This is a genomic window from Mycobacterium marinum, from assembly GCF_003391395.1.
GTDB classification, from domain to species: domain Bacteria; phylum Actinomycetota; class Actinomycetes; order Mycobacteriales; family Mycobacteriaceae; genus Mycobacterium; species Mycobacterium marinum.
Genome location: NZ_CP024190.1, coordinates 1,901,112 through 2,016,454 on the forward strand (window position 1 = coordinate 1,901,112; position 115,343 = coordinate 2,016,454).

Sequence of the window (115,343 nt, forward strand, 5' to 3'; positions counted from 1 at the left end):
CGACGGCGCCCACCAGATCGTCGAAGGCTCGTCGGGCGATGTCGGCATCCGGATACACCGCCGCGGCTTCGGAGATCAGAGCGCTATCTGGCGGATCTTGGAAGGTGGTCTTGTGGAACCCCGCGATGTCGGGTCCAAAGGTGGTGCTCTCGGAGAAGATGAACCGGCATTCCACCGGCGCGGTCTTTGCCAGGGCATCGATATCCACCGGATAGCTGCCGTCCATCGCCGGAATGATCGTCAGGTCCTCGCCGGCGCCGGTGATCGCGCGCATCCGGGATTGGTCCAACAGCAGGGCGCCGGCCTGCCGCGCCTCCGGGGCAGACGCGCCGAACGCGGGCAGCGCTTCGCCGTCCACCACTCGCGTACACGCCGCTGCCAGGAGCGTGGCGCAACACATCGACAGCGGTCGAATCAGTCTGGCCATCTGCCACCCCTTTGTGCTTGCAACCTACCCCGGCGGTCCGTCGGTAAACACCCCTGGCTGTGTGCCACCGATGTGATGTCGAATACGGTTGGCAAGTGAGTGTTTTCGCAACGGCGACCGGCGTCGGGTCCTGGCCGGGCATCCTTGCGCGGCCGGCCGCCGAGGTCGTCGTTGGCGAGTTGGCGGATGCGCTGGCTTATCTGGTGGAGTTGCCCGCCAGGGGAGTGGGTGCCGACATGCTCGGGCGGGCGGGCGCGCTGCTGGTCGACTTGGCCCTGGACACGGTGCCGCGCGGCTACCGCATTGTGTCGCGGCCCGGCGCGGTGACCCGCAGGGCCATCAGCATGCTCAACGAGGACATGGACGCCCTGGAAGAAGCCTGGGAGACCGCGGGCCTTCGGGGCGGCGGGCGGGTGGTCAAGGTGCAGGCTCCCGGGCCGATCACCCTGGCGGCCGGGGTGGAGTTGAGCAACGGGCATCGGGCCATCACCGACCCCGGGGCCGTGCGTGATCTGGCCGCCTCGCTCGGCGAGGGAGTGGCCGCCCACCGGGCGGAATTGGCGCGCCGTCTCGATACACCGGTGGTGGTGCAGTTCGACGAGCCGACGCTACCGGCGGCCCTGGAGGGGCGGCTGACGGGCGTGACTTCGCTGGCCCCGGTCGCCGCACTCGACGAGGCGGTGGCGCTGGGGCTGCTCGATACCTGCGTCGAGGCCGCCGGCGCCGACGTGGCGCTGCATAGCTGCGCGGCGGCGCTGCCGTGGGATCTTTTGCAGCGCAGTGGTATCAGCGCGGTGTCGGTGGATGTCGCAACACTGCGTGCCGCGGACTTGGACAGCATCGCGGCGTTCATCGACTCGGGCCGCACGGTGGTGCTCGGCGTCGTGCCCGCCAGCGTTCCCGACCGCCGGCCTTCGGCCGAAGAGGTCGCCGCCGACGTGGTCGCGGTGACCGACCGGCTTGGCTTCGGCCGCGCGGTGCTGCGCGACCGTGTTGGGGTCGCGCCGGGCTGCGGTCTGGCCGGCGCGACGCCGCAATGGGCCCGCACCGCGATCGGCCTCGCCCGCAAGGCCGCCGAAGGCCTGGCTCGAGACCCCGATGCCATCTGAGGGTGCGATGTTCGGGGCCTGTGGCCCTGGCGGAGACCTCACCCTGTTCCGCTGATTGGTGGACATGCGGGTCGACGGGTGTATGCATCCGATTGGCGGACAGACCGCACTCGTTCGCGTGAGTAGGGTTCGGAAATATCCCATACGGAACGGAATGGGTGAGTGATCGATTCGCGAGACAACGGCGATTCTGCGAGCCGAAAGCCATTCCTGATTGTTTTCGCGAGTGTGGGTTAAGCTCGCGCGAAGTCTGTTGGTTCGGGCCATGCAGACCGTGAGTGAAAATCAGGTTATCAACTGCTGATTTCGGTCGTGGGGTCCAGAAGTGACGATATTGCTTGTCAATCCTCCCGGTGCCCGCCGTAATGGGCGCTCCTATTTGAGCGAGCAGAAGCTTGGCGACCCGTGGGTGTATTCCACCATGCCGATGGAGCACCTCGGCATGATGTCGATCAAGGCTTACGCCAAGACCCAGGGGATCGAGATTGCCACCGTCAACGGGCTCGTTGCCGGGCACAGTTCGGTACAGGAAACGTGGTCGGCCATCGAGAACGCCGTGCGTTGCAGCGGTAAGCCCCGGCTGGTCGGCTTTTCGTGCATCGACACCCTTCCTGAGGTGCTGTGGCTAGCGCAGCGCGTCCGCGAGACCTGGGACGATGTGCAGATCGCTCTGGGAAATGCGATCGCGACATTGAATTACGAGCGGATTTTGCGCCAGCATGACTGCTTTGACTTCGTGATCGTTGGAGACGCCGAGGTCGGATTCACCAAGCTTGCCAATGCCGTGGCCAATGGCGCTGCGCTCGACGACGTTCCCGGGTTGGCCCGCCGGGACGATCGCGGGCAGATCATCTGCTCGCCGTCGCGCCTGATCGACCTCGACGAGCTGCCCCGTCCGGCCCGCGACGAGTTGCCGAGCGTTCTTGCCGATGGCTTTTCCGCCGCGGTCTTTTCGACCCGTGGCTGCCCCTACCGCTGCACGTTCTGCGGCACCGGAGCCATGTCGGCGATGCTCGGGCGCAACAGCTACCGGGCCAAGTCGGTTGACGCGGTGGTCGACGAGATCGCGTACCTGAAATCCGATTTCGACATTGGCTTTCTCTGCATCACCGACGACCTGTTCATCTCCAAGCATCCCAGCTCGCAACAACGCGCGGCCGAGTTTGCTGACGCCATGATCAACAGCGGCGTTGACGTCAAGTTCATGATGGATATCCGCCTGGACTCCGTGGTGGATCTAGAACTGTTCAAACACCTGCACAAAGCGGGTTTGCGCCGGGTTTTCGTCGGCTTGGAAACCGGTTCTTATGATCAACTCCGCGCGTACCGCAAACAGATCATCAATCGCGGACAAGATGCCGCCGACACGATCAACGCACTGCAGCAGGTGGGCGTTGACGTAATACCGGGCACCATCATGTTTCATCCCACGGTGCAGCCGGATGAATTGCGCGAGACCGCGCGGCTGCTACGGGCCACAAAATTCATCTCCACCTATAAGTTCATGGGCAAGATCACCCCGTATCCGGGAACACCCCTATACCAGGAGTATTCGGATCTGGGCTATCTACGCGAGGAATGGCCGCTGGGTGAATGGGATTTCGTGGACCCGGAGGCCGCGCGTGTTTATGCCGATGTCTGTTCGCTCATCGCGCCACGCCCGGACCTGCCCTACGACGAGGCCGAGAAGTTCTTCCTGGCGCGCCTTGACGAATGGGACGACGTCATTGCCGCCCGAATTGAGCAAACGGCAGCCGACGGCACCGGCACGCTCGAGGCTCCCGGCGACCCTCAGACGCCGGAACTGCTGTCGTTGACCTAGCCACCCCGGGCCGTCGCGGGCCATTCTGGGCCGATTGGCGTGCGAACCGGGCCGGGGCCACGTCCCCGAATCGACAGCTACGTATTGTGGCTGCGTTGCGCCTGATAATTGAGATGTCGGCGGTCCGGGTGGACGTCGCAAGGCCGTGTGCGGCGAGGCCGCACGCACGGATGGGAAGGGGGATGGGGCGCCGGGTCCGCCGCGCGGACGTCGTGCCCCTGATCGCCAATGACTCCTGAGGTGTTGCGGCAGTGGCAGGAACTGGCCGAGCAGGTGCGTGCACACCAGTTTCGCTACTACGTGCGCGACGCGCCGGTGATCACCGACGCGGAATTCGACGAATTGCTGCGCCGGCTGGAGGCGCTCGAAGAACAGTATCCCGAGCTACGCACACCCGATTCGCCCACTCAGCTGGTCGGTGGCGCCGGTTTCGCGACCGAGTTCGAACCCGTCGAGCATCTGGAAAGAATGCTCAGCCTCGACAACGCGTTCAACACCGAGGAACTCACCGCCTGGGCCGGCCGCATCCACGCCGATGTCGGCGACAGGGCGGCCTACTTGTGTGAGCTCAAGATCGACGGCGTGGCGCTGTCGCTGGTGTACGAAGGGGGGCGGCTGACCCGGGCCTCCACCCGGGGCGACGGCCGAACCGGCGAAGATGTCACGCTCAATGCCCGCACCATCGAGGACGTTCCGGAACGGCTTTCCCACAGCGAGGACCACCGCATGCCCGAGGTGCTCGAGGTCCGCGGTGAGGTGTTCTTTCGGGTGGCTGATTTCCAGGCGCTCAACGCGAGCTTGGTCGAGGAGGGCAAGGCACCGTTCGCCAACCCCCGCAACAGCGCGGCCGGGTCGTTGCGGCAAAAGGACCCGGCGGTCACGGCCCGGCGCAGATTGCGGATGATCTGCCATGGGCTGGGCCACACCGAAGGCTTTCGCCCGGCGACGCTGCACCAGGCCTACCTGGCGTTGCAGGCCTGGGGGCTGCCGGTTTCCCAGCACACCACGTTGGTCGCCGACCTGGCCGGGGTACAGGAGCGCATCGACTACTGGGGCGAGCATCGCCACGAGGTCGACCACGAAATCGACGGCGTGGTGGTCAAAGTCGACGATGTCGCCCTGCAGCGGCGGCTCGGTTCCACCTCACGGGCACCGCGCTGGGCGATCGCGTACAAGTACCCGCCCGAGGAAGCCCAGACCAAGCTGCTCGATATTCGCGTCAACGTCGGCCGAACCGGGCGAGTCACGCCGTTTGCGTTCATGACGCCGGTGAAGGTCGCGGGCTCGACGGTGGCACAAGCCACCTTGCACAACGCGTCGGAGGTCAAGCGCAAGGGCGTGCTGATCGGCGACACGGTGGTGATCCGCAAGGCCGGTGACGTGATCCCCGAAGTGTTGGGTCCGGTGGTCGACCTTCGTGATGGGTCCGAACGCGAATTCGTCATGCCCACAACGTGTCCGGAGTGCGGCACGCCGCTGGCTCCGGAGAAGGAGGGCGACGCCGACATCCGTTGTCCGAATACCCGCAGCTGTCCGGGGCAGTTGCGGGAGCGGGTTTTCCATGTCTCCAGCCGCAATGCCCTCGACATCGAGATGCTGGGCTATGAGGCTGGCGCCGCGCTGCTTTCGGCGCAGGTGATCGGCGATGAAGGCGACCTGTTCGGACTCACCGAGGAAGAGCTGCTGCGCACCGACCTGTTCCGCACCAAGGCCGGTGACTTGTCCGCCAACGGCCGGCGGCTACTGGCCAATCTGGACAAGGCGAAGGCGGCGCCGCTATGGCGCGTGCTGGTGGCGTTGTCCATCCGCCATGTCGGACCGACAGCGGCACGCGCACTAGCCACCGAGTTCGGCAGCATCGATGCGATCGTCGCCGCGACCACCGAACAGTTGGCCGCCGTTGAGGGAGTGGGACCGACGATCGCCTCCGCCGTTTCGGAGTGGTTCACCGTCGACTGGCACCGCGAGATCGTCGAGAAGTGGCGGGCCGCCGGTGTGCGGATGGCCGATGAGCGCGACGACAGTGTGCCGCGCACACTGGCCGGGGTAACCGTGGTGGTCACCGGCTCGTTGCCCGGATTCTCACGGGACGAGGCCAAGGAGGCGATCGTGACCCGTGGCGGCAAAGCCGCCGGTTCGGTATCGAAAAAGACCTCCTACGTCGTCGCCGGTGACGCACCCGGCTCGAAGTACGACAAGGCGGTCGAACTCGGCGTGCCCATCCTCGACGAAGATGGGTTTCGAAAGTTGTTGGAGCAGGGCCCCCCGGCCGAAGTGGGGGAGCCGACCTAGCGGTCGCAACCCCCGACGACCGGGCCGCGACGATTGTGGCTACCACCGGCGAGTTCTATCGTGGGCGCTATGACGCAGACTGCCGACCGGTCCGCGCAGGTATCACCGTGGTCGCCGCGTGAGGCGGAGTTGCTTGCGGTGACGTTGCAGTTGCTGCAAGAACATGGCTACGACCGGTTGACGATAGACGCCGTTGCCAACACCGCCCGGGCCAGCAAAGCCACCGTGTACCGGCGCTGGCCGTCGAAGGCCGAATTGGTGCTGGCGGCATTCATCGAGGGGGTGCGACAGGTCGCCGTCGCGCCGAATACCGGCTCGCTGCGCGACGATCTAGTGAAGATCGGCGAGGGCATTTGCGGCCAGGCCCACCAACAAGCCAGCACCATCCGCGCGGTGCTCGTCGAGGTGTCGCGGCACCCCGCGCTCAGTGACGCGCTGCAGCGTCAATTCGTGGATCAGCGCAAGGCGTTGATCCAGCAAGTGCTGCAACAGGCGGTCGACCGGGGTGAGATCACCCAGGCGGCCATCACCGACGAACTCTGGGACCTGTTGCCCGGCTATCTCATCTTCCGGTCCATCATCCCCAACCGGCCGCCGACCCCTCACACGGTGCAGCTTCTGGTTGACGACTTCATCATGCCCGGCCTGACCCAAGCCACCGGGTGACCGTTGAGCCCCGGCGAGATCCGCGCGCACCAGGAGGATACAGGCACGTTTCTTGTGCAGTACGGTCCAGTACCGTACTGTCATAGCAGTCAAACTCACTTGAAGTGCACCGCCACCCGGGCACGGGTGCTTCGGCCCCTCGTCGAAAGGCCAACGAGTGAAGGAGATTTCAATGGCAGCCCTCGTCAGGAGGGGGTGGATGATGATTGTCGCGGTGGCCGTCGTCGTGATCGCGGGATTTGCGATCTATCGTTTGCACGGGATTTTCGGGTCGCACAACAACGCTTCGGGCGCCAACGGCATCTCGAATGAAATCGTCCCCTTCAACCCCAAACAGGTAGTTCTGGATGTGTTCGGCGCCCCGGGGGCCGTGGCGACCATCAACTACCTCGACGTGAACGCTCAACCCCAGCAAGTCGTGGATGCGCCGCTGCCCTGGTCCTTCACCATCACCACGACGGAGCCGGCGGTTCTGGGCAACGTGGTGGCGCAGGGCAACGGCGGCACCATTGGCTGCCGGATCACGGTCAACGGTGAAGTCAAGGACGAGCGGATCGTCAACACCCCCGATGCCTACACCTTCTGTCTGGACAAGTCCGGATGAGTGACCAGCAGCCCACGCCGCCTCGCATCCCGCACGCCATCCGCCGGCTCGCGGTTCCCATCGTGCTGCTGTGGCTGGCCCTTGCCGCGATAACCAACGCTTCGGTGCCACAGCTGGAGGACGTCGGCAAGACCCACAACGTGGCGATGAATTCCCCCGATGCGCCGTCGTTGCAGGCGACCAAGCGAATCGGCAAGGTGTTCGGTGAGTTCGACTCCGACAGCTCGGCCATGGTGGTGCTCGAAGGCGACAATCCGCTCGGCGCCGACGCCCACAAGTTCTACGACACCCTGATTCACAAGCTCGAACAAGACACCAAGCACGTCGAGCATGTACAAGACTTCTGGGGCGACACGCTCACCGCGGCGGGCGCGCAGAGCACCGACGGCAAGGCGGCCTACGTGCAGGTCTACCTCACGGGAAACCTCGGTTCGGCGCAGGCCAACGAGTCGGTGGACGCGGTCCGTGACATCGTCGAGCACACCCAGGCGCCGCCGGGTATCAAGGCATATGTCACCGGCCCCGCGCCCCTGATTGCGGATCAGTTCGAGGTGGGCAGCAAGGGGACCGCCAAGGTCACCGCGATCACCGTCGGGGTGATCGCGGTGATGCTGTTCTTCGTATACCGCTCCGTCCTCACCACGCTGCTGGTGCTGCTCACCGTGCTCATCGAGATGGCCGCCGCCCGCGGCATCGTCGCCGTGCTGGGAAATGCCGGAATCATCGGGCTCTCAACCTACGCAACGAATCTGCTCACGCTGCTGGTCATCGCCGCCGGAACCGACTACGCGATCTTCGTGGTCGGCCGCTATCAGGAGGCCCGCTCTGCCGGCGAGGAACGAGATACCGCGTTCTACACGATGTTTCGCGGTACCGCCCACGTCGTTCTGGGCTCGGGCCTGACCGTTGCCGGTGCCGTGGCATGTCTGAGCTTCACCCGGTTGCCCTATTTCCACAGCCTGGGTATCCCAGCCGCACTGGGCATTCTGGTTGCGCTGCTGGCCGCGCTGACCCTGGGTCCTGCGGTGCTGACGCTGGGCTCGGCGGTGGGCGTCTTCGAGCCCAAACGCGCGATGCGAACCCGCGGCTGGCGGCGGATCGGCACCGCGATCGTCCGGTGGCCCGGCCCCGTTCTGGTGGTGGCATGCGCGTTGGCGCTGGTGGGTCTGCTGGCCCTGCCGGGATACAAGACCAGCTATGACACGCGCCCCTACATGCCCTCCAGCGCCGCGGCCAACGTCGGATACGCGGCCGCCGAGCGGCACTTTTCCCGCTCCCGGTTGGAGCCCGAGCTGCTGATGATCGAAACCGATCACGACCTGCGCAACCCGGCCGACATGCTCATCCTGGACCGGGTGGCCAAGGCGGTTTTTCATGTACCCGGCATCGCCCAGGTGCAGTCGATCACCCGGCCGTTGGGCACCCCGCTTGATCACAGTTCGCTGGCGTTTCAGATGAGCGCGCAAAGCGCCAATCAGATCGAAAACCTCACCTACCAAAGAGATCGCGCGAACGACTTGCTCAAGCAGGCCGGCGAACTATCGACCACGATCGACCTGCTGAACAAGCAATACGCCCTGCAGCAGGAACTCGCGGCACGACGCACGGCGAGGCCGAGAACTTCCACGACACCATCGCGACGATGAAAGAGCTGCGCGACAAGATCGCGAATTTTGACGACTTCTTCCGGCCGATACGCAGCTACTTCTATTGGGAGAAGCATTGTTATGACATCCCGGTCTGCTTTGCGCTGCGGTCGATCTATGACGCGCTCGACGGGATCGACCAGCTCACATCGAAATTCGAGGACCTCACGGCGACCCTGGACCGGCTCGACGCGCTGCAGCCCAAACTGGTGGGCTTGATCCCACCCCAGATCGCCAGCCAGGAGACCAATCGCGAACTGCTGATGGCGAACTACGCGACCCTGTCGGGCATCTATGCGCAGACGGCGGCAGCGATCGAAAACGCCACGGCACTGGGCCGGGCTTTCGATATGGCCAAAAACGACGACACCTTCTACCTGCCGCCCGAGGTCTTCAACAATCCCGACTTCAAACGCGGTCTGAAGCTTTTCCTTTCGCCTGACGGCAAGGCGGCCCGCATGATCATCACCCACGAAGGCGATCCCGCCACCCCCGAGGGCATCTCGCACATCGACCCGATCAAGAAGGCCGCCCACGAAGCCGTCAAGGGCACCCCGTTGGCCGGGGCGCAGTTTTTCCTCGGCGGCACCGCGGCCACCTACTACGACATCCAAGACGGCGCCAAGTACGACCTGATGATCGCCGGGATCGCGGCGCTGAGCCTGATCTTGCTGATCATGATGTTTCTCACCCGAAGCCTGGTTGCCGCGCTGGTCATCGTAGGCACGGTTGCGCTGTCGCTGGGGGCCTCATTCGGCCTGTCGGTGCTGGTGTGGGAGTACCTCTTTGGCATCAAGCTGTATTGGGTGGTGCTTGCCCTGGCCGTGATCCTGCTCTTGGCCGTGGGGTCCGACTACAACCTGCTACTCATCTCACGGTTTAAAGAGGAGATCGGTGCCGGACTCAAGACCGGGATCATCCGTGCCATGGCGGGCTCCGGCTCGGTGGTCACCTCGGCCGGCCTGGTGTTCGCCGTCACCATGTGCGCCTTCGTGTTCAGCGGTTTTCAGGTGCTCGGTCAGATAGGAACCACCATCGGTCTTGGCCTGTTGTTCGACACCCTGATCGTGCGCTCGTTCATGACACCGTCGGTCGCCACGCTGCTCGGGCGCTGGTTCTGGTGGCCGTTGCGGGTGCGCCCCCGTCCGGCCAGCCAGATGCTGCGCCCCTACGGTCCACGGACGGCCGTTCGTCAACTGCTGCTATGGGAAGACGACGACCCGGTGGTTGCCAAAGAATCGCACTAGCCGCGCCGCGCTAGCGCAGCATGGTGGCCACGATCCCGGCCAGATAGCCCAGCCGAGCCACCTCCGAGGGCCGAAATTCCGGGCCGGGCCGCCCCAGCACGACCGCAGTGTGCTGGTCGCCCAGCGGCGCGGCCACCATCCTGGTGTCCATATCGCGCCAGACCTTTGGCACCCACTCGGCGCTTCCGTCCAGCGGTGTGGCTTGCTCGATCGGAAGCCACGGTGCCGAAGCGGCACGCGTCTCCGGGGCGCCCGGGCTTCCGGCCAACCGCTGCAACTCGCCCTCGACGCTGCGCAGCACCGTGCACCAGCTGACCCGCAGCACTCGGGGCGCCTCGTTGGCCAGAACCTGCAGCCGGGACGTGTTGTCCCGCGCCGTGGCGACGTGGTCAAGAAGCTCCAGCTCACGGTGGGCTTCCAAGAGGCCGGTATGCGGACGCACGCTGTCCACTCGGACGCCGTTGAGGGATTCCGCGGCGGTGATCAATGCGTCCGGCATGGCCCCCGGAGCAAGCTCGACGACCAGATCATCGATTGCATATCCACAGCCGCGCTCGACGACGTCGAGCGACAAGATGTCAGCACCTACCGAACCGAGTGCGACCGCGAGCGACCCCAGGCTGCCTGGACGGTCCAGCAGTTCGATGCGCAACAGATACGAAGGCACGCGCATCACTGTTGCACAGCGATGCGCGTGGGGCATTTCGGCAGGACACGATCGGGCCGCATCACGGCCGCCTCGAACTGCTCGGGAGACGGGCATCGCGTCGCATTCGGTGACGGGCGTGAAACCGGCCCGACGGGCGCGGTTAGGCTTTTCGCTCGTGTCCCAGATCTCCCGCGACGAGGTGGCCCACTTGGCCCGGCTTGCCCGTCTGGCGTTGACCGAAGATGAGCTTGACAGCTTCGCTGGTCAACTCGACGCCATCCTGACGCACGTCAGCCAGATCCAGGCCGTCGACGTCACCGGCGTCGAAGCCACCGATAATCCGCTCAAAGACGTCAACGTGATGCGCGCAGACCAGACGGCGCCGTGTCTGACGCAGGAAGAGGCGCTGGCCGAGGCGCCCGCAGCGGTTGACGGCCGCTTCGCCGTTCCGCAGATTCTGGGGGATAGCGAATGACCGACCTCATCCGATCCGACGCCGCCACGCTGGCCGCCAAGATTGCCGCAAAAGAGGTGTCCGCGACCGAGCTGACTCAGGCCTGCCTGGACCAGATCGAGGCGACCGATGACAGGTACCACGCCTTCCTGCACATCGGGGCGCACGAGGCGCTGTCTGCGGCGGCGGCCGTCGATACCGCCCTGGCCGCGGGGGAGCGGCTGCCGTCGGCGCTGGCCGGGGTGCCGCTGGCGCTCAAAGACGTGTTCACCACCGTCGACATGCCCACCACCTGCGGGTCCAAGATCCTCGAAGGCTGGCGCTCCCCGTACGACGCCACGCTCACCCTGCGGCTCCGCGCGGCCGGAATCCCGATTCTGGGCAAGACCAACATGGACGAGTTCGCGATGGGCTCCTCGACGGAGAACTCCGCCTATGGCCCGACCCGCAACCCGTGGAACCTCGACCGGGTACCCGGCGGCTCCGGCGGTGGTAGCGCCGCGGCCTTGGCCGCCTACCAGGCTCCACTGGCCATCGGCTCGGACACCGGCGGGTCGATCCGCCAGCCGGCCGCGCTGACCGCGACAGTCGGTGTCAAACCCACCTACGGCACCGTTTCCCGATACGGGCTGGTGGCCTGTGCCTCCTCCCTGGATCAAGGGGGGCCGTGCGCGCGCACCGTGCTGGACACCGCCATGCTGCACCAGGTGATCGCCGGTCACGACGCCAAGGACTCCACCTCTTTGGAAACCGAGATACCCGATGTGGTCGGCGCGGCCAAGGCCGGCGCGTCCGGTGACCTGCGCGGCGTGCGCATCGGGGTGGTCAAGCAGCTGCGGGGCGACGGCTACCAGCCCGGAGTGCTGGCCTCGTTCGAGGCCGCGGTAGCGCAGCTGACCGCGCTTGGCGCCGAGGTGAGCGAGGTCGACTGCCCGCACTTCGACCATGCGCTGGCCGCCTACTACCTCATCCTGCCGTCGGAAGTGTCGAGCAACCTGGCGCGCTTCGACGCGATGCGCTACGGGCTTCGGATCGGCGATGACGGGACCCACAGCGCCGAAGAGGTGATGGCCATGACGCGGGCCGCCGGGTTCGGGCCCGAGGTCAAACGCCGCATCATGATCGGCGCGTACGCGTTGTCGGCGGGCTACTACGACGCCTACTACAACCAGGCGCAGAAGGTTCGCACCCTGATCGCCCGCGATCTGGACGAGGCCTATCGATCGGTCGACGTGTTGGTTTCGCCGGCGACCCCGACCACCGCGTTTCCGCTCGGGGAGAAGGTCGACGATCCGCTGGCGATGTACCTGTTCGACCTGTGCACGCTGCCGCTGAACCTGGCGGGGCACTGCGGCATGTCGGTGCCGTCGGGATTGTCTCCGGATGACGGGCTGCCGGTGGGGCTGCAGATCATGGCGCCGGCGTTGGCCGACGACCGGCTCTACCGGGTGGGCGCGGCCTACGAGGCCGCCCGAGGCCCGCTACCCAGCGCCATCTGATTCCGCGCGAGCAGACACAGAATCGCGCCAATCCAGCCTATTTCGGCCGATTTTGCGTCTGCTCGCGCCAATGGTCGCCGCCCCAGGCAAGATGAAGGCATGCGGATTGGAGTTCTCACGGGAGGCGGCGACTGTCCAGGGCTGAATGCGGTGATCCGGGCGGTGGTGCGTACTTGCGACGCCCGGTACGGCTCATCGGTGGTCGGATTTCAGGACGGATGGCGCGGGCTGCTGGAGAACCGGCGGCTGCAGTTGCGCAACGACGACCGCAACGACCGGCTGCTGGCCAAGGGCGGAACGATGCTCGGCACCGCCCGCGTACACCCCGACAAACTGCGGGCCGGTTTGCCCCAGATCAAACAGACGTTAGACGACAACGGCATTGACGTGCTCATCCCGATCGGCGGCGAAGGCACGCTGACCGCGGCGCACTGGCTGTCCGAAGAGAACGTTCCGGTGGTCGGCGTGCCCAAGACGATCGACAACGACATCGACTGCACCGATGTGACTTTCGGCCACGACACGGCCTTGATGGTGGCAACCGAGGCCATCGACAGGCTGCACAGCACCGCGGAGTCCCACCAGCGGGTGATGCTGGTCGAGGTGATGGGTAGGCATGCGGGCTGGATCGCGCTGAACTCCGGGCTGGCATCTGGCGCACACATGACGCTCATCCCTGAGCAGCCCTTCGACATCGAAGAGGTGTGTCGTCTGGTCAAACAGCGCTTCCAGCGAGGCGATTCGCACTTCATCTGTGTGGTCGCCGAGGGCGCCAAGCCCGTTTCGGGCTCGATGCAGTTGCGCGAGGGCGGACTCGACGAATTCGGTCACGAACGATTCACCGGTGTCGCCGCTCAGCTCGGCTGGGAAGTGGAAAAGCGCATCAACAAGGATGTCCGGGTGACCGTGCTGGGCCACGTGCAACGGGGCGGACAGCCGACGGCCTACGACCGGGTGCTGGCCACCCGGTTCGGCGTCAATGCCGCTGACGCCGCACATGCGGGCGAATACGGCCAGATGGTGTCGCTGCGCGGTCAGGACATCGGCCGCGTACCCCTGGCCGACGCCGTTCGACAGCTCAAGCTGGTACCGCAGAGCCGCTACGACGACGCCGCTGAGTTCTTCGGCTGAGGCCGGCCCGCTTCGCCCGGCTTCGCCGGTTTCGCGACCACCACGGGGCGGGTCGGTGGTGGCCCGCTTCGCCCGGCTTCGCCGGTTTCGCGACCACCACGGGGCGGGTCGGTGGTGGCCCGCTTCGCCCGGCTTCGCCGGTTTCGCGACCACCACTAGGATCGAACGACATGACGGTCACTAGCGCTGAGCTGCTCGATTACGACGAGGTCATTGCACGCTTCGATCCGGTGCTAGGCCTCGAGGTACACGTGGAGCTGTCCACCGCGACGAAGATGTTCTGCGGCTGCGCGACCACGTTCGGCGCCGAGCCCAACACGCAAGTTTGCCCGGTCTGCCTGGGTCTGCCCGGATCGTTGCCGGTGCTCAACCAGGTCGCTGTCGAGTCGGCGATTCGCATCGGGTTGGCGCTCAACTGCGAGATCGTTCCCTGGTGTCGCTTCGCGCGGAAGAACTACTTCTACCCGGACATGCCCAAGAACTACCAGATTTCGCAGTACGACGAGCCGATCGCCATCAACGGCTACCTTGAAGCGCCGCTCGAAGACGGCAGCACCTGGCGGGTAGAGATCGAACGTGCCCACATGGAAGAGGACACCGGCAAACTCACCCACCTCGGCAGCGAGACGGGCCGTATCCACGGAGCGACGACCTCGCTCATCGACTACAACCGCGCCGGTGTGCCGCTCATCGAAATCGTCACCAAGCCCATCGAAGGTGCCGGTGCGCGGGCACCACAGGTCGCGCGGGCCTATGTGACGGCGTTGCGAGACCTATTGCGGGCATTGGACGTATCCGACGTGAGAATGGATCAGGGTTCGATGCGCTGCGATGCGAATGTGTCGCTAAAGCCTTCAGGCGCAGCGGAATTCGGTACTCGGACCGAGACCAAGAATGTCAACTCGCTCAAGAGCGTTGAAGTTGCCGTCCGCTACGAAATGCAGCGCCAAGCTGCCGTCCTGGAGGCCGGTGGGCAAATCACCCAGGAGACGCGGCACTTTCACGAGGCCGGCTACACGAGCCCGGGACGGGTCAAGGAGACGGCGGAGGACTATCGGTACTTCCCCGAGCCCGACCTGGAGCCCGTCGCACCCAGCCGCGAATTGGTGGAGCAATTGCGCCACACCATTCCCGAATTGCCGTGGTTGAGCCGCAAGCGAATTCAGCAAGAGTGGGGCATCTCCGACGAGGTGATGCGCGATCTGGTCAATGCTGGCGCGGTGGACCTGGTGGCCGCGACCATTGCGCATGGCGCTTCGAGCAAGGAGGCGCGCTCGTGGTGGGGCAACTTCCTTGTGCAAAAGGCCAATGAGGCCGGCATCGGCCTGGACGAATTGGCCATCACCCCGGCTCAGGTCGCGGCCGTCGTGGCATTGGTGGAAGCGGGCAAGTTGTCCAACAAGCTGGCCCGCGAGGTCGTGGAGGGCGTGCTGGCCGGGGAAGGTGAGCCCGACCAGGTGATGTCCGCCCGTGGCCTGGAACTGGTCCGCGACGATTCGTTGACCCAGGCGGCGGTTGATGAGGCCCTGGCCGCCAATCCGGAAGTGGCGGAAAAGATTCGCGCCGGCAAGGTCGCGGCCGCCGGCGCGATCGTCGGGGCGGTGATGAAGGCCACCCGCGGCCAGGCCGATGCGGCTCGGGTGCGGGAGTTGGTGCTGGTGGCCTGCGGCCAGGCCTAGCCTCGCTGAGTGTTCGCTGACCAATCGTGAGAAAGAGTGTCACAACCGGCGTTGTGCATCCATGATGTTGATGTGGTCGGTGAACCGTTCGAAGACATGATGGCGATGCTGGACGCGCCGGTGTTTGTGGTGACAACCCAGGCCGACGCGGTCCCGTCGGGTTGTCTGGTCAGTTTTGCCACCCAGACCAGCGTGCAGCCACCAAGTTTCATGATCGGGATGCCCACCACCAGCCGCATGGTGGAGCCGGCGAGCCGCTCCGACTGTGTCGCGGTGCACGTGCTGGCCCGTCGGCACCAGGCCCTGGCCGAACTCTTCGGCAGCCAAGCGGGCGAGGAGGCTGACAAATTCGAACGTTGCTCGTGGCGCGCCGGTCCCTACGGCATGCCGATTCTCGACGATGCTGCCGCGTGGTTCGTCGGCAGGATCTTGAGCCGCAGCGACGTTGGCGACCACGTGGCCTACCTGCTGGAGCCGATTGCTGTCTGGGCTCCCGATGCCCCGGAAGAACTGCTCTACCTGTCCGACCTCGATGTTGAAGACTTCGAACCCGGCCAGGAGGAGCCGACCCGGTTCCACAAACCCGCTGAGGTGACGCGCCGATACGGCGTGCGATTCACCCTCGATTATCCTTAGTCGCGCCCTAGTAGGGGCCCGATCGTCAGGTCTTGTCGTCGTTGTTGCGGGGGAATCCGCCGCCCTGCGGGAACAGCGGAAACACCACGTCATCAAGCTTCTCGGCATCGCCGGCGGTCCTGTTGACCGTGGCGCCCCAGACGTTGCCGTCCGGTGACATGCGCAATGCCCAGGCATGTGCGTGCGTGTCTTTGCGCACCACATCCGGCTCACCGGTGACTGCCCCGGTCGACGCCGCGAGCCGGACCGCCACCGTCAGCTTGGTTTCAATCAGGTTGACCAGCACGGTCCCGTCCATCGCCGCGCACCCGGCCACGCCGGGTTTGTCCGGCCAGGTCCACACCGTGGAAACCTCTGAGTTCTTGGTAATGCGCTGCAACCGATCCGCGGTCGGCGTGCGATCGGCGATGTAGAGCGAGCCGTCGACGGGGTCGATGCACATGCCGCCCCCCGAGCCGATGCCGGCCAGCGCCGTGGTGGGCGGGGCTTGCCCGATCGTGGTGGGCTGCTCGATCCGCAGCACCTTGCCCGCCAGCGAATTGGGATCGGCGGCCATCTCTGGGCTACCCGCGTCTCCGGTCATGACGACCAGCGTGGTGGGGCTGGTGAAGATCAACGCGCCGGTATTGCCGGTGGGGCCCTTGGGGATACCGGTCAGGATGTCCTTGGGGACGTCGCCGTCGGCGATGCGGATCACCCGGTTGTCGGTGGGCGTGCTGATGTAGGCGTACATCAACCGGTCCTGCGAATAGGTCGGCGAGAGCACGATATCCATCAAGCCGCCATCACCGGCCGGGTCGACCGGGATGACCACCTTCACCTTGGGTTCTGCGCTGACCGACACCTCCTTGACGGCGCCGGTGGTGCGCTCGGCCACCAGTGCGGACTTGCTGTCCAAGCCCATGATCAAGCCGCTGGTGCTGTCCAGGCAGCCCTGCATCACTCCGGGGGCCGGGCATTCCTTGGGGAATGGTGTCGGAGGCAGCGGCGGCGGGGGAGGAGGCGTCGAACTGGGCTGAGGCCGCAGTTCGGGGTTGGTGGTGAACGGCTGGGATTGGGCGTCGTTGAACCGCGCGCAGCCGCTCGATACCAACGTCACCGCGCACAACGCAGCGAGCGCGTACCGAATCGACCGCCGTATCCGCATGACCGACAGGCTACGGACATTGTCTGCGGCGCCGCCACCGGCCGCCACCGTGCGCCGTCGAGGCGGTTGTGCTCAGAGGCCCGCCGCACTGGTTTGGATGACCGCGGTCCCTCGGCTGAGGGCCGATTTGAGGGTACCGGCGGACCCGTCGGGTACGAAGTGCGGATTTAACAGGCGAAAGCGCCGCTCAAATCCCCAATTCAGGTCTAGTTGCCCTTACCCTGGCACGAGTGACCAGTTCGAATGACTCACGTTGGCAACGACCGGACGATTCCCCTGGACCGATCCCGGGACGCCCCGTCACGGCGAGCCTGGTCGACCCCGAAGACGACTTAACCCCTGCGAAGTACTCGAGTGACTTTGGCAGCGCCGGAACCACCACCGTCATCCCGCCCTACGACCCGACTAACTCCGGAGCTGTGCCTTCGGGATACAACCTGATGGACGCGCAGGAACCGTTGCCCTACGTCCAGCCCCAGCCGGGCGCGCGCCACATCCCGGCGACGCCCGCAGCTCTGGACATGGACGAGGACGACGAGCGGATACGCGCCGCCAGCCGGCGCGGGACCCAAAACTTCGGCCTTCTGATCCTGCGGGTTGGGCTGGGGGCGGTGCTGATCGCGCATGGATTGCAGAAGTTGTTCGGCTGGTGGGGCGGCTCCGGGGTGACCGCGTTCAAGAACTCGCTCTCAGATGTGGGCTTTCAGCATGCCGACATCCTGGCCTACGTAGGCGCCGGCGGCGAGATCGTCGTGGGAGTGCTGCTGGTTCTGGGCCTGTTCACGCCGCTGGCCGGGGCGGGCGCACTGGCCTTCCTGATCAACGGCACGCTCGCCAACGTTTCGGCGCGGCCGTATTCACAGTTCTCCTACTTCCTGCCCGACGGCCATGAGTACCAGATCACCCTGGTTGTGATGGCCGTCGCCGTCATCCTGAGCGGTCCCGGCCGCTATGGCCTCGACGCGGGCCGCGGCTGGGCGCACCGGCCGTTCATCGGGTCCTTCGTCGCCCTGCTAACGGGCATCGCCGCCGGTATCGCGATATGGGTGTTGCTCAACGGCGTGAATCCAGTCGCCTGAGCCCGGCCTCACCGGTACGGATTGGGGACGCGCCCTGAGCTGGCTTCGGTCAGCTGCGGCAGAGTCGCGAAGGTAACCGCGGGCAACCGCAGTTCACCGCCATTTCTGAGTTGGGCCCGCGCCCAGGAACCGCGGTTAAACCGCAAACCTTCGATGTCATCCCAGGCCACGGTGGTACTGCCCAGCAATGTCCGCGCGGTCACCCCGTTCTCGTCGGCGACCGTCCGCAGCCGGATGATCAGCGCCGAAACCAGCACCGGGAGAAGGAGCAGCGGAGCGCTTGGCGGCCAGGCCAGCACCGGTATCAGCAGACCCAGCGTCGCAAAGCCAACCGCAAGGTGCGCAATGGGCGACACCCTGATCACCACCGCCGTTTGAGTAGTCACCCTCGTATCATTCCATCGCCGCGCAATCGGGTCCGTCTGGCCATGTCGGGGCGGTGGCGCCGGTGCGGACCGGCGCCGAAGCCGACGGTGAGCACCAGCTCGAGGCCTCGGATTTGACGGTTGAGCTGTGCGAAGGCTACCGTCAGACGCTATGGATACCGCCGGAACCCCCGGAAAGCTTGTAGTACTTGGTCGGCGCGTTGTTGCCTGACTAGGTCAATCGAGCACCAACGCGCAACCCTCGTGCAGCAGCTGAGCTGACGGGGGTTTTTTGTTGCCTAACCAACGAGACTTCGACAGCGAAGCGGGACAAAGGACTAGAAGGACAGTGAGCGCACCAACCAAGCGACACTCCCCGACATCAGAGCCGCAGCAGCGCGGCGTGGCAGCTGGCGTGAACTCCTCGCCGGTTCACTCGAAACATGTTGCACCGGAGCAGCTTACCGGCGCCCAGTCGGTCATCCGGTCGCTGGAAGAACTCGACGTCGAGATCATCTTCGGGATTCCCGGCGGTGCCGTCCTGCCGGTGTATGACCCGCTGTTCGACTCGCAGAAGCTACGTCACGTGCTGGTCCGTCACGAACAGGGCGCCGGTCACGCGGCCAGCGGCTACGCGCATGCCACCGGCAAGGTCGGGGTGTGCATGGCGACCTCGGGCCCGGGCGCGACGAACCTGGTGACTCCGCTGGCCGACGCCCAGATGGACTCGATCCCGGTGGTCGCCATCACCGGTCAGGTTGGCCGCGGGTTGATCGGCACCGACGCCTTCCAGGAAGCCGACATCTCTGGCATCACGATGCCGATCACCAAGCACAACTTCCTGGTTCGCACCGGTGACGACATCCCTCGGGTGCTGGCCGAGGCCTTCCACATCGCGGCCTCGGGGCGCCCCGGCGCCGTGCTGGTCGACATCCCCAAGGACGTGTTGCAGGCCCAGTGCACGTTCAGCTGGCCGCCGCAGATGGATCTGCCGGGTTACAAGCCGAACACCAAGCCGCACAACCGGCAGATCCGTGAGGCCGCCAAGCTGATCGGGGCCGCGCGCAAGCCCGTGCTGTACGTGGGCGGCGGCGTCATTCGTGGCGAGGCGACCGAGCAGCTGGCCGAGTTGGCCGAACTGACCGGCATTCCGGTGGTCACCACCCTGATGGCGCGTGGCGCGTTTCCTGACAGCCACCGCCAGAACATGGGCATGCCGGGTATGCACGGCACGGTGGCCGCGGTGGCGGCCCTGCAGCGCAGCGACCTGCTGATCGCCCTGGGCACCCGCTTCGACGACCGGGTCACCGGAAAGCTCGACTCCTTCGCCCCCGAGGCCAAGGTGATCCACGCCGACATCGACCCTGCCGAGATCGGCAAGAACCGCAACGCCGATGTTCCGATCGTGGGTGACGTTCAGGCCGTTATCACCGAGCTGATCGCGATGCTGCGCCACTACGACATTCCGGGCAACATCGAGATGTCCGAATGGCTGGCGTACCTGGAGGGTGTGCGGGCGACGTATCCGCTGAGCTACGGACCTCAAAGTGACGGCAGCCTGGGCCCGGAATACGTGATCGAGAAGCTGGGCGAGATCGCCGGCCCGGACGCCATCTATGTCGCCGGAGTCGGGCAGCACCAGATGTGGGCGGCGCAGTTCATCAAGTACGAGAAGCCGCGCACCTGGCTCAACTCCGGCGGGCTGGGCACGATGGGCTTCGCCATCCCGGCGGCCATGGGTGCCAAGATCGCGCTGCCCGACACCGAGGTCTGGGCGATCGACGGCGACGGATGCTTCCAGATGACCAATCAGGAACTGGCCACCTGCGCGATCGAGGGCATCCCGATCAAGGTCGCACTGATCAACAACGGCAACCTGGGCATGGTGCGGCAGTGGCAGAGTCTGTTCTACGAGGAGCGCTACTCACAAACCGACCTCGCCACCCACTCACACCGCATCCCAGACTTCGTCAAGCTGGCCGAGGCCCTGGGCTGTGTGGGATTGCGTTGCGAGCGAGAAGAAGATGTCGCCGACGTGATCAACCAGGCCAGGGAGATCAGTGACCGGCCAGTGGTCATCGACTTCATCGTCGGTGCCGATGCGCAGGTCTGGCCGATGGTTGCCGCCGGAACCAGCAACGACGAGATCCAGGCGGCCCGCGGCATCCGCCCGCTGTTCGACGACGAGAGCGAAGGGCACGCCTGATGAGCACGAAGACTCACACCTTGTCGGTGCTGGTCGAAGACAAGCCCGGTGTGTTGGCGCGCGTCGCGGCGCTGTTCTCGCGGCGTGGTTTCAACATCGAGTCGTTGGCTGTGGGTGCTACCGAGCAGAAGGACATGTCACGGATGACCATCGTGGTCTCCGCCGAGGCGACTCCGCTCGAGCAGATCACCAAGCAGCTCAACAAGTTGATCAACGTCATCAAGATCATCGAGCAGGATGACGACCACTCGGTGGCCCGGGAACTGGCGCTGATCAAGGTTCGGGCGGATGCGGGCACCCGCAGTCAGGTGATTGAAGCGGTAAATCTGTTCCGTGGCAAGATCATTGACGTATCGCCGGAATCGCTGACCATCGAGGCCACTGGTGACCGCGGCAAGCTGGAAGCGTTGCTTCGAGTACTGGAGCCGTTCGGCATCCGCGAAATCGCCCAGTCCGGAATGGTGGCGTTGTCCCGCGGTCCGCGCGGCATCGGCACCGCCGCCAAGTAAATTCGTACGTTTCGAAAAGACAAGTAAGAAGGAGATATTCACGTGGCAGACGTGTCATCCCAGGCATTGGAGATGTTCTACGACGATGACGCCGACCTTTCGATCATCCAGGGCCGCAAGGTCGGTGTGATCGGCTACGGCAGCCAGGGACATGCGCACTCGCTGAGTCTGCGCGACTCGGGTGTCCAGGTGCGGGTCGGGCTCAAAGAGGGCTCGAAGTCGCGGGCCAAGGTCGAGGAGCAGGGCATCGAGGTCGATACGCCGGCCAAGGTGGCCGAGTGGGCTGACGTCATCATGGTGCTGGCACCCGACACCGCCCAGGCCGAGATCTTTGCCAACGACATCGAGCCCAACCTCAAGCCTGGTGACGCCTTGTTCTTCGGTCACGGCCTCAACGTCCACTTCGGCCTGATCAAGCCGCCGGCCGACGTCACCGTGGCCATGGTGGCCCCGAAGGGGCCCGGCCACCTGGTGCGCCGTCAGTTCGTCGACGGCAAGGGCGTGCCGTGTCTGATCGCGGTCGACCAGGACCCGACCGGCAAGGGTGAGGCGCTGGCGTTGTCCTATGCCAAGGCGATCGGCGGCACTCGGGCCGGCGTCATCAAGACCACCTTCAAAGACGAGACCGAGACCGACCTGTTCGGCGAACAGGCCGTGTTATGCGGTGGCACAGAGGAACTGGTGAAGACCGGTTTCGATGTGATGGTCGAGGCGGGCTACCCGCCGGAGATGGCCTACTTCGAGGTGCTGCACGAGCTCAAGCTGATCGTCGACCTGATGTACGAGGGCGGCATCGCCCGGATGAACTACTCGGTGTCGGACACCGCGGAGTTCGGCGGCTACCTGTCCGGTCCGCGCGTGATCGACGCGGGCACCAAGGAGCGGATGCGCGCCATCCTGCGCGACATCCAGAACGGCGACTTCGTCAAGAAGCTGGTCGCCAACGTCGAGGGCGGCAACAAGCAACTCGAGGCGCTGCGCAAGGAGAACGCCGAGCACCCGATCGAGGTCACCGGTAAGAAGCTGCGCGACCTGATGAGCTGGGTGGACCGCCCGATCACCGAGACGGCCTAGCCCTTTGCGGCTCACGGCGCCGAGCGTCACACCAGCGTGGCGCTCGGCGTCGACCGTCACCCTGGCGTGACGCTCGGCGTCCGGGCTTAGCCGGAGGCGAGCCGATCGGCGGTGCGCACCACGCGGCGCGCCAGGTGGTCCAAAGCGTTGGCGGTCGGCTCGTCGATGTCGGTGATGTTGTCGTGGGTGGCCACCAGGCTCGCTCCGTAGGGATTGCCGTCGACGAACTTGAGCGCGTCGGTGTATCCCGGCGCCACGATGATGCCCCCGAAATGCATCAGCGTGACGTACAGCGTGAGCAGGGTGGTCTCTTGGCCGCCGTGGGCGGTGTTGGTTGAGGTGTAGGCCGCGTAGATCTTGTCGGCCAGCTTGCCTTCGGCCCACAGCCCGCCGAGTGAGTCGAGGAACTCGCGCAGCTGTGCCGCGACCGATCCGAAACGGGTGGGTGAACCGAAAATGACCGCGTCGGCCCACACGATGTCGTCTCCGGTGGCAGCCGGAAGGCCTTTGGTCGCTTCGTAGTTGGCCGACCACGCGGGATTGTGGGCGAACGAATCGGGGTCGCGGGTTTCGGCGACGTGTCGCACCCGTACCTCGGCGCCGGCGGACTCGGCCGCGGCGGCGACGTGCCGCGCCATCGTTGTCCCGTGGCCGGTGGCCGAGTAGTAAATGACCGCGAGTTTTGTCATAGCGATAGCTTAGGCATTTCGGCAATCCCAAACTCGCGACGCAAGAGCGTGCGCGCACAGTAGTAGCCGGCCATGCCATGGACCCCGGCGCCGGGTGGGGTTGCGGCCGAACACAGGTACACCTTCGGAATCGGCGTGCGCCAAGGATTTAGCCGTGGGGTGGGGCCAGCCATCGCTCGCCAGACGGAGTTTGCCCCCACCGCGATGTCGCCGCCCACGTAGTTGGCGTTGTGCGCGGCCATCGCGGCCGCGGGCACGCTGCGAGCCGCCACCACGACGTCACGGAAGCCGGGCGCGAACCGTTCGACGACACGACACACCGCCTCGGTGGCATCGACGGAAGACCCCGCCGGCACATGGGCGTAGGTCCAAAATGGTCGGTGGCCGCCGTCGTCGACGCGGCCGGGATCGGACGTGTGGGGCGAGGACGCCAGCACCATCGGCCAATCGGCGTGGCGCCCGGCGGCGATTTCTGCTTCGGCGTGCGCCATCTGCTCGCGGGTACCGCCGAGGTGAAATGTCGGGGCCGTCGCGATCCGGTAATCCGACCACGGGATGTCGCCGTTGAGCACGAAGTCGACCTTGGCTACCCCGGATCCAAATCGGTACCGGCGCAATGCGGTCGCGTACCGGTTGGGGATCGTGTCCCGATACACCTGCAGCAATGCCGTGGGTGCGGTGTCGAAGACGGCGACGCCCTGGGGCGGTTCGGTCACCTCGATCCCGGCGGTCAGCTCGCTGCCGTGCGCGCGCAGATCGGCGATCAGCGCGTCGGTAATCACCTGGCTGCCGCCGATCGGGATGGGCCAGCCGACCCTATGGGCCAGGGTGGCCAGCATCAGCCCCGCGCCGGCCGACACCAGCGAAGGCAGCGGCGAAATAGCGTGGGCAGCAACGCCGGTGAACAATGCGCGGGCATCTTCGCCAGCGAGTCCGCGCCATGCTGGGGTGCCCTGCGCCAGCACGCGTAGACCCAGATGCATGGCGGGGCGCAGCGCGGTGGGTACCGACCGCTTGTCGCCGAGTAGCAAATCGACCGCGGCGTCGCAGTTCTCTACGAGCGGGCCCAGCAAGCGCTCCCAGGATGGGCCATGCTCGAGTTCGGCGCAGGTTTGCCGCAGATCGCGGTAGGCGATCGCCGCTGGGCGGTCCGGCAGCGGGTTGGCATAGGAGATGTGCGGCACGGCCAGCCGCACGCCCCGGGCGGCCAGATCGAACTCGACAAAAAACGGCGACGCCAGCGCCAGTGGGTGCACCGCTGAGCACACGTCGTGCAGGACTCCGGGAAATTCGAAGTCAGCTGCCGTGCGGGCGCCGCCACCGAAGGTCTGTTGGGCCTCTATGACCTGCACTCTTAGACCTGCACGAGCACAGATCACCGCTGCGGTCAACCCGTTGGGCCCGCTGCCGACGACGGTGACGTCCACCCCATGATTACAGCCGACTACGCTGGCCGCGTGAACCTCCCTGTTGTGTTAATAGCCGACAAACTTGCTCAATCAACAGTCGCTGCCCTGGGAGACCAGGTCGAGGTGCGCTGGGTGGACGGTCCTGACCGGGAAAAGCTGCTGGCCGCGGTGCCCGAGGCCGACGCGTTGTTGGTGCGTTCGGCCACCACGGTCGACGCCGAGGTACTTGCCGCGGCGACCAAGCTCAAGATCGTCGCGCGCGCCGGCGTGGGGCTGGATAACGTCGACGTGGATGCGGCTACCACGCGCGGTGTGCTGGTGGTCAACGCTCCCACCTCCAACATTCACAGCGCCGCCGAGCACGCGATGGCGCTGCTGCTGGCCGCCGCTCGCCAGATCCCGGCCGCCGACGCCTCATTGCGCGAGCACACCTGGAAGCGGTCATCGTTTTCCGGTGCGGAGATCTTCGGCAAGACCGTCGGGGTGGTGGGTCTGGGCCGGATCGGGCAGTTGGTCGCACAGCGCGTCGAGGCGTTCGGTGCCCATGTGGTCGCCTACGACCCCTACGTGTCGCCCGCGCGCGCGGCTCAGCTGGGCATTGAGCTGCTGCCCCTGGACGACCTGCTGGCCCGTGCCGACTTCATCTCGGTGCACCTGCCCAAGACGCCCGAGACGGCCGGCCTGCTCGGCAAGGAGGCGCTGGCCAAGACCAAGCCCGGCGTCATCATCGTCAACGCCGCACGCGGTGGATTGATCGACGAGTCAGCGCTGGCGGAGGCCATCACCAGCGGCCACGTCCGTGGGGCCGGGCTCGACGTGTTCGCCACCGAACCGTGCACCGACAGCCCGCTGTTCGAGCTACCGCAGGTCGTGGTCACACCGCATTTGGGGGCCTCCACCGCCGAGGCCCAGGACCGGGCCGGAACCGACGTCGCCGCCAGCGTGAAGCTGGCGCTGGCCGGTGAGTTCGTTCCCGACGCGGTGAACATCGCCGGTGGTGCGGTCAACGAGGAGGTGGCCCCGTGGCTGGATCTGGCCTGCAAACTCGGGGTACTGGCCGCCGCGCTGTCCGATGAACCACCGGTGTCGCTGTCGGTTCAGGCCCGTGGCGAGCTGGCGTCTGAAGACGTCGAGGTGCTCAAGCTGTCGGCACTGCGCGGTCTGTTCTCGGCGGTCGTCGAAGGCCCGGTGACCTTCGTCAATGCGCCGGCGCTGGCCGCCGAACGCGGTGTTTCCGTCGAGATCAGCAAGGCCTCCGAGAGCCCCAACCACCGCAGCGTCGTCGACGTGCGTGTCGTCGGGGCGGACGGCTCGGTGGTGAGCGTCTCGGGCACGTTGTACGGCGCGCAGTTGACCCACAAGATCGTTCAGATCAACGGCCGGCACTTCGACCTGCGGGCCGAGGGGACCAACCTGATCGTCAACTACGTCGACCAGCCGGGGGCTTTGGGCAAGATCGGCACGCTGCTGGGTGCGGCCGGGGTGAACATCCATGCCGCGCAGCTCTCCGAGGACGTGGAGGGCCCGGGCGCCACCGTTCTGCTGCGCCTGGACCAGGATGTGCCTGAGGACGTGCGTTCGGCCATCGCCGCCGCGGTGGGCGCCAACAGGCTTGAAGTGGTCGATCTCTCGTGAGCCGCAGCGGTGACGGCGTGGCGCGAAACGACGTGGGGGCAGGAGAGCGATACCGATGAAATTAGCGATCGTTGCCGGTGACGGGATCGGTCCCGAGGTGGTGGCCCAAGCGGTCAAGGTCCTCGACGTGGTCCAGCCGGGTGTCGAGAAGACGAACTATGACCTGGGTGCACGGCGTTTTCATGCCACCGGCGAGATATTGCCGGATTCGGTGATCGCGGAGTTACGCGAGCACGATGCCATCTTGTTGGGCGCGATCGGTGACCCGTCGGTGCCCAGCGGCGTGCTCGAGCGGGGTCTGCTACTACGGCTTCGATTCGAGCTGGACCACCACATCAATCTTCGTCCGGGTCGGCTGTATCCGGGAGTGAAGAGCCCGTTGGCGTTGGAGCCGGGCAATCCCGAGATCGACTTCGTGGTGGTGCGTGAGGGAACGGAAGGCCCTTACACCGGAAACGGCGGCGCGATTCGGGTCGGCACGGCCAATGAGGTTGCCACCGAGGTCAGCGTGAACACCGCCTTCGGGGTGCGCAGAGTGGTGCGGGACGCCTTCGAACGAGCCATGCGGCGGCGCAAGCACCTGACCCTGGTGCACAAGAACAACGTGCTGACCTTTGCGGGCTCGCTGTGGTGGCGGACCGTGCAGGAGATCGGCGAAGAGTATCCCGATATCGAGTTGGCCTACCAGCACGTCGATGCGGCGACCATCCACATGGTTACCGATCCCGGCCGCTTTGACGTGATCGTCACCGACAACTTGTTCGGCGACATCATCACCGACCTGGCGGCGGCCGTGTGCGGTGGAATCGGCCTGGCCGCCAGCGGAAACATCGATGCGACCCGGACCAACCCGTCGATGTTCGAGCCGGTGCACGGAAGTGCGCCCGATATCGCCGGTCAGGGCATCGCCGATCCGACCGCGGCCATCATGTCGGTGTCGCTGCTGCTTGCCCACCTGGGCCTGGACGACGCGGCTAGCCGGGTGGATCGGGCGGTCGAGGGTTACTTGGCAACTCGCGGGAACGAACGGCTTGCCACCGCCGCAGTCGGCGAGCGGATTGCGGCCGCTCTCTAGGCTCCAACCCGGGCGGACGTAGCCGGGTGGGAACCAGCGGTATCGCTGCCAGCGGGAACAACCCGCACAGTCCCCAGGCCAGTGGGTAGGCAGCCGTGGTGATCAGCGCACCGAAGATGGGAGGCCCGGCGGCCGCCATCAGGCGCTGAGTGGTGTTTTGAACGCCCAATGCGCGTCCGCTCCAGTACGGCCCGGCGTATTCCGTGATCGCGGTTGCCTGCAGCCCATTGTCGAGCACTGCGATCACCGTGATCGTGATCATCAGTAGGACGTCATACCGGGAGCCCTCGTCGTCGACGAGCGCGAGCAGGAACAGGGCGGCGGCCGACGCGATCGCGATGACGCGCACCGGTCGCATCCGCGAACCCACGCGGTCGGACCAGCGGCCTACCGCGATGCGGCCCAGCGCGCCCAGCAGCTGCGAGACGGTCACCAGGATTCCGGCAGTGGCAACCGGCCAGCCGTGATGATTCATCAGCCAAACCAGCATGAACGTGACGGTCACGGTCTGGGGCATCATCAGCAGCGCCGAGGACGCATGAATTCGCCACAACACCACCGAACCCCGATACGGGCTGGCAAGTTCTTCCTTGCTGGCCACCTTGCGGGACTTGCGGGGCGGGTCGACCACGCCGACCAGGCTGGCTACCGCGGCGATCGTGCAAAAGGCAGCGGGAAACATCAACGCGTTGTGAATGCTGTGTTCGGCCAGCTCGGGGATCACCAGCGCACCTAGGGCGATTCCCAGTGGTTGCGCCGTCTGACGGATACCCATCGCCAACCCACGTTGATGGGGCGGAAACCAGCCCGACACCAACCGGCCGCCGGCGCTGTTACAGCTGGCGGCCGCCATGCCGCCGAGGAACAGATAGATGCCCATCAACAACAGCGAATCCACCGATGCCGCGGCATAGGCGGCGATCGCGGTGAGCGCCGAGCCCACGGTCATCACGATCTGCTCGCCGACGTGGTCCAACACATAGCCCCAGGCGACCAGCGTTACCACCATGCCCCAGCTGGGCATCGAGGCCAGCAGACCCGCCTCGGCCAGCGGGGTGTCGCGCGCGTTTTCCAACCGGGGGATCAGGAAGGCGACACCGTTGATGAATAGAAATGAGCTTGCTGTGACGATCAGCGAGACGATCACAATCCACCACCGCGCGGAAAGACTCAGTTCCTGTGTGGCGCTCGACTCATCAGGCACTAGCTAATGCTTGCACACCTCTGCGCTGTCGGGTGGCGCAGCGGGATCGGCGGACTCGGCGCAGGGCGCCATCGAATCGCTTTCCAGTAGGATCGCCGGGCCGCAGCGCGCCCAGGCCCGCTAGGTGGGATTGCGGGGCTTCTCATCGGGCCGTGCCAGCCCGAATCGTCGCCCCGCTAGGTGGGATTGCGGGGCTTCTCATCGGGCCGTGCCAGCCCGAATCGTCGCCCCGCTAGGCTCATCCGAATGCGCCTTGGACGTATTGCCAGCCCTGACGGGGTCGCCTTCGCCAGCATCGAAGGCGAGTTAGACAATCCGGGTGCGATGACCGCCCGGGAGATCGCGGAGCACCCTTTCGGGACGCCGAACTTCACCGGCCGCTCGTGGCCGTTGGCCGATGTGCGGCTGCTGGCCCCGATACTTGCCAGCAAGGTGGTCTGTGTCGGCAAGAATTACACCGATCACATCGCGGAGATGGGCGGCCAAACCGGTCCGACGCCGGCGGATCCGGTGATATTCCTCAAGCCCAACACGGCGATCGTCGGTCCGAACGTGCCGATTCGGTTGCCCGCCAACGCATCACCAGTCCACTTCGAAGGCGAACTGGCGATTGTGATCGGCCGGCCGTGTAAGGACGTGTCGGCCGCGCAGGCGGTCGACAACATCCTCGGCTACACCATCGGCAATGACGTGTCCGCCCGCGATCAGCAGAAATCCGACGGGCAATGGACCCGGGCCAAAGGCCATGACACATTCTGTCCGGTCGGGCCATGGATCGTTACCGATGTCGACCCTGCCGACCTCGAACTGCGCACCGAAGTCAATGGTGCGGTCAAGCAGCACGCGCGTACCTCGCTGATGATCCACGATGTGGGTGCCATCGTGGAGTGGATCTCGGCGGTAATGACATTGCTGCCCGGTGATCTCATCCTCACCGGAACACCCGCGGGGGTCGGTCCCATCGAAGACGGTGACACCGTCTCCATCACCATCGAGGGGATCGGCACCCTGACCAACCCCGTAGTCCGTAAAGGAAAGTCGTGACTTCATCCAGCGTCCGGGTCCGATTCTGCCCGTCGCCCACCGGTATCCCTCATGTTGGAATGGTTCGCACCGCGCTGTTCAACTGGGCCTATGCCCGGCACACCGGTGGCACCTTTGTTTTTCGCATCGAGGACACCGATGCCGCACGCGATAGTGAGGAAAGCTATCTCGCCCTGCTCGACGCGTTGCGCTGGCTGGGCTTGGACTGGGATGAGGGGCCCGAGGTGGACGGGCCCTACGGGCCCTATCGGCAGTCGCAGCGCACCGAGATCTATCACGACGTGGTGGCCAAGCTGTTGACGGCGGGTGAGGCCTATTACGCCTTCTCGACGCCCGAGGAGGTCGAAGCCCGCCACATCGCCGCCGGCCGCAACCCCAAGTTGGGTTACGACAACTTCGACCGTCAGCTGACCGATTCCCAGCGCGCGGCCTACCTGGCCGAAGGCCGTAAGCCAGTGGTGCGGCTGCGGATGCCCGATGCCGATCTGGCTTGGCATGACCTGGTGCGTGGGCCGACCACCTTCGCGGCGGGCTCGGTGCCCGACTTCGCGTTGACCCGGGCAACCGGAGATCCGTTGTACACCTTGGTCAACCCCTGCGACGACGCGCTAATGAAGATCACCCACGTGCTGCGCGGCGAGGACCTGCTGCCGTCCACGCCGCGCCAGATCGCCCTATACCAGGCGCTGATGCGCATCGGGATTGCCGAGCGCGTTCCGGAATTCGCGCACTTGCCAACGGTATTGGGGGAGGGGACCAAAAAGCTCTCCAAGCGGGACCCGCAGTCCAATCTGTTTGCCCACCGCGACCGGGGCTTCATTCCCGAAGGCTTGCTCAACTACCTTGCGCTGCTCGGCTGGGCCATCGCCGATGACCACGATCTGTTCAGCCTGGATGAGATGGTGGCCGCGTTCGATGTGGCCGACGTGAATTCCAACCCGGCGCGCTTCGATCAGAAGAAGGCTGACGCGATCAATGCCGAGCACATCCGGATGCTCGACGTCGCGGATTTCACCGCCAGATTGCGCGCGTACCTGGATACCCACGGCCATCAGCTCGCGCTGGACGACGCGGCGTTCGCCGTCGCCGCGGAGTTGGTGCAGACCCGCATCGTGGTACTCGAGGATGCGTGGGCATTGCTGAAGTTCCTCAATGACGACCGGTACGCGATCGACCCCAAAGCCGCGGCCAAGGAGCTGGGGCCCGACGCCGGCCCAGTGCTAGACGCCGCTATCGCGGCGCTTGACGGTGCGGCCGACTGGACCACTGCTGACATCGAGGCGGCCCTCAAGACCGCGTTGATCGAGGGTATGGCCCTCAAACCGCGCAAGGCGTTCGGCCCGATCCGGGTTGCCGCCACCGGCACCACGGTTAGCCCGCCGCTGTTTGAATCAATGGAACTGCTCGGCCGCGAACGCAGTTTGGGCAGGCTCCGATCGGCGCGCGATCAGGTCGGTTCGCCCTAGTGTGACGAGAATCGAAGGCGCCATGCGCAATACCGGCTGAGTCTTTGGTAGTGTGCACGTCGGCCGACAATGGTTGGCAGTAGTGGGGTCGCGATGCGGGTAAATCTCGCAGATCCGCTCTGACCAGCTGTTTTAGGCCAAAATGGGGTATGGTGTAATTGGCAACACAGCTGATTCTGGTTCAGCCATTCTAGGTTCGAGTCCTGGTACCCCAGCAAAAGCCCACCAGTGCAAGCGATTAGGTGGGCTTATCCGGGTGAGCTATGCTGACTGCTCGGATTGGTTCTGGCCCCGTCGTCTAGCGGCCTAGGACGCCGCCCTCTCACGGCGGTAGCGTGGGTTCGAATCCCATCGGGGCTACAACAGAACAAGTGCGTTACCGGTCGGTCCGACCGGTACCCAGCACAGCCGGCGCGGTGCTGCCTCCGACCGGCATGGGCGGCAGTCCGAGCTTGCGGTGGTCCCAGGATCGGGTTCGGTGGCTGAGGATCCGAACGCCGACGCGTTTGTTCATCATCTGGTCGACCATGGGCTTCACGTCGTCGGTGTAGGGCCCGGTGTAGCGTTCCCACACGCTGACCCCCACCCGGTGCAGCGCCTCGGGATCGTCGATTATCTCGGCGACACCCTCGAAGGAAACCCCGCGCAACGTGTCATAGGTATTGCCGTCTTCGAGCAGGAAGCTCACCCGCGGATCCCGTTTGAGATTGACGGCCTTTTGTGACTTGGCCTTGGTCTCCAGCCAGATCTCGCCGTCGACCACGGCGTACCACATCGCGGTCAGGTGGGGCTGGCCGTCCGGCCCGATCGTGGCCAGTGTGCCGGTGCGACTGGTGGTGACGAAGTTGGCGATTTCAGACTCGGACATGACGATGTCTGCGCGCTGCTTTGTTCCCATTCGGTCAGTGTGGCAGGCACGGGCTCGATCCCTACCGGCGGACGGCCTGCCAGCAGCGACCGCGGCGCCGCGAACTTCGGTGACCGCCCCGGCCACGGGCCATGGTAGAAAGCCGAAACAGCAGCTCAACAATTCTCTGAAGGGGGCTAGCGGTGTCGCTGAATACCCGTCTCACAGAATTCCTCGGAGTCCAACACCCGATCCTGCTGGCACCGATGGCAATGACGTCGGGGGGCCGGCTCGCTGCGGCGGTGACCGCCGCGGGTGGCCTGGGCCTGATCGGTGGAGGCTATGGCGAGGCCGAGTGGCTGCAGCGCCAGTTGGAGCAGGCGCAGGGGCAACGGGTCGGATGTGGGTTCATTACCTGGAGCCTCGCCCGCAATCCCGAGCTCCTCGACCTGATCCTGGCCGCGAACCCGGCGGCGATCATGTTGTCGTTCGGTGATCCACACAACTTCGCCGGCCCCATCCACGATGCCGGCATTCCGTTGATCTGCCAGATACATACCCGCGAGCAGGCGCTGCGTGTGCTGGAAGTCGGTCCGGACATCATCGTGGCCCAGGGCAGCGAGTCAGGTGGACACGGAATGAGTGTGCGCTCCACTTTCACGCTGGTTCCCGACGTGGTGGACCTGGTTGCCCAACGCTCGGCCGAAACGCTGGTCGTGGCGGCCGGGGGGATCGCCGATGGCCGCGGGCTGGCAGCAGCGCTGGCGCTGGGCGCAGACGGCGCCCTGGTGGGTACCAGATTCTGGGCTTGCCCAGAGGCGCTGGTATCGCCGCGAGCCCACCAGCGGGCGGTGGAGGCCAGCGGGGACGACACCATCCGTACCCGCGTCTACGACATTGTGCGGCAGCGGGATTGGCCGGCGGAATACGATCTGCGGTTGCTCAGCAACTCGTTGATCCAGGCATGGCATGGCAACGAATCCGAACTGATACGGCGACTGCCGGACCTGCTGGGCGCCTTCGAAAACGCAGTCGCGGCAGAGGACTTCGAGATCGCCACGGTGCTGGTTGGCGAGGCGGTAGGTCTGATCACGAGAGTTGGCCCCGCCGCTGACATCGTGTCCGAGATGGTCTGCGATGCCACCCGGATACTGAACCGGTCGGGTTAGCCGCCGGCGGCGGGCACGTTCGACGTCAAGCCAGCACAGACGTCGCGGCCGCACCGGGATTGGCCGTAACGGCCGGCGGCGAAGCGGCGTGCGTGGGTACCCGGCGCGGCCACCAGAACCAGCGGCCGAGCAGGGCCGCGATGGCGGGCATCATGAAAGAGCGGACAACCAGGGTGTCGAACAACAGTCCGATCATGATGGTGGTGCCGACCTGGCCGACCACGCGCAGGTCGCTGGTGAGCATGGAGCCCATAGTGAAGGCAAACACCAGTCCGGCGATGGTGACGACGCGGCCGGTGCTGGCCATGGCTCGGATCATGCCGGTCTTGAGGCCGGCGCCGATCTCTTCCTGGAATCGGGCGACCAGCAGCAGGTTGTAGTCCGATCCGACGGCCAGCATGACGATCACGGCCATGGGCAGCACCAGCCAGTGCAGCGGCATGTGCAAGATGTGCTGCCACAACAGGACCGAGAGTCCAAAGGCGGCGCCCAGCGAGAGTGCCACCGTGCCGACGATGACCGCGGAGGCCACAACGCTTCTGGTGATGGCCAGCATGACCACGAAGATCAGACATAGGGTGGCCACCACCGCGATCAGTAGGTCATAGGTGCTGCCCTCGCTGATGTCCTTGTAGGTGGCCGCGGTGCCGGCCAGGTAGATGTTGGCGGTTGCCAGTGGGGTTCCTTTCACCGCCTCGCTCGCGGCCAGCAGGATCGGGTCGATGTGGGCGATTCCCTCGGCGGTGGCGGGATCGCCCTTGTGGGTGATGATGAACCGGGCCGCGGTGCCGTCGGGGGATAGGAACAGGGTCAGACCCCGTTGAAAGTCGGGATTGTCGAAGGCTTCCGGCGGCAGATAGAAGGAGTCGTCGTTCTTAGAGGCGTCGAGGGCCTGCCCCATGGCGGTGGCGTTGCGGGTCATGTCGTCCATTTGGGTGATCAGTGCCGAGAAGGTGCTGGCCGTGGTTTGGGTGAGGCTCTTCACGGTTTGCATGGTGGCGATCATCGGGGGCAGCAGGGCGAGCAGTTTGGGTTGGAGTTCGTCGATGCGATCGAGGTCGTCGGTGAGCGTGCCGACGTCTTCGCTGAGCTTGTCGACGCCGTCGATCGCGTCGAACAGGGACCGCAGTGACCAACAGATCGGGATGTCCGAACAGTGGCGTTCCCAGTAGAAGTAGCTTCTGATGGGTCGCCACAGGTCGTCGAATTCGGCGATCTGATCACGCAGTTGGTCGGTGTTGGCCTGCATCTGCTTGTTGTGGGTGAGCATGTCGTGGCTGGCGTCGTTGAGCTGTTGGGTCAGTTCTTGTTGGCGCGCCGCGATATCGATCATGTGTTGCAGCTCATCGATCATGGTGTACATGTCGGCGACGCGGGCTTTGAGGTAACCCATGTTCTCGATGGTCATGGCGTTTTGCATGTTGAGCTGAAACGGGATCGAACTGTGGTCGAGCGGTGAGCCCAGTGGCCTGGTGATGCCTTGGACACGTGCGATGCCGGGAAGGTGGAACACGCCTTTGGCGATCCGGTCCAGCAGCATCATGTCGGTGGGATTGCGCAGATCGTGGTCGGCCTCGATCATCAGCACTTCGGGTTCCATGCGGGCCGGGGGGAAGTGGCGGTCCGATGCGCGGTAGCCGATGTTGGAGGGGGCGCCGGCCGGGATGTAATGGCGCTCGTTGTAGTTGGTTTGGTACTTGGGCAGGGCGAGCAGTCCGATCAGCGAGATCAGTGCCGCGGCGACCAGGACCGGGCCCGGCCAGCGCACCACGATGGTGCCGATGCGGCGCCAACGCCGGGTTGTGGTGGCGCGTTTGGGTTCGAATACGCCGAATTTGGTTGTTAGGGCGATGACTGCCGGCGCCAGGGTCAATGAGGCCAGGATCACCGCCAGCAGACCGATCGAGCATGGTGACCCGAGGGTTTGGAAGTAGGGGAGCCTGGTGAAGCTCAGGCAGTACATCGCTCCGGCGACGGTCAGCCCGGATCCCAAGACGACGTGACTTGTCCCGCGGAACATGGTGTAGTACGCGAGCTCTCGGTCCTGGCCGGCCATCCGGGCCTCTTGGTAGCGGCCGACCAGAAAGATGATGTAGTCCGTCGACGCCGCGATCGTCAGTGCCGTCAAGACATTGATGGCGAAGGTCGATAGGCCAATCAGGTCGTTGGCGGCCAGCGCAGCGATCACGCCGCGTGCCGCAAGCAGCTCGATCCCGACTGTGAGCAGCATCACCACAACGGCCGCAATCGATCGATAGGCGATCAACAGCACGATGGTGATCACCGCAATCGTGACCGCGGTCAACCGTTGCAGACTGCTGTTGCCGGACGTGTCTTGATCGGCGCCGAGTGCACCGGGGCCGGTCAGGTAGGCCTTGATTCCGGGTGGCGGCGGCACATCGTCGAGGATCCGCGCAACTGCGGCAACGGAATCGTTGGCTCTGGCACTGCCCAGGCCACCGGTGAGGTACAGCTGCACATAGGCGGCCTTGCCGTCGACGCTTTGCGAACTCGCGGCCGTGAGCCTGTCGCCCCAGAAATTGTCGATGTGTTGGATGTTCGTCTTGTCCTGCGACAGCTTGGCAATTAGTGCGTCGTAGTAGCGGTGGGCTTCGTCGCCGAGTTTGGCATTGCTCTCCAGCACGATCATCGTGGTGTTGTCGGAGTCGAACTGCTGAAAGTCTTTGCCGATGCGCCGCATCGCGATCAGTGACGGAGCATCACTGGGGCTCAACGACACCGAATGCTCTTTGGCGACCTCTTCTAGTTGTGGTGCCAGCAGGTTGGCGCCGACGGTGAGCGCGATCCAGAGCAAAATGACCGGTAGCGAAAATTTTTGGATAGTCCGGGCGATAAAGGGGCGCCCCGCGCTGTGTTCGGGCGTCACGCAGATTTCACTAGGCAGCTAGTCGCGGCATCGTGGGCATCGGCCGTGCGCTCGGCGCGGACCACGCCGTTGACGGTGATGCGACAGCTCAGGGTTGCGCTGTTGCCCTGCGCCACGAGGTGGGCAACCACCGAGGTCAGTGTGGTCACGATGGTCAACGACCATGGGATCGCGGCGTTGGCGACTTCGTGTGGTTCGGCCTGGGCATCGAGGTAATTGACCGTGACGACCGTTCCCGGAGGACCAAGAACCTCGTAGCGAACGTACTTCGGGTTGAACGCGACAATGGCGTCGGAGTTGCCCGCATCCGGCACATATCGATGTGAGCCGAAGACGCCATGCAAGCGCATTACCACCGATGCCCCGACAATTGCGACGAGGATCATCACGATCGGCACCCACATCCGCCGAAAAAGGCTGACCATTGAACCCCCGTTCGGTATCGCCCGGTCGTCGCGTTATGCGACGAACCCATCGTGACCATGAGGGCACCGTGATTGCGCCGCGAGGCGGGTAAATTCTTGCATTTCATCGGACCGGCTCGCGCCCGAATCCTGGGAACAAAGCGGGTGAAATTACGCGCCGGGGCGGGTCCGCCGCCGAGAGGGCGTCATCGGGTCGCGGTGCCCGGAGGCGACATCGCTCAGGTGGGCGCATCATCGAGCTGCGGGATGGTCTGGTTTCCGGTCAATTCCTTGTAGACGGCCGCGATGGCTTTTACCGTCGGCTCGACATCAGCGATGTCGTGGCCCGCGGTTGAGATCAAGCGCAGTTGAACGATCCCGGGCGGTACCACCGGATAGGTCACCGCCGAGCAGAATGTTCCGTGCTTATGGCGCAATTCGGTCAAGAATGCGAGAGCCGACAGCGGGTCCATCGGCAGGTACACCGGCGTGATGAGAGAGTTCGCTTTCCCGATGTTGAGACTTTCTTCGGTCAGCGAGGCCTGAAGTTTGCCGGCCACCGCGTGCGCTCGTCGGCGCAGGTCGTCGCTACGCCGCAGCAACCCCAAACGCACCCGGTTACCCGCGACGATCGGCCAGGGCAAGCCGCGGGAGAAGATCTGGGACCGCATCGTGTAGCGAAGCTTCCAAATGACATCGGCCTGTGATGCGACGAATGCTCCGGCGCCCGCGGCGGCCTTGGTGAAGGTGCCGAAATAGAGGTCGATATCGTCCTGGACGCCCTGTTGTTCCCCGGTGCCGCCGCCGTTGGGGCCGAGAACGCCGAATCCATGTGCGTCGTCAACGAGCAACCGGAAGTCGTACTGCTGCTTGAGTGCCGCGATTTCGCGCAATGCGCCCTGATCGCCGGACATTCCGAAGACGCCCTCTGTGACCACCAACACCCCGGAGTCGGGGCTCCGCACCCGGTTGATTTCGGCCAGGTGTGTCTCGAGTTGGTCAATGTCGTTGTGGGCGAACATTCGGGTCCGTTCACCGCGTTTACGGTGCAATCGAATCCCATCGATGATGCAGGCATGGTTTTCCGCATCCGACACGATCCAGTCCACCTCGGTGGTCAGGGAGTCAATCAGCGAGATCATGCCTTGATAGCCATAGTTGAGGACCAGTGCTGCCGGCTTTTGCGCATAGTCGGCCAGTTCGCTTTCGAGTAGCTCGAGATCGTCGGTTTCGCCGGACATCATTCTCGAGCCCATGGGAGTCGCCAGTCCGTAGCGGCCTGCGAACTCGGCATCGGCCGCCCGGACTTCGGGATGGTCGGCCAGCCCAAGGTAGTTGTTGAGGTTCCAGATGATGTATTCATCGTCGCGCCACGTCATTCGCGTGCCGGCGGCTCCGCCTAACTTGGGAAATGTCGCTATCCCGTGGATGGCACGTGAAAGTTGAAACAGCGGATCCTGATCTGCGACAAGTTTGGCGAATAGATCCATGGTTCCCCCATGATTGGTTGGCTCTGCGAGCTACGAGGATGTCGAGGAGACAGCGGCTTGGCGCCCGGCGGTAACGGATCAGGTTGCCGACGGTGGAGCCGGGTAATGCTTGGTGGTTGCGGCCCGACGGGGTCGGGGATTGCTCACCGCCCAGCGCCCGAACCGTGCCGCGTCAGGGGAGCGTGGCCGGTAAGCCGCTCGCGTTTCGCCAAAGCGCGGATTCGGCAAAATTGTGCGCACCCGAGCGTCGTTGCAGCGCCGGCACTCCGGCGCAGATGGCGCCGCATCCTGGATCGCCGCTACGAGGATCGAGCGCATCTGATTGGTCCTGACCTAATGTGCGAACGGTCGGCGAGCGCGGCCGTGTGGTTCCGGTTACAGACAGGATTACGGTAACGACAATAACCTAGCGCGCCCGGGGCTGCGGCGTTTCGGGAATGAATCGATTGCCGCAGGCAGGGGCGCGGCGATCGCCACCAGGCCTCGACGCGCGGGCGGCTGAACCGGGTGGTGTGTCACAAGATTGGGGCCGCCGGCCAAACGGGTAGCGCTACAGCCGGCGCGCGAGTTCGTCGGCCGCGGCCAACAGGTCGGCGGCCCAACGCGCCCCGGGCCGTCGACCGATCCGGTCGATCGGACCGGATACCGATATGGCGGCGACGACGACACCGCGGCTATCGCGCACCGGCGCCGAGACGCTTGCCACTCCGGGTTCGCGCTCGGCCACGCTCTGCGCCCAACCCCGGCGGCGTACTTCGGCCAGCACCCGGTCGGTGAATTTGGCGGTTGGTAGGACGGCTTGCTGGGTGGCCGGGTCGCTGTGGGCCAGTAGCACCTTGGCTCCGGAGCCCGCCGTCATCGGTAGCCGGGCGCCGACCGGAACCGTATCGCGAAGGCCCGCAGGTGGTTCCAGCGCCGCCACACACACCCGTGACGTGCCTTCGCGGCGGTACAGCTGCACGCTTTCGCCGGTGGTCTCGCGCAATCGGGGCAGCACGGTCGCGCCGGCGGTCAGCAGGGGATCGTCGACATGGGCCGCGAGCTCGGTGATCGCGGGGCCCAGGCCCCAGCGTCCGTCCTCGTCCCGCCCCAGCAGGCGATGGACCTCTAGGGCCGCCGCCAGCCGGTATGCGGTGGCTCTGGGCAGGCCGGTCCGTTCGCATAGTTCGGCCAAACCGCAGGGTGATTCCGCGGTGGCGCGCAACAGACCCACCGCTTTGTCGATGACGCCGATGCCGCTATCCTGTCTCACAAGGAGATACTAGCGTCTCGCATTATGAGATGGAACCCTCATTGATCGCGAGCCGCGGATACACGAATCGAGGCAATTCGAGATGGCACTGCAGACGCGCGAGGCGCGCACGCTGGCTGAGAAGGTCTGGGACGACCACGTCGTGGTGTCCGGTCGGAACGAGGCTCCCGACCTGATCTACATCGATCTGCATCTGGTGCATGAGGTCACCAGCCCGCAGGCATTCGATGGTCTGCGCCTGGCCGGCCGCCCGGTGCGACGGCCCGATCTGACCATCGCCACCGAGGATCACAATGTGCCGACCGTCGATATCGATAAGCCGATCGCCGATCCGGTGTCTCGGACCCAGGTGGAGACATTGCGGCGTAATTGCGCGGAATTCGGCATCCGGCTGCACCCAATGGGTGATGTCGAGCAGGGCATCGTGCACGTCGTGGGACCTCAGTTGGGCCTCACTCAGCCGGGAATGACCATCGTCTGTGGTGACAGCCACACTTCGACACATGGCGCGTTCGGTGCCTTGGCGATGGGCATCGGCACTTCCGAAGTCGAGCATGTGCTCGCAACACAGACGCTGCCGTTGCGGCCGTTTAAGACGATGGCGGTCAATGTGGATGGGCAACTACCCGCAGGAGTGTCGGCCAAGGACATCATCCTTGCGCTGATCGCCAAGATCGGCACCGGCGGTGGGCAGGGGCACGTCATCGAATACCGGGGCAGCGCCATTGAATCGCTGTCCATGGAAGGCCGGATGACGATCTGCAACATGAGCATTGAGGCCGGCGCCCGAGCCGGGATGGTGGCGCCGGACGAGACCACTTACGAGTACTTGCGAGACCGGCCACACGCCCCAACCGGTGCCCAGTGGGATGCCGCGCTTGGGTACTGGCAACAACTGCGGACCGATCCTGGCGCCGTCTTCGACACCGAGGTCCATCTCGACGCCGCCGAGCTGAGCCCCTTTGTTACGTGGGGAACCAATCCCGGCCAGGGCGTGCCGCTTTGCGCCACGGTGCCCGATCCCGAGCTCATCGGCGATGACGGCGAGCGCCAGGCCGCCGAGAAAGCATTGGCGTACATGGACCTTGAGCCAGGAAAAGCCATGCGCGATATCGCGGTCGATGCCGTGTTCGTCGGGTCGTGCACCAACGGCCGGATCGAGGATCTGCGGGTCGTGGCCGAAGTGCTGCGTGGCCGCAAGGTCGCCCCAGGGGTGCGAATGCTCATCGTTCCCGGCTCCATGCGGGTGCGTGCCCAGGCCGAGAAGGAGGGTCTGGGTGAGGTCTTCACGGTCGCGGGCGCCGAATGGCGGCAGGCGGGATGCTCTATGTGCCTAGGGATGAACCCCGATCAGCTCGCACCGGGGGAGCGCTGTGCGGCGACGTCCAACCGCAACTTCGAGGGGCGCCAGGGCAAGGGCGGGCGGACACATTTGGTCTCGCCGGCGGTGGCCGCTGCAACCGCGGTTCGCGGCACCCTATCCGCGCCTGCCGATTTGAATTGAACTCAAACAAACAGAGGAAGAGTCATGGAAGCCTTTGACACCCACACCGGAATCGGTGTACCGCTGCGCCGGTCCAATGTCGACACCGATCAGATCATTCCCGCGGTTTTCCTGAAGCGTGTCACGCGAACCGGTTTCGAGGACGGGTTGTTCGCCAGCTGGCGCTCGGATCCGTCATTCGTGCTAAACCTCAGCCCCTTTGACCGGGGCTCGGTGTTGGTGGCCGGGCCGGATTTCGGCACCGGATCCTCCCGCGAGCATGCCGTCTGGGCGCTCATGGACTACGGATTCCGGGTGGTCATCTCGTCGAGGTTCGGCGATATCTTTCGCGGGAACGCGGGCAAGGCGGGTCTGTTGGCCGCCGAAGTCGACCAAGATGGCGTTGAACTTCTTTGGAAGCTCATCGAGCAGAGTCCAGGTTTGGAAATCACTGTCAATCTTCAAGATCGAAATGTGATTGCGGGAACAGTGGTGCTGCCGTTCAGGATTGACGACCACACCGCGTGGCGACTCCTTGAAGGTCTTGACGATATAGCCCTTACGCTGCGGAAACTCGATGCAATCGAGGCATATGAGGCTGGTTATCCGGCGTGGAAACCGCGCACTTTGCCTACCTCCTGAAGGCCCTTGGGGCGGGGAATTTTCCCTTCCGTGAGCCGCTGTGGTGTGGGCAAGCAACACCCATTTTGGGGTCACTCCACCGGTCAAGGGCGGCAATCGGATTGCCGAAATTGCGTTCGACGGGTCCTGAAATTGCGCGTGGCTCTTGGAAATCAGGCAGGTGAGGGTTTACCGTGTCCACTAGTCGGTTCCATAAACGAGGACCGCTAGCTTCGGAGGGTTGGATGAACAAAGCAGAGCTCATTGACGTGCTCACACAGAAATTGGGCTCGGACCGTAGGCAGGCAACCGCGGCCGTCGAGAATGTTGTCGACACCATTGTGCGCGCCGTGCACAAGGGCGACAGCGTCACGATTACCGGATTTGGGGTGTTTGAACAGCGTCGCCGTGCGGCCCGGGTGGCCCGCAATCCGCGTACCGGTGAGACGGTGAAGGTCAAGCCGACGTCCGTCCCGGCATTTCGCCCAGGCGCGCAATTCAAAGCGGTTGTCTCTGGCGCACAGCGTCTCCCGGCGGAGGGCCCGGCGGTCAAGCGTGGCGTGATGGCGAGCGCCGCTGCCAAGAAGGCAGCAAAGAAGGCTCCCGCCAAGAAGGCCGCGACCAAGACCGCTGCCAAGAAGGCCGCGACCAAGGCTCCCGCCAAGAAGGCCGCGACCAAGGCTCCCGCCAAGAAGGCCGCGACCAAGGCTCCCGCCAAGAAGGCCGTGACCAAGGTCACCAAGGCTCCGGCCAAGAAGGTGACCAAGGCAACAGTGAAGAAGACTGCCGCCAAGGCTCCAGTCCGCAAGGCTGCGACCAAGGCACCCGCCAAGAAGGCTGCGGCAAAGAGGCCGGCCACCAAGGCTCCCGCCAAGAAGGCGACGAGCACCCGGCGCGGTCGCAAGTAAGTCAGCTCACACGCAGATACCCTTCGGGGGGCAGCGATGCCCCCCGAAGGGTATCTGCGTGTTAGGCCCGCACGTTGGCTGCCAGCGCGCCGCCGATGTGGTCGGCGGCGATGACGCGGCCGCCGGATAGCGACAGCACCCACGTACTGCCTTTGTGGTTGCGCGATCTGTCGGAGCGGACGCCGTCGCGTTCGCACCACCAAGCGATCAGGTCCGGAATCACCTTGCCCTGCGAGCAGATCACGGGTGTGCCGTCGCGCGTAGCGATCTGCAGTAGCCGTTGCCGACCGCGCTTGGCGTTCTTGGCGTAGGCCTCTTCGGTGAGGGTGCGCTCGTTGTGGATGACCACTCCCAATTCCTCGGCCAGTGGCTGCACCGTCTGATGGCAGCGCAGCCGGTCGGCCGCGAACACCGTGTCGGCGCCGAAAGCCAGCAGCTGTGGCACGAGTGCCTCGGCCTGGGCTCGTCCCTTCTTGTCGAGTGGCCGTTGGGTGTCATCTCCGGAGAAGCGTGACTTGCTGCCAGCGCTGCCGTGCCGGACCACCAGGACGGTCTTGGTATCCGCCGGCTTTTTGCCGAACCGCCGCAAGACCTTTCGATCCTGTGCGTAGTCAAGCTTGGTCATCGCGTCGGCGACCGGTAACCAGATCAGCTTGTCGACCTCGTTTCCGGCGGTGAACTCCCCGCCGAGGCTGCGCGCGGCCCAGTAGTAGACCTTCTTGAGGCCCTGCTCGACGGGATAGCTCACCATGATCAGTCGCCTGCCGAGATGGGCGTGCTGGCCCGTCTCCTCGCACACCTCACGCGCGGCCGCAACCGCTGCGGTCTCGCCGGGATCCACTTTGCCTTTGGGCAGCGACCAGTCGTCATAGCGAGGGCGGTGGATCAATGCAATCTCGATTGCCCCCTTGGCCTTTCCCGGGCGCCACAGCACCGCACCGGCGGCGTATACGATTCGGTCTCCCGAGCGTCGGCGGACAGACGAGCTGGGGATCGACAAGTTAACTCCTGCAGGTCAATTCGGCCTGGGCCGCACGCGGTCGGTTAGGTGGCACAAAACTCGCCGGAGTTTCACAGTGTTAGGGGCTGCGGTGCCGCTCCATCAGTGATACCTGATGGTCCCGAACGGTACGGCCTTCCTGAGGCGACGCGGTCCATTGACCGTCGGGCCCCAGTTCCCAGCAGCGGGTGGCAGGGTCGAGTGCGGACTCGAACAAGTCGTCCAACTGCGCGGTCAGCCGCGGGTCCTTGACCTGAGCCATCACCTCCACCCGCCGATCGAGATTGCGGTGCATCATGTCGGCGCTGCCGATCCAGAATTCGTCAATCGCGCGGAAATGCAGGATTCGCGAATGCTCTAGAAATCGGCCGAGAATCGAGCGGGCGGTGATGTTTTCCGAGAACCCCTTGGCCCCGGGGCGCAGCGCGCAGATGCCACGCACCACGACCTCGATCCGGACCCCCGCTTGCGAAGCGCGGTAGAGCGCGTCGATGACCTGTTCGTCGACGAGGGCGTTCATCTTGAGCCGGATGTGGCCCTTTCCAGCCTGGGGGCCGTGTTCAAGGTGTGCGGCCACCTCGCGTTCGACGCGTTCAATGATGCCGGCACGAATCCCGTGCGGGGCCACCAACAGATTGCGATAGGACAGCTTTCGCGAGTAGCCGGTCAACGAATTGAACAGGTCGGTGAGGTCTGCGCCAATGTCGGGCGCGGCGGTCAGCAGGCCGACATCCTCATACAGGCGCGCGGTCTTGCTGTTGTAGTTTCCCGTCCCGATGTGGCAGTACCGCCGGATCACCGGGCCCTCACGACGCACGACCAGTGCTGTCTTGCAGTGCGTTTTGAGCCCGACGATGCCGTAGGCCACGTGCACGCCCGCCTGCTCCAGCGCGCGGGCCCAGCGGATGTTGGCCTGCTCGTCGAAGCGGGCCTTGATCTCGACCAGCGCCACTACCTGTTTGCCCGCCTCGGCCGCGTCGATCAGGGCCCGAACAATCGGCGAATCCCCGGAGGTGCGATACAGCGTCTGTTTGATCGCCAGCACGTTGGGGTCTGCGGCGGCTTGCTCGATGAACCGCTGCACGCTGGTGGAAAACGAATAGTAGGGATGGTGCACCAAAACGTCACCCTCGCGCAGCGTCGCGAAGATGCTCTTGGGCGTTTCGCGCTCGGCGAAGGCGGGATGGGTGGCCGGAACGAAGGTCCGATCCTTGAGGGCTGGGCGGTCCAAACCGTAGATCTGCCACAGCGATGAGAGATCCAGCAGCCCCGGCACCTCGATGACATCCCCGGGATGCACGTCGAGCTCACGCAGCAGCAACTCCAGCATGCCTTCGGTCATGTCGTCGGCAACTTCTAGCCGCACCGGCGAACCGAACCGTCGGCGAGCCAATTCCCGCTCGAGCGCCTGCAGCAGGTCTTCGTCGCGATCCTCCTCGACTTCGAAGTCTGCGTTGCGCGTGATGCGAAACGCGTGATGCTCGACGATTTCCATCCCGGGGAAGAGCACCGGAAGAAAGGCCGCGATGAGTTCCTCCACGGGCAGGAACCGGTATACGGCCGCCCCTTCGGCTCCGTCGGTATCTGTTCCGCCCAGTTCGACGAAGCGATCGACGTTGTCGGGCACCTTCACCCGGGCGAAGTGCTGGCCACCGTCTTCGGGTTGGCGCACCGTGACCGCCAGGTTCAGGCTCAACCCGCTGACAAATGGGAACGGGTGCGCGGGGTCGACGGCCAGCGGAGTCAGTACCGGAAATACCTGCTCGTGGAAATAGGTCGACAGTTGCTCGCGCTCAGCCTGATCCAGGTCAGCCCACGTGACAACGTAGATGCCTTCCTCGCCGAGCGCGGGCAACACCGAATCGCGAAACACCCGCGCATGGCGGCTGGCGATACGCTGCGTCTGCTCGCCGATGCGGCCCAGCTGCTCCCGTGGGGTGAGGCCGTCGGCGGACAGAGCCGACAACCCCATCTGGTGGCGGCGTTTGAGACCGGCCACCCGAACCATGTAGAACTCGTCGAGATTGGACGCGAAGATGGCCAGGAACTTTGCCCGTTCGAGCAACGGCATCGAGTCGTCGGCGGCGAGCGCGAGCACCCGGGCGTTGAACTCCAGCCAGCTCAGTTCGCGGTTGAGGTAGCGGTCCTCGGGCAGCTGATCGGTGGTCGCGGCCGGCGTCGCGGCCGGCGGTGCCGCCGGGGTCCCGTCGCCTGGCTCCCGTGCGTTCGTGTCTGGCCGTGCCTCTGTGACTGGGCCGGTTTCGATTTCGGTCACCCAGCGATCATTGCCTATCACCGGGTGACGTTGCCAGCGCTGAACCGACATCCGTTTGCTGTTTTTGTTCCGTTCATCCCCGCACAGCCGCCATGCGGGCTAGCGATGGTGGGCGACGACTCGTGCAGTCGCCGGTCCGACCCCGAGGCGGCGGGCGGCCGCCAAGTCCGCCGGAGTGTCGACGTCGCAACGCAGGCCGGGCCACGCGCCGGTCAGCTCGACGGCCCCGGAACGGCGATGTCGGGCGCTGGAATCCGGCCCGAACTGGGGATCGAGTGCGCTTCCGAAGGCGCACAGGGCCGCGGTGCCGGTGCCGAGCCGATCGGCGACGAAGCTGCGCTGGTGAACGCGTGCGGCGCAGATCGCATCGGCGAGCTCCTGGGTCTGCATCGCAGGCAGATCGCCTTGCAGCACAACAATATTTGGCACGGAACCGGATACCACCTGTTCGGCGGTGAGGATGGCGTTGTTCAGCGGGTCGGGATCACCTTGGCGAGTCGGGTCGGCCAACACCTCGGCGCCGAGCTCGGTTGCCGCGGCCGCGGCGGATTCGTCCGGTGTGATGACGGTGATCGAGCGCAGGTCGGCTACCCGCGCCGCGGCGGTCAAAGTGTCCATCAGCATGGCCAGCACCACACTTTCCCGGGCCGCCGCGGAGAACACCGGGGCCAATCTCGTCTTGGCCGCACCCAATCGCTTGACGGCGATGATCAGGCCGACATCACCCGTACCGTCGGCCCGTATGCCGCTCATGAAGGCCATCCTGCCAGCGCTGGTTTCGGTGCTACCCAGCTGCCACCCCGCCGCCACCCGCTTTCACTGGGCTGGCGCCTGCCGCAGTGACCCCCGCCGCAACAGCGTGACGGCGGCCCCTGCCGGGGTCTACTGTGTAGCGGCTACCGGTGCCGTCGCAAACGACAAATGGGACAAATAGGGGTGTGGGGATGGCCAGCACGGGAACCGTCACGGTGATGGGAGCCGGTGCCTGGGGCACCGCCCTGGCCAAGGTGTTGGCCGATGCCGGGGGCGAGGTCAAGCTGTGGGCCCGGCGCGCCGACGTTGCCAACCAGATCAACGACAGCCGATACAACCCCGACTACCTGCCCGGTACGTTGCTGCCGCCGGGGATCCGGGCCACCGCCGACGCGGCAGAGGCGCTCGCCGGCGCGGATACGGTGCTGCTGGGTGTACCCGCGCAGACGATGCGGACCAATCTCGAGCACTGGACAACCCTGATTCCACGTGGCGCGACCCTGGTGAGTCTGGCCAAGGGCATCGAGCTGGGCACCCTGATGCGGATGAGTCAGGTGATCGTCTCGGTCACCGGAGCAGACCCGGCCCAGGTCGCGGTGATCTCGGGCCCCAACCTGGCTAGCGAGATCGCCGAGTGCCAGCCCGCTGCCACCGTCGTGGCCTGCAGCGACTCCGGCCGGGCCGTCGCGTTACAACGTGCGCTCAACAGCGGCTACTTCCGTCCCTATACCAACACCGATGTCGTCGGCACCGAGATCGGGGGAGCGTGCAAAAACGTCATCGCGCTGGCGTGCGGTATGGCCGCGGGCGTTGGCCTGGGGGAAAACACCGTGGCAACCATCATCACCCGCGGATTGGCGGAGATCATCCGGCTCGGTATCGCCCTGGGCGCCAAGGGGGCGACGCTGGCCGGGCTGGCCGGGGTAGGTGACTTGGTAGCGACCTGCACGTCGTCGCGCTCCCGCAACCGGTCGTTGGGCGAGTGCCTAGGCCGCGGCGAGATCCTGCAATCGGCACTGCACAGCAAGGAAGGCCACGTCGTGGAAGGGGTGACGTCGTGCGAATCGGTGCTCGCGCTGGCGTCCAGCTACGACGTCGAAATGCCGCTCACCGACGCCGTACACCGGGTCTGCTACAAGGGCCTGTCGGTAGACGACGCGATCGCGCTGTTGCTGGGGCGTAGTACCAAACCCGAATAGGTCAGACCCGTTCTGTCGGCGCCGCCCGATTGCCCTGGTAAGCGGGTAGTCCGGCCTGGTCGCTCAGCACCCGGTAGCCTCTCCAGGTTGTGAGTGGCAGCAGCCGGCGTGGCGAACGTCTCCGGGTTGCCGTCGTGTTCGGCGGACGCAGCAACGAGCATGCGATCTCATGCGTGTCTGCGGGCAGCATTCTGCGCAATCTTGACCCGCGACGCTTCGAGGTGATCGCGATCGGGATCACCCCGCAAGGCTCGTGGGTGCTCACCGACGGCAACCCGGATGCGCTGGCAATCACCGACCGGCGGCTACCCGAGGTGAGCTCGCAGTCCGGCACCGAGCTGGCTTTGCCGGCAGATCCGCGCTGGGGCGGCCAACTGGTCTCGTTGCCGCCCGGTGCCGGAGAGGTGCTGGCCTCGGTCGACGTGGTGTTTCCCGTGCTGCATGGACCGTACGGCGAGGACGGAACGATCCAGGGACTACTCGAACTCGCCGGCGTTCCCTATGTCGGCGCCGGGGTGCTGGCCAGCGCGGCCGGTATGGACAAAGAGTTCACCAAGAAACTGTGGAGTGCGGCGGGGCTACCGATCGGCCCGCATGCCGTGCTGCGCCCATCGCGACAATCGCTGGACCGCGAGGAACTGCAGCGGCTGGGGTTGCCGGCTTACGTCAAACCCGCGCGCGGCGGCTCCTCGATCGGTGTCAGCCGGGTCTCGAGCTTCGATGAGCTGCCCGCCGCGATCGCCGCCGCCCGGCGACACGATCCGAAGGTGATCGTCGAGGCCGCGATCAACGGTCGCGAGCTGGAGTGCGGCGTGCTCGAGTTCCCCGACGGCAGATTGGAAGCCAGCACCCTGGGAGAGATCCGGGTGGCCGGGGTGCGTGGACGCGAAGACGGTTTCTATGACTTTGAGACCAAATACCTCGACGACGCTGCCGAATTGGACGTGCCGGCCAAGGTCGAAGACGACGTCGCTGACGCGGTGCGCCAGCTGGCGATTCGCGCTTTCGAGGCCATCGACTGCCAAGGCCTGGCCCGAGTCGACTTCTTCCTCACCGACGACGGCCCGGTGATCAACGAGATCAACACGATGCCGGGGTTCACCACGATCTCGATGTACCCGCGGATGTGGGCGGCCAGCGGGGTCGACTATCCCACCTTGCTGGCCACCATGGTGGAGACCGCGTTGGCGCGGGGCATCGGCCTGCGCTAACCCGCCGGGGCCGGGTCGATCGGCACCGGCGCAATGGCGCGGTCGATGATCTCGGACAACTCCTGGATGGGGGTGGGCCCCGACCCCGCGGGCAAGGTCAGCGCCACGTAGACCGGACGGTCCACGGTGTACCAGGTGGATCTGCTCCCCGCCGTCGCGGTGCCGGCGGCCTCGGTTTGGTCGCTGACCCGAAACCACTGCACCCGGTCGACGACCTGAATCGGCGCCCCCACCACGAAGTCGGCCGGGCGGTCCAGCCCGCAGCGCAATATCACCGGCTCATCGGCGGCCGCGGAGCTCCAGGCGCCGGTGCCTTGCGGTGCGGGTTGCACCATGGGCGCGCGCTGATAGTCGCCGAGACGCTGCGGCAACGCGGTCAGCAGCGCGTGGCACGCGGGACTGGCCGCCTGCGGGGCGGGAACCGAGGGGACGGCGATCGGTTGTCGCGGTACCTCGCGGTTGGCCGCGATCACCAGAATTGCCCCGAGGGCGGCCACCCCCAGCAGTGCGGCGGCGATGATCAGGACTCGTGGCGGACCATCGGGATCGGGTTGGTGCTTGGCCGGGGTGTCGCCTGTCACCGCGTCGGATACCTCCGGTTCAACTCGACTCTCCTGTCCAACCCGGTCCGCCCCGGAACCGCAACCGGCCCGCGCGGGTGTTTCGGGTCGTCAGGGCTCATACACTAACGCGGTCCGCCCGGGCGGGCAGGAACCCCAAAATTACCGCAGACCGCTCTCGGTTCGCGGGTATGCAAGTCCGGGCCGGTACACCACGAAGGAGGTGGCGTGGGTCAGGACACGTCGGGACAGACACCGACCCTGCGCGAGCTCGGGGAGTTCGCCGTGATCGACCGGTTGGTGCAGGGGCGCAACCAGCCCGCTGTCGTTGAGCTGGGGCCAGGCGATGATGCTGCGGTGGTGGCCGCCCCCGACGGCCGTACGGTGATTTCCACCGACATGCTGGTCCAAGATCGCCACTTCCGGCTGGACTGGTCGAGTCCCCACGACGTCGGTCGAAAAGCGATCGCCCAGAACGCCGCCGACATCGCCGCGATGGGCGCCAGGCCTACCGCGTTCGTGGTGAGCTTGGGCGCACCCGCCCACACGCCGGTGGCCGAGGTGACTGCGTTGCTCGACGGCATGTGGGAGGAGGCCGGACGGATCGGCGCCGGAATCGTCGGCGGCGATATGGTCCAGTGTCCGCAATGGGTGGTGTCGGTCAGCGTTCTGGGTGACCTCGAAGGTCGTCCGCCGGTCACCCGTGGCGGCGCCGAGCCGGGCTCGTCGGTCGCGGTCGCTGGCGAACTGGGCCGTTCGGCGGCCGGATATGAGCTGTGGCACAACGATATTGCCGGGTTTGACGAACTTCGCCGCCGCCATCTGGTACCTGACCCGCCCTACGGCCAGGGTGTGGCGGCGGCGGTGGCCGGGGCTCAAGCGATGATTGACGTCTCCGACGGCTTGGTCGCCGACCTGCGCCATATCGCCGATGCCGCTGCGGTCGGCATCGACATCGCCACGGCGGCGTTGGCCCAAGACCATCGTGCGGTGATCGCAGCCGCGGATGCGGTGGGCGCCGATCCGTGGGGGTGGGTGCTCGGTGGGGGTGAGGACCACGCGCTGGTGGCGTGTTTTCCCGGTGCGGTGCCCGATGGCTGGCGGGGAATCGGGCGGGTGTTGGACGGGCCGGCCCGGGTGCTGGTCGACGGCCAGCAGTGGAGCGGTCACGCCGGCTGGCAGTCATTTGACTAGCGCGGCAATTGAGTAGGGTGACGCGGTGACCGTCTACGCGATCGCCCAATTGAGATTCACCGACCGGCCCGCCTATGACCGGTACCAGGCAGCGTTTATAGAGGTCTTCGATCGCTACGCGGGAACGCTGCTCGCTGCCGACGAGTCACCGACGGTGGTGGAGGGGCAGTGGGACCGCGAGAAGGTGGTGCTGATGTCGTTCCCTGACGAAGCGGCATTTCGCGACTGGGCGCAGTCGCCGGATTACCAGGACATCGCCAAGGATCGCCGGGAGGGCGCCGATACGGTCGTGTTGCTGGCTCGGGGGTTGCAGTGACCGCGCGGGCGCTCGATGAACTGGTCGAGCCGGGGTGGGCGAAAGCTCTCGAGCCGGTCGCCGACCAGGTAACTGCGATGGGGCAGTTCTTGCGGGCCGAACTAGCGGCGGGCCGTAAGTACCTGCCCGCGGGGCCGAACGTCTTGCGCGCGTTTACTTTTCCCTTCGACCAGGTGCGAATTCTGATCGTTGGCCAAGATCCCTACCCGACACCCGGACACGCGGTGGGACTGAGCTTTTCGGTAGCCCCCGATGTCCGCCCGCTCCCACGCAGCCTGTCCAACATTTTCCAGGAGTATGCGGACGATCTGGGCTATCCGATGCCCGCCTGCGGCGACTTGACGCCGTGGGCGCAGCGCGGTGTCATGCTGTTGAACAGGGTGCTCACGGTTCGGCCCAGCAACCCGGCGTCACATCGGGGCAAGGGCTGGGAAGCGGTGACCGAGTGCGCCATCCGGGCTTTGGCCGCGCGGTCGCAGCCGATGGTTGCCATTCTCTGGGGGCGCGACGCGTCGACCCTGAAGCCGATGTTGGCCGACGGCGATTGTGCTTCGATCGAATCTCCACACCCATCGCCGCTATCGGCGTCTCGTGGTTTCTTCGGTTCACGGCCGTTCAGCCGGGCCAACGAATTGCTTACCGGCAGGGGAGCCGACCCGATTGACTGGCGCTTGCCCTGAGCGCCATGAGGGCGTTGCGTGCGCACCGGCGCGGCGGCCCGGAAACGCTGGCCGTCGAGCGCGCACCGGTGCCGGTGCCGGCGGCCGGCGAGGTCGTGGTAGCCGTGCGCGCTGCTGGCATCACGTTCGACGAGTTGACCTGGGACCAGACCTGGACCCGCGATGGTGTCAGCCGGACACCGGTGATCCCGTCACACGAAGTCTCCGGAGTGATCCATGAAATCGGATCGGGTACCGAAGATTTCCATTGTGGTGATGAGGTCTACGGGCTGATCGGTTTCGATCGAGACGGTGCGGCAGCCGATTTCGTCGCGGTGCCCGCCGCGCACCTGGCCGTTAAGCCTGCGACGGTCAGCCATACCGTGGCGGCGGCGCTGCCACTGGCCGGGTTGACCGCGCTGCAGGCACTTGTCGATCACGCGTCGGTACGGCCCGGCGAAGCGGTATTGGTGCACGGAGGGGCCGGGGGAGTCGGGGCCCTGGTGGTCCAACTGGCGGCCATCCTCGGCGCCAACGTCACCGCTACCGTTCGCAGCGATGCCGGCGAGCTGGTCGGCCGCCTGGGTGCCCAGCGGGTAATCGACACCCGCACCGAAGCATTCGAGCGGACCGCCACCGATTTCGACGTCGTCATCGACACGGTGGGCGGGGACACATTGGACAGATCCTTCGCGGTGTTGCGCCCAGGCGGACGGCTGGTCACCCTCTCGGCGCCGCCGCCCGCCGGCAAGGCCGACGAACATGGCGTTACCGCAATGTTTTTCATCGTGACGCCCAACCGCGATCAGCTCAACAGGCTCGGCGAGCTGGTCGGCAGTGGGCGGCTGCATGTCGAGATTGCGCAGAGTTTTCCGCTGGCCAAGGGGCGCGAGGCGTTCGAAAGCGGACGGGGTGCCGCTCGGCGAGCGGGCAAGACCGTCATCACGGTGGGACAGTGACAGCGGCCGGCTCGCCGCGGATTGCGCTACGGCCTGAGACCATCGAGGCATGTACGACTTGGATGAGACCATCCGTCTGCGGCGTTCGACGCGCATGTTCCTGCCCCGCCCGGTGCCGCGGCGGTTGGTGCAGGAAGCGCTCGAACTTGCGATGTGTGCCCCCTCGAACTCCAATGTGCAGCCCTGGCATGTCGTGTTTACCAGCGGTGCGGCATGCGACCGATTGGTTGCGGCGATGCTGGAAAGGGCGCGCTCCGAGCCGCCCAATGTTGCGCGATTGCCGCCGGCATTCACCCACCTACGCAGCGCACTGGGAGCACAGGTCTACGGGGCGATGGGCATTGCTCGCGATGACACGCAGGCCCGACAGACCGCTGTGCTGCGCAACTGGGAGTTCTTCCGGGCCCCGCTGGGCGGCATCGTATCGATGCACCAGGAGCTGGGGCTGGTCGACAGCATGGGTGTCGGCATGTTCCTGCAGAACCTGATGCTGGCGCTGACCGCGCGCGGTCTGGGCACCTGCGTACAGGTCTCCATCGCCGGCTATCCCGAGATCGTCCGCAAGCAGGTGGGCATACCTTCGCACCTGACCATCCTGTGTGGCCTGGCGATCGGCTATCCCGACCCGGACTTTGCCGGCAATCAGCTGCGCGTTGGTCGCGACGATGTTGCTGAACACGTCGTTTTTCTCGACGATTGACTGGCCAGCGGGCGCGAGAAGAGCTTGCGGTGACCGGAGTTGGGCGGGCCCGTACACGCCAAATCGCCCGGCTCTATCGAGCCGGGCGAACAGGCGCGAGCAACCACGAACTCGGTGGCGCCGCCACTGGCTGGGCCGAACCCGCCGGTGGCTGTTCAGCCGCGGCTGACCTTACCGGCCTTGATGCACGAGGTGCAGACGTTGAGGCGCTTCTTGTTGCCGCCAGGGCGGGTCACGGCGCGCACGGTCTGGACGTTGGGGTCCCACCGGCGACTGGTGCGGCGGTGGGAGTGCGACACCGACTTGCCGAAGCCGGGGCCTTTCCCGCAGATATCGCACACAGCGGCCATTGTTGCACTCCTCAAGTCTGTTGGGTTCCGGCGACCCGGCCGGGACAGCCTAGATCTACCCAGGCCGTCCTAGGATACCGACGTCCCCGGCAAGCACCAAAACGAGCCACCGCTAAGGGTGGCGTCAGGGCCGGTCTCGTCGGACCGCCTGGCTAGGCTCGATGGGCCGGGTCCCCGGTGGCCCGGGGTGTTCCCTCGCGCATGAACCGACGCAAACTATCCGCAACGTCACCGGAGCTACGCTGGCGCCCACCGGGGCTAGGCAGAGGAGGTGGGGGCAGGTTGGGCACGACTGAACGCCCGCTGGATGCCTTGGCCCTGCGAGACTGGGCGCACACCGGCGTCAGCGACCTGATCACCCACCTTGACGAGATCAACCGGCTGAACGTGTTTCCGGTCGCCGATTCCGATACCGGCGCGAACATGCTGTTCACCATGCGATCCGCGCTTGCTCAGGTCGATTCGACGGGTGGTGCGGGGCCCGAACACCCCGAAGACCCCGAGCACAGGGATGTCGCCCAGGTCGCGGCCGCGTTGGCGGCCGGCGCCCTCAACGGCGCACGCGGCAATTCCGGGGTGATCCTGTCACAGATCCTGCGCGGTGTTTCCGATGTGACCGATAGCGCCGCCGCCGGTCAACCGTTGGCCGCAATCGACGCGGCACTGCTGGCCGCGGCCCTGTGGCGCGGCGTCGAGCTGGTCATCACGTCGATGGGCGGTGAGGAAGTGCCGGGCACCATCGTCTCGGTCCTGCGCGCCGCCGCGGTCGCGGTCCGGCAGTGTGCTGACGCCGGCGAAGGGTTGGCCGCCGCCGTCGCCGCGGCGGGGGACGCGGCGGTGGTTGCGCTGGAGAAGACCCCCGAGCAGCTCGACGTGCTGGCCGACGCGGGTGTTGTCGATGCCGGCGGACGAGGATTGTTGGTCCTGCTGGACGCGCTGCGCTCGACCATCACCGGTCAGACTCCCGCGCGATCGGTCTACGAGCCGGCCCCGCGCTCGCCGGCGCTCGGGGCGGGGGTGCCGGCACCCGTACCGCAGTTCGAGGTGATGTACCTGCTGGCCGGTTGCGATGCCGCGGCGGCCGACACGCTGCGCGATCGGCTCTCGGAGCTGGGGGATTCGGTGGCAATTGCCGCCGCACCATCGGAGAGCTATTCGGTGCATGTGCACACCGACGACGCGGGCGCGGCCGTCGAGGCCGGGCTGGCGGCGGGGCGGCTGAGCAAGATCGTGATCTCGGCGCTCAGTTCCGGGACCACTGCACTGGCGGCCGGCGGTTGGACCCGCCAGCGCGCCGTGCTGGCCATTGTCGACGGCGACGGTGCCGCCGAACTGTTTGCCGCCGAAGGTGCGTGTGTGTTGCGTCCCGGCGCGGGGGCCGCGGCGCCCGCGTCCGACCTGAGCGCACACCAGTTGGTGCGCGCGGTGGTCGACACCGGTGCCGCGCAGGTCATGGTGTTGCCCAACGGCTACGTCGCCGTCGAGGAACTGGTGGCCGGCTGTACGGCGGCCATCGGCTGGGGCGTTGACGTGGTCCCGGTGCCGACGGGGTCGATGGTGCAGGGCCTGGCCGCGCTGGCCGTGCACGACCCGGCCAGTCAGGCGGTCGACGACGGCTACACCATGGCCCGGGCCGCTGGGGCCGCCCGGCACGGATCGGTACGTATCGCCACCGAGACGGCACTGACCTGGGCTGGAACCTGCAAACCGGGCGATGGTCTGGGTATCGCCGGCGATGAGGTGCTGATCGTCGCCGATGACGTCGCCGCGGCGGCGATCGGGTTGGTCGATCTGTTGTTGGCGCCGGGAGGAGACTTGGTGACGGTGCTGATAGGCGCCGGTATCGATGATGATGAACGGATTGCCAGGCTGGTTGAGAGCCTGGAAAAACACATGCACGACCATCACCCGGGGACCGAGTTGGTGATCTACCGCACCGGTCATCGCGGTGACGCGCTGCTGATCGGGGTGGAGTAGCCATGGTGGCATTGAGCGATCGGCTCGACTTCGTTCTGGGTGCCAAGGCGGCCGAGGCTCTCGACGAGGAGTTCGGCATCCGGACTGTCGACGACCTCTTGCGGCACTACCCGCGCAGCTATGTCGAAGGCGGGGCACGCCGCGGCACCGACGATGAGCAGCCCGAAGTGGGGGAGCACATCACCATCGTCGATGTCATCACCGAAACCAAGTCGTTTCCCATGAAGAAGACCCCGAGGCGGTTGTGTCTGCGGATCACCCTCGGGTCGGGGCGCAACAAGGTGACCGCCACCTTCTTCAACGCCGACTACATCAAAAAGGGCCTCACCAAGAACACCCGGGTGATGCTGTCCGGCGAAGTCGGGTACTTCAAGGGCGTCATGCAGCTCACGCACCCGGCGTTTCTGATCCTGGATTCGCCGGACGGCCAGCATCACGGCACCAAATCATTGAAGAGCATCGCCGACGCCTCCCAGGCCATCAGCGGCGAACTGGCGATGGAGGAGTTCGAGCGGCGCTTTTTCCCGATCTATCCGGCCAGCACCAAGGTGCAGAGCTGGGACATCTTCAAGTGTGTGCGCCAGGTGCTCGAAGTGCTCGACCCGGTGGACGAGCCCCTGCCAGCGGCGTTACGCGCCGAGCACGGCCTGATTTCCGAGGACGACGCCTTGCGCGCGATCCACCTCGCCGAGGATGAGTCCGAACGCGAACAAGCGCGCCGGCGGCTGACCTTCGACGAAGCCGTCGGGTTGCAGTGGGCGTTGGTGGCCCGCCGGCACGGTGAGCTATCCGAGTCGGGGCCGCCGGCCCCGGCCCAATCCGACGGCCTGGCCGCCGAGCTGTTGGCACGGTTGCCTTTCGAGCTCACCGCGGGGCAGCGCGAAGTGCTCGACGAGTTGTCCGACGGGCTGGCGGCGACCCGTCCGATGAACCGCTTGCTGCAAGGCGAGGTGGGCTCGGGCAAGACGATCGTGGCGGTGCTGGCGATGCTGCAGATGGTCGATGCGGGCTACCAGTGTGCGCTGCTGGCTCCTACGGAAGTGCTTGCCGCACAGCATCTTTTGTCTATCAACGATGTTCTGGGTCCGCTGGCGATGGGGGGCCAGTTGGGCGGCGCCGACAACGCCACCCGGGTGGCGCTGCTGACCGGCTCGATGACAGCGGGGCAAAAAAAGCAGGTTCGGGCCGAAATCGCCAGCGGTCAGGTCGGCATCGTCATCGGTACCCATGCGCTGCTGCAGGACGCGGTGGAATTCCACAATCTCGGCATGGTGGTGGTCGATGAACAACACCGCTTCGGCGTCGAGCAGCGAGACCAACTGCGGGCCAAGGCTCCCGCCGGCATCACACCGCATCTGCTGGTGATGACGGCCACGCCGATACCGCGCACCGTAGCGCTCACCGTCTACGGCGACCTGGAGACCTCCACCCTGCGTGAGCTTCCGCGCGGGCGTCAGCCGATCACCACCAACGTCATCTTTGTGAAAGACAAACCCGCCTGGCTCGATCGGGCCTGGCAGCGCATCGTCGAAGAGGTTGCCGCGGGTCGCCAGGCCTACGTGGTGGCCCCGCGCATCGACGAGAGCGACGAGAGCGACAAAGCCGAAAACGGCGCCCGCCCGTCGGCGACCGCCGTGGGGCTCTATTCCCGGTTGCAGGCCGCCGAACTGGCGGGGCTGCGATTGGCGTTGATGCACGGACGCCTGTCGGCCGACGAGAAGGAAGCCGCGATGGCGGCCTTCCGCGCCGGCAACGTTGATGTGCTGGTGTGCACCACGGTCATCGAGGTGGGTGTCGATGTCCCCAACGCCACGGTGATGCTGGTGATGGACGCCGACCGCTTCGGCATCAGCCAGCTGCACCAGCTGCGCGGCCGCATCGGGCGTGGCGAACATCCCAGCCTTTGTCTGCTGGCCAGCTGGGTTTCGCCGGGCTCGCCGGCGGGGCGACGGCTGCGCGCGGTCGCTGAGACCATGGACGGCTTTGATCTTGCCGAGCTGGACCTCAAGGAGCGCCGGGAAGGAGACGTGCTGGGCCGAAACCAGTCCGGCAAGGCGATCACCCTACGCTTGCTGTCGCTGGCCGAGCATCGGGTATTCATCGAGGCCGCCCGGGACTTCTGCAACCAGGCGTATCAGCAGAGCACTGGCGGCGGTGGCCCACATCCCGGGTTGGCTCTGATGGCGGCGCGCTTCACCAACACCGATCGCATCGACTACCTGGACAAGTCATAACGTCGTGAACCGAAAGATGCTGCTGTGGCTGTCGGTGGCCGCGCTGCTTGCGGTGCTGGTCGCCTATCAGAGCGTGCGGGCGTCGACGGCCAGGCACGCAGAGGAGTTCGCCGCGCGGGCCGACGTTCCGACGGTCCAACCCGGGACCGACGTGCTCGCCGGGATCGGCGTGCTGCCGCGGCGAATGCACCGCTACGACTACCGCAGGGCCGCATTCGGCGCGGCCTGGGACGACAACAACGACGCCCCCGGCGGCCACAACGGGTGTGACACTCGTGACGACATCCTCGACCGCGATCTCGTCGACAAGACCTATGTGGTGACCAAGCGGTGTCCGAATGCGGTGGCCACCGGCACGCTGCACGACCCGTATACCAACACCATCGTCGTCTTCCAGCGTGGCGCCAGAGTGGGGCAATCGGTGCAGATCGATCACATCGTCCCGCTGTCGTATGCGTGGGACATGGGCGCATCGGACTGGCCGGCGGCGCGGCGGCTGCGGTTCGCCAACGATCCGGCCAACTTGCTGGCCGTGCAGGGGCACGCCAATCAGGACAAAGGGGACTCCCCGCCGGCCGGGTGGATGCCGCCCAACGCCGCGTTTGCGTGCCAATACGCCATGCAATTCATCGCCGTGCTGCGCGGATATGCGCTGCCGGTCGACCGGGCGTCGAGCGACGTCCTGCGCCAGGCCGCGGCGACCTGCCCGACCGGGTAGCCGGTTACACCCCGGCGAAGGTCATCGGGTCCTCACGCAGGCGGGTCCCGTCGTTGAGGCCGTTGATGGCGTCCATGTGCTGGGAGGCCAGCTCGAACTCGAACACGTCCAGGTTAGTGGCGATGTGCTCGGCATTGGAGGAACCGAAGATGACGGCATTGCCCAGTTGCAGGTTCCAGCGCAGCAGCACCTGGGTGGGCGTCTTGCCGTACTCGCCCGCGATCGAGGTCACGGTCGGGTTGTCGGCCAGCCGGCCGAGCGCCAGCGGGGTGTAGGACTGCGTCACCACGTTGTGCTGGGCATTTGCCTTGCGCAGCTCGTCCTGGTTGAGCAGCGGGTGCAACTCGACTTGGTTGACCGCGGGGGTGACGAAGGTCAGGTCGATGACGTTGGAGACGTGTTCCTCGGTGAAGTTGGACACCCCGATGGAGCGGGTGAAGCCTTCACCGCGGGCCTGGATGAGGCCGCCGAACGCGTCCACGTACTTGCCCACCGCCGGGGCCGGCCAGTGAATCAGGTACAGGTCGACGTAGTCCAAGCCCAGCCGGTCCAGGCTGGCCTTGCAGGCCTCGCGGGACGCGGTGAAGCCGTGGTCAGCGGTGGCGACTTTGGTGGTGACGAACAACTCCGCCCGGGGAATGCCGGATGCGGCGATGGCCCGCCCGACTGCCGCCTCGTTGCCGTATGCGGCGGCGGTGTCGATGAGCCGGCAGCCGATTTCCAATGCCGCGGACACCGCGCGCTCGGTCTCGTCATCCGACAACCCAGCGACGCCCATGCCGAGGACCGGCATGGTGTTCTCGTCATTGAGCGCTATCGATGGGGCAGAGGGGCTGGGGGCGCCCGGCATCATCTCACCTACCTGTGAAAATTGAACGTTCGCGGATTTTGACTAAGTCGGGTTCGAACCTCTGGCGACCAGGCCACCGTGATTTTATCGGCGCTCAGTTCAAAGTCGAACACGTTGGAAGTCGCTCGCAATCTGTCTGGGGGTTTACCGACTCAGGGGATCACGATATTACCGAGTTGTATATGTCACCTAATCAACGCCCGTGCTGCTGCTTCGTCGCAGGTGACGGCGACGGCGTTGCGCCCTGTGACGCTCGGTGTCGGGGGGCGCTTCGGGTGAACTTGTCCGGCGGTGGCCAGCGCCGATGCGTGGAAGATGGTCGGATGGCTGCCGCGCATCCGGCCCGCGGCTGCAACCGTGGTCCAGATTCGGCAACAGGGCTACCACGTACAGTTGGTCGCAGGGCACGTCGGACTCGCCGACCGCGCGCCGGGTTTCCCGTTCACTGCGGCTTACCTCGGGGGTTGTCGGGATCCAGCAGTTGCCGAGCCCGACGACGGCTACCGAATGATCGTCGTCCAGCAAGACGAGGCAAGACGAGGCTTGTCTAGCGATTCTAGGGAGTAGCCCATGACAAATAGCCTGCCAGGTGAGACGGACCTCCATCCTGAAACGGTGCACGCGACGATGAGCTGGCTGAGTCGCGTGCAGAACACCGTCACCGTCGTCGGCGCCAAGGTCATCCCATGGGTTCCCGATGTCGCCAAACGGCTGATCACACGGGGTCGCTCGGTCATCATCGACGGAAACACCCTCGATCCCGCATTGCAGCTGATGTTGTCGGGCATGCGGGTCGTGGGTCTGGACGGGCTGGTGATCGATGACGACCTGGCCGCTTCCCGCGCCCACATGCGCGAGGCGATGTTGGGATTTCCCGGTCCGCAGATCCATGTCGATGTCGAGGAATTAACCCTGCCCGGACCTGCCGGCGACATCAGCGCCAGGCATTACCGTCCGCCCGGCGATGCGGCCGCGCCGTTGCTGGTCTTCTACCACGGGGGCGGGTGGGCGCTCGGCGACCTCGACACCCACGACGCGGTCTGCCGACTGACTTGTCGCGATGCGGGCATCCATGTCCTGGCGATCGACTACCGGCTGTCGCCCGAGCATCGCGCCCCCGCCGCGATCGACGATGCGTTCGCGGCCTTTGAGTGGGCGCACGCGCACGCCGCCGAGCTTGGTGCTCTGCCGGGACGGGTTGCGGTCGGTGGCGACAGTGCGGGGGGCAACCTGGCGGCCGTGGTGAGCCAGCTGGCCCGAGACAGCGGAGGCCCGGCCCCGATTTTCCAGTGGCTCATCTACCCACGAACCGACTTTGCCGGGCGGACCCGTTCCGCGAGCCTGTTCGCCCGAGGGTTCTTGCTGACCAAACGCGACATCGACTGGTTTCACTCCCAGTACCTGAAGGGCTCCGGCATCGAGCCCGCGGACCCGCGGGTATCGCCGTTACGAGCCGAATCACTGGCCGGGCTGGCGCCGGCGCTGATCGCGGTGGCAGGCTTCGACCCGTTGCGTGACGAAGGCGAGAACTACGCGACCGCCCTCCGGGCCGCCGGCACCCCGGTTGACCTGCGCGCCATGGGGTCGCTGACGCACGGGTTCCTCAATCTGTTTCCGCTCGGTGGTGGTTGTGCCGCCGCAACCAGCGAGCTGATTTCTGCGCTGCGTGCACACCTGACCCGGGTTTGAGCGGTGCCGGTGGGGTGGCTTCGCGCCGTGGGTGCGGACCGTTGCGGGCACCATCGGTCAATATCGTCGTGGGTCTCAGCTGCGGCTGGCCGGCCGCCGGTACTCTAGAGGCGCCCGACCACCGGAGGCTGAACGAGCCCGCAAGCGAAGCGCAGCCGACCAATACATGTGAGGATCAGCAAACCTGTGGCCGACAAAAACAAGCGTCCCCCGCGGATCGACCTGAATTCGCCCGACGGCAAGTTCGGCCGGCTCATCCAGATCGGTGGCACCGCGTTCGTCGTGTTCTTCGCGGTCGCCCTGGTCTTCTACATCGTGACCTCGCATCAGAAAAAGGGCGGCAGTGCCGCCGGTCCCGACGACTCGGTCCGGGTGACGTCGAGCAAGCTGGTCACCCAGCCGGGGACCCAGGACCCCAAGGTCGTGATGACCTTCTACGAGGACTTCCTGTGTCCGGCGTGCGGCATGTTCGAGCGCGCGTTCGGCCCGACGGTGTCCAGGCTGGTCGACATCGGGGCGGTCGCCGCCGATTACACGATGGTCGACATTCTCTCCAGCCCGCGCAACCAGAACTATTCGGCGCGAGCCGCCGCCGCGGCGTACTGCGTCGCCGATGAGTCCATCGATGCGTTCCGGCGGTTCCACACCGCGATGTTCAGCAAGGACATTCAGCCGTCCGAGGTCGGCAAGACATTCCCCGACAACGCGAAGTTGATCGAAATCGCGCGTGAGGCGGGTGCGGCGGGAACGGTGCCGGACTGCATCAACAGCGGCAAGTACCTCGACAAGGTCAACGGGTTGGCGGTGGCAGCCAATGTGCATGCCACCCCGACGGTCAAGATCAATGGCGAGGAATACGAATGGTCGACGCCGGAAGCGCTGGTGGCCAAGATCAAAGAGATCGTGGGCCCCATTCCGGGCATTGACGCGGTCGCAGCCAACGCGACATCCTGACCACTGTGGTGTCAGCTGACTCCGCCGAGCGATCCAGCGACCTGACGTCAGGCGCCGTTCGCCAGGTGCACGTGCCCATGCCCAGCGCATGGTGGGTGCTGATCTGCGGTGTGACGGGCCTGCTTGCGTCCGGAGCGCTGACCGTGGAGAAGGTCAGGATCCTGCTCGACCCCAGCTATGTTCCCGCATGCAACATCAACCCCATCGTGTCGTGCGGCTCGGTGATGACGACCGCGCAGGCCTCGCTGCTGGGCTTTCCCAACCAGCTGTTCGGCATCGCGGCGTTCACCGTGGTGGTGGTCACCGGCGTGCTGGCGGTGACGAAAGTACCCCTGCCACGTTGGTATTGGGTGGGGCTGACGATCGGTGTCCTGGTCGGAACGGTGTTCGTGCACTGGCTGATTTTCGAGAGTCTCTACCGCATCGGGTCGCTGTGTCCGTACTGCATGGTGGTCTGGATCATCACCGCGACTTTGTTAGTCGTGGTTGGCTCGATAGCATTCCGTCCGGACCCGGACAGCACCAGCGGCGCTGCTGTGCGGGTGCTTTTCCAATGGCGGTGGTCGATTGCCACGCTGTGGCTCACCGCAGTGTTTCTGCTGATCATGGTTCGCTTCTGGAACTATTGGTCGACACTGCTCTAGGTGTCGAGTTTGCGTTGCGACGGGTGAAGTAAGGGGTCAATCATGATCTCAAAAGTGCTGGTGGCCAACCGCGGTGAGATCGCGATCCGCGCGTTTCGCGCCGCCTACGAATTGGGCGTCGGCACCGTTGCCGTCTACGCGTACGAGGACCGCAATTCGCTGCACCGGTCCAAGGCCGACGAGTCCTACCAGATCGGCGAGGTCGGGCACCCGGTGCGCGCCTACCTGTCGGTGGACGAGATCGTCGAAACCGCCCTCCGTGCGGGTGCGGATGCCATCTACCCGGGCTATGGGTTCCTGTCGGAGAACCCGGATCTGGCCGGGGCGTGTGCGGCGGCGGGCATCACCTTCGTCGGCCCCCGCGCCGAGCTGCTCCAGCTGACCGGAAACAAGTCCCGCGCGGTCACCGCGGCCAGGGAGGCCGGGCTGCCCGTGCTGAGGTCGTCGGCGCCGTCGGCCTCGGTGCAGGAGCTGGTGGCTGCGGCGCAGTCGGAGACCACCGGCCTGCGCTTTCCGCTCTTCGTCAAGGCGGTTGCCGGCGGTGGTGGCCGTGGCATGCGCCGGGTCAACGACATCTCCGCGCTGGCCGAAGCGATCGAGGCCGCCAGCCGCGAAGCCGAGTCCGCATTCGGTGACCCGACGGTGTATCTCGAACAGGCGGTGTTGAACCCCCGTCACATCGAGGTGCAGATCCTGGCGGACACGCAAGGCAACGTGATTCACCTCTACGAGCGCGACTGCAGTGTGCAGCGCCGTCACCAGAAGGTCATCGAGTTGGCGCCGGCGCCTAACCTGCCCGGTGAGCTGCGCGACAAGATCTGCGCGGATGCGGTCGCCTTCGCCCGTCACATTGGCTACACCTGCGCCGGTACCGTCGAGTTCCTGCTGGACCAAAGTGGTGAATACGTCTTCATCGAGATGAATCCGCGGATTCAGGTGGAGCACACCGTAACCGAGGAGATCACCGACGTCGACCTGGTTTCCAGCCAGATGCGGATTGCCGCGGGGGAGTCGCTCGAAGATCTGGGTTTACGACAGGAAACCGTCCGGCCGCACGGCGCCGCCCTGCAATGCCGGATCACCACCGAGGATCCGACCAACGGTTTCCGGCCCGACACCGGGCGGATCAGCGCCCTGCGCGCCCCCGGCGGCGCGGGCATCCGCCTGGACGGCAGCACCAACCTCGGTGCGGAGATCAGCGCGCACTTCGATTCCATGCTGGTCAAGCTGACCTGCCGGGGACGGGATTTCTCGACGGCGGTGAACCGGGCACGCCGGGCGATCGCCGAGTTCCGGATTCGCGGCGTATCGACCAACATTCCCTTCTTGCAGGCGGTTCTGGATGACCCGGACTTCCAAGCCGGGCGCATCACGACGGCGTTCATCGACGAACGCCCCCAGCTGCTGACCGCGCGCACCTCGGCCGACCGCGGCACCAAGATTCTGAACTACCTGGCTGATGTCACGGTCAACAAGCCGCACGGCAGCCGCCCGTCCAAGGTCTACCCGAACGACAAGCTGCCCCAGGTTGATCTGGATGCCCCGCCGCCGGCCGGCTCCAAGCAGCGCCTGGTCGAATTGGGGCCGGAGGGTTTCGCGCGCTGGCTCCGGGAATCGCCGGCGGTGGGGGTCACCGACACGACCTTCCGAGACGCCCACCAGTCGTTGCTGGCCACTCGGCTGCGCACCAGCGGATTGAGCCGGGTGGCGCCCTATCTGGCGCGGACCATGCCGCAGCTGCTCTCGGTGGAGTGTTGGGGTGGTGCGACCTACGACGTGGCGCTGCGCTTCCTCAAAGAGGACCCGTGGGAGCGGCTGGCCACGCTGCGCGCGGCGATGCCCAACATCTGCCTGCAGATGCTGCTGCGTGGCCGCAACACGGTGGGGTACACGCCCTACCCCGAGGTGGTTACCTCGTCCTTCATCGAGGAAGCGACCGCGACCGGCATCGACATCTTCCGGATCTTCGATGCGCTCAACAACCTGGAGTCCATGCGACCCGCGATCGATGCGGTGCGCGAAACCGGTTCTGCGATAGCCGAAGTCGCGATGTGCTACACCGGCGATCTGAGCGACCCGGCCGAGCAGCTCTACACGCTGGACTACTACCTGCGGCTGGCCGAGCAGATCGTGGAGGCGGGCGCGCATGTGCTGGCCATCAAGGACATGGCCGGACTGTTGCGGGCCCCGGCGGCTCACCAGCTGGTCACCGCACTGCGCAGTCGCTTCGACCTGCCGGTGCATGTGCACACCCACGACACCCCGGGCGGCCAGCTCGCCAGCTATGTCGCCGCCTGGCATGCGGGGGCCGACGCCGTCGACGGCGCCGCCGCCCCGCTCGCCGGTACCACCAGCCAGCCCGCGCTGAGTTCGATCGTTGGCGCCGCCGCGCACACCGAATACGACACCGGTCTGTCACTGGCGGCGGTTTGCGCGCTCGAGCCTTACTGGGAGGCGGTGCGAAAGGTCTACGCGCCCTTCGAGTCCGGGTTGCCGGGTCCGACGGGTCGGGTCTACCACCACGAGATTCCGGGCGGCCAGCTGTCGAACCTGCGCCAGCAGGCGATTGCGCTGGGGCTGGGGGACCGGTTCGAAGAGGTCGAAGAGGCCTACGCCGGAGCCGACCGGGTGCTGGGCCGCTTGATCAAGGTCACCCCATCCTCGAAGGTGGTCGGCGATCTGGCCCTGGCGCTGGTTGGTGCCGGGGTGAGTGCGGACGAATTCGCTGCCGAGCCCGCACGATTCGACATTCCGGACTCGGTCTTGGGCTTCTTGCGTGGCGATCTGGGCGACCCGGTCGGGGGGTGGCCGGAACCATTGCGGAGTGCGGCCCTGGCCGGGCGCGCACCGGCGAAGCCCGTTGGTCAGCTCACCGGCGAGGACCACAGCGCGCTGGCCGCGCCGGGACCCAAACGCCAGGCGACCTTGAACCGGTTGCTGTTCCCGGCGCCGACAAAGGAGTTCGAGGAGCACCGCGAAGCCTACGGCGACACGTCCCAAATGTCGGCCAACCAGTTCTTCTACGGCCTGCGACAGGGCGAGGAGCACCGGGTCAAGCTGGAGCGCGGGGTGGAACTGTTGATCGGCCTGGAGGCCATCTCCGAACCCGACGAGCGTGGAATGCGAACCGTCATGTGCATCATGAACGGTCAGCTGCGGCCGGTACTGGTGCGTGACCGCAGCATTGCCAGTGCGGTCCCGACCGCCGAGAAGGCCGACCGCGGCAATCCTGGACACATCGCCGCGCCGTTCGCCGGCGTGGTCAGCGTGGGCGTCGCGGTCGGGGATCGGGTGAGCGCCGGGCAAACCATCGCCACCATCGAGGCGATGAAAATGGAGGCCCCGATCACCGCGCCCAACGATGGCACCGTCGAACGGGTTGCCGTGTCGTCGACCGCCCAGGTGGAGGGCGGCGACCTGCTGGTGGTGGTGAGCTGACCCGGATCATCGGTGGCGTCGCCGGCGGCCGTCGCCTCGTTGTCCCGCAGCGTGGTACCAGACCCACCACCGATCGGGTGCGCGAGTCGCTATTCAACATTCTTGCGGCGCGACGCGCGATGACCGGCCTGGCCGTGCTGGACCTGTATGCCGGTTCGGGAGCACTGGGACTGGAGGCACTCTCGCGCGGCGCGGCCGCCGCGCTGTTCGTGGAGTCCGATCAGCGCACCGCGGCCGTTCTGGCCCGCAACATCGAGGCGCTGGGGCTCGCCGGCGCGACACTGCGCCGGGGTGCGGTCGCTGCGGTCCTGGCGGGTGGCACCGCGTCGCCGTTCGACCTGATCCTGGCCGACCCGCCCTACGATGTCTCGTGCGCCGAGATCGAAGCCGTCTTGGCGGCTTTGGACTCCCACGGGTGGGTGCACCAGGCAACGGTGGCCGTCGTGGAGCGGCCGGCCACCGGTGCGGCGTTGACCTGGCCGGCCGGCTGGTCGGTGTGGCCCGAGCGGGTTTACGGCGACACCCGTTTGGAGCTGGCCGACCGGTCGTAGGCCAGCGTGTACCGTCATCGGTCATGACCGCCGGCGACCAGGCAGGCCGAAGCGACGAGGAGAAGCGGCGCAGATGACGGGCGCGGTATGTCCGGGTTCGTTCGACCCGGTGACGTTGGGGCACGTCGACGTCTTCGAACGCGCCGCCGCTCAGTTCGACGAGGTGGTGGTGGCGATTCTGGTCAATCCCGCCAAGAAGGGCATGTTCGACCTCGATGAGCGGATCGCGATGATCAAGGAGTCGACGGCTCACCTGCCCAACCTGCGGGTCGAGGCCGGGCAAGGCTTGGTGGTCGACTTCGTCAAGGCCCAGGGGATGAACGCCATCGTCAAGGGGTTGCGCACCGGCACCGACTTCGAGTACGAGCTGCAGATGGCGCAGATGAACAAACACATCGCCGGCGTCGACACATTCTTCGTCGCGACGGCGCCGCGGTATTCGTTTGTGTCGTCGTCGCTGGCCAAAGAGGTGGCGATGCTCGGCGGCGACGTCTCCGAACTGCTGCCGGAACCGGTGAACCGCCGACTGCGGGAGCGGACAAAATAGCAGCGGACCTAGCCGCGGTTGGCGACTAGGTCCGCTCACCTGTCCACAGTGTCGAGCGACGATGCGGCCCCGACTAGCGTGGGTCGAAGCAGCCGTAGAAGGTTTGCGTCGCCGTGTCGTAGCAGGTGTAGGTGCCGTAGTCGGGCTGGTGGCTGGGGGCCGCGCTGGCGGCTCCGGCCGCTGCGAAGGCGGCCAGGCCGATGGCCGAGGCCAACAGCGACATCCCGGCGAGGGCACGGATTTGGGCAGCGATCATAGATGCCTTTCTGTTCGGTCATCGGATGCGGGTGAGGCGAATGTCGCCGTCCAAGCAAGGTTGATGGCGCGCGCTTGGCGAAACCTTGGCACATTCTTGGTGCCCCGGGGTGCATCGGTGTCGCGGGTATGCCGGCGTTGACGGCCGGCCGCGGCGTCAGAAGATGATGGTCTGGTTGTGGTGCACGATGACGCGGTCCTGGCAGTGCCACAGCACGGCACGCGACAGCACGGCGCGCTCCACGTCGGCGCCGACTCGCACCAGGTCGTGCACGGTGTCATTGTGGTCGACCCGAACGACGTCTTGTTCGATGATCGGCCCCTCGTCGAGAGCTTCGGTCACGTAGTGTGCGGTGGCGCCGATCAGCTTGACGCCACGTTCCCGGGCGCGTTTGTAAGGAGACGCGCCGGTGAAGGCGGGAAGAAACGAGTGATGAATGTTGATCAACGGGCAACCGATGGCGTCGAGAAACGTGGGGCTGAGGATCTGCATGTAGCGAGCCAGGATCACCAGATCCACGTTGCCGCTTAACAACTGAAGTTGACGCTGTTCGGCGTCGGCGCGAGTGTCCCGAGTCACGGGGATGTGGATGAACGGCACACCGAACGGGCGCACATGGTCGGCCAGATCAGGGTGGTTGGCGATCACCATGGCAACCGACATCTCGAGTTCGCCACGTCGGTTGCGCCACAGCAGATCTAACAAGCAGTGGTCTTCCTTGGAAGCCATGATCGCGACTCGTTTGGGTTTGGCCGCTTCAGTGAACCGGTAGTCGATGTCGAACTTGTCGGCGACGGCACTGCCGAACTCGCGCTGCAGTTCGTCGATGGCAGCGGTGAGCCCGGGTAGGTGAAAGATCGCCCGCTGCAGGAATGTTCCGCCCTCGGGGGCGGTGGAGTGCTGGTCCAGGGAAATGATGTTGGCGCCGGCCTGGGTCAGGAACGTGCTGACGGCGGCGATGATCCCAGGGTGGTCGTGGCAACGCAGTAGTAGCCGACCGATATCGGCCGGCGGCGGTGGACCGCCAGGCGGCGGTGGAAAATTCTGAGACATTGCCGCCGGAAAGGATACCGCCGGCGCCCTCGGCTAGTGACACTGATGGCCGTGTTGGTGGCCTTCGGCTTCGGGAGAGCCGCCCATCATACGCAGCATCGGCATGCCGCCACTGGTGATGAAGCGAGTCACCAGCACTGCCGCGATTCCGAGAAAGATGATGTTGAGCCAGGTGGTGTAGTTCCACGAAATGCCCGCGTGCAGGACCGTGGCGCTGCGCTGTCGAGGAATCAAGTTCGCCGCGCCAAAGATGAGTTCGATCAGGTATCCAGCGACGACCATCGAGACATAGAAGGTGCCCAGCAGGGTCAGCATCATCTTCGTCCCGTAGTACTTCCGGTAGATGTTCAAGATCGGCAGGATCAGCAGGTCGGCGAAGATGAAGGCGATGACACCGCCGAAGCTGATGCCACCGTTCCACAGCACCGCGGCAAGTGGCACATTGCCGATCGAGCAGACGAAAGAGACGATCGCGACGACGGGGCCAACGAGCGGTCCCCACACCACCGACAAGTTCGGATGATTCGCCAAAAAGAAGTTCTGCCAGAAAGTTTCGGGAACCCAAGCCGCGATTGCGCCGGCGATCACCAGACCGAGAACGAGGTCGCGCAGAATTGCCGCCCACTCCATCACGAACACGTGCGACACCGAGGTGAAGGCGCGGCGGGAGAACAGCCGGCGCAGAAACGAGTCCTCGCCGCCCACCGACATGTCCATGGCGGCGTGACCTTCCATGGAGCCAGCGATCCCGCGTTCGGCCTGCTCGCGGGCCGCGTCGATGAGCCGGGTGCGTACGAACAGCCGGAACAACACGGCCAACACGATGATCATCAGCGGGCCACCGACGAACTCCGCGGCGGTGAACTGCCAGCCCATCAACAACGCCAGGATGATGCCCAGCTCGACGACCAGGTTGGTGGAACCTATCTCAAACGCCATGGCCGCGGTGAAGTTCGCGCCCTTGCGAAACAGTGATCGTGCCAGCGCCACCGCGGCGTAGGAGCAGGACGACGAAGCGGCGCCCAGTCCGGCGGCAACCGCAAGCGTGCGCGGTTTGTCGTTGCCCATCAAAGCAACGATCGTCGAGCGGCGCACCACGGCCTGCACCATCGCCGACAACGTGAAGCCCAAGATCAGCGCCCACAAGATTTCCCAGGTCATCGATCCGGTCAGGGCCAGTGCATGGCCGACCGCTCCCAATACTGTGCCCGCCACCCGGTCCTCCGTTTCGCATCATCCATACGGCAAGTCTTCATTCTGGGCCGACCCGCTCCCTTGCGGCAACATATACCCTATGGGGGTATCAGCGCAAGGGGGTGCCGCGGCCGGAATCCGCAGGATATGCGGCTGTTTTGGGGGGCGCATGCGGGTTCGCCTCCCGCTTGCTGGCGACCGGGCGTCCCGGCCGTCGGTGAACCGGTTGGCGGCAGCGTCGCATTGGCTGGCGATAGAGTTCCGGACGGCTGCGCAAAAGCGTTGGTACACAATGAAACACGATGTTCGAGATGGGCAATGAAGCGCGGGCGCCCGGGTGGATGTCATCGCGACCGGGCGCTGCGGTGAACGAGTCGACCGGATCGGCATCGCCCACGCCATTTTGGCCCGATCTTCCAGACCGCGGGCGTCCAGGGGTACGCTACGGCGTTTGGGTGGGGCGTAACGAACAACGGTTACCGACAACTTGCCGACAAACGTCGTGAAGGGACGCGGTCATGAGCATCGCAACAAACGCACCGCAGCCCGTCAGGAGGCAGCGGGTCCTGTTTGTCGCCGAGGCAACGACGCTGGCCCACGTCGTGCGACCGTTCGTCGTCGCGCTGTCGCTGGACCCGAGCCGCTATGAGGTGCATTTCGCGTGTGACCCGCGGTTCAACAAGCTGCTGGGGCCGATCCCGTTTCCCCATCACCCGATCTACACCATCCCCAGCGAGCGATTTCTTGGCAACCTGGTGCAGGGCCGTTTCTATACGACCCGGACATTGCGCCAGTACGTCGAGGAGGACAGCAGGGTGCTGGCCGAGGTTGCGCCGGATCTGGTCGTCGGTGACCTTCGCATTTCGCTATCGGCGAGCGCCCGACTGGCCGGCATTCCCTACGTCGCCATCGCCAACGCCTACTGGAGTCCCTACTCGCGCCGTCGTTTTCCGCTGCCCGAGGTGTTCTGGAGCCGCCTGTTCGGTGTTCGGCTGGTCAAGCGCGCCTACCGGCTGGAGCGACCGTTGTTCTTCGCTCTGCAGTGCATGCCGCTGAATCGGGTCCGGCGCAAGCACGGATTGCCGAGCCTGGGTTTGAACCTGTGCCGCATTTTCACCGATGGCGACCAAACCCTGTACGCGGATATCCCCGAGCTGCAGCCGACCTACAACCGGCCGGACAACCACCAGTATCTCGGCCCGGTTCTCTGGTCGCCGTCGGGGGAGACGCCGGACTGGTGGGATTCGCTGCCGGCGGACCGGCCGATCGTCTACGCGACCCTGGGTACCTCCGGGGGGCGGAATCTGTTGCAGGTGGTGTTGAACGGCCTGGCCGATCTGCCGGTGACGGTCATCGCTGCCACCGCCGACCGTAGCGACCTGGACAATATCCCGGCCAATGCCTATGTGGCGGACTATCTGCCGGGCGAGGCGGCCGCGGCTCGCTCCGACGTGGTGATTTGCAACGGGGGCAGCCTCACGACGCAGCAGGCCCTGGTGGCTGGGGTGCCGGTGCTGGGGATCGCTAGCAACCTGGACCAGCACCTCAACATGCAGGCCATCGAGGCAGCCGGAGCGGGCTTGCTGCTGCGCACCGAGCGGCTCAAGGCTCGCTCGGTGTCGGCGGCCGTGCGCCAGCTGCTCGACCGACCTGGATACCGGCAATCCGCTCAGGAGCTCGCCGAGGTGTTCGGGCGCGAATTGGCTCGCTTTCCTCAGCATGTGGAGAGCGCTTTGCGGCGCGTATCCGAGGGCGCGGTCGCGAAATCGGCGGCCGGCTAGCAGGGGACGCGCCTGTCAATCAGGTCAATTAGTAGGTTTGGACCAGCGGTCGGCTCATCGGCGGTATCGGACGATTCGGTCCCCACAGATCCTCGATTCAAACGTTAGTTCGATGCCGCACTGCGGCTAACGTTTCTCCTCTCGGCGAAAGGAACCCTTCATGGGAGCAACCGAAACTTCAAAGGCGCTGGTGTGGCGCCTCACCGAAGAGTCATGGAACTACGGTCAGTTCCACTTCGGGAAGGATCGTCGGATGAACCGGGTCAGGGCCGTGCAACGGGCGCTCGCCGGTAGGGCGGCGCCTGTTTACCTCGAGATCGGTGTCTCCCATGGGTTTGCGTTCCGGCGAATAGCTGCCGACGAGAAGACGGCAATCGACCCCGAGTTCAAGCTGTCGGCGCGGACCCGCAAGCTGGCCTCGGCCAAGGCGCGTGTCACCCATTACTTCGAGACGACCAGTGACGCCTTTTTCTCCAATGATGCCGGCTATCTCGAGCACAACGGTGTCGATGTGGCCTTGGTCGACGGGCTGCACACCTACAAGCAGGTAGTGCGTGATGTCGAGAACATCCTGCGCTACCTCAAGGACGACGGGGTCATCGTCCTGCACGACTGCAACCCCACGCATCCTTCGATCGCCTATCCGGCGGCGTCCTATGAAGACTTTCGTGCCGAGAACCGCTGGTGGCAGATGTTGTGGAGCGGCGACGTCTGGAAGGCGATCGTTCATCTGCGCAGCACTCGGGCGGATCTGCAGGTCGCGGTGCTCAACTGCGATTTCGGCGTCGGGATCGTGCGTAAGGGCTCGGCGGAATCGCAGTTGTCCTACACGGCGGACCAGATCGAGGCCCTCGATTACGCGGATCTGGTCGCCGACCGCGAGCGCCTACTCAACCTGAAGCCGCCCACGTATTTCGACGACTTTCTCGCATCCGACGGAATCAGCCCGAAGATCTGATCGGCCGGCGACCGCCGCTCGGGCGCTGACCTGAGCGGCGGCGCCAGGAGTCAGTGCAGTCGGGTCGCGCTCACAACGACGCGGGTCTGGGGCAGCCGCGCCAGCAGTGCATCCCCCATGGCGGCGGCGGGGGTCAGCACACCGCGCAACTCGGAGAGCCGATCGCGGTCCAGCGCCAGGGCCAGACCGCTTTCGCCGAGCAGCACGGCCGTCGAGGCATACGCGTCGACGTTGTGTGCGAACGTCGCCAGGTAGCGGGCACCGGTGGTCGTGGTGGTGTACGTCTCACAGCGGTAATGGCCGCGTTCCCGGCTTTTTTGGCTCGGGCCGGTGCCTGGTTTCGGAGTGACCCGCTCTAACGCACGTTGCGGTAGGCGACTGAAGTACTTGTTGCCCAAACCGATGCCGCCGGCGATAGCGCCCGTGACGGCAGCGGAGGCGATTGGTGCCGCAAACGACCGACCGAGACTCATCGTCTCCGAGTAGCGGAATTGCTTGCCATAAGCCCAATCCTGTAATGCATTGCTACGTCGGACAATTCGAGTGTTGAATGGGCCCTGTACGAATGCGCCGGTCCAGAAGCCCGCGAGCTCAGGAGCTAGGTCGCGTCCGCGCCGCATGGAAAAGTCCGGCTGCGGACCGAGATCGGGTTCGGCACTGCGGTCGGTGGTCAGCGTATAAGGGTCGTTGACCAACCGGTACGCCTCGGGATCGCTCGATGCGGTGCGCATCGCTTCGGAATAGGTTGCCACCGAGCCGCCGGAGGCCCAACGCTGGGAGAACGAGCGGAGCACCAGGTTGGTCTCGGCCAATTCTCCGGTGCCGTCTTCGGCGGCACGGCGGTACAAGTGGTGGACGTTCAGATCCGATGGAATTGAATCGAATCCACACGCGAGCACTATTCGGGCGCCGGTGTCAGCGGCCTGTTTGTGGTACAGGTCGATGCTGTTGCGGCAGAACATCAATTCGCCGGTCAGATCGGCGTAGTCGGTGCCAGCCTTGGCGCAGGCCGCCACCAGGGGCAGGCCATAGCGCGTGTAGGGGCCAACGGTGGTGAGGATGACCTGTGCCCGGGTGGCCATCTCCTCGAGCGTCGCCGGTTGTGATGCGTCGGCGACGACGAGTGGCCAGTCGCTGGCTAGTGGGCCCAACTTGTCCCGCACGGCCCGCAGCCGTTGGGGCGAACGGCCGGCCAGGGCGATCCGAGCGTTCGTGTCACGTTGCGCAAGGTGTTGGCCGGTCAGCATGCCGGAGAAGCCGGTTGCGCCGTATAAGACGATGTCGAACTCGCGTTGCGCTGAACTCATCGGGCGAGACTACCCGAGCGGGCTGGGGAGGCTGAGTTGCGGGCGACCAGCGATGAATGCAATTGCGTAGGAACGCAGTCGCCGCGTCATCGGCGCGAGATGGTAGGGCCGGCCGGCGATCCGCAGGCCGCCAGTTGGCTGCGGGATGTCCACAGAAACGTCAGGTAACCTCGCCGCAGTCACACCGCGACGGACGGCAAGGTAGGCGGATTTTGAAGAAATCGAGCGGCTTTCGTTACGGCTTTGTCGACGCTCCGGTGCACTCGCGCCTTCCACCGAGCATGATCGCGCGGTCGAGCATGATGGCCGGCGCAGTGATGGGCGCCGACTCGTATTGGATCGGTGACCATCTCAACGCGCTGGTGCCACGGTCGGTGGCGACCCCCGAATTTCTCGGTCTTGGGGCGCGGCTGGTGCCCAAGGTTGATGCCAACTACGAGCCTTGGACGATGCTGGGAAACCTCGCCGCGGGCAACCGGATCAACCGCTTGCGGCTCGGTGTGTGCGTGACCGATGTCGGTCGTCGCAATCCAGCGGTTACCGCGCAAGCCGCGGCGACTGTGCATCTGCTGACCAGAGGCCGAGCCATTCTTGGTATCGGTGTTGGAGAACGTGAGGGCAACGAGCCCTACGGGGTGGAGTGGAGCAAGCCCGTTGCGCGGTTCGAAGAGGGCCTCGCGACGATTCGTGCCCTGTGGGATTCGAACGGGGCGCTGGTCACGCGTGAGTCGCCGTACTTTCCACTGCGCAATGCCCTGTTCGACCTGCCGCCCTACAAGGGAAAGTGGCCCGAAATCTGGGTCGCGGCGCACGGTCCGCGGATGCTGAGGGCTACCGGACGCTACGCGGACGCCTGGGTGCCCATCGTCATCATCCGGCCCACCGACTACAGCCGCGCGCTGGAAGCGGTGCGTGCCGCGGCATCCGATGCCGGTCGTGACCCGATGTCCATCACCCCTTCGGCAGTGCGCGGCGTGGTCACCGGGTGGAGTCGCGACGACGTGGATGAAGCGCTGGACTCGGTGATCGTCAAAATGAACGCGCTCGGAATGCCCGCGGAGGCCTGGGCGCGCCACGGTGTCGAGCACCCGATGGGAGCCGACTTCACCGGCGTGCAGGATCTGATCCCCCAGACGATGGACAGGGAAACGGTCCTCTCCTACACCGCGAAGGTTCCGCCCGGCCTGATCCGCGAAGTGGTGGCCAGCGGCACGCCGGACGAGGTCATCGATCAGGTCGCCGAGTGGCGTGACCACGGTCTGAGGTATCTGCTGGTGATCAATGGCAGCCTGGTCAACCCGAGCCTGCGCAAGACCGTCACTGCGGTGCTGCCGCACGCCAAGGTGTTGCGGGGGCTGAAGAAGCTGTGACCGGCCACCGGCGAATCCGCTCGGAGCCGGTTCGCGGCTAGCCTGGGCTAGTTGCGGCCGCAGATCGATCAAAGCCATTGCTGAAGTTAGCTATTCGGGTCGCTTAGCGATCGGCCGGAAGTCGTTGCGGGCACTTTGTTGGATGGATCCGCAACGCTGAATCGGTGGCCCCGGGGGCGCGGCGAGTTGGCCCCAACCCGTTGCCTGGTAACGACTTAGCGGCAACGCCTCAGCGCACCGCCGCGCGACACCGCGTGCCCGAGATGCCACATTGCCTTTGTTGCAACGGTTTTGCCGCGACTGGTTACGGCTTGCTCGGGGCTAGGGGAGTGGGGCGATCACCGCCGGGCGTGGTTACCGCAGCTGCGTGTATCGCCAAACGTTGCGCGCGCCAAACTTATTTAGCAGTGCTCGTACTTAGCACTTCTCATGAAAATCGGCTGTTGGTTGGTTATCCAGAGATGATTTGCCGAGGTGATTGTCGTAGACCCCTCGATGCTTCAGATTGCACCCGGCGTCCGGGCCCTGGGAAGGGTGATTGGATGGCCCAAATTTTCCCAGGACCGTCGGTCCCAACATCTCACCTATCGCTGATCCTTAGTAACCTCAAAGCTCATGTCCACCAAACGGGTTCCAGCAAGAGCCATGGTCGTGAGTGACGACCATGTTAAATCTTGCTGCGAGCCGGTGGCGCGAGGGCTGTTATGGCGGTGCGGCCATATCGATTTCGAGTTGCGGCGCGGCTTTGCGCGGCACGCCGGCCCGCTGATTCGGGTTTCGACTGACACAGCAGCGAAACGCCCGTAGTCTCTTCCGTCGAGAGCAAGGATGATCATGGACACCAACGCCGTTTCGTTTCGTGCCCGGGACGAGGTGACGACGCAACTGGCACCGGGAACGGGTGGCCAAGCAGTACCAACGTCCAATGGGATGATGACGCGATTCGCGATGAGCGAGTCCTCGCTTACCGATCTGCTGCACAAGGCGGCCACCCAGTACCCCAATCGCGCGGCCTACAAGTTCATCGACTACGACGTGAACCCGGACGGGTTCACCGAAACGCTCACCTGGTGGCAAATGTATCGGCGCGCCAAGATCGTGGCCGAAGAGCTGCGCGGCTACGGGGCCAGCGGTGATCGGGTCGCGGTATTGGCTCCGCAAGGCCTTGAATACATCATCGCCTTTCTAGGCGTGCTAGAAGCCGGACTTATCGCTGTCCCCCTTCCAGTGCCCCAGTTCGGCATTCACGACGAACGAATCTCGGCAGCGCTGCAGGATTCCACGCCGAGCGTCATTCTTACGACTTCGTCGGTGATCGACGAGGTCACCAAATATGCGCCACACGCACGCGCCGGGCAGGGCGGCACACCCATTGTGGTGGCGGTCGACTTGCTGGACTTGGATTCCGCGCGGGAGCTCGATCTCACGCCGCCGGCCCATTCGAGCACCGCGTATCTGCAATACACGTCGGGGTCGACCCGTTCGCCCGCCGGTGTGGTCCTCTCCCACAAGAACGTCATCACCAACTGCGTCCAGTTGATGTCCGATTACCTTGGGGAGACGGAGAAAGTTCCCTCGACCGCGGTGTCGTGGCTGCCGTTCTATCACGACATGGGGCTGATGCTCGGCATCATTCTGCCGATGATCAATCAAGACACCGCGGTGTTGCTGAATCCGATGGCATTCCTGCAGCGGCCGGCTCGCTGGATGCAATTGATGGGCAAATTTCGTGGACAGATTTCCTGTGCGCCAAACTTCGGTTTTGAATTGGCGGTCCGCCGCACGTCGGACGAAGATATGGCCGGATTGGATCTCGGACACGTCCGGGGGATCGGTAGCGGTGCGGAGCGCGTGAATCCGGCGACGCTGCAGCGCTTCATCGACAGGTTCGCCCCCTTCAACCTGCGCGACACGGCGATCCGACCCTCCTACGGGCTCGCCGAGGCGACGGTGTTCGTGGCCACCGCGGAACCGGGACGCCCGCCCAGAAGCGTCAACTTCGACTACCAGAGCTTGTCGGTCGGTCGGGTCGAGCGGTGCGCGAATGAAGCCGACGACGGTGCCAAGCTGGTCAGCTACGGTTCGAGCTGGACATCTGAGGTGCGGATCGTCGACCCCGAGGCCAGGACGGAATGTCCGGCGGGGACGGTCGGCGAAATTTGGGTGCAGGGGGATAATGTTGCCATGGGCTATTGGCGTAACCCCCAGCTCACCGAGCGCACGTTCGATGCGAAGCTGACCGATCCCTCGCCGGGCACCTCGATCGGTCCGTGGCTTCGAACCGGAGACCTCGGGGTGATGTTCGAAGGCGAGTTGTTCATCACGGGCCGCATCAAGGATCTGCTGATCGTGGACGGATCCAATCACTATCCCGACGATATTGAGTCGACGATTCAGGAAATCACCGGTGGCCGGGTGGTGGCGATAGCGGTGCCCGATGCCGACGGTGAGAAGTTGGTCACCATCGTGGAGTTCGCCAGCTGGGGCCACTCGGGTCAGGAGGCCATCGACAAGCTGCGCTCGGTCAAGCGGGAGATCACCTCCGCGATATCGCGGGCACACCGAGTGCGGGTCACAGATGTCGTGTTGGTGGCGACCGGTTCGATTCCGGTCACGACCAGCGGCAAAGTTCGACGTTCATCCTGTGTGGAGCGTTACCGAAACGACGGATTCACCCGTTTGGACCGGTCCGCATGACGGCATGTTGGCGGCTTTACCCGAGAAACAAGAAATGACCGAGTGTCATCTGTCTGATGAAGATATCCGAAAGCTCAACCGCGACCTTCGGATACTGATAGCGACGAACGGCACCCTCACTCGGATTCTGAACGTGCTTGCCAACGACGAGATCGTCGTAGAGATAATCAAGCAGCAGATTCAGGATGCCGCGCCGGAAATGGATGGGTGCGACCATTCTTCGATCGGCCGCGTCTTGCGGCGCGATATCGTGCTGAAGGGCCGCAGGTCGGGAATTCCGTTCGTCGCCGCAGAATCATTCATTGCCATCGACTTGCTGCCTGCCGAAATCGTGGCGAGCCTGCTGGAAACGCATCGTCCTATTGGCGAGGTGATGGCCGCCAGCTGTATTGAAACCTTTAAAGAAGAGGCGAAGGTCTGGGCGGGAGAGTCACCGGCCTGGCTCGCGCTCGATCGGCGTCGTAACTTGCCGCCGAAAGTTGTCGGCCGTCAGTACCGCGTCATCGCGGAAGGCCGGCCGGTGATTATCATCACCGAGTATTTTCTCCGAAGTGTATTCGAAGATAATTCGCGCGAAGAACCTATTCGTCACCAACGATCCGTCGGTACCAGTGCAAGGAGTGGGAGATCGATTTGTACCTAATGGCCGGTTCCCCGTGGGTTTATGGGGGTGACGATGCCAGAGGTCGCAGAATTTGTATCCATGGATCCAATTCAGTCGGCAAGCCAGAAACAGCATCGGCTAGGGCGGTCATCCAATAATGCGGAATGAGAATGTAGCGGGACTGCTCGCCGAGCGGGCATCGGAAGCGGGATGGACTGACCAGCCTGCCTATTACGCGCCGGATGTGGTGACTCATGGTCAGATCCATGATGGAGCCGCACGGCTTGGCGCGGTGCTAGCCAATCGTGGCCTTTGCAGGGGGGATCGTGTCCTGCTGTGTATGCCGGATTCGCCGGAGCTGGTGCAGGTTTTGCTGGCATGCCTGGCGCGCGGGATCCTGGCGTTTCTGGCAAACCCGGAGCTGCACCGTGACGACCACGCGTTCCAGGAGCGGGACACGCAGGCGGCGCTGGTAATCACCTCCGGTCCTCTTTGTGACCGATTTGCGCCGTCGACGGTGGTGGATGCCGCGGATCTGTTTTCCGAGGCGGCCCGGGTCGGGCCGGCGGCCTACGAGATCTTGGGTGGTGACGCCGCCGCGTATGCCACCTACACCTCCGGCACAACGGGTCCGCCCAAGGCGGCGATTCACCGGCACTGCGACGTGTTCGCGTTTGTCGAGGCCATGTGTCGCAATGCGTTGCGGCTGACTCCCGCCGACATCGGGCTGAGCAGCGCGCGCATGTATTTCGCCTATGGCCTGGGAAATTCGGTCTGGTTTCCGCTGGCCACCGGTAGTTCGGCGGTGGTCAATCCGCTACCGGTGGGCGCGGAAGTCGCGGCGACGCTGAGCGCCCGATTCGAGCCCTCGGTGCTCTACGGTGTGCCGAATTTCTTTGCCAGAGTTGTCGACGCGTGTTCTGCGGATTCGTTCCGTTCGGTGCGATGCGTGGTATCGGCGGGCGAGGCTCTGGAGGTGGGGCTGGCCGAGCGGCTCACCGAATTCTTTGGCGGTATCCCGATCCTGGACGGGGTCGGATCGACCGAGGTCGGGCAGACGTTCGTATCCAATACCGTCGACGAGTGGCGCCCGGGCAGCCTGGGCAAGGTTCTTCCGCCCTACGAGATTCGCGTCGTGGCACCGGACGGTGCGGCCGCCGGGCCCGGGGTGGAGGGTGACCTCTGGGTCCGCGGACCGTCGGTTGCCGAGAGCTATTGGAACTGGCCGGAGCCGCTGCTGACAGATGAGGGTTGGCTGGACACGCGTGACCGGGTCTGCATCGACGACGACGGATGGGTCACCTACGCCTGCCGCGCGGACGACACCGAAATCGTCGGGGCGGTCAATATCAATCCGCGCGAGATCGAGCGGCTGATCGTCGAGGAGGACGCCGTCGCCGAGGTCGCGGTGGTTGGAGTCAAGGAGGCCACCGGCGCATCGACACTGCAGGCATTTCTCGTTCCGGCGAGCGCCGAGGGCATTGACGGGTCGGTCATGCGCGACATCCACCGACGATTGCTCACCCGCCTGTCTGCATTCAAGGTGCCGCACCGATTTGCCGTTGTTGAGCGACTTCCCAGAACCGCCAACGGGAAGTTGTTGCGTAGCGCGCTGCGTGGCCAGACCCCGGCCAAGCCGATCTGGGAACTCGCTTCGGCCGAGCACCGGTCCGACGCGCCCGGCCAACTCGATGATCAGTCGGCGTCTGCCCTGGTTTCGGGCACCCGCGAAGTGAGCCTCAAAGAGCGGCTGGCCGCGCTGCAGCAGGAACGTCACCGGCTGGTACTCGACGCCGTATGCGGGGAGACCGCGAAGATGCTCGGTGAGCCGGATCCGCGCTCGGTCAATCGCGATCTCGCCTTCTCGGAGCTCGGCTTCGACTCGCAGATGACCGTCGAACTCTGCCACCGTTTGGCCGCGGCCACCGGGTTGCGCGTGCCCGAGACGGTTGGGTGGGACTACGGCTCGATATCGGGACTGGCCCAGTACCTGGAGGCCGAACTGTCCGGCGCGGACCGGCGGGTGACGCCGCAGTCAGCGCGCAGCGGCGCGCGGGCGCTGCCGCTGATCGAAGCGCAGCTGAACAAGGTCGAAGAGCTGACCGCGGCCATCGCCGACGGTGAGAAGCCGCGAGTGGCCGAACGGTTGCGTGCCCTGCTCGGCACGATCACCGAAGGGCAGGAGCACTGGGGCCAGCGCATCGCCGCCGCCTCGACCCCCGACGAAATTTTCCAGCTGATCGATTCGGAATTTGGCGAATCATGAACAGGAGCAACTGAGTATGACCACCAGCGGTGAAAGCGCCGACCAGCAGAACGACAAGCTCTTCCGCTACCTGAAGAAGGTCGCTGTCGAGCTCGACGAGGCACGTGCGCGACTGCGGGAATACGAACAACGCGCAACCGAGCCGGTGGCGGTGGTAGGAATCGGCTGCCGGTTTCCCGGCGGCGCGGATGGCCCGGAAGGGCTTTGGGATCTGGTTTCGCAGGGGCGCGACGCCGTAACGGAGTTCCCGAATGATCGAGGGTGGGACACCGAGGGGTTGTTTGACCCGGATCCGGATGCCGAGGGCAAGACCTATACGCGGTGGGGTGCGTTTGTCGAGAACGCCACCAACTTCGATGCCGGGTTCTTCGGCATCCCGCCAAGTGAGGTCCTGGCGATGGATCCCCAGCAGCGGCTCATGCTGGAGGTCTCCTGGGAGGCGCTCGAGCATGCCGGGATCGACCCGATGTCGTTGCGCGGGTCCTCGACGGGGGTCTTCACCGGAATTTTCGCGCCCAGCTACGGCGGCAAGGACGTCGGTGCGTTGCAGGGGTACGGGCTGACCGGCTCGCCGGTGAGTGTGGCCTCGGGACGGGTCGCTTACGTGCTGGGGCTGGAAGGCCCGGCGCTGTCGGTGGATACGGCGTGCTCGTCGTCGTTGGTGGCGATCCATTGGGCGATGGCCTCGTTGCGTTCCGGGGAATGCGACATGGCATTGGCCGGCGGTGTGACGGTGATGGGGCTGCCGTCGATCTTCGTCGGGTTCAGTCGGCAGCGGGGGTTGGCCGCAGATGGGCGATGCAAGGCATTTGCCGCGGCGGCCGACGGGACCGGCTGGGGCGAAGGTGCCGGGGTGCTGGTGCTCGAGCGGCTATCCGATGCGCAACGCAACGGGCACAACGTATTGGCGGTGGTGCGGGGCAGCGCGATCAATCAGGACGGCGCGTCCAACGGCCTGACCGCGCCCAATGGGCTCGCCCAGCAGCGCGTGATCCAGGCGGCATTGGCAAATTGTGGGTTGACATCCGCCGATGTCGACGTGGTCGAGGCCCACGGGACCGCAACCACATTGGGTGATCCCATCGAAGCCGAGGCGTTGTTGGCCACCTATGGGCAGGGACGCCCGACGGATCAGCCGCTCTGGGTGGGCTCGATCAAATCGAACATGGGTCACACTCAGGCCGCCGCGGGTGTGGCCGGGGTGATCAAGATGGTGCAGGCCATGCGGCACGGCCGGATGCCGGCGTCGCTGCACGTCGATGAGCCTTCCAAACGAGTGGATTGGGAAAGCGGCGCGGTGTCGGTGCTGGCCGAGGCTCGGGACTGGCCGGATGCCGGGCGCCCGCGCCGGGCCGGTGTGTCCTCGTTCGGGATCAGCGGCACCAACGCGCACGTGATCCTGGAAGAGGCTCCGGCACCGGAAGCGGTGCCGGACGGCGAATCCAACAAGGGCGAGCCGAGTTTGCCGGTGGTGCCATGGGTGATTTCGGCGCGATCGGCCGAGGCGCTGACGGCGCAGGCCGGCCGACTGTTGGCCCATGTCCAAGCCGACCCGCAGTCCAACCCGGTCGACATCGGGTTCTCGTTGGCGGGCCGATCGGCGTTCGAGCACCGGGCCGTGGTGGTCGGCGCCGATCGCCAGCAATTGCTGACCGGGCTGGCGACGCTGGCCGACGGCGCGCCGGGCGCGGGCGTGGTGACCGGGCAAGCGGGGTCGGTAGGCAAGACCGCCGTGGTATTCCCCGGGCAGGGCTCGCAGCGCATCGGCATGGCCCGGGAACTCCATGACCAACTTCCAGTGTTTGCTGAAGCGTTTGACGCGGTGGCCGACGAGCTGGATCGTCATCTGAGAATCCCTCTGCGTGAAGTTATGTGGGGATCCGATGCGGCGCTGCTGGATAGCACCGAATTTGCTCAGCCGGCATTGTTCGCGGTGGAGGTGGCGTTGTTCGCGGCGCTGCAACGCTGGGGACTGCAGCCCGACTTCGTGATGGGCCACTCGGTGGGAGAGCTGTCCGCGGCCTACGTCGCCGGGGTGCTGACATTGGCCGATGCGGCCATGCTGGTGGTTGCGCGCGGCCGGTTGATGCAGGCCCTGCCGGCCGGCGGAGCCATGGTGGCGGTGGCCGCCGCCGAAGACGAGGTGTTGCCGTCACTGACCGACGGTGTGGGCATCGCCGCGATCAACGCCCCCAAATCGGTGGTGATCTCCGGGGCCGAGGCCGCGGTGACCGCCATCTCCGACCAGTTCGCCCAGCAGGGTCGGCGGGTGCATCGGCTGGCGGTCTCGCATGCGTTCCATTCGCCCCTGATGGAGCCGATGCTCGAGGAGTTCGCGCGGATCGCCGCCCAGGTTGAGGCGCGGGAACCACAGATCGCGCTGGTGTCGAATGTGACGGGCGAATTGGCCAGTGCCGATGGCGGTTTCGGATCTGCGCAGTATTGGGTCGAGCACGTTCGGCGGGCGGTGCGCTTCGCCGACAGCGCGCGGCAGCTGCACACACTCGGGGCGACCCATTTCGTGGAGGTCGGACCCGGTAGCGGATTGACCGGCTCCATCGAGCAGTCGCTGGCCCCCGCCGAGGCGGTCGTGGTGTCGATGCTGGGCAAGGACCGTCCCGAGGTGGCCTCGGTGCTCACCGCGTTCGGCCAGCTGTTCAGCACCGGGATGTCGGTGGATTGGCCGGCGGTATTTGCCGGCTCGGGTGCCACCCGGGTGGACCTGCCGACGTACGCCTTCCAGCGCCGGCGGTTCTGGGAGGTACCGGGCGCCGATGGGCCCGCCGACGCGACCGGATTGGGTCTCGGCGGTGCCGAGCATGCCCTGTTGGGTGCGGTGGTCGAGCGTCCCGATTCCGGTGGCGTGGTGTTGACCGGCCGGCTGGCGCTGGCCGATCAGCCTTGGCTGGCCGATCACGTGATTGGCGGAGTCGTGCTGTTCCCCGGGGCGGGCTTTGTGGAATTGGCCATCCGCGCCGGTGACGAGGTCGGCTGTGCCGTCGTCGAGGAGTTGGTGCTGGCCGCGCCGCTGGTGCTGCACCCCGGAATGGGCGTGCAGGTGCAGGTGATCGTGGGAGCCGCCGATGACTCCGGGAACCGGGCGCTGTCGGTGTATTCGCGCGGTGATCAGAGCGAGGACTGGCTGCTCAATGCCGAGGGCATGTTGGGGGTCGAGGCGGCAAGCTCCGGTGCGGATCTGTCGGTCTGGCCGCCGGAGGGCGCCGACAGCGTCGATATCTCCGATGGCTATGCGCAGCTGGCCGACCGCGGCTATGCCTACGGCCCGGGATTTCAGGGGCTGGTGGGGGTCTGGCGGCGCGATTCCGAGCTGTTCGCCGAGGTGGTCGCTCCCTCCGGAGTGGCCGTCGACAAGATGGGAATGCACCCGGTGGTACTGGACGCGGTGCTGCACGCGCTGGGGCTGACCGCCGAGCAGAACCCGGATTCCGATGAGACAAAGCTGCCGTTCTGCTGGCGGGGCGTGTCGCTGCACGCCGGCGGTGCCGGCCGGGTGCGGGCGCGCCTGACCATGTCCGGGCCGGATTCGATCGCGGTGGAGATCGCCGATGCCGCGGGGCTGCCGGTGTTGACGGTGGGCGCGCTGGTCACCCGGGCGATGTCGGCGGCCCAGCTGCGCGCCGCGGTTGCGGCGGCCGGTGGTGGTGCACACGACCAGGGGCCGCTGGACGTGATCTGGTCGCCGATACCGCTGAGCGGCGGCGGCACCCACGGGTCTGCTCAGCCCGCCGTGGTGTCGTGGGCGGACTTCTGCGCCGGCGGTGACGGTGGCGCGGCCGGCAATGCCGGTGTGGTGGTGTGGGAGCCCAACCCCGCGGGCGAGGATGTGGTGGGGTCGGTGTACGCGGCCACCCACGCCGCCCTGGAGGTGTTGCAGTCCTGGTTCGACGGGGACCGCGCGGGCACCTTGGTGGTGTTGACCCACGGCGCCGTGGCGATGCCCGGCGAGAACGTCAGCGACCTGGCCGGCGCTGCGGTATGGGGAATCGTGCGGTCGGCGCAGGCCGAGAATCCCGGCCGGATCGTGCTGATCGACGCTGACGCCGCGGTGGAGGCGGCGGAGCTGGTCGCAGTTGGGGAACCCCAACTCGTAGTGCGCTCCGGCGCGGTACACGCCGCTCGGCTGGCCCCGGCCCCGCCGCTGCTGGCGGTGCCGGCGGATGAGTCGGCGTGGCGGTTGGCCGCCGGTGGCGGCGGAACGTTGGAGGACCTGGTGATCGAGCCTTGTCCAGAGGTCCAGGCGCCCTTGGCCGCCGGACAGGTCCGGGTGGCGGTCCGTGCGGTCGGGGTCAATTTCCGCGACGTGGTGGCGGCATTGGGGATGTATCCCGGTGAGGCCCCGCCGCTGGGGGCAGAGGGCGCGGGGGTGGTCCTCGAGGTAGGTCCGCAGGTATCCGGGGTGGCCGTCGGTGACTCGGTAATGGGTTTCCTTGGTGGTGCCGGTCCGCTGTCGGTCGTGGACCAGCAGCTGATCACCCGGATGCCACAAGGGTGGTCGTTCGCCCAGGCCGCCGCCGTACCGGTGGTGTTCCTGACGGCCCTGTTCGGGTTGCAGGACCTGGCCAAGATACAGCCCGGCGAATCGGTGTTGATCCATGCCGGAACCGGTGGCGTGGGCATGGCAGCGGTGCAGCTGGCTCGCCACTGGGGCGTCGAGATCTTCGTCACCGCCAGCCGCGGCAAGTGGGACACGCTGCGCGCCATGGGATTTGACGATGACCACATCGGCGACTCCCGCACGCTGGACTTCGAGGAGAAGTTCCTCGCGGTCACCGACGGCCGTGGGGTCGATGTGGTGCTCGACTCGCTGGCCGGTGATTTCGTGGATGCTTCGCTGCGACTGCTGGTACGCGGCGGGCGTTTCCTCGAGATGGGCAAGACCGATATCCGCGACGCCGACAAGATCTCCGCCAACTACCCCGGCGTGTGGTACCGGGCCTTCGACCTGTCTGAGGCCGGCCCGGTGCGCATGCAGGAGATGCTGGCCGAGGTGCGGGAGCTGTTCGACACCGCAGTGCTGCATCGGTTGCCGGTCACCACCTGGGACGTGCGCTGCGCGCCGGCGGCCTTCCGGTACATGAGCCAGGCCCGCCACATCGGCAAGGTGGTGCTGACCATGCCGTCGGCGCTGGCCGACGGGCTTGCCGACGGAACGGTGCTGATCACCGGTGCCACCGGGGCGGTCGGTGCGGTGCTGGCCCGCCACATGCTCGATGCCTACGGCGTGCGTCATCTGGTGTTGGCCAGTAGGCGAGGCGATCGGGCCGAGGGGGCTGCCGAACTGGCCGCCGAGTTGTCCGAGGCCGGCGCCAATGTGCAGGTGGTGGCCTGCGATGTGGCGGACCGCGACGCGGTGGAGGCGATGCTGGCCCGGTTGTCGGGGGAGCACCCGCCGGTGCGTGGCGTGATTCACGCCGCCGGTGTGCTCGATGACGCCGTGATCAGCTCGTTGACGCCGGAGCGGATCGATACCGTATTGCGGGCCAAGGTGGATGCGGCCTGGAATCTGCACGAGGCCACCTTGGATCTGGATTTGTCGATGTTCGTGCTGTGTTCCTCGATCGCGGCGACCGTGGGCTCGCCGGGGCAGGGCAACTACTCGGCAGCAAACTCGTTCCTGGACGGGTTGGCGGCGCATCGGCAAGCCGCGGGGTTGGCCGGGATATCGGTGGCGTGGGGGCTGTGGGAGCAGTCCGGCGGCATGGCTGCACATCTGAGCAGCCGCGACTTGGCTCGGATGAGTCGCAGTGGGCTGGCTCCGATGAACCCGGAGCAGGCGGTAGGGCTGCTCGATGCGGTACTGGCGATCAACCACCCCCTCATGGTGGCTACGCTCTTGGATCGGCCCGCCCTGGAGGCCCGGGCTCAGGCCGGCGGCTTGCCGCCGTTGTTCGCCGGGGTGGTGCGCCGTCCGCGGCGGCGCCAGATCGAGGACACCGGGGATGCCGCCCAGTCGAAGTCGGCGCTGGCCGAGCGCCTCAACGGGCTGAGCGCAGGCGAACGCCAAGACGCCCTGGTTGGTCTGGTGTGTTTGCAGGCCGCAGCGGTGCTGGGCCGGCCGTCCCCCGAGGACATCGATCCGGAGGCAGGGTTCCAGGACCTCGGCTTCGACTCGCTGACCGCGGTAGAACTGCGCAACCGCCTCAAGAGCGCCACGGGTCTGACGTTGCCACCCACGGTGATCTTCGACCATCCGACACCGACTGCGATCGCCGAATATGTCGGCCGGCAGATTCCGGACAGCCAGGCAACCCAAGCCGATGAGGAAAAGCTGCCCGAATCCGACGGCGAGATGGTTTCGGTAACTGCGTAGCAGGGACGAGCGCCGGTTGCCGGTGAGTTGGTGGGACGCGACGGATCGCTGGAAAGGACTGAAGCGCTTGCTAACTCACCGGCGTGGCCGGTATCTGCATCGGGGTAGTCGATGAGCCACGTCGGCCGCGGCCGCGAGGCCATGCGGATGCACGCTACGATCGGGTACGCCAGCAAGCGCATGATGTTCGGGTCCGCCGTAGGCGCGGCGAATGTCTTGTTGGCCAATGTGATGGATGACGCGTGGCCAATGGTGCTGCGCCGTAGGGCCGCCAGAGGGCACAGTGCGGGGCACCACAACGGTGATCGGCATTGCTGTCGGCCCGCTCATGACCGACCTGTGTGCTGGGTTCGGTGCTGTCCGCGGGTGCAAAGCGAGCTTGAGCCAATATCGGCCAATATCAGCGAGGTGGTAGGCAGTGAACCAAAGGAAACCGGCGGTCATCTCCGCCCTTCTGGTAGCGCTTGGTCTGGTCTTGTGGGTGTCCGGATGTTCTTCCGACAAATCGCAACCCGAGGCCCAAAGCTCGACCACCGTACCGGCCGATCCGGCGTTGATGGCCGAGGTTGAGCAATCGCTCGACGCGACAAAGGCGTTGACCAGCGCGCATCTGGCGATCCGCACAACCGGGAAAGTCGACAGCATGCTCGGGATCAGTAGCGCTGACGTCGATCTCCGGGCCAAACCGCTCGCCGCGAAGGGTGACTGCACCTATAACGGCGAGGCGGGTGTCCCGTTCCGCATCAAGGACGACAACATCTCGGTCAAACTGTTCGACGACTGGAGCAATCTGGGCTCCGTGGCTGATCTGTCGGCCTCACGCGTGCTGGACCCCATCAATGGGGTGACGAAGTTGCTCTCCGGTGTCGCCAACCTGCAGTCGCAGGGCAACGAGGTCATCAACGGAATCCAGACCAGCAAGATCACCGGAACGCTGCCAACAGACAGCGTCAAGATCTTGGACCCTGGCGCGCGCAGTCCGCGACCGGCGACCGTGTGGATCGCCCAAGATGGTTCGCACCGCCTCGTTCGGGCCAACGTGGACCTCGGTTCCGGGGCCGTCGAGGTCACGTTGTCCAAATGGAATGAACCGGTCAACGTCGACTGATCGCCCGGGCCGGCCGCTGACCGGTGCCTAGGTGTGCTGACCACAGACGCTGGTGAGCGTGGCGTGGCGACATGACGAAGATCTCCGAGTGGGGTGCGAGCTGTCTAGGAATGCACCAACTCAATCTCGAAAGTCGAGCCCTTTCACCGCACCTTGGCCGACGAGTGGGCCTACGCCCGTCGCCACACCAGCGATACCGAACGCTACGACGAATTCCCCAGGTGGTTTCACACCGACAATTACCACCGCGGCCACACCGCACTCGGCGGCCGACCACCCGCCAGCCGCGTCCCTAACCTGTCAGGTCAGTACACCTAGTCGGTTGCTAGGTCGGGCTCGGCGACCGGCTCGGCCGCGACGGTGCGGTCAGCCCGATCTTGCATCGCGGCCGGAATGCACACCCGTGCCACCACCGTCAGCGCGGCGACGCCGAACAGCACCACGGTGCCGATCTGACTCAGCGCGCCCACCGACCCGGCTGAGACCAGCACCAATCCCAGGCCGAAGACCGCGGTCAGGGCCGCCAGCGGCGCACCGGCGCTGCGCAGCGCCGCGGTATTCGCGGGCTGTGCATCGGGTGTGATCGGGGCTTCGGTGGTGATCGGGGTGCCCGTGCGATCCAGGAGATAGGGAAGCCCGCACGCCGCCAGGATGGCGAAGGACACCAACGGTACCGCTGCGGGTATCTCACGCCCCGCCAGGTATTGCCAGAGGGCTGTCGAAATGCCCAGCGCAGCGAGGTAGGCCGCGAGCAACCCGACGGCCATCACAACGGCGGTGAGCGCTCCGCGCCACATGCTGACCAGAACCAGCACCGCCAGCATCATGGCGGCCAGCAGCACGGCATCGTGGGTGAGGGAGCCCCGGACGTCGGTGGCCACTTGGGCGGCCCCGTTCACGGTGATTTCGGCGTCCTCGAGGCTGCCGTACTTCATTGCCTTGCCGGCCGCGGCTTCGAGCTGTTGTGCCCTTGCCGACGCGTCCAGACCGAGGTTGCTGTCGGAGAAGACGAGTAGCCGGGTGGCCGTCCCGTCCGCCGAAAACATCGACTGCCGTACCTGCTGGTAAGACGGGTCCGCGAGGGTCTTACCCGATACATAGAAGCCACCCTGGCCGGTGTTGGCGAAATCGAGCCTGAGATTCTTCAAGAACGCCGACACCTGCACGAGTTGCGGGAGGGTGTTCTCGATGGTCGTTTCCAGGTTGGGCACAAAAGACTGCAGCTGGGCCAGTGCCGATCGCATTTGAGCGACCACCTGCGGCGCGGAGGAGAAGGCGCCCAGCGTCTTGCGCGATACCGCGGCGATGCGATCAGCCCCGTCGGTGAGCAACTTCACGTCGTCGACCACCCTGTCGACGGGATCGATGACCTTGCCCGCGGCGACACACAACATGTCGGCGGGACAGTTCGGGACGTCGCCCATCCAACCGCGGACCGGATCCAGATATCCGGACAACTCCACTGTCACGCCTTTGATGTTGTTGGTGCCAGATATCAGGACGTCGACGTTCTGCTGAATTTGGGCTGCCCCGGCCAGACCGGCGGTGACGCTGCGGTCCAGCTCGTCGACCGCGCCGGACATCTGATCGACGATCGACCCCAACGTCTTTATCGCTCTCACCTGCGGCATGAAGGAGCCGGCCCCGCGATCGAGCTCATCGCTGAGTCTTCCGGCAGCGGCGGTCAGCGACGCGTCCGTCCATGGCACACCGGCCGGCCATGCCGCCGACTCCACCCTGCGGACGCCGGGAATCTCCATCAGCCGGTGGCTGACCTGGTCGATGGCAATGAGCCCGGCTGGGTCTGACAGATCGTGCTTGGCTTCGAGCATCACCACGTCGGGCAGTGGTTGCCCAGGCAACACCCGCTTGGTGCCGCCTGCGGCCGGTTTCACCGGGCCGTCACCGATGCCCCATTGCATCCCGATGACCGGTATCGCACACACCGCGAGCACCAGGGCGGCGACTACGGCGGTGCGCGGTATCGACACGGGCAGTGAACGGCGGGCGCCGACGGGTCGTGACGAGGACAGCCGTGACGGCCCGGTGAGCCCGATCAGGGCAGGCAACAGTGTCAGCGAAGCCGCAAGTGCCACAACGACACCCAGCGCGGCGACGCCGACTCCGTGGAGCGCGGGCGTTCGGGCCAGCAGTAGCGGGGCGGTGAGTATCGCGACGCCCGCTGCGGGCATGGCCAACGCGGCCAGGTTGTTGCGGGATGCCGCTCGGCCCACCGGCTGGGCCGCCGTGGCACCCGGGTGATGTCCGGGCCGTGCGACCAGCATGGTGGAAGCGGCGATCGTGCCGATTGTCAGTATCGCGGCCAGGGTCGCGGAGAACACGGTGAAGACCGAGATGTTCTGTCCGGGGATAGCGCGCAGCGCGGCGGCCAGCGGCCACGCCACCGCGAGCGAGAGGCCGGCGGTCAGCAGCACGACTGCGGCGGCCACGAGCGAGCGGCGCGCCCACAGCAGTAGTAGGACGGCAATCACCGCAGTGGCGAGCACGATCACCGCGCCCTGCCACGCCGTCATGTGCGCGGGCACGCTGCTCGACGTCGTCGGACCTACGACGCGGGCGCGTAGCCCCGCACTTGCCGGCAGATTGTGCACCACCGATTGCGCGGCTTGCAGCGATTCCCGCGCCTGGGTTGACCCGGCCTGGCCGACCAGCCAGACCATCGCGATCGCCGAGTGGCCATCGGAGCCGGTTCCCAGCGGGACTGTCAGAGGATCTGACCACCAGTCGAGGACGGAACCGATGTGGCGGCTGTCCGCGCGCAGCGCGCTAACCGCCGCGTCGTAGTAGTTCTGATCGGCGGGCCCAAGGGTGTCGCGCCCATCCACCACCAGGTAGGCGACCGCGTTGGTGCCGGTGCCCGGGAAGGCCTGCCCAATCCGGCTGCTGGCGGCAGACGCCGTGGAATCTGGCGACAACAGCGCCGAGCCGGCGTCGCTGGATTTTCCCGGCGCTAGCACTACAGCCAGGTTCGCGATCACCGCCACCGCAATCCAGGCGGCGACGATGAGGAAGTTGACCAGCCGCGACGACCTATGGGTACCGTCGGTTGACACGCTAGGCGTCCAGGCGGGCGAACTGCTGCTGTCGATACTGCTCGACGCACGCAGCCCGCCTGACCTTGCCGCTGGTGGTGGTCGGGATCGAACCCGGCGCTACCAGAACCAGATCCGCGACGCTGAGGCCGTGCGAATTCGACAGGGCCGAGGTGACTTCACGCTTGATGGCGCCGAGTATCTCGAGGGTGTCTTGAGCCGAGTCGCCGCGCTTTCTGAGTTCGATGATGGCGACCAATTTCTCGGTGCTGCGATCACCGGGGACGGATATCGCCGCGCAGCGGCTCCGGGTGATTTCCTGAATCGTGGCCTCGATGTCATCGGGAGAGTGGTTGCGTCCATACACGATCAAGAGATCCTTGATACGGCCGATGATGAACATTTTCGCGTCTTCGATGAATCCGGAGTCTCCGGTTCTTAGCCATGGACCTTCGGGGGTGCCTTCGGATGGCGAGGCCAACTTTCCGCCGAAGGTGCGCTCGCTTTCCTCCGGCTTGTTCCAATAGCCGATGGCGACGTTGTCGCCATGCACCCAGATTTCGCCGACCGTCCCCTCCGGGCATTCGGTGCAGGTATCGGGGTCGACGACTCGCACCAACGGTGAGCGCGGCAAGACGTAGCTGACCAACTGGGTGCCGGCTCCGCTTTCACACCGCTTCGCCTGACCGGCGGTCAAACTTTCAGCCTCGAAGTCTAGGATCTCGGGCGGCTGAGCTGGCCTGCTGGTCGACACGTAGACCGTTGCCTCGGCCAGGCCATACGACGGGCGGAGCACCCTTTCCTGCAGATTGAAGCGGGCAAAGCGGTCGGCGAAGCGCTTCAAGGTTGCGGGTTGTACCCGCTCGCTGCCGCTGAGGATGGTCAGCACATTGCCCAGATCATGTCCGGCCATGTCGTCATCCGACACTTTTTTGGCCGCGAGTTCGAAGGCGAAGTTCGGTGCTGCCGAAAATGCGTGCGAACTGGTGGCCAGCATCTGCATCCACCGCGCCGGACGCTGCAGGAACGACACCGGGCTGGTAAGCACTGCCTGATATCCACCGAGAATCGGTGCGCAGACCCCCAGAACCAGACCCATGTCGTGGTAGAAGGGCAGCCACGACACCAGCGTCGCGTCCGGTGGCGCGAGCCCATCGGTGTCGGCAAAGTAGCCCGACATCAGCTGTTCGAAGTTGGTTCTCAGATTCTGGTGCGAAAGCTCGACGCCGGCAGGCTCGCGGGTCGATCCCGACGTGTACTGCAAATACGCCGTAGCCGGGTAGTTTTCGTCACCGGCACCAGATCCGGCCGAAGCGTCCAGGTCCAGCCGGTCGAGTTCGATGATCGAGGGAGCCGGCCCGGCGGACTGAGCCGAAACATGCTGGGTTACATCGTCGATGACCGGCGATGTGGTGAGAATCGCGACCGGGGACGCGTCACGTAGCACCGATGTGGCGCGGTCATCGCTGGCGCCGCCCTGGGGAACCGAAAGCGGAACCGCGATCCGTCCGGCCTGCAGCGCGCCGAGGAAAGCGACGATGTATTCGAGTCCCTGCGGAGCCAAGATCACCGCACGGTCACCGACCGCCCCGCAACTGCTCAGCTCTCGGGCCACGTTCAGCGTTCGCCGATACAGCTGCGACCACGTCAGCGTCTCCGCTACACCGTCCCAGTCCCGTTCGTAGTTCACGAAGGTGAACGCTGGGTCGTTGGGCTGCAGGCGGGCGCAGGCACGAAGCGCCGCGGGAAGGGAACGCACACTCATGGGCATCACGTTACCGGCCTGGATGCAACGTTGCCCCGGCCTGCCCACGAATCCGGGCGGCGGGCACCCCGCAGGGGCGTCAAAGTTGCATTTCGCGAGTTCAACGGTGGTCTAGTGGACATTCACCAAACGGCGGGGGTAGGTCGAGCGACCTGGTTGATCTTGATTTCTTGTGCGCACGGATGCGCGGGGAAATGATTGCCGTCGATCTGCCCCATTTCTTGGGCGGGTTCGGGTCGCGTCACTTCCGGCGGTGGGGGCCGGCTAATCGAGGGGCGCAGCAAATGGCCTTGTCCGTATTCCCGGCCATCACCGCAGTGCGGTGGCGGGGTGCGCCGCATTTTCACGGACGCGCCGTTGCCGTTCTTGCCGTTCTTGCCGTTCTTGGACAGGTGCTCTGCCATACTGCTTCCCCGTGGCCTTAAGTCGTACCCACCGTGTCGTCGCCGGCGTCGCACACACCCGGGTCTACAAGAAAATTTGGAAATACTGGTATCCGCTTATGACCCGTGGGCTCGGTGCCGATGAGCTTGTGTTCATCAACTGGGCTTACGAGGAAGATCCGCCGATGGACCTGCCATTGGAGGCGACCGACGAGCCGGACCGATGCCACATCAACCTGTATCACCGGACGGCGACCCAGGCTGATCTGAGTGGTAAACGCGTGCTGGAGGTCAGTTGCGGCCATGGCGGCGGGGCCTCCTACCTCACCCGTACCCTGGGCCCCGCCTCGTATACGGCATTGGACCTGAACCCGGCCGGCATCAAGTTCTGCCAACAACGGCACAACCTGCCCGGTTTGGATTTCGTGCAAGGCGATGCCGAGGACCTACCTTTCGAGGACGAATCCTTTGATGTGGTGCTCAACGTGGAAGCCTCACATTGCTACCCGCGGTTTCCAGTTTTCCTCGAAGAGGTGAAGCGGGTGCTGCGCCCAGGGGGGTACTTCGCATACGCGGATATCCGGCCCTGCACTGAGATCGCCGAATGGGAGGCCGCACTGGCCGCCGCCGGGCTGCAGCAAATTTCGTACCGAGAGATCAACGCGGAGGTTCTGCGCGGCATCGACATCAATACGCCGAAGTCACGAGAACTGGTAAAGCGCCATCTGCCGATCTTTTTGCGCGCCGCGGGCCGCAACTACATCGGTGTGACGGGCACCCCCCTGTACCGCCTAATGCAAAGCGGTGATATCTCGTACCGGATGTACAGCTTCGTCAAGGAGTAGCCGCCCCACCGGTCCCTGCCTGCTCCGCAGCAACGTCATGCGAATGCGTTGGAGCAGAACAGGATTGACGGCGGGATTGAGGGCCGGGCTGGTGGGGGAGAACCTGGTGGGGGCCGGCCTGGTAGGTCCGCGCGCGGCTTCGGGGGTCCCTGCGTCCTGGTTCGGTGCCTCGCCCACGTGTGCCACCGGGTGACGCGAGATTGGCCGGCCGGATCGATTCATCTCACAGCTGAAGGTCATTCTTCTCACAGCAGGCCGGTCAGACCATCCGATCTCGGGGTTCTTCGGGTCCGGCCCCTTGATATACACCGTGGTGATCGGGGCCACTCGCCGCTCAATCGGTCGGACCCGTCACAGGCCGGGCAATCGCGCAAGCCGTGCTCCCGGCGTGCCCTGAGTCGTCTAGGCTTGCTTGCGAGACCCGCCAGCGGTGTCGACATCCGGCTTGGCCTGGATTGGCGGCTTCGGAACCGGCGTTGTAGCCATTTCGTTGCCCTTGTGAATGATTCGGTGGTGTCGTCGGTGTCACACCGGTTGAACGGTGTGAGATCGGTCGAGCTGAGACAAGGAATGTAGATTTATGCAAAAACCTGCCACGCCCGTTGCGATTATCGGGATGGGATGCCGGCTGCCCGGAGGCGTCGACTCGCCCGAGAAGCTCTGGGAGTCCTTGCTGCGCGGTGACGACTTGGTCTCCGAAATTCCACCTGACCGGTGGGACGTTGACGACTACTACGACCCCGAGCCGGGCGTCCCTGGTCGAACGGTGTCGCGATGGGGTGGGTTCATCGACGACGTCGCCGGTTTCGACGCCGAGTTCTTTGGCGTCAGCGAACGGGAAGCGACCTCGATCGACCCGCAGCATCGGCAGTTGCTGGAGACCGCGTGGGAGGCGATCGAGCACGCCGGTCTCGATCCGGCGTCGTTGTCGGGATCCTCGACGGGTGTGTTCGTTGGGCTGTCCCACGAGGACTACCTGGTGCGCACCGTCCTCGCGGGCGACTTGGCGGGCCCCTACGCGTCGACAGGCCTCATCAACAGTGTGGCGTCCGGGCGCATTGCCCACACGCTGGGCCTGCACGGTCCGGCGATGACGGTGGACACCGCATGCTCTTCCGGTTTGCTCACGGTGCATCTGGCCTGCCGCAGCCTGCACGAGGGGGAGAGCGACCTCGCGTTGGCCGGCGGCTGTGCGTTGCTGCTGGAGCCCAACGGCAGTGTTTCCTTGTCCTCGCAGGGCATGCTCTCTCCGACCGGTCGCTGCCACGCGTTCGACGTCGACGCGGACGGCTTTGTGCGTTCCGAGGGTTGCGCGGTGGTTGTGCTCAAGCGACTGTCGGATGCGCTGGCCGACGGAGACCGGATCCTCGCGGTGGTACGCGGTACCGCTGCCAATCAGGACGGGCGCTCCGAGACGTTGCTCATGCCGTCGGAGACTGCGCAGGTCGCCGTCTACCGCGAAGCCCTGGCGGCGGCAGGAGTGGACCCAGCCAGCGTGGGAGCGGTGGAGGTGCACGGCACCGGTACCCCGGTCGGTGACCCGATCGAGTATCGGAGCCTGGCGCAGGTGTACGGCGCCGGCGGCAGCCGCTGCATGCTCGGATCGGTCAAGACCAATATTGGGCACAGCGAGTCCGCCGCGGGAACGGTAGGACTGATCAAGGCGACCCTGTCGCTTGGACACGGGGTGGTGCCACCGATGGTGCACCACACCCGACTGCCCGACGAGCTTGCGGAGATCGAGACGGGGCTCTATGTGCCCCACGAGATCACGCCATGGCCGGAGGACCAGGGGCCGAGGCGGATCGCGGTGTCCTCGTTCGGGATGTCGGGGACCAACGTGCACGCCATCCTCGAAGAACCGCCCACACCAGCGCCGGCAAGCGATCAAGGCCCCGCGGAGCCCGGCATGGCCAGCCCATTGCTGTTCGCTTTGTCCTCCACCTCGGCTGACGGGCTCCGGCAGACCGCACGTGAGCTCGCCGAGTGGGTGGGTAGTCGCGCGGACTCCGCGGCCTCCACCGAGGAGGTCGACCTGGCCTACACGCTGGCGCGCCGGCGTGCGCATCGGCCGGTGCGCACTGCGGTAGTCGCCGCCAGCCTGCCCGAACTGGTCGAGGGTTTGCAGGAGGTCGCCGAGGGTGACCTCATGTATGAGGCCGCGGTCGGACGCGGCGACCGGGGACCCGTATGGGTGTTCTCGGGGCAGGGGTCGCAGTGGGCCGCCATGGGCGCCGACCTGCTGGCCAACGAACCGGTGTTTGCTGCGACCGTTGCCGCGGTAGAGCCGATCATCGCCCACGAGTCGGGTTTTTCGGTGACCGAGGCGATGACGGCGCCGGAAAAGGTGACTGGGATCGACAAGGTGCAGCCGACCCTGTTCGCCATGCAGGTTGCGCTGGCCGCCACCATGGAGAAGACCTACGGGGTGCGCCCGGGTGCCGTGATTGGGCACTCGCTGGGTGAGGCGGCCGCGGCCGTCGTCGCTGGCTCGCTGTCGCTGGAAGACGGCGCACGCGTCATCAGCCGCCGGTCCAAGCTGATGCTGCGGATCTCCGGAGCCGGCGCGATGGCATCAGTGGAACTGCCTGCCAAGCAAGTGAATTCGGAGCTCATGGCCCGCGGCATCGATGACGTCGCCGTCGCGGTAGTGGCCTCGCCGCAGTCCACGGTAGTCGGCGGTGCCACCGAAACGGTGCGTGATCTCGTCGCGCGGTGGGAGCAGCGGGAGGTGATGGCGCGCGAGGTTGCAGTGGACGTGGCGTCGCACTCGCCTCAAGTCGACCCAATCCTCGAAGATCTGGCCACGGCGCTGGCGGATATCGTCCCGTCGGCTCCCAAGGTTCCGTACTACTCGGCCACTCTGTTTGATCCGCGTGAGCGGCCCACCTGCGACGCCGCTTACTGGGTGGACAACCTGCGCAACACCGTGCAGTTTGCTGCGGCGGTGCAGGCCGCGCTAGAGGACGGCTTCCGAGTCTTCGCCGAGCTCTCGCCGCACCCTCTGCTGACCCACGCCGTCGACCAGAACGCCCGCAGTCTCGACATGTCGGCGGCCGCTCTGGCCGGTATGCGGCGGGAGCAGCCGCTGCCGCACGGGTTGCGCGGCCTGCTGACCGATGTGCACAGCGCTGGCGCCGCCGTGGACTTCTCGGTGCTCTATCCAGCCGGCCGGTTGGTGAATGCGCCGCTGCCGGCGTGGACGCACCGGCGCTTCTTCGTGGACGGTGAAGGACAAGACAGCAAGGCGCAAGGTGCCTGCTCGCTCACCGTGCATCCGTTGCTCGGCGCACATGTGCGGCTGAGCGAGCAGCCGGAGCGCCATGTTTGGCAGACCGATGTCGGCACCGACACCTTGTCGTGGCTAAGCGATCACCAGGTGCGCAACGTGGCCGCCCTTCCCGGCGCGGCTTACTGCGAGATGGCGTTGGCGGCCGCCGGCGAGGTATTCGGCGAAGCATTCGAGGTCCGCGACCTGGCCTTTGAGCAGATGCTGTTGCTCGATGAGGAGACCCCGATCGACGCCGTCGCGTCGCTGGACTCGCCGGGTGTCGCCAACTTCGTGGTGCAGACCCATGTTGACGGTGAAACCACGCGCCACGCCACCGCGGCGTTGCGCGCCAGCGACGACGAATCCGTGCCGCCGGCCTACGACATCGCAGCGCTGTTGGCGGCCCACCCCGTCTCGGTCAACGGAGCCGAGTTGCGTGAAGCGTTCGTCGAACGTGGCATTCAGCACGGTCCCGCATTCAGCGGTCTGACCATCGCGCGTACCGCGGAGACAGAAGGCAGCACGGTGCTGGCCGAAGTGGCGCTGCCCGCGTCGATTCGGTTCCAGCAGGGGGCCTACGGCGTGCACCCGGCGCTGCTGGATGCCTGCTTCCAGTCCGTCGCCGCGGGCGTCAAGAGCACCGGCGGTGGCGGCTTGCTGTTGCCATTGGGTGTGCGCAGCCTGCGTGCCTACGGGCCGACCCGCAATGCCCAGTACTGCTACACGCGGGTAACCAAGGCCGACGCCAATGGAGGCGAGGCCGACCTGGAGCTGCTCGATGAGCAGGGTTGCGTGCTATTGGCCGTGCGTGGGCTGCGCCTGGGCACCGGGACCTCCGAAAGCGGTGAACGCGACCGCGTGCTCAGCGAGCGTCTGCTGACCCTCGAGTGGCAACAGCGACAGCTGCCCGAGGTCCTCGACGAGGAGACCGGCTCGTGGTTGCTCATCAGCGCCTCCGATGGTGAGGACTTGATGGCAACGATGTTGGCTGATGCTCTGAAATCCCAGGGCGCGGAGTGCGCCAGCATGGTCTGGTCGGCACAGGACGATCTGGCCGGCGGCATCGAAAAGCTGGGCGCCCAGCTTCGGGCCCGTGCCAACAAGGGTGTGGTGATCGTCTGTGGGCCACGTAGCGGCGACGCGGATGAGCAGAGCCTGCTGCAGGGTCGTGAGCAGGTGCGCCACCTGGTTCGGATCACCCGGGAGTTGGCCGAGCTGGAAGGTGAGCTGCCGCGTCTGTTCGTGGTGACCAGGCAGGCTCAGCGAGTTCGGCCAGAAGACGAGATCAATCTGGAGCAGGCCGGACTGCGCGGCCTGTTGCGGGTGATTGGCAGTGAGCATCCGCTGTTGCAGACAACCCAGGTCGACGTCGACGAAAGCACGCAGGCCGAACAGCTGGCCCAGCAACTGTTGGGAGGATCCGAGGAAGACGAGACCGCCTGGCGCGGTGGCGAGTGGTACGTGGCGCGCCTGTTCCCCGGCCCACTGAGCGCTGACGAACGGCAAACCGCCATCGTCGACCACGAGCGTGACAACATGCGGCTGCAGATCCGCACGCCGGGTGACCTGCAGACGCTGGAACTCGCCGCCTGTGACCGCGTTCCGCCGGGGCCCGGTCAGATCGAGGTCGCGGTGACCATGTCCAGCATCAACTTCGCCGATGTCCTGATCGCCTTCGGCCGGTACCCCAGCTTGGAGGGACGTCTGCCGGAGACGGGGACCGACTTCGTCGGCGTGGTGACGGCGGTCGGGGAGGGCGTCACGGATCACCAGGTCGGTGACCGGGTTGGCGGCTTCTCCAAGGACGGATGCTGGCGGAGCTACCTCACCTGTGATGCCAACCTCGCTGTCACACTGCCGGCGGGCCTGTCCGACGAGCATGCGGCCGCGTCCTCCACCGCCCACGCCACCGCGTGGTACGGCCTCAACGACCTGGCCGGAATCAAGGCCGGGGACCGGGTGCTGATCCACTCCGCAACCGGTGGTGTGGGGCAGGCGGCCATCGCGATCGCGCGCGCCGCAGGGGCGCAGATATTCGCAACAGCCGGCAATGCGGAACGTCGGCAGCTGTTGAACGACATGGGCATCGAGCACGTTTACGACTCGCGCAGCATCGAGTTCGCGGATCAGATCCGGCGCGACACAAACGGGTACGGCGTCGATATCGTGCTGAACTCGCTGACGGGTGCCGCCCAACGCGCGGGCCTGGAGCTGTTGGCCTTCGGCGGACGGTTCGTCGAGATCGGCAAGGCCGATGTGTACGGCAACACCCGGATGGGGCTGTATCCGTTCCGGCGTGGCCTGACGTTCTACTACGTGGACCTCGGGCTGATGTCGGTCATCCAGCCCGAACGGGTCCGCGAGTTGCTCTCGACGGTGTACAACCTCACCGCCGAAGGTGTGCTGAGTGCACCGGAGTGCACTCACTACCCATTGGCCGAAGCCGCCGAGGCTATCCGGACGATGAGTAACGCCGCACACACCGGCAAACTGCTGCTCGACATGCCGCGAAGTGGGCGCAGAGGGGTAGTGGTACCTCCGGAGCAGGTTGAGGTGTTCCGCAGCGACGGGTCCTACATCATCACCGGCGGCCTGGGCGGCCTGGGGCTCTTCTTCGCCTCGAAGATGGCCGCGGCGGGCTGCGGCCGGATCGTGCTGACTGCCCGCTCACAGCCCAACCCCAAATCGCGGCAGGCCATCGAGCGGCTGCGGGCCAATGGGGCTGACATCGTGGTTGAGTGCGGCAATATTGCCGAGCCCGAGACCGCTGACCGTCTGGTCAGTGCGGCGACCGCCACCGGGCTTCCGCTGCGGGGTGTGCTGCACGCGGCCGCGGTGGTCGAGGACGCCACGTTGAGCAACATCACCGACGAGCTGATCGATCGGGACTGGTCGCCCAAGGTTTACGGATCCTGGAACCTGCATCGCGCATCGACCGGACAGCCGCTCGACTGGTTCTGCTTGTTCTCCTCGGGTGCGGCCCTGATGGGTTCGCCCGGTCAGGGTGCCTACGCGGCGGCCAACAGCTGGGTCGACGCGTTCGCTCACTGGCGCCGTGCTCAGGGCCTGCCGGTCTGTGCCATCGGCTGGGGTGCGTGGGGTGAGGTCGGCCGCGCCACGTTCTTGGCCGAAGGTGGCGAAATCATGATCGCCCCCGACGAGGGTATGTACGCATTCGAGCAGATGCTGCGCCATGCCCGCACCTACACCGGCTACATCCCGATCATCGGTGCGCCATGGCTGGCAGACCTGGTCAGGCGCAGCCCGTGGGCTGAGATGTTCCAGTCCAGCGGTCAAAACACGAGGGGCCCAAGTAAATTCCTCGCGGAGCTGAAGTTGCTGCCGCAAGAGGAGTGGGCCGGTCGGCTGCGGCGTCTGATAGCCGAGCAGGCCAGTGTGATCCTGCGTCGCACAGTGGACGCGGACCGGCCGTTCGTCGAGTATGGCCTGGACTCGCTGGGCATGCTCGAGATGCGGACCCACATTGAAACCGAGACGGGGGTGCGGCTGTCGCCCAAGGTCATCGCCAGCCATAACACTGCGCGTGCCTTGTCGCAGCATCTGGCTGACACATTGGCCGAGGAAGAAGCCCAAGCCGCGGCGTCATAACGGCGGATCCGTTGCACTGTAGCGTTCTTCGTGAGCCCACGAGGTGCGCTGCAGTGCAACGGTGCCTTATGGCAGCGAACTAGGCCTGATGGTGGCGAACGAGAGCCGATCTACACAGCCTGCGATCTAGCCAAAAGGGTTCGATCCAACAAAAGGTCGGATCTACAGGTCGGATCTACAAAAGCGCGCAGGCTCAGGTCATTCCATGAACAACCCGTACTCTGAGGGAACAGAGCACAGGATGTCGCGGATGGCGTCCAACAAGAGCTGTGGCGCCGGGATGCTGCCGTGCAGCTCGATCGAGAGCCGGTCGGTGGCGATCGAGCAGGCGTAGAAGCCGAAGGGGACATCCATCGCGCAGTGGATCCTGCTGTGGAAGTCCACCAGCTCCACGTCTTCCGGTGTGCGGATCGGCGGCAGCGTACTGACGTTCGTGCACAAGACAAATGGTGGCAGTCCGGGGGGAGTTCCCTCCAGGATCCTGCCGGAACGAAGCGCCGATTGGTGAATCATGCCGTCGGACAAGTCAGCCCGGAAAGTTGCGACGATGTCGGCTGCCAATTCGGTGATGTCGGTGTCGGGACCAATCTCGGCGAGATAGGTTGCCAATCCCACCGGGTTGGTGCTCTCGGTCGCCCCTACCGGAGGGCTCAAAAGGAAGCGCAGATCTACGGCGTAGCAGTAGGGAATTGGGACGTGCGGCGTCTCGCGCAACCGCCACTCGGCGAGCAGGATAGCGGCTGCCAGCACCGCGTTGAAGCTAAGCCCATTGTCTCGGCTGAACGAGACCAGGTCGGCGGTCTCCTGGCTGGTGAGTCGGCACCTGGTGACCGGAACCGGCTCGGGCGCTTCGAACTTGCGCATCTCCTCGGCGATGGGCGGAAGGTCATAGGCGAACAAGAGCGGCAAGAAACGCTCGAACCCGGTCAGCGCTGATTGCTTGATACCGCGGCGCTTCAGCAGCTCTTCAGCTGGTTCGGGCGCCGGCTCGGGTGTTATCGGACCGGGGTCGCCGGTAGTGACCACGTCGGTATAGCGGGACAACAGCTCGTCAAGCAGGCTGCCGAGGTGGTGAGCGTCGGCCAGGCTGTGATGGACATACGCGGTGACCAGGCTCTCCGACTCGCCGAGCGTCAACTGCAGCCTGAACAGCGAGTCGCGCTGATCGAGCTGCACATGGGGGTTTTCGGCCCGCCTGCCGTCGATGACCACCAGCCCCGAGTGCAGCAGGTCATTGGCGACAATGTGGTGGTTCCCGTCGGGGCCTTCCTCCAGATGGGCCGCGAACACCGGATGGGCCTGCAAGAGAGCGTCGAAGGCCTCCGACATCGCATCGATGTCGACCGGACCTCGCACATGCGCTGTGAACGAGGTGAAAGCCTGGTATCGGGCGTATATTTCCTCGCTGAACGCCAGCTTCCGGATTACGGCTCCGGGGAACACGTTAGGACTCTCCGTTCTTCACTGCATGGTGAATCAATGCGTGCTGGCCCGTCGCCAGCCGACGGCCAGGGGAACCGCGCACGCCGCGCAGATGCCGGCGGTCCACAACAGCACCCCGATCATCGGAAACAGGACCGGGCCACCCATCGACAATCCGCGCATCGCCGAGACCGCATAGCTTACTGGCTGATGGGCCACGACCGGCTGAATCCAGTGTGGGTATTGGTCCAGCGGAATCAGACCCGTGGAGAAGAAGATCGCGATTGCCTGGGTCAACTCGACCCCCTCGACGATGACTGCCTGCGACGAATAGAGCGCCACGGTGGTGACCATGACGGCGAAGGCGATGCCGAGCGTCACCGGAACGCACAGCCACATGAGGCTCGCGATCAGACCTTGGCGAAACTCGAAGCCCATCAGGATCCCCACGCCCAGCATCACGAGAGTGGTGAACAGAATCCGAACCGCGTCTGCCAGGATGCGGGCCATCAGACCCGACATCCGGTGCACTGGCAGCACCCACAGTCGGGAGAGCAGTCCGCTGGTGCGTTCTCGCATCAGGTCGATCGCGACGAACGCCGATCCGGTGATCGCGGCGCCGAGTGCGATTAACGGAACGATGCTGTACATCGCATCATGGTGGGTTACGGCATAGATCAGATTGCCGAGCACGATCTTCAACACCAGCATGAACAGAATCGGAAAGACCAGCGCTTCGATGAGGGTGACGAAGTCACGCGACCAGCGCGTGAGTATCCGCTGGGTCTGCACCAGAGTCTGCGAAATGAGCAGCCGGGCAGAGTGGTTGGTGTGCTGGGACTGTGCGGGCGCAAACGCGATTTCTTGACTTGTCATACCGATCATGGCCGCCGGGACAAAACGATGATGGACACGGGCACCAGGAGCAGGGCGAAGCCGGCTAGCCACGCCAAGGTCGGCGTCATTACCGTCCACGTCACCGGTATGGCCGCCTTGGTGGTATCCCCGGCCAACGCGCGCAGCGCCACCACGAATTGCGTTATCGGTTGGTTGCGAACAAACGGGTGGATCCAATGCGGAAACAGCTTGAGCGGCATGAGACCAACGGACAACAGCCCAAAGATCAAGATGGGCAACGACAGCAACGGCAGCATGGCATCGGGGTTCTTGGTGCCGGTGCCGAGTAGGTCGGCACCGAATGACAGCACCGCCCCGATTGCGATCGCCAAAAGGCAGTAGCCGACGATGTAGAGCGGTCCGCGATTGAAGTGGAAGCCGATCGCGTATCCGCAGATCAGCGCCACCGTCAGACCAACGCAGCAGCGGTAGATCGCGGCTGTCACGCGGGCGACTACCGGTGTCAACGGGGCGATCGGCATATACCTGAACCGTCGATTGATGCCCTGCAGGGAATCGGTGGCCGCCCGAAAGGCCGAGGAGATGGCGGCGAACGAAATGGACTGCAGCACGATCAGCGGGGCGATGTATTGCCCCAGGCTGCTGGCGACACCGGAGGCGCCGCCACCCACATAGTGATTCCACGGTATGGCGAACGGTATGTAGAAGCCCACCGTGAAGACCACTGGCGCGCCGACCATGGTGATCAGCTCCGGGTCGCGCAGGCGCGGTTTGGTGAAGCGTCCAACGAGCACCCACCATTGCTGCAGCGTCGACAGACGTGGTTTCGCCGCGCTCGGGCCTGCCCCCTTGAAGGTCGGGACTGGGGTCGGGTCGACCGCCGAGATGCTCACAGCATGGCCCCCGACGCCACGTGACTCAGCGCGTGGGCCTCGCTGGGATCGGTTGTCATGGAAAGGAATACGTCATCAAGAGACGGCCGGCGCAGCGCGATGTCGGCCAGCTCGATATTGGCCTCATCGATCCTTCGGGCCGCTTCGATGAGGGTGCGGGTGCCATCGGGAGCCGGCATCGTGATGCGGTCCGATTCCGAGGTCACCATGGCCCTGTTGTGCTCGGGCAACAGCGAGCCGAGGGCGGCGACGGTAGCGTCCAGATCCTTCAGATGCCGCGGCACAATCTCGCAGAAGGTGTCGCCGGCGCGGTGCTTAAGCTCATTGGCGGTACCGTCGGCAATGATCTTGCCGTGATCGATCAGGATGATCCGGTCGCTGAGCGCGTCCGCCTCCTCGAGATACTGCGTGGTCAGCAGGGTGGCGATGCCAAGCTTCTTGAAACTGGTGACCAGGTCCCAAATGGCTTGTCGGCTTCTGGGATCCAGCCCCGTGGTCGGCTCGTCCAAGAACGCCACTTGCGGCTCGACCACCAGTCCGCACGCGATGTCGATGCGTCGACGCATCCCGCCTGAGTAGGTGCGCACCAGCCGCTTGCCGGCATAGGTGAGGCCAAATTGATCGAGGAGTTCCTGCGCCCGCTGGCGAGCACGGGACTTGCGCAGCCCGTAGAGGCGGCCGAACAACACCAGGTTCTGCTCCCCGGTCAGCCCGTCGTCGACGGCCACTTGTTGCCCGGTGACCATGATCGAGCGCCGCACTCCGGCCGGCTGGGCGACCACGTCGTAGCCGGCGACGTGGGCCGAGCCGGCATCCGGGCGGGTCAAGGTGGACAAGATGTCCACCATAGTCGTCTTGCCCGCCCCGTTCGGGCCGAGTAGACCGATGACCTCGCCGCGGCCAACCTCGAAACTGATGTCGTTGAGAGCCACGACGTCGCCGAAGGCCTTGCGAACCCCGCGAACCTCTACCGCCAAGTCGTTGTTACGCATCCAATCCTCCTCAGCCGGCATCCAGGCTCGAGAGGTCCACCAGAGCGCCGGCTTCGATTACCCCAACCTTTTCGTCTTCGTCGCGCTCTTCCTGCTCCGCCGCGATGCTCTCCTGGATCAGTTCGCTGAGTGCGGTGGGGAACGACCGCGCCAGCGCCGTTGCTGTTTCCGCGGTGATACGCCGGGTGTCGTACCACCAATCCAGATGTAGCGAGCTGCCGGACCGGTAGGCCCGGATTTCGACGGCGTGGCCGAGCCCAGGGAGCGGCTCTCGCACCGGCATTGCCAAGTCGGAATCGAACTGTACCGGAGCATCCACGGGGGGCAGCTCGGGAATCGTGCCGGCGTACCGGAAGTGGATGTCGGGTGTGCGCTGCGCACCCAGCACCCGTCCGGTCGGGGCATACAGGTACCGCAGCAGCCCGTATCCGATCCCATAGTGCGGAACCGACTTGAGGGTGTCGTGAACGGCGTCGAGCCCCTTGAGCGCTGCCGCGCCTTGCCCGGTGGCACACGTCAGGGCAACCGGGTAGTAGGTGGTAAACCTGCCGACGGTCCTGCGCACGTCGACATCCGGCCGCAGCACCGAGCGGCCCTCGCCGTCGAGCTCGACGGCCACCACGCCGTCACCGACGGTTTGGGCGATCGTTCGGCCGAGCGCGGCCAGCAAGATGGTCTGAATCGACCGCCGGAACCGGCGCCGGGCATCGTCGAGCTCGGATGTCTGCTCGGCGTTGAGCACGCTGGGCACCTTGGTCAGATCGGTGGCGCTGGGTGGCTGGGCGGCATCGCCATCGGTCAACCACAGGTTGGCCTTGGTCGACTGCTCGATCCAGTACGAACGGGTGTCGAGGGCCGCCGGGTGGGTCGCCAACGCCGCGCAGCGCACCGACCAATCCCGCCACCCGGTGGTGACCGGGTCCAGCTTGATCTCTTGATCGCCGAGCCGCTGCGCGAACGCGGTGATGATGTCGGCGCCCAGCAGCTGACGCGAGGCGTCGTCGGCAACCATTTCGTGCAATGCCAAACCGAGGTATTGCGCACCACCATTGGGTGCAGTGACATGCACGGCGATCAGCGGCGCGTTCGAATCACCTTGCTCGGCAATCAGCTCGGCCACGATGTTGGAGACCGCGCTGTGCTCATCCGCCTCGCCGGCGGCCAGGTCACCGGGAAGCTGCCGGGTGGCAAGCTCGGTGAAGTCTGCAGGCGCTGCGATGTGCTGCTCCCACACTCCGCCGTTCTCGACCAGGCGCAGGCGCAACGCGTCGTGGTGGTTGGTCACCGCGCTCAGCACCGCTCGAATGTCTTCGGGGCCCACTTGGGGATCCAGTCGCAGGATCAGTGGTACTCGCCAGCGGCCGGTGTCGCGCAACCCACGGTCGAGGAAGTACGCGATGTTGGGCGGAACTGCCGGATTTGCGTCGGCCTCCGGGGGCTTGGCCAACCCGCTGGACGCGAACGAGGCATCGATGGCGGCCGTCAACGACGCAAGGGTGGGATGTTCATACAGATCCTGCGGCGTGATGGTCAGACCTTCGTTGGCGGCGCTCATCGCGATGCTGATCGCCATCAGGGAATCGCCGCCCATGTCGAAGAAGTTGGCGTTTCGATCGACCGAGCCGACACCCAGGCACTGCGACCAGATCCGCTGCAAGACGTCTTCGGTCTGCGACTCCCCGGTTTGCGCACCGCCGCGGATGCCCGAGTCGGCGCCCGAGCCGAGCTTTGCGCCAACCGATGAGCCGTTGCTCGCGGTGGGAATCTGCGCCCAGGCCATGTGCTTGGGCTCGACCCAATGCCGTTGGCGGGCAAACGGATAACCGGGCAGGGAGACGATGCGCTGCGAAGCCGCACGCCGCGGCGTCCAGTCCACGTCAACTCCGGCCGACCAGAGTTCACCCAGCGCGCGCAGGAAAGTTTCGCGGTCATCCAGGTTCTGGATCGGGTGACGCATGAGCCGGACGCTGCGGTGCCCGTCCGACCATTTCGGATGCCGGATCGCCGAACCGGTCAGGCTGCCACCGGGCCCGATTTCAACCAGGATCCGGTTCGGTTGGGACAGCACCACGTCGAGTTCGTCAGCGAACCGGACCGTGGAACTGATCTGACGCGCCCAGGTAGCCGGATCGGTGACCTGCTGCTCGGACAGCCACGTTCCGGTGAGGTTGCTCAACAACGGTGTTTGCGGGGCGCGCAACTGCTGGCGGGACAGAAACTCCTGGAACTCTCCGAGCATCGGTTCCATCGAGCTGGAATGGAAAGCGTGGGTCGCGCGGACCCGGCGCACCGGTATCCCGGCTTCGTTGAGGCGTTGGCTGAATGCCCGGATCTCGTCCTTGGGCCCGGCGACCACGCAGTTGCCGGGATCGTTGACCGCGGACAGCTCCACCCCGTTGCCGAGGTACTGCGCAATGTCATCGGGGCCCACAGCCACCGCGACCATGGCGCCGGGGGGTGACTCGTGCATCAGGCGGGCCCGCAACGAGACCGTCTTGATCGCCGTCTCGAGATCGAAGACCCCGGCCAGGGTGGCGGCGATGTATTCGCCGGTGCTGTACCCGATATATGCGCCGGCGCGCACGCCATAGGTGTCGACCAATTTGGCCAGTGCGTATTCCACCGTGAACAGCGCCGGTTGTGAGCGGTCGATGCGCTCCAAGTCGGTGGCGGTTCCGTTGAAGATCTCGGCATTGAGGTCGACACCCATCTCCGCGCGGAATCCCGCGGCGCAGGCGTCGAAGTGTTCGGCGAAGACCGGTTCGGTCTCGTAGAGCCCCTTGGCCATTCCGACGTGCTGGGCGCCCTGGCCGGGGAAGAGGAAGACGACCCGTTCTGCCGCCGCTGCGGTGGCATCGGCGACGCCGGCTACGGATTCGCCGACGAATATGCTGTCGTTGTCGGCCGCGCGCAGCGCCGTTGCCGCTTCTTCACGGTCGCTGACGACGGCGGCCATCGTGACGTTGTGCTTGCGCCGCCGGGACAGCGTGTAGGCCACATCGGAGAGGTCTGGGCTGTCCGACCGCTCCAACACCTCGGCCAGGGCGGTCCGCGACTCCGTAAGCGCCGCAGCGGTTTGCGCCGACAGCAGCAGCACCTGGGGGCCGGCCGGCTCGTCGTGCGCAGGCACCGTCGGTGCCTCCTCGAGCACGACGTGCGCGTTGGTGCCGCCGACGCCGAACGAACTCACTCCGGCGCGCAGCACCCCATCCCATTCCCAGGGGCCGTACTTGTTCTGCACGACGAATGGGCTCTGCTCGAGCCGCAGTTCCGGGTTCGGGCTGGTGTAGTGCAGCGTCGCGGGGATCGCCCGGTTTTTCAGGCACAGAATCGTCTTGATGAGACCCGCGATCCCGGCGGCAACTTCCAGGTGGCCGATGTTCGACTTGACCGAACCCAGCACGCAAGGACCCGTACGGGTGGTCTCAGATGCCTCGAAAGCCGTTCGGAGTCCTTGGATTTCGATGGGGTCACCGAGCGGGGTGCCGGTGCCGTGGCACTCGACGTAGCTCACCGTCGACGCGTCGATGCCCGACACCGCGTGAGCTTCCGCGATGACATCGGCCTGGGCGGCGGGGTTGGGTGCCGCATAACCCATTTTCGCCGATCCGTCATTGTTGATCGCCGATCCGCGGATGACGGCGTGAATGCGATCCCCGGCGTCGATGGCGGCCTGCAATGGCTTGAGGACCACCATCGCGACGCCGCTGCCGAAGACCGTTCCATCCGATCGCACGTCGAACGGTCGGCAGTGGCCCACGGCCGACACCATCGATCCGGGCGAGGTGAAGTAACCGACGTGGTGGGGGACGCACAGCGAGGATCCGCCGGCCAGTGCGACGTCACACTCGCCGGACAGCAGGCTCAGGCAGGCCAGGTGAACCGCGACCAGCGACGACGAGCACGCGGTTTGGACGGCAATGCTGGGGCCACGCAGGTTGAACGCGTGCGAGATCCGCGTTGCCAGGAAGTCCTTGTCGTTCTGCAGGAACAGGCTGAACTGATCGAAGTTGAGCCCTTCCGCCAAAACCGTGTTCGGGTCCCGGTGCGAGAGCAGATTGTGTAGCAGATAGCCACTGGGAGAGGAGGTTCCGTAGACGCCGATCGAGCCGTCGAACTTGGCGGGGTCGCAGTTCGCGTCTTCGAGTGCATGCCACGCGCACTGCAGGAACAACCGGTGCTGCGGGTCCAGGACCTGCGCCGCCAGCGGTGGGAGCCCGAAGAAATCGGCGTCAAACTCGTCGATCCCGTCGACCAGGGGAGCGCGACGCACATAGGACGGGTCGGCCAGCGTCTTGTCGCTGACTCCGGCTTCGCGCAGTTCCTCTTCGGACAGCGTGACGATCGATTCCTTGCCCCGCCGCAGATTGCTCCAAAAGGTCGAAACATCCTTGGCGCCAGGGAATTTGCCGGCCATGCCGACGACCGCGATCGCGTTGTCGGGGATGGTGCTCACAGGTTCTATCCTCGCTTCCGCCGCATCGCGGCTCCGTGTCGCGCTGCCGCGCGCTGCTGCGCCCGGTCGCGAACAACGTCGACATGTTCGTGGGTCTGCTCATCGCCGGCCAAGTCGAGCTGGCGGATCACGTCGACCGTCAGGTCATGCAACGACGCGCCTTGCAAAATCAGTGTCACCGGCGGCTCCACACCGAAGTCCGCTCGTGCGGTGTTTCGGATACGCACCGCCATCAGAGAGTCCAGACCCAGCTCCGTCAACGGCATGGTGGCATCGACAGCCGACCGGTCAGCGTAGCCCATCACCGCGGCGATGCGCGTGTGCAACCGCTCGGTCACGACTTGACGTGCCTCGGCCGGGTCCATTTCCTTGAGCGCCTCGGGACCAGCCCAGTCGCCGCCGTCGCCGGCCGCGTCGAGTTCTTGGACCACCAGGGTGAAGTAACCGAGGTTGCGGATCTCGGGGAAGGCGATCAGCGCTCGGTCCGAACGCAGCCGCGCAACGCCGGTGTGGCTGCGGTCGGCGGCGAGCAAGGCGTCCAGTGCCACCACGCCTTCGGCTGGAGTGATCGGGTCCAGCGGGGTGCCGACCAGCGCTTGGGCCACGCCCACCTCTGACCACGGGCCCCAGTTGATGGTGGCGGCCGGCAAACCGGCGGCCCGGCGCCACGCAACCAAACCGTCCAGCCACGCGCTCGCGCACGCGTACGCGGTCTGGCCGGGGGAGCCCAACAGCGAAGCGGTAGAGGAAAATCCCAGCCACCAGTCGAGTTCGCGAGTCGCGGTTGCGTCGTGCAGTCGCAGCGCGCCGGCGGCCTTGGGGGCCCACACTCGTTCGAGGCTGTCCTTGGTCATCGAGAACAGCAGGCTGTCGTCGATGACCGCCGCTCCGTGCACGATGCCGCGCAACTGGCGCTGCTGGTCCTCGGCCGCGGCAACCAGACTTTCCGCCACGCCTTCGGTGGCCGAATCGCCGCAGACCACGACCACCTCTGCCCGGCTTTCCAGCTCGGCCAGAACTTTGCGCTGCTCATCGGAGGGTTCGCTGCGGCCGTTGAGAACCACGCGGCCCGCGCCGCTGTCCACCAGCCATCGGGCGACAACCAAGCCGAGACCACCGAGACCGCCGGTGACGATATAGGACGCTCCCGGGCGAATGACCGGGTCGCGCTGCGGCTCGGGGTCGAGGATCGCGCGGCACAGCTGGGTGACGTATCGGTGGCCATCTCGCCAAGCGACGACGTCGTCGTAGTTCGGGTCGTCACGCGGCGAACTGAGTTCGCCGGCCAGCCTCGTTACCGAATCCGCACCCGTATCCAGGTCCACGAGGGTGGCGCGCAGGTCGGGGTGCTCGTAGGCGAGCACCCGCACCAGACCCTGCAACGCACCGATCGCGGGGCGGCCCGGCTCGTCGTGAACCACGAGGCCGCCTTCGGTGACCAACCACAGCCGCGGTGCCCGCCCATGCCAGGTGCCGACGATCGCGCGAACGACCGTCGAGATCTGCCAGACGGTATCGCGGGACTGGATCAGGCCGTCATAGCTGATGCGGCCGTCGTCGGCAGCGCCGGAGTTGTTCCCCGCGCCCCCAACGAAAACGACGACACCGACGGGAAGCCGCTCGGGATCGCCCGCGGTTTCGGCGAACGCGGCGAGCATGGCGGCTTCATCGCCGAGGTCTGCGGTGATCACCCGGCGTTGCGGCGAACTCCACCGCGCGACGAACTCGTCGGCCTTGGACTTGGCGTCGGTGAGCACCAGCCAACTGCCGGGAGCATCGGGTTGGTCTGCGCCGGCGATGGATTTCTCCACCCACTCGGTGTCGAAGATCTTCTGCGCCAACGGCAGCGGCACACTGCGGCGCTCGACGCGACGCAGGTAGATGTCGTTGATCTCGACGGTCACATTTCCCGCGTCGTCGGTCAGGGTGATTCGGCCCAGCTTCCCGGCGCCGCCGTCGTTGAGGTTTGTCAGCTGGGCCCGGCAGCGAGCATGCCGGCCGGGGTTGCTGTACACCCGCAACGTCTCGAACGACACCGGCAGATAACTGGCTTCGGCCGACCCGGCGAACTCGTCGTTGGGGACGGCGGCCGCCAGACTTTGCAGAGCCGCATCCAGCATTGCTGGGTGGATGCGATAGCCCTGGTGCCTGGGCGCCTCGTCAGAAAGGGTGATCTCGGTTTCCACGGATCCGTCTGGCCGTCGGAGAATGCGAGTCAGGGCGGCAAACGCCGGACCATGGTTCTGGCCGGCTTGGCGCAGCAGGGCGTACAGGTCGGCCGGTTTGATGTCGGTCTCGTCCTGACGTGACGTGCGTTCTTCCAGCACCGGGGCCGCGCTCGGCGCGGACGTTTCGGCCTTGGCCACGGCATGCCGGCGCCAGCCGCTGGCGGAGCGGGAATAGATCTCGATGCGCGTCTTGTCGTCGGCCCGTCGAGTCAACTGCGTTGTGACCTGAGTGTGCTCGTCCAGATCGAGCATCTGTTCGATCTCGAGCTGGTTGATCGAGAGGGCATCGACCGGCAGATCGAAAGCCTCGCTGGCCGCCGCCAACGCGATCTCGGCGAAACCCGCCGCCGGCATGATGGCCTGACCGAACACCTTGTGGTCGCCGAGCCAGGGGCAAGCCTTGGTTCCGACGTCGGCCTGCCAGACGTGGTCGTGGCCAGAGGGAACCTCGATGTGCACGCCGAGCAACGGGTGGGCAGCCACCAATTCAGACATCCCGGACCGATCCTCGACCCAGAATTGGGTGTGCTGCCAGGGCGTCACCGGGATGTCGGCGAGTTGACCAGTGACAGCGTCGGCGGGCTTTTTGCCGACCGCCGCCAGGTTTGTGTGGAAGGTGATGGCGTCGTCTCCGTCGCGTTGCAAGGTGGCGGTTATCAGTCGGGTTCGGCTCTCGGCTGCGGCCAACGTGTCGGTGATGGCATGCGTCAGCAGCGGGTGGGGGCTGATCTCGACAAAGGTGTGATGTTGCGCGCCGGCGGTGGTGATGGCCTGGTGGAACCGCACCGGATTGCGCAGGTTGGCCGCCCAGTAGTCGGCGTCGAGCACCGGCTGAGGCTGCTCGCAGGTGGTCGTGATCATCGGGATGGCGGGCGGCTGGGGAGTCAAATCCGCTAGCGCGCTTCGCAAGTCGGGCAGGATTGGATCGATGATGGGGTGATGCGAGGCGACATCGACCTCGATCCGTCGGGCTAGCCGATTCTGGCCGGCCACCGCGGCGATCACGGCGTCCACCGACTCGGGCGGGCCGGCCACCACCGACTGGTGCGGCGAGGCGTGCACGGCCAGCGTCACCTGCGGGTAGTCGGCTATCAGAGCCTCGGCGGCATCGGAGTCGAGTTCCAACAGGGCCATCGCGCCCTGGCCGGCCAGCCGCGCCATCAGTCGCGAGCGGGTGGCGATGACTTTGAACCCGTCCGCCGGTGTCAAAGCCCCGGCTACCACGGCGGCGGACACCTCGCCCATCGAGTGGCCCACCACCGCGTCGGGTGTCACGCCGTAGGAGCGCCACAGTGCGGTCAGTGCCAGTTGGATACCCACCAGCACCGGCTGGATGCGGTCGATGCCGACCACCTCGCGGCCCTCGGCGAGGGTCTGCTGCAGCGAAAAGCCGGCCTGGGCAACGAAATCGGGCTCCAGCTCGGCGATGGCTGCGGCGAATGACGGCTCGTCGGCCAACAACTGCCTGCCCATGCCAACCCACTGCGAGCCCTGTCCGGAGTACACGAACACGGTGCCCGGCTGGTTTTGGACGTCCTGGCAGCCCAGGACTCCGGGGCCAGGCTGGCCGGCGGCCAGTGCCCGCAGTCCCTCGACCGCGCCGGCTCGATCACGCGCAACCACGGCGCCGAACTTGCCATGGCGGGCCCGATGGTGGTTGAGCGTGTGTGCCACATCGGCCAGCGGCGTCTGGGCTCCCGGTCCGTCCACCCAGTCGGCCAGGGCGGACGCCATCGCGGCCACCCGCTGGGGCGTCTTGCCCGAGACGACCAACGCCGACAACCCGGAACGGGGCTGATCCGTCGGCGCGGGCGCCGGGGGCTGCTCGAGCACCACGTGCGCATTCGTCCCGCTCAGGCCGAACGAGGAAACGGCCGCCCTGCGCAGGCCGGCGGGCCATTGCGCGCCCTGCGTGGGCACGAACAGCCGGGTTGACGATGCGTCGATGGCCGGATTCCATCGGGAAAAGTGCAGATTGGGCGGAATGTATCCGTGCGCCACCGCCAGCGTCGCCTTGATGAAACTGGTAATCCCGGCGGCCGCCTCGAGGTGACCGAGGTTGGTCTTCACCGACCCCAGGGCGCACGAGTCCGCACCCTTGTCTTTGCCAAGGCCATAGGTGGCCGCGAGCGCCTCGAATTCGATGGGATCGCCCAACACCGTTCCAGTGCCGTGGGTCTCGACATAGTTGACGCTGTCGGCGGTCGCATCGGCCAGCTTCAACGCCGTGCCGATCACATCACGCTGCGCTGCCGCGTTCGGCGCGGTCATGCCGTTGGATCGACCGTCTTGGTTGATCGCCGAGCCCCGGACCACTGCGAGCACGCGGTCGCCATCGCGGACGGCGTCGACCAACCGCTTGAGCACCACGACCCCGCAGCCTTCACTGCGGACGAACCCGTCGGCCAAGGCGTCGAAGGTTTTACACCGGCCGGTCGGTGACAGGGCGGACCACTTGGACAGCGCGATGCTGGTGAACGGTGACAGCATGAGCTGAACCCCACCCGCGAGCGCCACGTCACTTTCGCGCAATCGCAGGCTCTGGCAAGCCAAGTGCAGCGCCACCAGAGACGACGAACACGCGGTGTCCACGGCCACGGCTGGGCCGCGCAGTCCCAACAAATAGGAAATCCGCCCCACCGCGGCACTGTGCGGATTGCCGGTGCTGATGTACGCGTCGATCTCGGCGCGACGCTCGAGGTTCACGATCGTGTAGTCCCACGCCGACAACCCCATCACCGCCGCGGTTCGGGTGCCGCTCAGCGAATCCGGTGGCAGGCCGGCATGCTCGAGAGCTTCCCAGGCAACTTCGAGCAGCACCCGCTGCTGGGGGTCCATTGCCACGGCCTCGCGCGGGGTGATGCCGAAGAAGTCGGCGTCGAACCCGGCGACGTCGTCGATGAATCCGCCCCACTTCGTCGTCATCCGCCCCGGTGCCCGCGGATCGGGGTCATAGAACGCGTCCGCGTCCCATCGATCGGCCGGCACCTCGTCGACGGCGTCCCTGCCGTCTACCAGCAGCTGCCAAAAGCTGTCCGGCCCCGAGACATTCCCCGGCAACCGGCAACCGATCCCAACCACTGCCACCGGCTCGGCGATATCCGTCGGGAACGCCGTTCCCGCCCGCACAAGTTCACGCGCGAGGACCTCGCGCGCCTTCGGTGACATCTGTGCCGCGCGTTCGGCAAGACTTGTCATTACTCGCTGCTCCCCGTTGCCGTTTCCAGCTCGCTTGCTGCCACGAGGTCGGACAGCAATTCCATTTCTTCGTCCGACAGTGCCGCCTCCGCGTCGGGCGTCTGCTCGACATCGGCTAGCTGCGCATAGCCCAGGCGTTCGCACAACGCGCCGGCAAGATCGGTGATGGTCGGGTATGCCCAGACCAAAGCCGCCGGCAACGTGGTGCCCAGGCTCGCTTCGAGCCTGTTGCGCAACTCGAGGGCCATCAGCGAGTCCAGACCGAGGGACTCCATCGGCCGGTCGACGTCGATCGGCTCGGTTGAGCGCAGCACCGCCCGGATCTCGCCGGCGATCGCGGCCGCGAGCCGGGCGGGACGCTCGGCGGCGGCCGCACCCTCCAACGCATCCAATTCCGCACGGATCGCGCCGCCAGCACGGCGTTCCGGCGTGGTCGACTCCTGCAGCTTCGAGAACAGCGACGAACCCGCTGCGGCCGGGAAGGATTGGAACCACTGCCGGGCGTCGAGAATGAACACGCCGGTGCGTGCCCGGTCTGCCGATAGCACCAGCTGCATTGCCGCCAGTCCCTGCTCGACGGTGATCATCGAGACACCGAGGTCGGCGAAGAACTGGGCGCGGCCGACTTCGGCCCACGGGCCCCAGTTGATTCCCACGGCGGGCAGTCCGAGCGAACGGCGATAGGCGACCAGGCCGTCGACGAACGAGTTCGCGGCGGCGTAGGAACCCTGACCGGGCGCCCCGAGCAGGGAAGCCACCGACGAGAAGGTCAGCCACCAATCGAGGTCGAGGTCGGCGGTGGCCTCGTGCAGCCGCCAGCTACCGGCGACTTTCGGAGTGAAC

General features: G+C 65.7%; 80 protein-coding genes, 2 tRNA genes and 3 pseudogenes (2 of these 85 cut by a window edge). 53 read left to right on the plus strand and 32 right to left on the minus strand.

Translation table 11 applies throughout. The features are described from left to right. Positions 1-427, minus strand: partial view of a sensor domain-containing protein gene (locus CCUG20998_RS08010; RefSeq protein ID WP_036455339.1) — the 5' portion only. Its footprint begins 203 nt before the window's first position; the window shows 427 of its 630 coding nt (coding positions 1-427); it begins with the start codon at positions 425-427; its stop codon lies off the left edge, out of view. A 95-nt stretch (positions 428-522) separates the two neighbouring features. On the opposite strand from CCUG20998_RS08010, the gene CCUG20998_RS08015 reads away from it, so the two are divergent. From CCUG20998_RS08015 to CCUG20998_RS28090, 6 genes and pseudogenes are all read left to right on the plus strand, one after another. After that, positions 523-1,536: a uroporphyrinogen decarboxylase/cobalamine-independent methonine synthase family protein gene (locus tag CCUG20998_RS08015; protein ID WP_036455340.1), complete on the plus strand. Its 1,014-nt coding sequence runs from the start codon at positions 523-525 to the stop codon at positions 1,534-1,536. A gap of 325 nt (positions 1,537-1,861) precedes the next feature. Further along, a complete protein-coding gene (locus CCUG20998_RS08020; RefSeq protein ID WP_181005679.1) occupies positions 1,862-3,358 on the plus strand; it encodes a B12-binding domain-containing radical SAM protein in 1,497 nt (498 codons plus the stop codon). A 228-nt stretch (positions 3,359-3,586) separates the two neighbouring features. Further along, positions 3,587-5,650: an NAD-dependent DNA ligase LigA gene (gene ligA / locus CCUG20998_RS08025; protein ID WP_020728161.1), complete on the plus strand. Its 2,064-nt coding sequence runs from the start codon at positions 3,587-3,589 to the stop codon at positions 5,648-5,650. Positions 5,651-5,707: 57 nt separating this feature from the next. After that, positions 5,708-6,316, plus strand: coding sequence for a TetR/AcrR family transcriptional regulator (locus CCUG20998_RS08030; protein WP_085979884.1), 609 nt, complete (start codon positions 5,708-5,710; stop codon positions 6,314-6,316). 172 nt (positions 6,317-6,488) lie between these two features. Then, positions 6,489-6,920 carry an MmpS family transport accessory protein gene (locus CCUG20998_RS08035; RefSeq protein WP_181005680.1) on the plus strand — a complete coding sequence of 144 codons (432 nt, stop codon included), beginning with the start codon at positions 6,489-6,491 and terminating at the stop codon, positions 6,918-6,920. Beyond that, a pseudogene (locus CCUG20998_RS28090) lies at positions 6,917-9,813 on the plus strand (MMPL/RND family transporter). The gene CCUG20998_RS08035 and the pseudogene CCUG20998_RS28090 overlap by 4 nt, the downstream one beginning before the upstream one ends. A gap of 10 nt (positions 9,814-9,823) precedes the next feature. Here the strand turns inward: CCUG20998_RS28090 and CCUG20998_RS08045 are convergent. Continuing rightward, positions 9,824-10,480: an ACT domain-containing protein gene (locus CCUG20998_RS08045; protein WP_094358040.1), complete on the minus strand. Its 657-nt coding sequence runs from the start codon at positions 10,478-10,480 to the stop codon at positions 9,824-9,826. Positions 10,481-10,637: 157 nt separating this feature from the next. On the opposite strand from CCUG20998_RS08045, the gene gatC reads away from it, so the two are divergent. The 5 genes from gatC to CCUG20998_RS08070 all read left to right on the plus strand — a co-directional run bounded on the left by gatC (position 10,638) and on the right by CCUG20998_RS08070 (position 15,861). Next, a complete protein-coding gene (gene gatC, locus CCUG20998_RS08050; RefSeq protein ID WP_011740011.1) occupies positions 10,638-10,937 on the plus strand; it encodes an Asp-tRNA(Asn)/Glu-tRNA(Gln) amidotransferase subunit GatC in 300 nt (99 codons plus the stop codon). After that, positions 10,934-12,415: an Asp-tRNA(Asn)/Glu-tRNA(Gln) amidotransferase subunit GatA gene (gatA, locus tag CCUG20998_RS08055; protein ID WP_020728165.1), complete on the plus strand. Its 1,482-nt coding sequence runs from the start codon at positions 10,934-10,936 to the stop codon at positions 12,413-12,415. Before gatC ends, gatA begins: the two co-directional genes overlap by 4 nt. 99 nt (positions 12,416-12,514) lie before the next feature. After that, positions 12,515-13,546 (plus strand): ATP-dependent 6-phosphofructokinase, encoded by a 1,032-nt coding sequence (locus CCUG20998_RS08060; RefSeq protein WP_011740013.1) that lies wholly within the window; start codon positions 12,515-12,517, stop codon positions 13,544-13,546. A 170-nt stretch (positions 13,547-13,716) separates the two neighbouring features. After that, positions 13,717-15,225 (plus strand): Asp-tRNA(Asn)/Glu-tRNA(Gln) amidotransferase subunit GatB, encoded by a 1,509-nt coding sequence (gatB, locus tag CCUG20998_RS08065; RefSeq protein ID WP_020724633.1) that lies wholly within the window; start codon positions 13,717-13,719, stop codon positions 15,223-15,225. Between the two features lie 36 nt (positions 15,226-15,261). Continuing rightward, on the plus strand, positions 15,262-15,861 hold the full coding sequence (locus CCUG20998_RS08070; protein ID WP_036455343.1) for a flavin reductase family protein: 600 nt from the start codon (positions 15,262-15,264) through the stop codon (positions 15,859-15,861). 25 nt (positions 15,862-15,886) lie between these two features. On the opposite strand, the gene CCUG20998_RS08075 is transcribed toward CCUG20998_RS08070, so the two are convergent. Beyond that, on the minus strand, positions 15,887-17,008 hold the full coding sequence (locus CCUG20998_RS08075; protein ID WP_099052701.1) for a PQQ-dependent sugar dehydrogenase: 1,122 nt from the start codon (positions 17,006-17,008) through the stop codon (positions 15,887-15,889). A 230-nt stretch (positions 17,009-17,238) separates the two neighbouring features. On the opposite strand from CCUG20998_RS08075, the gene CCUG20998_RS08080 reads away from it, so the two are divergent. After that, on the plus strand, positions 17,239-18,087 hold the full coding sequence (locus CCUG20998_RS08080) for a DoxX family protein (RefSeq protein ID WP_020728168.1): 849 nt from the start codon (positions 17,239-17,241) through the stop codon (positions 18,085-18,087). An 8-nt stretch (positions 18,088-18,095) separates the two neighbouring features. Here CCUG20998_RS08080 and CCUG20998_RS08085 read toward each other — a convergent pair whose 3' ends face one another. Next, positions 18,096-18,455 carry a PH domain-containing protein gene (locus tag CCUG20998_RS08085; protein ID WP_373120878.1) on the minus strand — a complete coding sequence of 120 codons (360 nt, stop codon included), beginning with the start codon at positions 18,453-18,455 and terminating at the stop codon, positions 18,096-18,098. Positions 18,456-18,801: 346 nt separating this feature from the next. Here CCUG20998_RS08085 and CCUG20998_RS08090 point away from each other — a divergent pair, with 346 nt between their 5' ends. From CCUG20998_RS08090 to ilvC, 3 genes are all read left to right on the plus strand, one after another. Next, on the plus strand, positions 18,802-20,658 hold the full coding sequence (locus CCUG20998_RS08090) for an acetolactate synthase large subunit (RefSeq protein WP_036455350.1): 1,857 nt from the start codon (positions 18,802-18,804) through the stop codon (positions 20,656-20,658). Further along, complete coding sequence (ilvN, locus tag CCUG20998_RS08095) at positions 20,658-21,167, plus strand: acetolactate synthase small subunit (protein WP_011740020.1); 510 nt, start codon at positions 20,658-20,660, stop codon at positions 21,165-21,167. The genes CCUG20998_RS08090 and ilvN overlap by 1 nt, the downstream gene beginning before the upstream one ends. A gap of 72 nt (positions 21,168-21,239) precedes the next feature. Next, positions 21,240-22,241, plus strand: coding sequence for a ketol-acid reductoisomerase (ilvC, locus tag CCUG20998_RS08100; RefSeq protein WP_036455777.1), 1,002 nt, complete (start codon positions 21,240-21,242; stop codon positions 22,239-22,241). Between the two features lie 86 nt (positions 22,242-22,327). Here the strand turns inward: ilvC and wrbA are convergent, their stop codons facing one another. Then, on the minus strand, positions 22,328-22,930 hold the full coding sequence (gene wrbA / locus CCUG20998_RS08105; protein ID WP_020728172.1) for an NAD(P)H:quinone oxidoreductase: 603 nt from the start codon (positions 22,928-22,930) through the stop codon (positions 22,328-22,330). After that, positions 22,927-24,357 (minus strand): phytoene desaturase family protein, encoded by a 1,431-nt coding sequence (locus CCUG20998_RS08110; protein WP_020728173.1) that lies wholly within the window; start codon positions 24,355-24,357, stop codon positions 22,927-22,929. The genes wrbA and CCUG20998_RS08110 overlap by 4 nt, the downstream gene beginning before the upstream one ends. 30 nt (positions 24,358-24,387) lie before the next feature. Between CCUG20998_RS08110 and serA the strand changes: the two genes are divergently transcribed. Continuing rightward, positions 24,388-25,974, plus strand: coding sequence for a phosphoglycerate dehydrogenase (gene serA, locus CCUG20998_RS08115; protein WP_012393530.1), 1,587 nt, complete (start codon positions 24,388-24,390; stop codon positions 25,972-25,974). 55 nt (positions 25,975-26,029) lie between these two features. Then, positions 26,030-27,049: a 3-isopropylmalate dehydrogenase gene (locus tag CCUG20998_RS08120; RefSeq protein WP_020728174.1), complete on the plus strand. Its 1,020-nt coding sequence runs from the start codon at positions 26,030-26,032 to the stop codon at positions 27,047-27,049. Here CCUG20998_RS08120 and CCUG20998_RS08125 read toward each other — a convergent pair. Then, on the minus strand, positions 26,949-28,223 hold the full coding sequence (locus tag CCUG20998_RS08125; protein WP_172607271.1) for an MFS transporter: 1,275 nt from the start codon (positions 28,221-28,223) through the stop codon (positions 26,949-26,951). The genes CCUG20998_RS08120 and CCUG20998_RS08125 overlap by 101 nt on opposite strands. Before the next feature lie 276 nt (positions 28,224-28,499). On the opposite strand from CCUG20998_RS08125, the gene CCUG20998_RS08130 reads away from it, so the two are divergent. From CCUG20998_RS08130 to CCUG20998_RS08145, 4 genes are all read left to right on the plus strand, one after another. Then, positions 28,500-29,297, plus strand: coding sequence for a fumarylacetoacetate hydrolase family protein (locus CCUG20998_RS08130; RefSeq protein WP_012393533.1), 798 nt, complete (start codon positions 28,500-28,502; stop codon positions 29,295-29,297). Further along, positions 29,294-30,763 carry a glutamate--tRNA ligase gene (gene gltX / locus CCUG20998_RS08135; protein ID WP_081650982.1) on the plus strand — a complete coding sequence of 490 codons (1,470 nt, stop codon included), beginning with the start codon at positions 29,294-29,296 and terminating at the stop codon, positions 30,761-30,763. The genes CCUG20998_RS08130 and gltX overlap by 4 nt, the downstream gene beginning before the upstream one ends. Positions 30,764-30,906: 143 nt before the next feature. Further along, positions 30,907-30,978, plus strand: a tRNA-Gln gene (locus CCUG20998_RS08140). Between the two features lie 72 nt (positions 30,979-31,050). Then, positions 31,051-31,123 (plus strand) — tRNA-Glu (locus CCUG20998_RS08145). 16 nt (positions 31,124-31,139) lie between these two features. On the opposite strand, the gene CCUG20998_RS08150 is transcribed toward CCUG20998_RS08145, so the two are convergent. Continuing rightward, positions 31,140-31,661, minus strand: coding sequence for a PPOX class F420-dependent oxidoreductase (locus tag CCUG20998_RS08150; RefSeq protein ID WP_020728177.1), 522 nt, complete (start codon positions 31,659-31,661; stop codon positions 31,140-31,142). Between the two features lie 152 nt (positions 31,662-31,813). Here CCUG20998_RS08150 and CCUG20998_RS08155 point away from each other — a divergent pair, with 152 nt between their 5' ends. Then, positions 31,814-32,779, plus strand: coding sequence for an NAD(P)H-dependent flavin oxidoreductase (locus tag CCUG20998_RS08155; RefSeq protein WP_020728178.1), 966 nt, complete (start codon positions 31,814-31,816; stop codon positions 32,777-32,779). A gap of 25 nt (positions 32,780-32,804) precedes the next feature. Here CCUG20998_RS08155 and CCUG20998_RS08160 read toward each other — a convergent pair whose 3' ends face one another. The 4 genes from CCUG20998_RS08160 to CCUG20998_RS08175 form a co-directional block, all read right to left on the minus strand. Continuing rightward, on the minus strand, positions 32,805-35,666 hold the full coding sequence (locus tag CCUG20998_RS08160) for an MMPL/RND family transporter (RefSeq protein ID WP_020728179.1): 2,862 nt from the start codon (positions 35,664-35,666) through the stop codon (positions 32,805-32,807). Continuing rightward, the gene (locus CCUG20998_RS08165) at positions 35,663-36,091 is read right to left on the minus strand and encodes an MmpS family transport accessory protein (RefSeq protein WP_036455355.1); all 429 of its coding nucleotides are present in this window, start codon (positions 36,089-36,091) and stop codon (positions 35,663-35,665) included. Before CCUG20998_RS08165 ends, CCUG20998_RS08160 begins: the two co-directional genes overlap by 4 nt. A 218-nt stretch (positions 36,092-36,309) precedes the next feature. Beyond that, the gene (locus CCUG20998_RS08170; RefSeq protein ID WP_020728181.1) at positions 36,310-37,560 is read right to left on the minus strand and encodes an aminotransferase class I/II-fold pyridoxal phosphate-dependent enzyme; all 1,251 of its coding nucleotides are present in this window, start codon (positions 37,558-37,560) and stop codon (positions 36,310-36,312) included. Positions 37,561-38,110: 550 nt separating this feature from the next. Continuing rightward, complete coding sequence (locus tag CCUG20998_RS08175; protein ID WP_038579190.1) at positions 38,111-38,812, minus strand: IclR family transcriptional regulator; 702 nt, start codon at positions 38,810-38,812, stop codon at positions 38,111-38,113. 82 nt (positions 38,813-38,894) lie between these two features. Between CCUG20998_RS08175 and leuC the strand changes: the two genes are divergently transcribed. The 3 genes from leuC (at position 38,895) to CCUG20998_RS08190 (ending at position 41,824) form a co-directional block, all read left to right on the plus strand. Continuing rightward, positions 38,895-40,316, plus strand: a complete 1,422-nt coding sequence (gene leuC / locus CCUG20998_RS08180) for a 3-isopropylmalate dehydratase large subunit (protein ID WP_020728183.1) — start codon at positions 38,895-38,897, stop codon at positions 40,314-40,316. Positions 40,317-40,340: 24 nt separating this feature from the next. Beyond that, the gene (leuD, locus tag CCUG20998_RS08185; protein ID WP_020728184.1) at positions 40,341-40,937 is read left to right on the plus strand and encodes a 3-isopropylmalate dehydratase small subunit; all 597 of its coding nucleotides are present in this window, start codon (positions 40,341-40,343) and stop codon (positions 40,935-40,937) included. Between the two features lie 224 nt (positions 40,938-41,161). Then, positions 41,162-41,824 carry an HU family DNA-binding protein gene (locus CCUG20998_RS08190; protein ID WP_012393541.1) on the plus strand — a complete coding sequence of 221 codons (663 nt, stop codon included), beginning with the start codon at positions 41,162-41,164 and terminating at the stop codon, positions 41,822-41,824. Between the two features lie 61 nt (positions 41,825-41,885). Here the strand turns inward: CCUG20998_RS08190 and mutT1 are convergent, their stop codons facing one another. The 3 genes from mutT1 to cofC all read right to left on the minus strand — a co-directional run bounded on the left by mutT1 (position 41,886) and on the right by cofC (position 45,852). Beyond that, complete coding sequence (gene mutT1, locus CCUG20998_RS08195; RefSeq protein WP_036455356.1) at positions 41,886-42,824, minus strand: 8-oxo-(d)GTP phosphatase MutT1; 939 nt, start codon at positions 42,822-42,824, stop codon at positions 41,886-41,888. A 79-nt stretch (positions 42,825-42,903) separates the two neighbouring features. After that, complete coding sequence (locus CCUG20998_RS08200; RefSeq protein ID WP_036455357.1) at positions 42,904-45,120, minus strand: RNA degradosome polyphosphate kinase; 2,217 nt, start codon at positions 45,118-45,120, stop codon at positions 42,904-42,906. Between the two features lie 78 nt (positions 45,121-45,198). Beyond that, on the minus strand, positions 45,199-45,852 hold the full coding sequence (gene cofC / locus CCUG20998_RS08205; RefSeq protein ID WP_036455779.1) for a 2-phospho-L-lactate guanylyltransferase: 654 nt from the start codon (positions 45,850-45,852) through the stop codon (positions 45,199-45,201). On the opposite strand from cofC, the gene CCUG20998_RS08210 reads away from it, so the two are divergent. The 3 genes from CCUG20998_RS08210 to CCUG20998_RS08220 all read left to right on the plus strand — a co-directional run bounded on the left by CCUG20998_RS08210 (position 45,842) and on the right by CCUG20998_RS08220 (position 48,262). Beyond that, positions 45,842-46,033, plus strand: a complete 192-nt coding sequence (locus tag CCUG20998_RS08210; RefSeq protein WP_231389643.1) for a hypothetical protein — start codon at positions 45,842-45,844, stop codon at positions 46,031-46,033. The two genes, cofC and CCUG20998_RS08210, sit on opposite strands and share 11 nt — an antisense overlap. 10 nt (positions 46,034-46,043) lie before the next feature. Continuing rightward, positions 46,044-47,051: an NAD(P)H-dependent glycerol-3-phosphate dehydrogenase gene (locus tag CCUG20998_RS08215; protein ID WP_020724647.1), complete on the plus strand. Its 1,008-nt coding sequence runs from the start codon at positions 46,044-46,046 to the stop codon at positions 47,049-47,051. A gap of 89 nt (positions 47,052-47,140) precedes the next feature. Next, the gene (locus CCUG20998_RS08220; RefSeq protein ID WP_036455360.1) at positions 47,141-48,262 is read left to right on the plus strand and encodes a D-alanine--D-alanine ligase family protein; all 1,122 of its coding nucleotides are present in this window, start codon (positions 47,141-47,143) and stop codon (positions 48,260-48,262) included. Here the strand turns inward: CCUG20998_RS08220 and CCUG20998_RS08225 are convergent. Beyond that, a complete protein-coding gene (locus tag CCUG20998_RS08225) occupies positions 48,259-48,843 on the minus strand; it encodes a DUF3515 domain-containing protein (protein ID WP_020728191.1) in 585 nt (194 codons plus the stop codon). The two genes, CCUG20998_RS08220 and CCUG20998_RS08225, sit on opposite strands and share 4 nt — an antisense overlap. Before the next feature lie 207 nt (positions 48,844-49,050). Between CCUG20998_RS08225 and CCUG20998_RS08230 the strand changes: the two genes are divergently transcribed. From CCUG20998_RS08230 to CCUG20998_RS08250, 5 genes are read left to right on the plus strand one after another with little or no spacing between them, the layout of a single operon-like run. Continuing rightward, positions 49,051-50,016, plus strand: coding sequence for a thiamine-phosphate kinase (locus CCUG20998_RS08230; protein ID WP_020728192.1), 966 nt, complete (start codon positions 49,051-49,053; stop codon positions 50,014-50,016). A 25-nt stretch (positions 50,017-50,041) separates the two neighbouring features. Beyond that, positions 50,042-50,332 carry a DUF1330 domain-containing protein gene (locus CCUG20998_RS08235; protein ID WP_020728193.1) on the plus strand — a complete coding sequence of 97 codons (291 nt, stop codon included), beginning with the start codon at positions 50,042-50,044 and terminating at the stop codon, positions 50,330-50,332. Then, positions 50,329-51,012 (plus strand): uracil-DNA glycosylase, encoded by a 684-nt coding sequence (locus tag CCUG20998_RS08240; RefSeq protein WP_012393548.1) that lies wholly within the window; start codon positions 50,329-50,331, stop codon positions 51,010-51,012. The genes CCUG20998_RS08235 and CCUG20998_RS08240 overlap by 4 nt, the downstream gene beginning before the upstream one ends. A 5-nt stretch (positions 51,013-51,017) precedes the next feature. After that, positions 51,018-51,950, plus strand: coding sequence for an NADP-dependent oxidoreductase (locus tag CCUG20998_RS08245; protein WP_020728194.1), 933 nt, complete (start codon positions 51,018-51,020; stop codon positions 51,948-51,950). A 49-nt stretch (positions 51,951-51,999) separates the two neighbouring features. Beyond that, positions 52,000-52,650, plus strand: a complete 651-nt coding sequence (locus CCUG20998_RS08250; RefSeq protein WP_036455363.1) for a nitroreductase — start codon at positions 52,000-52,002, stop codon at positions 52,648-52,650. A gap of 155 nt (positions 52,651-52,805) precedes the next feature. On the opposite strand, the gene rpmB is transcribed toward CCUG20998_RS08250, so the two are convergent. Continuing rightward, a complete protein-coding gene (rpmB, locus tag CCUG20998_RS08255) occupies positions 52,806-53,000 on the minus strand; it encodes a 50S ribosomal protein L28 (protein ID WP_011740047.1) in 195 nt (64 codons plus the stop codon). 282 nt (positions 53,001-53,282) lie between these two features. Here rpmB and CCUG20998_RS08260 point away from each other — a divergent pair, with 282 nt between their 5' ends. The 3 genes from CCUG20998_RS08260 to CCUG20998_RS08270 are packed head-to-tail and all read left to right on the plus strand — an operon-like array spanning position 53,283 to position 57,929. Then, positions 53,283-54,977 carry a DAK2 domain-containing protein gene (locus tag CCUG20998_RS08260; RefSeq protein WP_020728196.1) on the plus strand — a complete coding sequence of 565 codons (1,695 nt, stop codon included), beginning with the start codon at positions 53,283-53,285 and terminating at the stop codon, positions 54,975-54,977. Between the two features lie 2 nt (positions 54,978-54,979). Beyond that, positions 54,980-57,211, plus strand: coding sequence for an ATP-dependent DNA helicase RecG (gene recG, locus CCUG20998_RS08265; protein ID WP_020728197.1), 2,232 nt, complete (start codon positions 54,980-54,982; stop codon positions 57,209-57,211). 4 nt (positions 57,212-57,215) lie between these two features. Then, the gene (locus CCUG20998_RS08270) at positions 57,216-57,929 is read left to right on the plus strand and encodes an HNH endonuclease family protein (protein WP_012393553.1); all 714 of its coding nucleotides are present in this window, start codon (positions 57,216-57,218) and stop codon (positions 57,927-57,929) included. A 4-nt stretch (positions 57,930-57,933) separates the two neighbouring features. Here the strand turns inward: CCUG20998_RS08270 and CCUG20998_RS08275 are convergent, their stop codons facing one another. Next, the gene (locus CCUG20998_RS08275) at positions 57,934-58,782 is read right to left on the minus strand and encodes an aldo/keto reductase (protein ID WP_036455366.1); all 849 of its coding nucleotides are present in this window, start codon (positions 58,780-58,782) and stop codon (positions 57,934-57,936) included. Positions 58,783-59,406: 624 nt separating this feature from the next. Here CCUG20998_RS08275 and CCUG20998_RS08285 point away from each other — a divergent pair. The 6 genes from CCUG20998_RS08285 to coaD all read left to right on the plus strand — a co-directional run bounded on the left by CCUG20998_RS08285 (position 59,407) and on the right by coaD (position 66,602). After that, positions 59,407-60,468, plus strand: coding sequence for an alpha/beta hydrolase (locus tag CCUG20998_RS08285; RefSeq protein ID WP_020728200.1), 1,062 nt, complete (start codon positions 59,407-59,409; stop codon positions 60,466-60,468). A gap of 186 nt (positions 60,469-60,654) precedes the next feature. Then, the gene (locus CCUG20998_RS08290) at positions 60,655-61,422 is read left to right on the plus strand and encodes a DsbA family protein (RefSeq protein ID WP_020728201.1); all 768 of its coding nucleotides are present in this window, start codon (positions 60,655-60,657) and stop codon (positions 61,420-61,422) included. A gap of 5 nt (positions 61,423-61,427) precedes the next feature. Then, positions 61,428-62,066, plus strand: a complete 639-nt coding sequence (locus CCUG20998_RS08295) for a vitamin K epoxide reductase family protein (protein ID WP_081650985.1) — start codon at positions 61,428-61,430, stop codon at positions 62,064-62,066. 42 nt (positions 62,067-62,108) lie between these two features. Beyond that, on the plus strand, positions 62,109-65,504 hold the full coding sequence (locus CCUG20998_RS08300; RefSeq protein ID WP_012393559.1) for a pyruvate carboxylase: 3,396 nt from the start codon (positions 62,109-62,111) through the stop codon (positions 65,502-65,504). After that, positions 65,501-66,055, plus strand: a complete 555-nt coding sequence (gene rsmD, locus CCUG20998_RS08305; RefSeq protein WP_081435690.1) for a 16S rRNA (guanine(966)-N(2))-methyltransferase RsmD — start codon at positions 65,501-65,503, stop codon at positions 66,053-66,055. The genes CCUG20998_RS08300 and rsmD overlap by 4 nt, the downstream gene beginning before the upstream one ends. 73 nt (positions 66,056-66,128) lie before the next feature. Further along, positions 66,129-66,602, plus strand: a complete 474-nt coding sequence (gene coaD, locus CCUG20998_RS08310; protein ID WP_020728202.1) for a pantetheine-phosphate adenylyltransferase — start codon at positions 66,129-66,131, stop codon at positions 66,600-66,602. 73 nt (positions 66,603-66,675) lie between these two features. Here coaD and CCUG20998_RS08315 read toward each other — a convergent pair whose 3' ends face one another. The 3 genes from CCUG20998_RS08315 to CCUG20998_RS08325 form a co-directional block, all read right to left on the minus strand. Continuing rightward, the gene (locus CCUG20998_RS08315) at positions 66,676-66,858 is read right to left on the minus strand and encodes a hypothetical protein (protein ID WP_020728203.1); all 183 of its coding nucleotides are present in this window, start codon (positions 66,856-66,858) and stop codon (positions 66,676-66,678) included. Positions 66,859-67,014: 156 nt separating this feature from the next. After that, entirely contained in the window at positions 67,015-67,911 is an 897-nt protein-coding gene (purU, locus tag CCUG20998_RS08320; protein ID WP_015355151.1) for a formyltetrahydrofolate deformylase, read from the minus strand. 33 nt (positions 67,912-67,944) lie between these two features. Beyond that, on the minus strand, positions 67,945-69,126 hold the full coding sequence (locus CCUG20998_RS08325) for a permease (RefSeq protein ID WP_020724654.1): 1,182 nt from the start codon (positions 69,124-69,126) through the stop codon (positions 67,945-67,947). Positions 69,127-69,623: 497 nt separating this feature from the next. Between CCUG20998_RS08325 and CCUG20998_RS08335 the strand changes: the two genes are divergently transcribed. Together CCUG20998_RS08335 and CCUG20998_RS08340 are read left to right on the plus strand one after the other, a co-directional pair. Beyond that, complete coding sequence (locus CCUG20998_RS08335) at positions 69,624-70,886, plus strand: glycosyltransferase (protein WP_015355153.1); 1,263 nt, start codon at positions 69,624-69,626, stop codon at positions 70,884-70,886. Between the two features lie 160 nt (positions 70,887-71,046). Further along, on the plus strand, positions 71,047-71,844 hold the full coding sequence (locus CCUG20998_RS08340; protein ID WP_020728204.1) for a class I SAM-dependent methyltransferase: 798 nt from the start codon (positions 71,047-71,049) through the stop codon (positions 71,842-71,844). A 50-nt stretch (positions 71,845-71,894) separates the two neighbouring features. Here the strand turns inward: CCUG20998_RS08340 and CCUG20998_RS08345 are convergent, their stop codons facing one another. Further along, entirely contained in the window at positions 71,895-73,151 is a 1,257-nt protein-coding gene (locus CCUG20998_RS08345) for a saccharopine dehydrogenase family protein (RefSeq protein ID WP_020728205.1), read from the minus strand. A gap of 281 nt (positions 73,152-73,432) precedes the next feature. Here CCUG20998_RS08345 and CCUG20998_RS08350 point away from each other — a divergent pair, with 281 nt between their 5' ends. The 7 genes and pseudogenes from CCUG20998_RS08350 to CCUG20998_RS08380 form a co-directional block, all read left to right on the plus strand. Next, complete coding sequence (locus CCUG20998_RS08350) at positions 73,433-74,521, plus strand: LLM class flavin-dependent oxidoreductase (RefSeq protein WP_085979805.1); 1,089 nt, start codon at positions 73,433-73,435, stop codon at positions 74,519-74,521. 948 nt (positions 74,522-75,469) lie between these two features. Then, positions 75,470-77,218, plus strand: coding sequence for an AMP-binding protein (locus CCUG20998_RS08355; protein WP_181005672.1), 1,749 nt, complete (start codon positions 75,470-75,472; stop codon positions 77,216-77,218). Positions 77,219-77,252: 34 nt separating this feature from the next. Further along, a pseudogene (locus CCUG20998_RS08360) lies at positions 77,253-77,892 on the plus strand (chorismate--pyruvate lyase family protein). A gap of 87 nt (positions 77,893-77,979) precedes the next feature. Then, on the plus strand, positions 77,980-80,088 hold the full coding sequence (locus CCUG20998_RS08365) for a p-hydroxybenzoic acid--AMP ligase FadD22 (RefSeq protein ID WP_036455375.1): 2,109 nt from the start codon (positions 77,980-77,982) through the stop codon (positions 80,086-80,088). A 16-nt stretch (positions 80,089-80,104) separates the two neighbouring features. Then, positions 80,105-86,419, plus strand: a complete 6,315-nt coding sequence (locus CCUG20998_RS08370; protein WP_020728211.1) for a type I polyketide synthase — start codon at positions 80,105-80,107, stop codon at positions 86,417-86,419. 418 nt (positions 86,420-86,837) lie between these two features. Further along, the gene (locus CCUG20998_RS08375; RefSeq protein ID WP_020728212.1) at positions 86,838-87,527 is read left to right on the plus strand and encodes an LppX_LprAFG lipoprotein; all 690 of its coding nucleotides are present in this window, start codon (positions 86,838-86,840) and stop codon (positions 87,525-87,527) included. 129 nt (positions 87,528-87,656) lie between these two features. Continuing rightward, a pseudogene (locus CCUG20998_RS08380) lies at positions 87,657-87,845 on the plus strand (integrase core domain-containing protein); the annotation flags it as partial. Here the strand turns inward: CCUG20998_RS08380 and CCUG20998_RS08385 are convergent. The 3 genes from CCUG20998_RS08385 to CCUG20998_RS08395 all read right to left on the minus strand — a co-directional run bounded on the left by CCUG20998_RS08385 (position 87,842) and on the right by CCUG20998_RS08395 (position 92,749). After that, on the minus strand, positions 87,842-90,601 hold the full coding sequence (locus tag CCUG20998_RS08385) for an MMPL family transporter (RefSeq protein WP_020728214.1): 2,760 nt from the start codon (positions 90,599-90,601) through the stop codon (positions 87,842-87,844). The pseudogene CCUG20998_RS08380 and the gene CCUG20998_RS08385 sit on opposite strands and share 4 nt — an antisense overlap. Position 90,602: 1 nt before the next feature. Continuing rightward, positions 90,603-92,345 carry a fatty-acid--AMP ligase FAAL28/FadD28 gene (gene fadD28, locus CCUG20998_RS08390; protein ID WP_020728215.1) on the minus strand — a complete coding sequence of 581 codons (1,743 nt, stop codon included), beginning with the start codon at positions 92,343-92,345 and terminating at the stop codon, positions 90,603-90,605. 122 nt (positions 92,346-92,467) lie between these two features. Next, a complete protein-coding gene (locus CCUG20998_RS08395; protein WP_020728216.1) occupies positions 92,468-92,749 on the minus strand; it encodes a hypothetical protein in 282 nt (93 codons plus the stop codon). Positions 92,750-92,760: 11 nt separating this feature from the next. Here CCUG20998_RS08395 and CCUG20998_RS08400 point away from each other — a divergent pair, with 11 nt between their 5' ends. Continuing rightward, positions 92,761-93,573 carry a phthiotriol/phenolphthiotriol dimycocerosates methyltransferase gene (locus CCUG20998_RS08400; protein ID WP_020728217.1) on the plus strand — a complete coding sequence of 271 codons (813 nt, stop codon included), beginning with the start codon at positions 92,761-92,763 and terminating at the stop codon, positions 93,571-93,573. Between the two features lie 580 nt (positions 93,574-94,153). After that, a complete protein-coding gene (gene pks2 / locus CCUG20998_RS08410; RefSeq protein ID WP_020728219.1) occupies positions 94,154-100,453 on the plus strand; it encodes a sulfolipid-1 biosynthesis phthioceranic/hydroxyphthioceranic acid synthase in 6,300 nt (2,099 codons plus the stop codon). A 198-nt stretch (positions 100,454-100,651) separates the two neighbouring features. On the opposite strand, the gene CCUG20998_RS08415 is transcribed toward pks2, so the two are convergent. The 7 genes in view from CCUG20998_RS08415 to CCUG20998_RS08445 are tightly spaced (at most 33 nt apart) and all read right to left on the minus strand, a layout consistent with a single transcriptional unit that may run on beyond the window. After that, the gene (locus CCUG20998_RS08415; protein ID WP_020728220.1) at positions 100,652-101,896 is read right to left on the minus strand and encodes a phthiocerol/phthiodiolone dimycocerosyl transferase; all 1,245 of its coding nucleotides are present in this window, start codon (positions 101,894-101,896) and stop codon (positions 100,652-100,654) included. 33 nt (positions 101,897-101,929) lie between these two features. Next, a complete protein-coding gene (locus CCUG20998_RS08420) occupies positions 101,930-102,760 on the minus strand; it encodes an ABC transporter permease (protein WP_020728221.1) in 831 nt (276 codons plus the stop codon). Then, positions 102,757-103,626: an ABC transporter permease gene (locus CCUG20998_RS08425; protein ID WP_020728222.1), complete on the minus strand. Its 870-nt coding sequence runs from the start codon at positions 103,624-103,626 to the stop codon at positions 102,757-102,759. The genes CCUG20998_RS08420 and CCUG20998_RS08425 overlap by 4 nt, the downstream gene beginning before the upstream one ends. Then, positions 103,623-104,618: an ATP-binding cassette domain-containing protein gene (locus CCUG20998_RS08430; RefSeq protein WP_020724674.1), complete on the minus strand. Its 996-nt coding sequence runs from the start codon at positions 104,616-104,618 to the stop codon at positions 103,623-103,625. The genes CCUG20998_RS08425 and CCUG20998_RS08430 overlap by 4 nt, the downstream gene beginning before the upstream one ends. Before the next feature lie 10 nt (positions 104,619-104,628). Next, the gene (locus CCUG20998_RS08435) at positions 104,629-109,074 is read right to left on the minus strand and encodes a type I polyketide synthase (RefSeq protein ID WP_020728223.1); all 4,446 of its coding nucleotides are present in this window, start codon (positions 109,072-109,074) and stop codon (positions 104,629-104,631) included. Positions 109,075-109,079: 5 nt separating this feature from the next. Next, complete coding sequence (locus tag CCUG20998_RS08440; RefSeq protein WP_036455379.1) at positions 109,080-114,500, minus strand: type I polyketide synthase; 5,421 nt, start codon at positions 114,498-114,500, stop codon at positions 109,080-109,082. Beyond that, on the minus strand, positions 114,500-115,343 hold the final stretch of the coding sequence (locus CCUG20998_RS08445) for a type I polyketide synthase (RefSeq protein WP_020728225.1). It continues 5,762 nt past the right edge of the window; the window shows 844 of its 6,606 coding nt (coding positions 5,763-6,606); the start codon falls outside the window, past its right edge — the gene reads right to left on this strand; it ends in the stop codon at positions 114,500-114,502. The genes CCUG20998_RS08440 and CCUG20998_RS08445 overlap by 1 nt, the downstream gene beginning before the upstream one ends.

Coding starts and splice junctions, on each gene's coding strand:
- ligA (WP_020728161.1), top strand. CDS start 3,587: ATGACTCCTGAGGTGTTGCGGCAGTGGCAGGAACTGGCCGAGCAGGTG.
- CCUG20998_RS08035 (WP_181005680.1), top strand. CDS start 6,489: ATGGCAGCCCTCGTCAGGAGGGGGTGGATGATGATTGTCGCGGTGGCC.
- gatA (WP_020728165.1), top strand. CDS start 10,934: ATGACCGACCTCATCCGATCCGACGCCGCCACGCTGGCCGCCAAGATT.
- CCUG20998_RS08060 (WP_011740013.1), top strand. CDS start 12,515: ATGCGGATTGGAGTTCTCACGGGAGGCGGCGACTGTCCAGGGCTGAAT.
- gatB (WP_020724633.1), top strand. CDS start 13,717: ATGACGGTCACTAGCGCTGAGCTGCTCGATTACGACGAGGTCATTGCA.
- CCUG20998_RS08075 (WP_099052701.1), bottom strand. CDS start 17,008: ATGCGGATACGGCGGTCGATTCGGTACGCGCTCGCTGCGTTGTGCGCG.
- ilvN (WP_011740020.1), top strand. CDS start 20,658: ATGAGCACGAAGACTCACACCTTGTCGGTGCTGGTCGAAGACAAGCCC.
- ilvC (WP_036455777.1), top strand. CDS start 21,240: ATGTTCTACGACGATGACGCCGACCTTTCGATCATCCAGGGCCGCAAG.
- wrbA (WP_020728172.1), bottom strand. CDS start 22,930: ATGACAAAACTCGCGGTCATTTACTACTCGGCCACCGGCCACGGGACA.
- CCUG20998_RS08120 (WP_020728174.1), top strand. CDS start 26,030: ATGAAATTAGCGATCGTTGCCGGTGACGGGATCGGTCCCGAGGTGGTG.
- CCUG20998_RS08130 (WP_012393533.1), top strand. CDS start 28,500: ATGCGCCTTGGACGTATTGCCAGCCCTGACGGGGTCGCCTTCGCCAGC.
- CCUG20998_RS08150 (WP_020728177.1), bottom strand. CDS start 31,661: ATGGGAACAAAGCAGCGCGCAGACATCGTCATGTCCGAGTCTGAAATC.
- CCUG20998_RS08165 (WP_036455355.1), bottom strand. CDS start 36,091: ATGGTCAGCCTTTTTCGGCGGATGTGGGTGCCGATCGTGATGATCCTC.
- CCUG20998_RS08170 (WP_020728181.1), bottom strand. CDS start 37,560: ATGGATCTATTCGCCAAACTTGTCGCAGATCAGGATCCGCTGTTTCAA.
- leuC (WP_020728183.1), top strand. CDS start 38,895: ATGGCACTGCAGACGCGCGAGGCGCGCACGCTGGCTGAGAAGGTCTGG.
- leuD (WP_020728184.1), top strand. CDS start 40,341: ATGGAAGCCTTTGACACCCACACCGGAATCGGTGTACCGCTGCGCCGG.
- CCUG20998_RS08190 (WP_012393541.1), top strand. CDS start 41,162: ATGAACAAAGCAGAGCTCATTGACGTGCTCACACAGAAATTGGGCTCG.
- CCUG20998_RS08210 (WP_231389643.1), top strand. CDS start 45,842: ATGCCGCTCATGAAGGCCATCCTGCCAGCGCTGGTTTCGGTGCTACCC.
- cofC (WP_036455779.1), bottom strand. CDS start 45,852: ATGAGCGGCATACGGGCCGACGGTACGGGTGATGTCGGCCTGATCATC.
- CCUG20998_RS08215 (WP_020724647.1), top strand. CDS start 46,044: ATGGCCAGCACGGGAACCGTCACGGTGATGGGAGCCGGTGCCTGGGGC.
- CCUG20998_RS08245 (WP_020728194.1), top strand. CDS start 51,018: ATGAGGGCGTTGCGTGCGCACCGGCGCGGCGGCCCGGAAACGCTGGCC.
- CCUG20998_RS08250 (WP_036455363.1), top strand. CDS start 52,000: ATGTACGACTTGGATGAGACCATCCGTCTGCGGCGTTCGACGCGCATG.
- rpmB (WP_011740047.1), bottom strand. CDS start 53,000: ATGGCCGCTGTGTGCGATATCTGCGGGAAAGGCCCCGGCTTCGGCAAG.
- recG (WP_020728197.1), top strand. CDS start 54,980: ATGGTGGCATTGAGCGATCGGCTCGACTTCGTTCTGGGTGCCAAGGCG.
- CCUG20998_RS08275 (WP_036455366.1), bottom strand. CDS start 58,782: ATGATGCCGGGCGCCCCCAGCCCCTCTGCCCCATCGATAGCGCTCAAT.
- CCUG20998_RS08285 (WP_020728200.1), top strand. CDS start 59,407: ATGAGCTGGCTGAGTCGCGTGCAGAACACCGTCACCGTCGTCGGCGCC.
- CCUG20998_RS08300 (WP_012393559.1), top strand. CDS start 62,109: ATGATCTCAAAAGTGCTGGTGGCCAACCGCGGTGAGATCGCGATCCGC.
- coaD (WP_020728202.1), top strand. CDS start 66,129: ATGACGGGCGCGGTATGTCCGGGTTCGTTCGACCCGGTGACGTTGGGG.
- CCUG20998_RS08315 (WP_020728203.1), bottom strand. CDS start 66,858: ATGATCGCTGCCCAAATCCGTGCCCTCGCCGGGATGTCGCTGTTGGCC.
- purU (WP_015355151.1), bottom strand. CDS start 67,911: ATGTCTCAGAATTTTCCACCGCCGCCTGGCGGTCCACCGCCGCCGGCC.
- CCUG20998_RS08335 (WP_015355153.1), top strand. CDS start 69,624: ATGAGCATCGCAACAAACGCACCGCAGCCCGTCAGGAGGCAGCGGGTC.
- CCUG20998_RS08340 (WP_020728204.1), top strand. CDS start 71,047: ATGGGAGCAACCGAAACTTCAAAGGCGCTGGTGTGGCGCCTCACCGAA.
- CCUG20998_RS08345 (WP_020728205.1), bottom strand. CDS start 73,151: ATGAGTTCAGCGCAACGCGAGTTCGACATCGTCTTATACGGCGCAACC.
- CCUG20998_RS08350 (WP_085979805.1), top strand. CDS start 73,433: ATGATCGCGCGGTCGAGCATGATGGCCGGCGCAGTGATGGGCGCCGAC.
- CCUG20998_RS08355 (WP_181005672.1), top strand. CDS start 75,470: ATGAGCGAGTCCTCGCTTACCGATCTGCTGCACAAGGCGGCCACCCAG.
- CCUG20998_RS08365 (WP_036455375.1), top strand. CDS start 77,980: ATGCGGAATGAGAATGTAGCGGGACTGCTCGCCGAGCGGGCATCGGAA.
- CCUG20998_RS08370 (WP_020728211.1), top strand. CDS start 80,105: ATGACCACCAGCGGTGAAAGCGCCGACCAGCAGAACGACAAGCTCTTC.
- fadD28 (WP_020728215.1), bottom strand. CDS start 92,345: ATGAGTGTGCGTTCCCTTCCCGCGGCGCTTCGTGCCTGCGCCCGCCTG.
- CCUG20998_RS08395 (WP_020728216.1), bottom strand. CDS start 92,749: ATGGCAGAGCACCTGTCCAAGAACGGCAAGAACGGCAAGAACGGCAAC.
- pks2 (WP_020728219.1), top strand. CDS start 94,154: ATGCAAAAACCTGCCACGCCCGTTGCGATTATCGGGATGGGATGCCGG.
- CCUG20998_RS08420 (WP_020728221.1), bottom strand. CDS start 102,760: ATGATCGGTATGACAAGTCAAGAAATCGCGTTTGCGCCCGCACAGTCC.
- CCUG20998_RS08430 (WP_020724674.1), bottom strand. CDS start 104,618: ATGCGTAACAACGACTTGGCGGTAGAGGTTCGCGGGGTTCGCAAGGCC.
- CCUG20998_RS08440 (WP_036455379.1), bottom strand. CDS start 114,500: ATGACAAGTCTTGCCGAACGCGCGGCACAGATGTCACCGAAGGCGCGC.